Origin of the sequence: Rheinheimera nanhaiensis E407-8 (assembly GCF_000296695.1) — a bacterium.
Lineage (GTDB): Bacteria > Pseudomonadota > Gammaproteobacteria > Enterobacterales > Alteromonadaceae > Alishewanella > Alishewanella nanhaiensis.
Genome location: NZ_BAFK01000015.1, coordinates 1 through 106,232 on the forward strand (window position 1 = coordinate 1; position 106,232 = coordinate 106,232).

The 106,232-nt window shown below is 49.6% G+C and carries 100 protein-coding genes; 55 read left to right on the top strand and 45 right to left on the bottom strand.

Features of this window, described 5'->3' with window-relative positions; genetic code table 11:
* The first annotated feature begins 150 nt into the window (after positions 1 to 150).
* Positions 151 to 684, top strand: coding sequence for a gamma carbonic anhydrase family protein (locus tag RNAN_RS12405; RefSeq protein WP_008222278.1), 534 nt, complete (start codon positions 151 to 153; stop codon positions 682 to 684).
* Here the strand turns inward: RNAN_RS12405 and RNAN_RS12410 are convergent.
* Positions 681 to 917 (bottom strand): DUF1488 family protein, encoded by a 237-nt coding sequence (locus RNAN_RS12410; RefSeq protein ID WP_008222280.1) that lies wholly within the window; start codon positions 915 to 917, stop codon positions 681 to 683. The two genes, RNAN_RS12405 and RNAN_RS12410, sit on opposite strands and share 4 nt — an antisense overlap.
* The gene (aroE, locus tag RNAN_RS12415; protein ID WP_148275739.1) at positions 914 to 1,732 is read right to left on the bottom strand and encodes a shikimate dehydrogenase; all 819 of its coding nucleotides are present in this window, start codon (positions 1,730 to 1,732) and stop codon (positions 914 to 916) included. Before aroE ends, RNAN_RS12410 begins: the two co-directional genes overlap by 4 nt.
* Positions 1,733 to 1,761: 29 nt before the next feature.
* On the opposite strand from aroE, the gene RNAN_RS12420 reads away from it, so the two are divergent.
* The gene (locus tag RNAN_RS12420; RefSeq protein WP_040552139.1) at positions 1,762 to 2,184 is read left to right on the top strand and encodes a group II truncated hemoglobin; all 423 of its coding nucleotides are present in this window, start codon (positions 1,762 to 1,764) and stop codon (positions 2,182 to 2,184) included.
* Here the strand turns inward: RNAN_RS12420 and hemF are convergent.
* Both hemF and tsaC read right to left on the bottom strand, forming a co-directional pair.
* The gene (gene hemF, locus RNAN_RS12425) at positions 2,181 to 3,113 is read right to left on the bottom strand and encodes an oxygen-dependent coproporphyrinogen oxidase (protein WP_008222285.1); all 933 of its coding nucleotides are present in this window, start codon (positions 3,111 to 3,113) and stop codon (positions 2,181 to 2,183) included. The two genes, RNAN_RS12420 and hemF, sit on opposite strands and share 4 nt — an antisense overlap.
* Position 3,114: 1 nt before the next feature.
* Entirely contained in the window at positions 3,115 to 3,669 is a 555-nt protein-coding gene (gene tsaC / locus RNAN_RS12430) for an L-threonylcarbamoyladenylate synthase type 1 TsaC (RefSeq protein WP_008222287.1), read from the bottom strand.
* A 120-nt stretch (positions 3,670 to 3,789) separates the two neighbouring features.
* Here tsaC and purE point away from each other — a divergent pair, with 120 nt between their 5' ends.
* Both purE and RNAN_RS12440 read left to right on the top strand, forming a co-directional pair.
* On the top strand, positions 3,790 to 4,281 hold the full coding sequence (gene purE, locus RNAN_RS12435) for a 5-(carboxyamino)imidazole ribonucleotide mutase (RefSeq protein ID WP_008222289.1): 492 nt from the start codon (positions 3,790 to 3,792) through the stop codon (positions 4,279 to 4,281).
* Positions 4,278 to 5,411, top strand: coding sequence for a 5-(carboxyamino)imidazole ribonucleotide synthase (locus RNAN_RS12440; RefSeq protein ID WP_008222291.1), 1,134 nt, complete (start codon positions 4,278 to 4,280; stop codon positions 5,409 to 5,411). The genes purE and RNAN_RS12440 overlap by 4 nt, the downstream gene beginning before the upstream one ends.
* Positions 5,412 to 5,426: 15 nt before the next feature.
* On the opposite strand, the gene RNAN_RS12445 is transcribed toward RNAN_RS12440, so the two are convergent.
* Genes RNAN_RS12445 through RNAN_RS12460 form a run of 4 tightly spaced genes read right to left on the bottom strand, consistent with a single transcriptional unit; the run spans position 5,427 to position 8,688 of the window.
* Positions 5,427 to 5,969, bottom strand: coding sequence for a DNA topoisomerase family protein (locus RNAN_RS12445; RefSeq protein ID WP_008222293.1), 543 nt, complete (start codon positions 5,967 to 5,969; stop codon positions 5,427 to 5,429).
* Positions 5,970 to 5,984: 15 nt separating this feature from the next.
* A complete protein-coding gene (locus RNAN_RS12450; RefSeq protein ID WP_008222295.1) occupies positions 5,985 to 6,458 on the bottom strand; it encodes a DUF494 family protein in 474 nt (157 codons plus the stop codon).
* A gap of 2 nt (positions 6,459 to 6,460) precedes the next feature.
* Positions 6,461 to 7,552, bottom strand: a complete 1,092-nt coding sequence (gene dprA / locus RNAN_RS12455) for a DNA-processing protein DprA (protein WP_008222297.1) — start codon at positions 7,550 to 7,552, stop codon at positions 6,461 to 6,463.
* A gap of 26 nt (positions 7,553 to 7,578) precedes the next feature.
* Positions 7,579 to 8,688: a LysM peptidoglycan-binding domain-containing protein gene (locus tag RNAN_RS12460; protein WP_008222298.1), complete on the bottom strand. Its 1,110-nt coding sequence runs from the start codon at positions 8,686 to 8,688 to the stop codon at positions 7,579 to 7,581.
* Between the two features lie 123 nt (positions 8,689 to 8,811).
* Between RNAN_RS12460 and def the strand changes: the two genes are divergently transcribed.
* Genes def through trkA form a run of 4 tightly spaced genes read left to right on the top strand, consistent with a single transcriptional unit; the run spans position 8,812 to position 12,982 of the window.
* Positions 8,812 to 9,327 (top strand): peptide deformylase, encoded by a 516-nt coding sequence (gene def / locus RNAN_RS12465; protein WP_008222299.1) that lies wholly within the window; start codon positions 8,812 to 8,814, stop codon positions 9,325 to 9,327.
* Positions 9,328 to 9,339: 12 nt separating this feature from the next.
* A complete protein-coding gene (gene fmt / locus RNAN_RS12470; RefSeq protein ID WP_008222301.1) occupies positions 9,340 to 10,296 on the top strand; it encodes a methionyl-tRNA formyltransferase in 957 nt (318 codons plus the stop codon).
* On the top strand, positions 10,293 to 11,609 hold the full coding sequence (gene rsmB, locus RNAN_RS12475) for a 16S rRNA (cytosine(967)-C(5))-methyltransferase RsmB (protein ID WP_008222303.1): 1,317 nt from the start codon (positions 10,293 to 10,295) through the stop codon (positions 11,607 to 11,609). Before fmt ends, rsmB begins: the two co-directional genes overlap by 4 nt.
* On the top strand, positions 11,606 to 12,982 hold the full coding sequence (gene trkA / locus RNAN_RS12480) for a Trk system potassium transporter TrkA (RefSeq protein WP_008222305.1): 1,377 nt from the start codon (positions 11,606 to 11,608) through the stop codon (positions 12,980 to 12,982). The genes rsmB and trkA overlap by 4 nt, the downstream gene beginning before the upstream one ends.
* Positions 12,983 to 13,009: 27 nt before the next feature.
* On the opposite strand, the gene RNAN_RS12485 is transcribed toward trkA, so the two are convergent.
* Genes RNAN_RS12485 through RNAN_RS12495 form a run of 3 tightly spaced genes read right to left on the bottom strand, consistent with a single transcriptional unit; the run spans position 13,010 to position 17,763 of the window.
* Positions 13,010 to 14,461, bottom strand: coding sequence for a TrkH family potassium uptake protein (locus RNAN_RS12485; protein WP_008222307.1), 1,452 nt, complete (start codon positions 14,459 to 14,461; stop codon positions 13,010 to 13,012).
* Positions 14,462 to 14,478: 17 nt separating this feature from the next.
* Positions 14,479 to 15,804: a Xaa-Pro dipeptidase gene (gene pepQ / locus RNAN_RS12490; protein ID WP_008222309.1), complete on the bottom strand. Its 1,326-nt coding sequence runs from the start codon at positions 15,802 to 15,804 to the stop codon at positions 14,479 to 14,481.
* Between the two features lie 45 nt (positions 15,805 to 15,849).
* Positions 15,850 to 17,763 (bottom strand): transglycosylase SLT domain-containing protein, encoded by a 1,914-nt coding sequence (locus tag RNAN_RS12495; RefSeq protein ID WP_040552111.1) that lies wholly within the window; start codon positions 17,761 to 17,763, stop codon positions 15,850 to 15,852.
* Positions 17,764 to 17,952: 189 nt separating this feature from the next.
* On the opposite strand from RNAN_RS12495, the gene fadB reads away from it, so the two are divergent.
* The 3 genes from fadB (at position 17,953) to tusA (ending at position 21,660) form a co-directional block, all read left to right on the top strand.
* Complete coding sequence (gene fadB / locus RNAN_RS12500; protein WP_008222314.1) at positions 17,953 to 20,106, top strand: fatty acid oxidation complex subunit alpha FadB; 2,154 nt, start codon at positions 17,953 to 17,955, stop codon at positions 20,104 to 20,106.
* A gap of 16 nt (positions 20,107 to 20,122) precedes the next feature.
* Complete coding sequence (gene fadA / locus RNAN_RS12505) at positions 20,123 to 21,286, top strand: acetyl-CoA C-acyltransferase FadA (RefSeq protein WP_008222316.1); 1,164 nt, start codon at positions 20,123 to 20,125, stop codon at positions 21,284 to 21,286.
* Positions 21,287 to 21,411: 125 nt separating this feature from the next.
* Positions 21,412 to 21,660, top strand: a complete 249-nt coding sequence (gene tusA, locus RNAN_RS12510) for a sulfurtransferase TusA (RefSeq protein WP_008222318.1) — start codon at positions 21,412 to 21,414, stop codon at positions 21,658 to 21,660.
* A gap of 6 nt (positions 21,661 to 21,666) precedes the next feature.
* Here the strand turns inward: tusA and RNAN_RS12515 are convergent, their stop codons facing one another.
* Together RNAN_RS12515 and RNAN_RS12520 are read right to left on the bottom strand one after the other, a co-directional pair.
* Positions 21,667 to 21,972: a helix-turn-helix domain-containing protein gene (locus tag RNAN_RS12515; protein ID WP_008222321.1), complete on the bottom strand. Its 306-nt coding sequence runs from the start codon at positions 21,970 to 21,972 to the stop codon at positions 21,667 to 21,669.
* On the bottom strand, positions 21,965 to 22,336 hold the full coding sequence (locus RNAN_RS12520) for a type II toxin-antitoxin system RelE/ParE family toxin (protein ID WP_008222323.1): 372 nt from the start codon (positions 22,334 to 22,336) through the stop codon (positions 21,965 to 21,967). The genes RNAN_RS12515 and RNAN_RS12520 overlap by 8 nt, the downstream gene beginning before the upstream one ends.
* A 364-nt stretch (positions 22,337 to 22,700) precedes the next feature.
* Here RNAN_RS12520 and RNAN_RS12525 point away from each other — a divergent pair, with 364 nt between their 5' ends.
* Positions 22,701 to 23,126 (top strand): hypothetical protein, encoded by a 426-nt coding sequence (locus RNAN_RS12525; RefSeq protein WP_008222324.1) that lies wholly within the window; start codon positions 22,701 to 22,703, stop codon positions 23,124 to 23,126.
* Positions 23,127 to 23,204: 78 nt separating this feature from the next.
* Here the strand turns inward: RNAN_RS12525 and RNAN_RS12530 are convergent, their stop codons facing one another.
* The 8 genes from RNAN_RS12530 to dnaA all read right to left on the bottom strand — a co-directional run bounded on the left by RNAN_RS12530 (position 23,205) and on the right by dnaA (position 33,153).
* Complete coding sequence (locus RNAN_RS12530) at positions 23,205 to 23,414, bottom strand: helix-turn-helix transcriptional regulator (RefSeq protein ID WP_008222325.1); 210 nt, start codon at positions 23,412 to 23,414, stop codon at positions 23,205 to 23,207.
* Entirely contained in the window at positions 23,414 to 23,890 is a 477-nt protein-coding gene (locus RNAN_RS12535) for a hypothetical protein (protein WP_008222328.1), read from the bottom strand. The genes RNAN_RS12530 and RNAN_RS12535 overlap by 1 nt, the downstream gene beginning before the upstream one ends.
* Before the next feature lie 214 nt (positions 23,891 to 24,104).
* On the bottom strand, positions 24,105 to 26,162 hold the full coding sequence (gene glyS, locus RNAN_RS12540) for a glycine--tRNA ligase subunit beta (protein WP_008222330.1): 2,058 nt from the start codon (positions 26,160 to 26,162) through the stop codon (positions 24,105 to 24,107).
* Entirely contained in the window at positions 26,162 to 27,085 is a 924-nt protein-coding gene (gene glyQ, locus RNAN_RS12545; RefSeq protein WP_008222331.1) for a glycine--tRNA ligase subunit alpha, read from the bottom strand. The genes glyS and glyQ overlap by 1 nt, the downstream gene beginning before the upstream one ends.
* 61 nt (positions 27,086 to 27,146) lie before the next feature.
* Positions 27,147 to 29,564 carry a DNA topoisomerase (ATP-hydrolyzing) subunit B gene (gene gyrB, locus RNAN_RS12550; RefSeq protein WP_008222333.1) on the bottom strand — a complete coding sequence of 806 codons (2,418 nt, stop codon included), beginning with the start codon at positions 29,562 to 29,564 and terminating at the stop codon, positions 27,147 to 27,149.
* Positions 29,548 to 30,666, bottom strand: a complete 1,119-nt coding sequence (gene recF, locus RNAN_RS12555; RefSeq protein WP_008222335.1) for a DNA replication/repair protein RecF — start codon at positions 30,664 to 30,666, stop codon at positions 29,548 to 29,550. The genes gyrB and recF overlap by 17 nt, the downstream gene beginning before the upstream one ends.
* Positions 30,667 to 30,669: 3 nt before the next feature.
* Entirely contained in the window at positions 30,670 to 31,773 is a 1,104-nt protein-coding gene (dnaN, locus tag RNAN_RS12560) for a DNA polymerase III subunit beta (RefSeq protein ID WP_008222337.1), read from the bottom strand.
* 12 nt (positions 31,774 to 31,785) lie between these two features.
* The gene (dnaA, locus tag RNAN_RS12565) at positions 31,786 to 33,153 is read right to left on the bottom strand and encodes a chromosomal replication initiator protein DnaA (protein ID WP_008222339.1); all 1,368 of its coding nucleotides are present in this window, start codon (positions 33,151 to 33,153) and stop codon (positions 31,786 to 31,788) included.
* A gap of 440 nt (positions 33,154 to 33,593) precedes the next feature.
* On the opposite strand from dnaA, the gene rpmH reads away from it, so the two are divergent.
* From rpmH to RNAN_RS12595, 6 genes are all read left to right on the top strand, one after another.
* Positions 33,594 to 33,731 carry a 50S ribosomal protein L34 gene (gene rpmH, locus RNAN_RS12570; RefSeq protein ID WP_008222343.1) on the top strand — a complete coding sequence of 46 codons (138 nt, stop codon included), beginning with the start codon at positions 33,594 to 33,596 and terminating at the stop codon, positions 33,729 to 33,731.
* A gap of 78 nt (positions 33,732 to 33,809) precedes the next feature.
* Positions 33,810 to 34,118, top strand: coding sequence for a ribonuclease P protein component (gene rnpA / locus RNAN_RS12575; RefSeq protein WP_008222344.1), 309 nt, complete (start codon positions 33,810 to 33,812; stop codon positions 34,116 to 34,118).
* Complete coding sequence (gene yidD, locus RNAN_RS12580; protein WP_008222345.1) at positions 34,073 to 34,336, top strand: membrane protein insertion efficiency factor YidD; 264 nt, start codon at positions 34,073 to 34,075, stop codon at positions 34,334 to 34,336. The genes rnpA and yidD overlap by 46 nt, the downstream gene beginning before the upstream one ends.
* 3 nt (positions 34,337 to 34,339) lie before the next feature.
* A complete protein-coding gene (gene yidC, locus RNAN_RS12585; protein ID WP_008222346.1) occupies positions 34,340 to 35,977 on the top strand; it encodes a membrane protein insertase YidC in 1,638 nt (545 codons plus the stop codon).
* Between the two features lie 180 nt (positions 35,978 to 36,157).
* Positions 36,158 to 37,534: a tRNA uridine-5-carboxymethylaminomethyl(34) synthesis GTPase MnmE gene (gene mnmE, locus RNAN_RS12590; protein WP_008222347.1), complete on the top strand. Its 1,377-nt coding sequence runs from the start codon at positions 36,158 to 36,160 to the stop codon at positions 37,532 to 37,534.
* Positions 37,535 to 37,736: 202 nt separating this feature from the next.
* The gene (locus RNAN_RS12595; RefSeq protein WP_008222348.1) at positions 37,737 to 38,951 is read left to right on the top strand and encodes a site-specific integrase; all 1,215 of its coding nucleotides are present in this window, start codon (positions 37,737 to 37,739) and stop codon (positions 38,949 to 38,951) included.
* On the opposite strand, the gene RNAN_RS12600 is transcribed toward RNAN_RS12595, so the two are convergent.
* The 6 genes from RNAN_RS12600 to RNAN_RS12620 form a co-directional block, all read right to left on the bottom strand.
* A complete protein-coding gene (locus RNAN_RS12600) occupies positions 38,948 to 39,316 on the bottom strand; it encodes a helix-turn-helix domain-containing protein (protein ID WP_040552116.1) in 369 nt (122 codons plus the stop codon). The two genes, RNAN_RS12595 and RNAN_RS12600, sit on opposite strands and share 4 nt — an antisense overlap.
* Before the next feature lie 135 nt (positions 39,317 to 39,451).
* A complete protein-coding gene (locus tag RNAN_RS12605) occupies positions 39,452 to 40,693 on the bottom strand; it encodes a replication initiation protein (RefSeq protein ID WP_008222350.1) in 1,242 nt (413 codons plus the stop codon).
* Between the two features lie 219 nt (positions 40,694 to 40,912).
* The gene (locus RNAN_RS19545; RefSeq protein WP_080341940.1) at positions 40,913 to 41,131 is read right to left on the bottom strand and encodes a helix-turn-helix transcriptional regulator; all 219 of its coding nucleotides are present in this window, start codon (positions 41,129 to 41,131) and stop codon (positions 40,913 to 40,915) included.
* 176 nt (positions 41,132 to 41,307) lie between these two features.
* Positions 41,308 to 44,097, bottom strand: coding sequence for a conjugal transfer mating pair stabilization protein TraN (gene traN / locus RNAN_RS12610; RefSeq protein WP_008222351.1), 2,790 nt, complete (start codon positions 44,095 to 44,097; stop codon positions 41,308 to 41,310).
* Positions 44,098 to 44,183: 86 nt separating this feature from the next.
* Positions 44,184 to 44,726, bottom strand: a complete 543-nt coding sequence (locus RNAN_RS12615; protein WP_040552118.1) for a FlhC family transcriptional regulator — start codon at positions 44,724 to 44,726, stop codon at positions 44,184 to 44,186.
* A gap of 2 nt (positions 44,727 to 44,728) precedes the next feature.
* Positions 44,729 to 44,917: a hypothetical protein gene (locus RNAN_RS12620; protein WP_040552119.1), complete on the bottom strand. Its 189-nt coding sequence runs from the start codon at positions 44,915 to 44,917 to the stop codon at positions 44,729 to 44,731.
* Positions 44,918 to 45,088: 171 nt separating this feature from the next.
* On the opposite strand from RNAN_RS12620, the gene RNAN_RS12625 reads away from it, so the two are divergent.
* Positions 45,089 to 45,349: a hypothetical protein gene (locus RNAN_RS12625; protein WP_040552121.1), complete on the top strand. Its 261-nt coding sequence runs from the start codon at positions 45,089 to 45,091 to the stop codon at positions 45,347 to 45,349.
* Positions 45,350 to 45,399: 50 nt separating this feature from the next.
* Here the strand turns inward: RNAN_RS12625 and RNAN_RS12630 are convergent, their stop codons facing one another.
* From RNAN_RS12630 to RNAN_RS12640, 3 genes are read right to left on the bottom strand one after another with little or no spacing between them, the layout of a single operon-like run.
* Positions 45,400 to 45,756, bottom strand: a complete 357-nt coding sequence (locus RNAN_RS12630; RefSeq protein WP_040552122.1) for a hypothetical protein — start codon at positions 45,754 to 45,756, stop codon at positions 45,400 to 45,402.
* Complete coding sequence (locus tag RNAN_RS12635) at positions 45,753 to 49,196, bottom strand: conjugal transfer protein TraG N-terminal domain-containing protein (protein ID WP_008222353.1); 3,444 nt, start codon at positions 49,194 to 49,196, stop codon at positions 45,753 to 45,755. The genes RNAN_RS12630 and RNAN_RS12635 overlap by 4 nt, the downstream gene beginning before the upstream one ends.
* 12 nt (positions 49,197 to 49,208) lie before the next feature.
* A complete protein-coding gene (locus RNAN_RS12640) occupies positions 49,209 to 50,702 on the bottom strand; it encodes a conjugal transfer protein TraH (RefSeq protein WP_369403267.1) in 1,494 nt (497 codons plus the stop codon).
* Positions 50,703 to 50,873: 171 nt separating this feature from the next.
* On the opposite strand from RNAN_RS12640, the gene RNAN_RS12645 reads away from it, so the two are divergent.
* Entirely contained in the window at positions 50,874 to 51,749 is an 876-nt protein-coding gene (locus RNAN_RS12645; RefSeq protein ID WP_008222356.1) for a hypothetical protein, read from the top strand.
* Complete coding sequence (locus RNAN_RS12650) at positions 51,746 to 52,180, top strand: transglutaminase-like domain-containing protein (RefSeq protein ID WP_040552123.1); 435 nt, start codon at positions 51,746 to 51,748, stop codon at positions 52,178 to 52,180. The genes RNAN_RS12645 and RNAN_RS12650 overlap by 4 nt, the downstream gene beginning before the upstream one ends.
* 331 nt (positions 52,181 to 52,511) lie before the next feature.
* Here the strand turns inward: RNAN_RS12650 and RNAN_RS12655 are convergent, their stop codons facing one another.
* The 8 genes from RNAN_RS12655 to RNAN_RS12690 all read right to left on the bottom strand — a co-directional run bounded on the left by RNAN_RS12655 (position 52,512) and on the right by RNAN_RS12690 (position 63,738).
* A complete protein-coding gene (locus RNAN_RS12655) occupies positions 52,512 to 52,781 on the bottom strand; it encodes a hypothetical protein (RefSeq protein ID WP_000901446.1) in 270 nt (89 codons plus the stop codon).
* A gap of 848 nt (positions 52,782 to 53,629) precedes the next feature.
* Positions 53,630 to 53,926, bottom strand: a complete 297-nt coding sequence (locus RNAN_RS19155; protein WP_023888852.1) for a hypothetical protein — start codon at positions 53,924 to 53,926, stop codon at positions 53,630 to 53,632.
* Between the two features lie 3 nt (positions 53,927 to 53,929).
* Positions 53,930 to 54,802: an integrase domain-containing protein gene (locus tag RNAN_RS12665; RefSeq protein ID WP_001747917.1), complete on the bottom strand. Its 873-nt coding sequence runs from the start codon at positions 54,800 to 54,802 to the stop codon at positions 53,930 to 53,932.
* A gap of 1,061 nt (positions 54,803 to 55,863) precedes the next feature.
* Complete coding sequence (locus RNAN_RS12670) at positions 55,864 to 57,519, bottom strand: UvrD-helicase domain-containing protein (RefSeq protein WP_008222364.1); 1,656 nt, start codon at positions 57,517 to 57,519, stop codon at positions 55,864 to 55,866.
* Positions 57,516 to 59,444 (bottom strand): ATP-dependent nuclease, encoded by a 1,929-nt coding sequence (locus RNAN_RS12675; protein ID WP_008222366.1) that lies wholly within the window; start codon positions 59,442 to 59,444, stop codon positions 57,516 to 57,518. Before RNAN_RS12675 ends, RNAN_RS12670 begins: the two co-directional genes overlap by 4 nt.
* Positions 59,445 to 59,521: 77 nt before the next feature.
* On the bottom strand, positions 59,522 to 62,065 hold the full coding sequence (locus tag RNAN_RS12680; protein ID WP_008222368.1) for a S8 family peptidase: 2,544 nt from the start codon (positions 62,063 to 62,065) through the stop codon (positions 59,522 to 59,524).
* A 20-nt stretch (positions 62,066 to 62,085) separates the two neighbouring features.
* Positions 62,086 to 63,075 (bottom strand): AAA family ATPase, encoded by a 990-nt coding sequence (locus tag RNAN_RS12685; protein WP_008222370.1) that lies wholly within the window; start codon positions 63,073 to 63,075, stop codon positions 62,086 to 62,088.
* A 78-nt stretch (positions 63,076 to 63,153) separates the two neighbouring features.
* Complete coding sequence (locus RNAN_RS12690; protein WP_040552128.1) at positions 63,154 to 63,738, bottom strand: recombinase family protein; 585 nt, start codon at positions 63,736 to 63,738, stop codon at positions 63,154 to 63,156.
* A gap of 207 nt (positions 63,739 to 63,945) precedes the next feature.
* On the opposite strand from RNAN_RS12690, the gene RNAN_RS12695 reads away from it, so the two are divergent.
* Positions 63,946 to 64,575, top strand: coding sequence for a hypothetical protein (locus tag RNAN_RS12695; protein WP_040552130.1), 630 nt, complete (start codon positions 63,946 to 63,948; stop codon positions 64,573 to 64,575).
* Between the two features lie 127 nt (positions 64,576 to 64,702).
* Here the strand turns inward: RNAN_RS12695 and RNAN_RS12700 are convergent, their stop codons facing one another.
* From RNAN_RS12700 to RNAN_RS12715, 4 genes are all read right to left on the bottom strand, one after another.
* A complete protein-coding gene (locus tag RNAN_RS12700; protein WP_008222372.1) occupies positions 64,703 to 65,893 on the bottom strand; it encodes a YbfB/YjiJ family MFS transporter in 1,191 nt (396 codons plus the stop codon).
* An 83-nt stretch (positions 65,894 to 65,976) separates the two neighbouring features.
* Positions 65,977 to 66,468 carry a YbhB/YbcL family Raf kinase inhibitor-like protein gene (locus tag RNAN_RS12705; RefSeq protein WP_008222374.1) on the bottom strand — a complete coding sequence of 164 codons (492 nt, stop codon included), beginning with the start codon at positions 66,466 to 66,468 and terminating at the stop codon, positions 65,977 to 65,979.
* Between the two features lie 26 nt (positions 66,469 to 66,494).
* Positions 66,495 to 66,917, bottom strand: a complete 423-nt coding sequence (gene trxC / locus RNAN_RS12710) for a thioredoxin TrxC (RefSeq protein WP_008222376.1) — start codon at positions 66,915 to 66,917, stop codon at positions 66,495 to 66,497.
* A gap of 229 nt (positions 66,918 to 67,146) precedes the next feature.
* A complete protein-coding gene (locus tag RNAN_RS12715; protein ID WP_008222378.1) occupies positions 67,147 to 68,919 on the bottom strand; it encodes a DEAD/DEAH box helicase in 1,773 nt (590 codons plus the stop codon).
* Between the two features lie 163 nt (positions 68,920 to 69,082).
* On the opposite strand from RNAN_RS12715, the gene mioC reads away from it, so the two are divergent.
* From mioC to RNAN_RS12825, 24 genes are all read left to right on the top strand, one after another.
* Positions 69,083 to 69,520 carry an FMN-binding protein MioC gene (gene mioC / locus RNAN_RS12720; RefSeq protein ID WP_008222379.1) on the top strand — a complete coding sequence of 146 codons (438 nt, stop codon included), beginning with the start codon at positions 69,083 to 69,085 and terminating at the stop codon, positions 69,518 to 69,520.
* 578 nt (positions 69,521 to 70,098) lie between these two features.
* Positions 70,099 to 71,988, top strand: a complete 1,890-nt coding sequence (gene mnmG, locus RNAN_RS12725; RefSeq protein WP_008222381.1) for a tRNA uridine-5-carboxymethylaminomethyl(34) synthesis enzyme MnmG — start codon at positions 70,099 to 70,101, stop codon at positions 71,986 to 71,988.
* A gap of 18 nt (positions 71,989 to 72,006) precedes the next feature.
* Complete coding sequence (gene rsmG / locus RNAN_RS12730; protein WP_008222382.1) at positions 72,007 to 72,624, top strand: 16S rRNA (guanine(527)-N(7))-methyltransferase RsmG; 618 nt, start codon at positions 72,007 to 72,009, stop codon at positions 72,622 to 72,624.
* Positions 72,625 to 72,643: 19 nt separating this feature from the next.
* Positions 72,644 to 73,438, top strand: a complete 795-nt coding sequence (locus RNAN_RS12735) for a ParA family protein (protein WP_008222383.1) — start codon at positions 72,644 to 72,646, stop codon at positions 73,436 to 73,438.
* 26 nt (positions 73,439 to 73,464) lie between these two features.
* A complete protein-coding gene (locus RNAN_RS12740; RefSeq protein WP_008222384.1) occupies positions 73,465 to 74,337 on the top strand; it encodes a ParB/RepB/Spo0J family partition protein in 873 nt (290 codons plus the stop codon).
* 134 nt (positions 74,338 to 74,471) lie between these two features.
* A complete protein-coding gene (locus RNAN_RS12745; protein WP_008222386.1) occupies positions 74,472 to 74,852 on the top strand; it encodes an ATP synthase subunit I in 381 nt (126 codons plus the stop codon).
* 14 nt (positions 74,853 to 74,866) lie between these two features.
* Complete coding sequence (gene atpB / locus RNAN_RS12750; RefSeq protein WP_008222388.1) at positions 74,867 to 75,727, top strand: F0F1 ATP synthase subunit A; 861 nt, start codon at positions 74,867 to 74,869, stop codon at positions 75,725 to 75,727.
* Positions 75,728 to 75,768: 41 nt separating this feature from the next.
* A complete protein-coding gene (gene atpE / locus RNAN_RS12755) occupies positions 75,769 to 76,002 on the top strand; it encodes a F0F1 ATP synthase subunit C (protein ID WP_008222392.1) in 234 nt (77 codons plus the stop codon).
* A gap of 50 nt (positions 76,003 to 76,052) precedes the next feature.
* Positions 76,053 to 76,523: a F0F1 ATP synthase subunit B gene (gene atpF, locus RNAN_RS12760; RefSeq protein WP_008222394.1), complete on the top strand. Its 471-nt coding sequence runs from the start codon at positions 76,053 to 76,055 to the stop codon at positions 76,521 to 76,523.
* 11 nt (positions 76,524 to 76,534) lie between these two features.
* A complete protein-coding gene (atpH, locus tag RNAN_RS12765) occupies positions 76,535 to 77,068 on the top strand; it encodes a F0F1 ATP synthase subunit delta (protein WP_008222396.1) in 534 nt (177 codons plus the stop codon).
* Positions 77,069 to 77,082: 14 nt separating this feature from the next.
* Positions 77,083 to 78,624, top strand: coding sequence for a F0F1 ATP synthase subunit alpha (gene atpA, locus RNAN_RS12770; protein WP_008222398.1), 1,542 nt, complete (start codon positions 77,083 to 77,085; stop codon positions 78,622 to 78,624).
* 52 nt (positions 78,625 to 78,676) lie between these two features.
* Positions 78,677 to 79,540 (top strand): F0F1 ATP synthase subunit gamma, encoded by an 864-nt coding sequence (atpG, locus tag RNAN_RS12775; RefSeq protein ID WP_008222400.1) that lies wholly within the window; start codon positions 78,677 to 78,679, stop codon positions 79,538 to 79,540.
* Positions 79,541 to 79,573: 33 nt separating this feature from the next.
* Positions 79,574 to 80,959, top strand: coding sequence for a F0F1 ATP synthase subunit beta (gene atpD, locus RNAN_RS12780; RefSeq protein ID WP_040552133.1), 1,386 nt, complete (start codon positions 79,574 to 79,576; stop codon positions 80,957 to 80,959).
* Positions 80,960 to 80,982: 23 nt separating this feature from the next.
* Positions 80,983 to 81,399 carry a F0F1 ATP synthase subunit epsilon gene (locus tag RNAN_RS12785; protein WP_008222403.1) on the top strand — a complete coding sequence of 139 codons (417 nt, stop codon included), beginning with the start codon at positions 80,983 to 80,985 and terminating at the stop codon, positions 81,397 to 81,399.
* 197 nt (positions 81,400 to 81,596) lie between these two features.
* Positions 81,597 to 83,564, top strand: a complete 1,968-nt coding sequence (locus tag RNAN_RS12790; RefSeq protein WP_008222408.1) for an alpha/beta hydrolase family protein — start codon at positions 81,597 to 81,599, stop codon at positions 83,562 to 83,564.
* Positions 83,565 to 83,776: 212 nt separating this feature from the next.
* The gene (locus tag RNAN_RS18745; RefSeq protein ID WP_052027294.1) at positions 83,777 to 85,849 is read left to right on the top strand and encodes a winged helix-turn-helix domain-containing protein; all 2,073 of its coding nucleotides are present in this window, start codon (positions 83,777 to 83,779) and stop codon (positions 85,847 to 85,849) included.
* A gap of 109 nt (positions 85,850 to 85,958) precedes the next feature.
* On the top strand, positions 85,959 to 86,126 hold the full coding sequence (locus RNAN_RS19250; RefSeq protein ID WP_158467512.1) for a hypothetical protein: 168 nt from the start codon (positions 85,959 to 85,961) through the stop codon (positions 86,124 to 86,126).
* A gap of 30 nt (positions 86,127 to 86,156) precedes the next feature.
* Positions 86,157 to 86,807, top strand: a complete 651-nt coding sequence (locus tag RNAN_RS19520; protein WP_008222411.1) for a helix-turn-helix domain-containing protein — start codon at positions 86,157 to 86,159, stop codon at positions 86,805 to 86,807.
* A gap of 14 nt (positions 86,808 to 86,821) precedes the next feature.
* The gene (locus RNAN_RS19160) at positions 86,822 to 87,013 is read left to right on the top strand and encodes a hypothetical protein (protein ID WP_008222414.1); all 192 of its coding nucleotides are present in this window, start codon (positions 86,822 to 86,824) and stop codon (positions 87,011 to 87,013) included.
* The gene (locus RNAN_RS12805; RefSeq protein WP_008222416.1) at positions 87,004 to 89,097 is read left to right on the top strand and encodes a peptidase domain-containing ABC transporter; all 2,094 of its coding nucleotides are present in this window, start codon (positions 87,004 to 87,006) and stop codon (positions 89,095 to 89,097) included. Before RNAN_RS19160 ends, RNAN_RS12805 begins: the two co-directional genes overlap by 10 nt.
* 136 nt (positions 89,098 to 89,233) lie before the next feature.
* Positions 89,234 to 89,431: a hypothetical protein gene (locus RNAN_RS12810; RefSeq protein ID WP_008222418.1), complete on the top strand. Its 198-nt coding sequence runs from the start codon at positions 89,234 to 89,236 to the stop codon at positions 89,429 to 89,431.
* A gap of 120 nt (positions 89,432 to 89,551) precedes the next feature.
* Positions 89,552 to 92,224, top strand: a complete 2,673-nt coding sequence (gene lanKC, locus RNAN_RS12815) for a class III lanthionine synthetase LanKC (protein ID WP_008222422.1) — start codon at positions 89,552 to 89,554, stop codon at positions 92,222 to 92,224.
* A 15-nt stretch (positions 92,225 to 92,239) separates the two neighbouring features.
* The gene (locus tag RNAN_RS12820) at positions 92,240 to 93,490 is read left to right on the top strand and encodes an HlyD family secretion protein (RefSeq protein WP_008222424.1); all 1,251 of its coding nucleotides are present in this window, start codon (positions 92,240 to 92,242) and stop codon (positions 93,488 to 93,490) included.
* A 34-nt stretch (positions 93,491 to 93,524) separates the two neighbouring features.
* Positions 93,525 to 93,893: a hypothetical protein gene (locus tag RNAN_RS12825; protein WP_008222426.1), complete on the top strand. Its 369-nt coding sequence runs from the start codon at positions 93,525 to 93,527 to the stop codon at positions 93,891 to 93,893.
* Here RNAN_RS12825 and RNAN_RS12830 read toward each other — a convergent pair.
* Positions 93,874 to 96,000: a winged helix-turn-helix domain-containing protein gene (locus RNAN_RS12830; RefSeq protein WP_008222427.1), complete on the bottom strand. Its 2,127-nt coding sequence runs from the start codon at positions 95,998 to 96,000 to the stop codon at positions 93,874 to 93,876. The two genes, RNAN_RS12825 and RNAN_RS12830, sit on opposite strands and share 20 nt — an antisense overlap.
* A 300-nt stretch (positions 96,001 to 96,300) precedes the next feature.
* On the opposite strand from RNAN_RS12830, the gene RNAN_RS12835 reads away from it, so the two are divergent.
* The 4 genes from RNAN_RS12835 (at position 96,301) to glmU (ending at position 99,115) form a co-directional block, all read left to right on the top strand.
* Positions 96,301 to 96,591 carry a hypothetical protein gene (locus tag RNAN_RS12835; RefSeq protein WP_008222430.1) on the top strand — a complete coding sequence of 97 codons (291 nt, stop codon included), beginning with the start codon at positions 96,301 to 96,303 and terminating at the stop codon, positions 96,589 to 96,591.
* Positions 96,592 to 96,621: 30 nt separating this feature from the next.
* Complete coding sequence (locus tag RNAN_RS12840; protein WP_008222432.1) at positions 96,622 to 97,506, top strand: TraB/GumN family protein; 885 nt, start codon at positions 96,622 to 96,624, stop codon at positions 97,504 to 97,506.
* 9 nt (positions 97,507 to 97,515) lie between these two features.
* Positions 97,516 to 97,638 carry a hypothetical protein gene (locus RNAN_RS19525; RefSeq protein ID WP_008222433.1) on the top strand — a complete coding sequence of 41 codons (123 nt, stop codon included), beginning with the start codon at positions 97,516 to 97,518 and terminating at the stop codon, positions 97,636 to 97,638.
* Positions 97,639 to 97,738: 100 nt separating this feature from the next.
* A complete protein-coding gene (gene glmU / locus RNAN_RS12845) occupies positions 97,739 to 99,115 on the top strand; it encodes a bifunctional UDP-N-acetylglucosamine diphosphorylase/glucosamine-1-phosphate N-acetyltransferase GlmU (protein WP_008222434.1) in 1,377 nt (458 codons plus the stop codon).
* A 241-nt stretch (positions 99,116 to 99,356) separates the two neighbouring features.
* On the opposite strand, the gene RNAN_RS12850 is transcribed toward glmU, so the two are convergent.
* Complete coding sequence (locus tag RNAN_RS12850; protein WP_040552148.1) at positions 99,357 to 100,496, bottom strand: dicarboxylate/amino acid:cation symporter; 1,140 nt, start codon at positions 100,494 to 100,496, stop codon at positions 99,357 to 99,359.
* A gap of 220 nt (positions 100,497 to 100,716) precedes the next feature.
* Here RNAN_RS12850 and RNAN_RS12855 point away from each other — a divergent pair, with 220 nt between their 5' ends.
* The 5 genes from RNAN_RS12855 to RNAN_RS12875 all read left to right on the top strand — a co-directional run bounded on the left by RNAN_RS12855 (position 100,717) and on the right by RNAN_RS12875 (position 105,763).
* Complete coding sequence (locus tag RNAN_RS12855; protein WP_008222436.1) at positions 100,717 to 101,274, top strand: YceB family lipoprotein; 558 nt, start codon at positions 100,717 to 100,719, stop codon at positions 101,272 to 101,274.
* 243 nt (positions 101,275 to 101,517) lie between these two features.
* Complete coding sequence (locus RNAN_RS12860) at positions 101,518 to 102,285, top strand: DeoR/GlpR family DNA-binding transcription regulator (RefSeq protein ID WP_040552149.1); 768 nt, start codon at positions 101,518 to 101,520, stop codon at positions 102,283 to 102,285.
* A 44-nt stretch (positions 102,286 to 102,329) separates the two neighbouring features.
* A complete protein-coding gene (glmS, locus tag RNAN_RS12865; RefSeq protein ID WP_008222438.1) occupies positions 102,330 to 104,159 on the top strand; it encodes a glutamine--fructose-6-phosphate transaminase (isomerizing) in 1,830 nt (609 codons plus the stop codon).
* A gap of 162 nt (positions 104,160 to 104,321) precedes the next feature.
* Entirely contained in the window at positions 104,322 to 104,861 is a 540-nt protein-coding gene (locus RNAN_RS12870; RefSeq protein WP_008222439.1) for a HEPN domain-containing protein, read from the top strand.
* A 104-nt stretch (positions 104,862 to 104,965) separates the two neighbouring features.
* Positions 104,966 to 105,763 carry a DUF2971 domain-containing protein gene (locus RNAN_RS12875; protein ID WP_008222440.1) on the top strand — a complete coding sequence of 266 codons (798 nt, stop codon included), beginning with the start codon at positions 104,966 to 104,968 and terminating at the stop codon, positions 105,761 to 105,763.
* Positions 105,764 to 105,933: 170 nt separating this feature from the next.
* Here the strand turns inward: RNAN_RS12875 and RNAN_RS19255 are convergent.
* The coding region (locus RNAN_RS19255) for a hypothetical protein (RefSeq protein ID WP_040552136.1) at positions 105,934 to 106,232 on the bottom strand (299 nt) is incomplete at its 5' end.

A 106,232-nucleotide genomic window follows, 5' to 3' on the forward strand; every position in this document is an offset into this window, starting at 1 on the left:
GTGGCATGGCGCGCATTATAGGGTGTTTTAATTAGCCTGCAAGCGCTAAAGTGAGAAAATGTCGGTTTTTGTGATCGTTCGCAGAAAAATTGGTCGAAACGCGCTTTTTTAGTACATTTACTGCATAATAACTCTGCATTGGAGGACATTATGACGATACGAGCTTATAAAGGTATTATGCCGAAACTGGCAAACGGGGTTTATGTAGATGAATCCAGTGTGTTGGTGGGCGATATAGCTATAGCAGAAGATGTCAGTATTTGGCCCTTGGTTGCTGCCCGCGGTGATGTCAATACTATCCGCATAGGTGCCCGCACTAATATTCAGGATGGTTCGGTACTGCATTTATCCCGGCCAAGCCGCGGCAAGCCAGCCGGCTCCCCCCTGGTAATAGGTGAAGATGTTACCGTTGGCCATAAAGTGATGTTACACGGCTGTACGCTGGGTAATCGCATCCTGGTGGGTATGGGCGCTATCGTTATGGATGACGTGATAGTAGAAGACGAGGTGATTATCGGCGCCGGCAGTTTAGTGCCGCCGGGTAAGCGGCTGCAAAGTGGCTACTTATATGTTGGCAGCCCGGCCAAGCAGGCGCGGCCGCTGAATGATGCCGAAAAAGCCTTTTTAACTGAATCAGCAGCGAACTATGTAATATTGAAAAACGAGTATCTGGCTGAAGCTTAAAGCCAGATCTCGCCTGCTGTATTATAAGCGTCGTCCGCTATCGCCTGCTCGGCAGCGTCTTCCCAGTGAAAGGCATCAGCCTTTATCTGCTGTAAAAAGTTGTCAGGCGGCTGCTCTGCTGGCAGTGGGATAAAGCAAGACACTTTTAAGCCGCTGACCAGACAGCTAAAACGCACCGCTTGTCTGGCGCTGTCTAGCACGAAATCATTATTAAAAATAAGCTGTTGGTTCATACTGCTTGTAACTGCTGCTGTAATAGCGCCAGTACCGGCGTCACGTCTGGTCGTTTGCCGCGCCAGAGATAGAAAGCTTCAGCTGCCTGCGCGACTAACATACCTAAACCATCAGCTTGCTGTGCTACACCCTGTTGCTGCGCCCAGTGCAAAAACGGCGTCGGCTTGGCGCCATATAACATATCGTAGGCCAGTTGGCAGTGTTGCAAATGCCCGGCGCTGATATCGGGCCGCTCACCACTTAAGCCCGATGAGGTGGCGTTAATCACTAACGGGTAAGGCTGGCTGGGAATGTCGCCATAGCCGCACGCTGACACCCTGTGGTCAAAATTGATTGCTATCGCTTCTGCTTTACTCACAGTGCGGTTGGCCAGTACCAGCGTTGCCACACCGGCATCTAGTAAGGGGCCAATAGCGCCACGGCAGGCCCCACCGGCACCGAGCAGTAATACCGTTGCGCCCTGCAAATTAACCCCAAGCCGTTGTAAATCAGCGACCAGCCCAATACCATCGGTATTATCCCCACAGAGTTGGCCCGCACTATTAAAATATAAGGTGTTAACCGCGCCGGCTTGTTTGGCCCGCTCAGATAGCTGCTCCGCCAACTGATAAGCCTGCTGTTTAAACGGCACCGTCACGTTACCTCCCTTACCGCCGGCCGCAACAAACTGTTGCCAGCTGTCGGCAAAGCCATCCAGCGGTGCTAAAATGGCGTCGTACTGCAGTTGCTCACTTAATTGTGCAGCAAACTGCCGATGAATGACCGGTGACTTGGAATGGTTGATCGGATGACCGAACACAGCATAGCGATCCACAACTGATGCCCATAAAGAAGTTAGTGCAGATGATTGTTAATAAAAGCGGCGCAAATAGCAAGGCACACCCAACACCCCAGCAAACACCTTATCAGCTGATGGGCGGCGAAGCGTCCGTACGCCACCTGGCTAACCGCTTCTACGACATCATGGAAACCGCACCAGAAGCGGCTGAGCTGTATGCTATTCATCCGCTGCCGTTAGATACGATCCGGCAGAAGTTCTTCGAGTTTTTATCGGGCTGGCTGGGCGGCCCGCCGTTATTTGAGCAAAAATACGGTCATCCGCGCCTGCGTGCGCGGCATTTACCTTTCACGGTTAACCAGCAGCTGCGTGACCAGTGGATGTTCTGTATGAACCAGGCACTGGATGAGGTGGTAGAAAACAACACGCTGCGTGAAGGCATTCGCCAGTCGATAGGCCAACTGGCGAGCCACATGATAAATTGTTAGCCTTCTAACCGCAGCCAATCCTGCGGTTTAAGATAGCGCTCGTACAATAATGCCTCAGCACTGCCAGGCGCTGGCTGATAGCCATATTGCCAGCGCACCAGTGGCGGCATTGACATTAAGATAGACTCAGTTCGGCCACCGCTTTGCAGGCCAAACAAGGTGCCTCTGTCATACACCAGGTTAAATTCGACATAACGACCACGCCGGTACAGCTGGAACTGACGCTCCCTTTCACTATAAACAGCATCTTTACGTTTTTCGACTATCGGCAGATAGGCCGGAATAAAGGCCTCACCGACAGCACGCATTAACGCAAAGCTCTGCTCAAAACCTGGTTGGTTGAGATCATCAAAAAATAGCCCGCCCACACCACGGGTTTCGCCGCGGTGTTTTAAGTAAAAATACTCATCACACCACTTTTTATACGCCGGGTAATACTCAGCGCCAAAAGGCTCTAACGCCGCTTTAGCAGTCTGGTGCCAGTGGATAACATCTTCTTCAAACGGGTAGTAAGGCGTTAAATCAAAACCACCGCCAAACCACCACACCGCCGGCTCGCCGGGTTTTTCTGCTATAAAAAAGCGCACATTGGCATGGGTGGTAGGTAAATACGGATTATTGGGGTGGATCACCAGCGACACACCGCAGGCATTAAAACTGCGGCCGGCCAGCTCTGGCCGGTGTGCCGTAGCAGAAGCGGGCATATTGGCACCAAACACATGGGAGTAATTCACGCCGGCTTGTTCAAATACCGCGCCACCGCTGAGTACACGGCTTTTGCCACCGCCACCTTCAGGGCGCTGCCAGGCATCTTCGACAAACTGCGCTTTACCATCAGCGCTCTGCAGTGCTTGGCAAATACTGTCCTGCAAGTGCTGTAAAAACTGCTGCACGGCGGCCAGATGTTGCTGCGGTTGGTTCGTTGTCACCTTAACTCCTTACAATATCGCCGGTCAGGGCATGACGAATTTGGCTGGGCTGGGTAGCGCCACCTAAAGCGCCGGGCACGATAGCCGCCAGCATAGCGCCTAAGCTGTGTTCAAGCTCGTCTTTATCGGTGATGGCAGGCTGACCGGATAAATTGGCACTGGTCGACACCAGGGGTTTGCCATAAGTTAAACAAAGTTGCTGCACCACCGGGTGCGCGCTGACGCGCACGGCGATGCTATCAAATTGCCCGGTTATCCACTTAGGCGCCGCTTGGCTGGCCGGCAGCACCCAGCTGACGTGGCCAGGCCAGCTGGAAAAGATCTGATAGCGCTTTTCCAGCGGTATCGCGTTATCGTCAACATAGGGCAGCAGCTGCGAATAATTGGCTGCCACCAGAATAAGGCCCTTTTCCACCGGCCGTTGCTTGATCGCCAGCAGCGCCAGCACCGCGGCTTCGTTATCGGGATCACAACCTAAGCCATATACCGCTTCGGTCGGGTATGCAATGACGCCACCGGCATTTAGCGCGTCAATAACAGCTTGATACAAAGACATAATGACCAGCCACTTTGGTTAAACACGGGAAAAACGCAGTTAAAATTTTCTTCAGCGCTGCAACTGGCTATAATAGCGCCTTCACGCGCTTAGTTCATCTCGTAGATAAGGAAACAATAGATGCAAGTTGGCATTATCATGGGCTCGACGTCTGACTGGCCTACTATGAAGCACGCCGCTGATATGCTGGATAAATTCGGTATTGCCTATGAAACCAAAGTTGTTTCCGCACACCGCACACCACAGTTACTGGCCGATTACGCCAGTACCGCCGCCAGCCGCGGCCTTAAGGTAATTATTGCCGGTGCCGGTGGTGCCGCCCACTTGCCGGGTATGGCCGCTGCGTTTACCAGCTTGCCGGTTTTAGGCGTGCCAGTGCAATCTAAAGCGTTAAAAGGGCTGGACTCGCTGCTATCTATTGTACAAATGCCCAAAGGCGTGGCGGTAGGCACCTTAGCCATTGGCGATGCCGGCGCTGCCAATGCCGGTTTATTAGCCGCGCAGATCCTGGCAACCCATAGCCCGGAGCTGATGACCAAAATTGATGCCTTTCGTCAGGCGCAAACCGATATGGTGCTAAGTCAGCCCGACCCGTCACAGGTGACGTTATGAAGGTATTAGTGCTGGGCGCGGGTCAGCTTGCCCGCATGATGGCGCTGGCAGGCGCGCCACTGAATATCAGCATTAGTGCTTATGATGTTAACAGCGACAGCATAGTGCATCCGTTAACGCAGCAAAACTTAGGTAAAGGCCTGGCCAACGCCATTGCCGATGCCGATGTGGTGACCGCCGAGTTTGAGCATATCCCACTGCCGGTATTGGCGCAGTGCCAGCAAAGCGGCAAATTTTTACCCGGCGAAACCGCAATTAAAGCCGGCGGCGATCGCCGGCTGGAAAAAACGTTACTGGATGATGCCAAAGTACGCTCAGCCGCTTACCGGATTGTAAATAGCGAAGCAGATTTTCGGCAGGCCATTACCGCACTTGGCCTGCCATTAGTGTTTAAAAGCGCCTTAGCTGGCTATGACGGTAAAGGTCAGTGGCGGTTAAAACGGGCCGAAGATGCCACTGCCCTGTGGCAACAGCTGGACGCTTTTCTGTCTGCCGATCCCAGTCAGAGCATAGTGGCTGAGCAATTTATTCCGTTTTCGCGCGAAGTCTCCTTAATTGGCGCCCGCAATAGCCAAGGCGAGGTGCAGGTATATCCGCTAACAGAAAATCATCATGTTAATGGCGTGCTGAGCGTTTCGTTAGCCGTTGCCGGTAACGAGCAATTACAACAACAGGCACAGCAGATGTTTACCGCTGTGGCTAATCAGCTTAACTATGTTGGTGTACTGGCGATTGAATTTTTTGACGTTAATGGCACGCTGCTGGTAAATGAAATAGCACCGCGGGTACATAACTCCGGCCACTGGACGCAGCAAGGCGCTGATGTATGTCAGTTTGAGCAGCATCTGCGCGCCGTTTGCGGCTTACCGCTGGGCAGTACGGCACTGGTACGCCCCAGCCTGATGGTGAATATTCTTGGCGAAGATAAGGTGCCAGAACAGATACTGACACTGCCGGGTTTACACCTGCATTGGTATGGTAAAACCAAGCGTGCCGGCCGGAAAATGGGCCATATTAATTTATCCGGCGCAACCACTGCCGAGCTAAAAACCCGTTTTGAGCAGTTAATTAGTGTGTTACCAGAAGCGGCCTTTCCTGAACTGACGCAAATGGCTGCCAGGCTGAACTAACACAGCTGACCGGCGCTACTCTGGCGCCGGTTGTTTTATACCGCAGCCTTTATCCGCACAAAATAACTGACCTTTTTTCTCGATCAGCAGAGCAACATGGCAGGCTACGCAGTGGCCAGCAACCGGCTTGTCGTTGAGTAAAAACTTACATTTCGGGTAGTTATCACAGCCCCAGAAATGTTTGCCAAACTTGTTTACCCGCTCAGTTAGCTGCCCCTGCTTACACTTGGGACACGCCAGCTTTTCCGCTTCTGGCTGCTCGTCCTGTTCATGCACCACGAAATGACACTCGGGATAGTGGGTACAGCCGATAAACATGCCATAACGGCCATTTTTTACTGCCAGTGGGTGATGACACTGCGGGCAAAGCTCAGAGTCTAATACTTTGACAATAGTGGTTTCGTGTTGGTGTAACGCCTTAGTATAGTGGCAAGCCGGATAAGCACTGCAACCGAGAAAAGGCCCACTTTTGGACGACTTCATCACTAACGGCTGCTGACATAAAGGGCAAAGCTGCTGCTGATGAGGCAGCGAAAACAACGCAGAATGGTCACTCATAAGGTTAAAGGCCGCTTAATGCAGCGGCCCTTCTGGTTCATCGAAAATTAAATCTTCCATCTGGGCATAAGCATTTTCATGCCCGGGCACATTAAATAACACCATCAGCACCACCCACTTCAAATCTTCCAGGCTGATGCTGCTACTGTCCAAGTCCATTACCCGGTCAATAACCATCTCCCGGGTCACCGCATCCAACACGTTGATCTGCTCTAAAAACAGCAGAAAGCCGCGGCAGTCTACATCCAGCTTGGTTTGCTCTGGCAGGCTGTAGATACGGGTAGCATTGGATATGCCTTTGGATAAATACGGCTTAACGTGACTTTCCTGCAGCGCAGACAGGTTGTCGAGCCATTTGAGCGCTTTAAAGATATCGTCGTCATGAAAACCTGCCCGGCTTAACTCTTTGGTAAGGTCGGCATGATTAACGTAAATGTCAGCTTCGTTGTGGATATAGTTTTCGAACAGATAAACGAGGATATCAAACATACTCAGGCACTCCTCACTTTTATGTAGCCACCAGGAACTGCCGCTACTGCACCAGCTAACTCCAGCTGCAGCAGCGCTATCGTTGCATCAGCAATCGCCATCCCGGCGCGCTGCGCAATAAGATCAACTGCGGTAACTTCATCTCCTACGTTAGCCAACAACTGGCCGCCAAACAAGTCTGATTGCTGACTTTTTTCTGCCTCTACCTCATCTTTCAGACAACTTTTAGTAAAAAAGTGCCATTCTTCCAGTATATCGGCCACACTGGTGACCAGTTTAGCACCTTGTTGAATAAGCTGATGGCAGCCTGCCGACTGCGGACTAAAGATGGAACCAGGCACAGCAAACACATCCCGGCTATATTCTGCCGCCAGATTGGCGCTGATAAGCGTACCGCTTTTTAAGCCAGCTTCCACCACTATAGTGCCGATACTCAAGCCTACCACGATGCGGTTACGTTGCGGAAACCATTCAGCCCGCGGTTGTACATCAGGGAAATATTCCGACACCAGCGCGCCCTGACTGGCGATTTGCTCTGCCAGCGCTTTATTTGCTGCCGGATAAACCTGCTCTAAACCATGGCCTAGCACTGCTATGGTTAAGCCGCCAGCCTGCAGTGCGCCTTTGTGGCTTTCACTGTCAATACCACGCGCCATGCCGCTGGTGATCAGATAGCCCTGCTGCGATAACTCAGAAGCAAAGCTTTGCGCCACCTTGCGTCCGGTTGGCGTAGGTGTGCGGCTGCCCACCATCGCCAACTGCTGCTGCGACAAAATAGTTGGGTCGCCTTTTACAAACAATAGCAAAGGCGGTTGCTTGGTTTGCTTTAACAGCGACGGGTAACGTGGGTCTTGGTAGGTAATAATATGATGCAAGTCGCTTTGCGCCAGCCAATGCAAGGCTTTTTCTACTTTAGGGCTCGCCTCCTGTGTCAGCAGGTACGCCTGTCGCTCGGTAAAACCAATGTTTTTCAGGGTGCTGGCCGGCAATTTTACCAGTTCAGCTAAACAGATATGCTCGCTCAGACGTTGGAACTTCAGGCCATCCTGGCCATGCACAGTGGCTAAAGCGAGCCAGTTGCGAAGGTCTTCCATGGCAAACTGGCTCCATCATGTTGCAGTTACAGGTTGGCTATCGTATCGCCCACCCGGATAGGTTGTTGTGTTTTAGTGACAATGCCGAAACTTAACCGCTCAGCCACTTTAAACACCATTAGCTCGCCCACTTTTTCCCGTGGCAGCACTATGCTGTTATCACCAAAGCTTTTTAACGCTTTTTGCAGCTTGTTGGCATCTTCGACATACACCGGGCCATTTTTACCGTCGATTACAGTAGGTGAGTTGCGGTAAATACCCAGCATGTGGCCCGCTTTCAGCTCGTTTACGCTACCGCGGTTTAATACCACGATATCCCACTTAGAGAATTCACGCAGGTTAGCGGTGGTGTCTATAATGCTACCGCTGACATCAAACTCAGGCTTTTGCATAATAAAAAATGCGGGTAAGGCCTGGCCTTCCAGCGCTGGCATCAACCGGTCGCCCTGTTTAATTTCGCGTTTTACACTTAGTACGTTTAATGATGCGGCTTCTGTTGGCGACGCTTCCGTGGCTTCGCGCCCTGGCCTAAATGCACGGGCGGTAGCGATAAGAGTGGTTTCATAACCCAGCACTTCGCCATCGTCAGTGTTGATATAAGGCTTACCTTTGCGGTACACACCATAAGATGCGCCACTCTCTAATACGCCTTTGGCATAAATAATGTGGTCATTGACAGAGTTCTTCACATTGGCGTTTGAGCCAAGGATATACGGCAGCGCAGCAATTTGCTCGTCACTTAACGCCTGCTCAAAGGTCAGATAATGCCGAATCATACTTAGCGGCAAAGTACTTACCGCATCACCGCCTTTTAGTGTTTTACGGGCGGTTGGCGACAAGCGTTTGACGTTTTCATTCACGCTCAAACGCGGCCGACCCTGCGCATCAAAGGTTAGTGTTAAGGTGTCACCCGGAAAAATTAAATGCGGGTTATCTACCTGCGGGTTCATCTGCCATAACTGGGGCCAAAGCCAGGGCTCATTCAGGTACAGGGCCGAGATATCCCACAAAGTATCGCCCTTTTTCACCACATAGCTCGCAGGAGCATCGTCGCGAATTTTTAACACATCCGCTACTACGTTAAAAAAGCCACTCATAACTAACAGAGTGACGACAGTTGCAATTTTTTTCAGCATGCCTGCATCCTTGAGCTCGATCTTGTTGTAATTATTGCACACTAAGCTGTTAATACAGCGGATTAATGGCTAAAATTAAAACATACCACAACCTTTGAAACAAAGCATATTTTTGTAGGTGCTATGGCCGTTTTACATGTTTTACATTACCCCGATGAAAGATTGCGCACTGTCGCCAAACCTGTTGACAGTGTTAATGCTGAAATTAAGCAACTGGTCGCTGACATGCTGGACACCATGTATGCCGAGAATGGCATTGGTTTAGCCGCCACCCAGGTGAATGTGCATCAACGCGTCGTTGTGATCGATGTGTCTGAAGATCGTAATGAACCTATGGTGTTCATTAACCCGGAAATTATCAGCCGCAGTGGCGACACCAGCTATGAAGAAGGCTGTCTGTCGGTACCGCAAAGCTATGGCAAAGTTGAGCGTGCCGCCGAGATCACGGTGAAAGCCCTGGATAAAAACGGCAACCCCTTTGAATTAAAGGCTGATGGCTTGTTGGCGATTTGTCTGCAGCATGAGTTGGATCATTTAGTTGGTAAGCTGTTTATCGATTATTTGTCGCCGCTGAAACGTGAGCGGATCCGGAAAAAGCTGGAAAAAGAAGCCAAGATGGCGCAGCGCCACGCGCTGTAAACAGGAAACACTGTGACCTCTCCTCTACGTATTATTTTTGCCGGTACGCCGGATTTTGCCGCCAGGCATTTACAAGCCCTGCTCGACGCCAACCATCAGGTGGTCGCCGTGTATACCCAGCCCGACCGCCCTGCCGGTCGCGGCCAGCAGCTGCAGCCCAGCGCCGTTAAGCAACTGGCGCTGCAGCACCAGCTACCGGTGTATCAGCCTAAGTCGCTAAAAAAGCCCGCTGCCCAGGCTGAGCTGGCCAGCTTAAATGCCGATCTGATGATAGTAGTGGCCTATGGGCTGATATTGCCACAAGTGGTGCTGGACACCCCCAAATTAGGCTGCATTAACGTGCATGGCTCCTTGCTGCCACGCTGGCGTGGCGCGGCGCCAATACAACGGGCGATCTGGGCCGGCGATAGCACAACCGGCATTACCATTATGCAAATGGATGCCGGCTTAGATACCGGCGCTATGCTAAGCACCGTCAGCTGCAGCATCAGTGACGATGACACCAGCACATCGTTGTACGATAAATTAGCGCAACTTGGCCCCAAAGCCCTGTTAGATGCGCTGTCACAATTACCTCAGTTACAACAAGCCGCTATAGCACAGGATAACCAACTGGCGACTTATGCCGAAAAACTGCACAAAGACGAGGCCCTGCTGAATTTCAGCAAAGACGCCGCTGCTCTGGCGCGTGAAGTGCGGGCCTTTAACCCCTGGCCGGTCAGCTACCTGAGCCTGCCCCAAGGCAATATCAAAGTCTGGCAGGCACATAGCCTTAGCAGCCAAAGCGGCAAAGCAGCCGGCACGGTATTGTCGGCCGATAAAAACGGCATTGCCATTGCCTGTACTGACGGTATTTTCGTCATTACCCAATTACAGCCGCCCGGTAAAAAACCGATGGCGGTGGCCGACTTTTTAAATGGCCGCGCTGACTGGTTAAGCCCCGGCCAGCAACTGAGCGGCACGCCATGAGCAGCAATGTGCGGGTACTGGCTGCGCGCAGCTGTTTTGATGTGGTCGATCAGGGCATGTCGCTGTCTGAGGTATTGCCCAAGGCTCAGGCGCAACTGGCTAACCCTTTGGATAAGGCCCTGCTGCAGGAAATCTGTTTTGGTGTGATGCGCCAGTTGCCGCAGTTAGAGGCCGTCTGCAGTCAGCTGATGACAAAACCGCTGGTTAAACAACTGCGGCCGCTGCAGTTTTTGCTGTATGTCGGTATTTACCAGCTAAAGTTTATGCGTATTCCCGACCATGCTGCCATCAGTGAAACCGTAGACGCCGCCCGCGAGCTTAAAGGCCAGTCACTGACTAAGCTGATTAACGCCATACTACGCAGCGTGCAGCGCCAGCCGGCGTTATTTCAGTTTGATACCGCTGCCGACGCGGTGAAATATAACCACCCCGGCTGGCTGATTAACCGTTTACGGCACGCCTACCCGCAGCAGTGGCAACAAGTACTTGCCGCCAACCAACAAAAAGCCCCGCTTTGGCTAAGGGTAAATACCCAGCGTATTAACCCCACCGACTACGCCGCTGCACTAACCCGCGCCGGCATTGAATACAGCCGGCCGGTTGCCGAGTTACCGCAAGCGATAAAACTGGCGCAGGCCCAGGAGGTGACGACGCTGCCAGGCTACGCTGAAGGCTGGTTTTCGGTGCAGGACGCTGCCGCCCAGTACGCCGCTACGTTGCTGCAGGTCAACGATAGCCAGCATATTTTAGATGCCTGTTGCGCGCCCGGTGGTAAAAGCTGTCATATTCTTGAGCTGGCCCCCAGGGCCAACCTGACTGCACTGGATAAAGATGCGAAACGGTTAACCCGGGTGGAGGAAAATTTAGCCCGGCTTGGTTTACAAGCCAAGGTGATAGCGGCAGATGCCGCTCAGCCTGACAGCTGGTGGCAAGGCCAACTGTATGACCGCATTCTGCTGGACGTGCCCTGCTCGGCAACAGGCGTGATTCGCCGTCATCCGGACATTCGTTGGCTGAGAAAAAATACCGACATAGCACCGCTGTGTCAGCTGCAACAACAGATCCTGCAACAATGCTGGCGTTTGCTGGCACCGGGTGGTGTACTGCTGTATGCCACCTGCAGCGTCTTGCCGGATGAAAACAGCGCGCAAATAACGCATTTTCTGCAGCACAACGCCGATGCCCGCTTAGACCCGCTGCCGCAGCAAAACGCCGGCACTGTCGGCTGGCAGCTGCTACCCGGCGAGCAGGATCTGGACGGTTTTTATTACGCCCGGCTGATTAAACTGCCAACACAGGGTGAGACAACATGAAAATCATCATCTTAGGCGCTGGCCAGGTTGGCGCCACGCTGGCAGAGAATCTGGTTGGCGAGCAAAACGACATCACCATAGTCGACAGTAACGTTGACAAGCTGCGGGCATTACAAGACCGCTTCGATTTACAGGTGGTGCATGGCCACGGCTCGCACCCGGATATCTTAAAAAAAGCCGGTGCCGAAGATGCTGACATGGTCATCGCCGTCACCAATAGCGACGAGGTGAATATCGTCGCCTGTCAGGTGGCCTACAGTATTTTTAATACCCCGCTGAAAATTGCCCGTATCCGTACCAATCAATACCTGAAATACCGCGATCAGCTGTTTCATAAAGATGATATGCCGGTAGATCATTTTATCGCCCCTGAAGCGCTGGTCACCAACTATATTCGCCGTTTAATTGACTACCCCGGTGCCTTGCAGGTGGTGGAGTTTGCCGGCGGCAAAGTGAGCTTAGTGGCAGTGAAAGCCTATTACGGTGGTTTGCTGGTGGGCCACGCACTGTCCGCATTGAAAGAGCACATGCCCAATATTGAAACCCGGGTAGCTGCTATTTACCGCCGCGGCCATGCCATTAAGCCGCTTGGTACTACTATTATTGAAGCCGATGACGAAGTGTTTTTTGTCGCCGCGACCAAGCATATCCGCGCCGTGATGAGCGAGCTGCAAAAGCTGGAACGCAGCTACCGGCGCATCATGATTGCCGGCGGTGGTAATGTCGGTTTTGGCCTGGCGCGGGCGCTGGAAAAAACCCACAGCGTTAAACTGATTGAACGGGGTAAAGAGCGGGCCGAGTTTTTGTCCAGCGCGCTGGATAACACCGTAGTGTATGTCGGTGATGCGTCCGATCCGGAGCTGTTAGAAGAGGAAAACATCGAGCAGGTCGATGTGTTTATCGCCGTCACTAACGACGATGAAGCAAACATTATGTCGGCCATGCTGGCCAAGCGGATGGGCGCACAGAAAACCATGGTGCTGATTAAACGTGGCGCCTATGTTGACCTGTTACAGGGTGGCGAAGTGGATATTGCTGTCTCACCACAGCAAGCAACTATTTCGGCCCTGCTTACGCATATCCGCCGCGGTGATATTGTTAACGTCTACTCGCTGCGCCGCGGTGCTGCCGAAGCCATTGAAGCGATCGCCCATGGCGATAGCAGCACCAGTAAAGTGGTGGGCAAAGCCATTGGCAGCATTAAACTGCCGCCGGGTACCACTATCGGCGCCATAGTGCGCGGCGAAGAAGTATTAATTGCCCACGACAGCACCGTGATAGAAACCGATGACCATGTCATACTGTTTATGGTCGATAAAAAGCATATCGTTGAAGTAGAAAAGCTGTTCCAGGTCAGCGCTATTTTTATCTAGCCTGGCGAGCCCGCCCCTGCCGGCGGGTTAATCTTTCCAGAATGCCGGTGTAAACAGCACCAACAGGGTGAATATCTCTAAACGGCCAAACACCATGGCAATGATCAACAACCATTTGCTGGCATCGGGAATGCTGCCAAAGTTAGCCGCCACTTCGCCCAGCCCCGGCCCCAGGTTATTTAAACAGGCAGCAGTGGCGGTAAAGGCGGTGATATTATCCAAGCCGGTTAAGATCAGCAGCAGCATGATCACCACAAACACCAGCGCATAGGCGGCAAAAAAGCCCCACACCGCCTCGACAATACGATCTGCCACCGCGCGACGGCCCAGCTTAATCGCATATACAGCGCGCGGATGTATAAGGCGGTTTAGTTCACGTATCCCCTGTAAAAACAGCAGCAACACCCGCACAACCTTCATGCCGCCGCCAGTCGACCCGGCGCAGCCACCAATAAAGCTGGAAAAAATAAGCAATATCGGCAGAAACAGTGGCCATGCTGCAAAGCCATCGGTGGCAAAGCCAGCGGTGGTAGAGATAGATACCGCCTGAAAGGCCGCGTGATTGAGTGCATCAGCCGTGGTGCTGTAGACATTGGTGTGCAACAACACCGCAAAGCAGATAAAAATCAGCGCAAACTGAATCGCTAAAAAGGCTTTAAACTCAGGATCACGAAAGTAAGTGCTCACACTTTTGCCGCGAATAGCGGCGAAGTGCAGCGGAAAGTTTACTGCACTTAACAACAGAAAAATCACGCAAATCGCGTTGATCACTGGGCTGTTAAAATGGCCGATACTGGCGTCATAGGTAGAAAAGCCACCAATGGCCACGGTAGAAAACGCATGGCAAATAGCATCAAACCAGCTCATACCGGCCAGAGCAAACGCCAGCGCACAGGCCAGGGTTAACGCCAGATAGATATACCACAGGTGTTTGGCGGTATCGGCGATACGCGGCGTCATCTTATTGTCTTTTACCGGCCCGGGGGTTTCTGCGCGGTACAGCTGCATACCACCAACACCAAGCATCGGCAGTATAGCTACTGCCAGCACGATGATACCCATACCGCCCAACCACTGCAGCTGCTGGCGATAATACAAAATGGCTTTGGGCAGAAACTCGATACCGGTCAGTACCGTTGCACCGGTGGTGGTAAGGCCGGAGAAGGCTTCAAACATGGCGCTGGCCAGGTTTAAGTGCGGGTTGCTGGCCAGCATAAACGGAATGGCGCCCACCGCGCCCAGCACCGTCCAGAACAGCACGACGATTAAAAAGCCGTCCCGCACTTTTAGTTCAGCTTTATACTGGCGGTTCGGGTACCAGATCAAAAAGCCGATAAACAAGCACAGCAGAAAAGACAGCATAAAGGGCACGCCAGCCCCGTCCTGATACCAGTAGGCGACAAACGCCGGCGGCACCATGCTGATGCTGAAGATGGCGACCAGCAGGCCCAAAATACGGATTATCGAACGGTATTGCATGCCCCGCGCTCCTGCGCTTATGCCAGTTTCAGATCACGGGTCATATTTTCGTTACGGTCCTGATGCACTATCACATCATCTTCAATACGGATGCCGCCGTAATGACGAAACGCATCCACTTTCTGCCAGTTAATGTATTTATCAAACTCGGTAGCAGCTAAATCGGCCAGCAGGCTGTCGATAAAATATAGCCCCGGCTCAATGGTAAACACCATATTGGCTTCGATAGTGCGGGTACAGCGCAAATAAGGGTGGTTTTCTGGTGGTGCCACATGGGTGCCGCGCTCGTCGGCCATAAAGCCGCCAACGTCATGCACCTGCAAACCCAGATGATGGCCCAGGCCATGTGGAAAGAAAGTGCGGCTGATCTGGCTTTCTACTATGGCGTCTGGTGACAAGCGGACAAAATCAAAGCGCTGCAAAATTTCGGCAATGCGCTGATGGCATTTCACATGCAGCTCGCCGTATTTCAGGCCAGGCTTTAGCGCGCCGGCCAGCTCCAGCTCTACCTCATTTACAGCACTGATCAGGCTGGCAAATTCATCGCCGCTATTAAAACTGTAGGTACGGGTAATATCGGCGGCATAACCATTAAACTCGGCGCCGGCGTCAATTAAAAACGAGTGATGCTGCTTAGGCACCTTACGCTCCAGCGCAGTGTAATGCAAAATGGCGCAGTTTTGGTTTAACGCAATAATATTGCCGTACGGCACTTCATTTTCGGTCTGACGCACCGCAGCTAAATACGCCAGCTGAATATCAAACTCGCTGCTGCCGGCATAAAACGCCGCCTTTGCTGCATTATGGCCAGCCACCGCCATTTGGTTGGCAATACGTAAGCACGCCTGCTCGTAAGGTGTTTTATAAGCACGGTAAAAATGAATAAAGTTCAGTACCGGCTCTGGGTTAATTTCGTTAAAGCCCAGCGCCCGCGCCACTTCAATATGCTCACCTAAATAGGCCAGCCGGGCTTTGTCATACGGCAGTAAGGTTTCAACTTTATTGGCTTTATCCAGCAGCTGAATATCAAAGTACTCCGCCCAGTAATCATGCGGCTCGTCCGGCACCTTGTGCCAGAAATCTTTTGGCCGGTAGAAAATCAGCTTAGGTTTATTTACGCCATCGAGCAACAGCCAACAATGCGGGTTATCCACTACCGGTAGCCAGGCTTTAAACAGCGGGTTGGCTTTAAACGGGTAGTCCATATCGTCGAGAAACTTGCGCTGGGTTTGGCCGGAGTGGATCACCAGGCCATCCAGGTTTTCCCGCTCCAGCAAACGGCGGGTACGCAGTTGTAATTCGGCAATATGCGCCTGATACAGGCTTTGATAAGAAGCTGTCATAAGTGTCTGACCTGTTGGCTGAAAAATCTGGCTGGCATCATAGCATTAATCTACCACGACCCCAATCTGCATCGTGGTCAGCGGCTTGAATACGTCGGTGGGTGTATTTAAGCGGATATTATAAATCTGGTAATACGCCATCACCGCTTTGACATATTCGCGGGTTTCACGGTACGGAATCGTTTCTACCCAGACATCAGCCGGCACCGCGTAATCTTTCGGGATCCACTGTTTTACCCGGCTGTAGCCGGCATTGTAGGCCGCAGTGGCCATCAGCAAATTGCCATCGTTGCGTTTGCGTAAATAATTCAGATAATCGGTGCCGTAATCAATATTGGTGGCCGGGTGATACAGTTGGGTCAGTTGCACCGGCTTTTTCGCAATTTGCCGGGCGGTAGCCGGCATTAACTGCATTAAACCGCGGGCACCGACCGGCGAGGCGGCATCGGCCATAAAGGAGCTTTCACGCCGGGCTATCGCCATAGCCCAGCCTTTGTCGATATCAGCCTTAGCCGCAAACTGGCCAATTTCGGCCTGAAACGCCAGCGGGAAGCGCAGTTCAACATCGTCCCAGTAGCCAACATCGGCCAGCGAGAAAATAGCCCGCTCGTACCACTGTAATTGATGCGCCAGCTTGGCCGAAACCAGCTTTTGCTGTTCATCCGAGGTATTTTGCAGGTGGTTCCACTCGCGCCGCGCCTCGGTTAACCGCCCCAGTGCCAGCCATTCCTGTGCCCGTCTTACGGCCGGGTGCTGCTTTAAACTGGCCAGCTCCTGCTCCGACACCTTTACCGGCGCATGCGCCAGGCTGGGTGGCAGCCCCAGCTTAGCGGCAGCCATAAAACCATAAAAGTGACGCTGCAGTGCCAGCTGCTCTAACAGCGGCTGGGCTTTATCTGTCATGCCCTGCTGCTCATAAGCACGGGCCAGCCAGTAGCGCCAGCTGTTGTCTTGTTGCAACTCGGCCGGAAAGGCCTCAATTACCCGCTGCACTTTGGGCCAGTCCAGCTGCGCCAGCGCATGGCTAACCTGCCAGTGCGCCAGCGTTTGGTCCAGCAGCTCTACCGGCAGTGTACTCAGCCAGTTGTCGGCCTCGGCTTCGCCTTTACTGGCCAGGGCGATGGCAAACTGACGCTGCACATCCAGGCGCTGCGCGGCGGTAAAATACGGATCGTTAACAAATTTCTGCCATACCGTCAGCGCTTGTTTGGGGCTGCGCCAAATAAGCCGTTTCAGGCCATAGGCCAGCACATCACGCTCCTGCACTTTTTTTAGCGGGAAGAACCTGGCACCGGCAATCACCGTCGGGTTACGCCGGGTTTGCTGGTACATGTCGGCCAGATACTGTTGGTCGGCTGGCAACTGGGTTTTTAAATAAGAAATTAAGCTGGCATCACCGCCTTCGGCTGCCAAACGGATACGCTGCCACACTCTTTCAGGCGTTTGCTGGCCGGCTTTACGCCAGGCGCTGAATAATGGGTCGCAAGCCTTGGGCTGTGATTTACCTACCACCCAGAGTTTACTCACCTGTGGCCATAGCTTGGCGCTATCGGCGTCCTTTGCGGCCAGCTTAAAACGCAGTGCCAGGCACTCCAGTTCAGCATCACTTGAGCCAGGATAGTTAGCCAGATAGGTAGTCGCTTGCTGCCGCCTGGCCAGATCCAGCAGCCAAGGCTTACGTAACGGCCAGTCCATCGGCGTTTTTTCGTATTGTTGTAAAAAGCTGGCAATACGCTCATCGGCCGTTAAAAACTGCTGCAACCGCCGCTGCTGCAAATAGGGCTGCAGCGGATAATCGGCAAATTTTTCCAGCAGCTTTTGTGCCTGCTCATACTGCAGGCTGCCAATCTGACGTTCAGCCTGTAAAAATTCATTACGTAACGCTGCCTCGGAAGACACCGACGCCGTCGCCAACGGCATCAGGAGCAGGTTACTCAACATTAAAACCAGTCGTTTCACTGCGATAACCTCAATAACATCACCAAAAAAGCAAAATACACCTATAGTTACTGCTGCACGTCGCCAACCAATTCAAACATGCGTTTAAATAACGGTTGAATTTTTTAAGAAACCGCGACACACTGAGCAAGACAACCTCATCGTACCAGTTGCGAAAAACCCTAACATACGCGACCAAGGAGCACCGTTATGATTTACCAGAGTGACAACATCAGTGTTGCCTACCTTAAACCTGGTATTGCCCGCTTTGCCTTTAATGCTAAGGGCTCAGTAAATAAATTCGATCAGCAGACGCTTACTGATTGTAAGACAGCTTTAACGCTACTGCACGCTGACAACGCCTTGCAAGGTGTTATTTTTTGTAGTGAAAAAGATACCTTTATTGTCGGCGCCGATATTACCGAATTTTTAAGCACCTTTAAGCGCCCCGAGCAAGAGCTGATCCCCTGGATTAAACAAGCCTCTGATATTTTCGATCTGGCAGAAGATTTGCCGGTGCCAACCATTGTGGCCATCAGAGGTTTCGCGCTGGGCGGCGGGTGTGAGTGGTCACTTACATCTGACTACCGGGTGGCAGATACCAGCGCAAAAATTGGTTTACCGGAAGTCAAACTGGGCCTAATGCCAGGTTTTGGCGGTACCGTACGCTTACCGCGCATTATCGGTGCCGACAATGCGATGGAGTGGATCACTACCGGTAAAGATCACAGCGCCGAGCAAGCGCAAAAATTTGGCTTAATTGATGCGGTAGTAGCACCAGAGAAATTAGAAGCGGCTGCGCTGAGCATGCTGGAAGATGCGATTGCCGGCAAACTGGACTGGCGTAAAAAGCGTGCCGTTAAACTGCAACCACTGAAACTGAATAAAACCGAAGCGACCATGAGCTTCTCTACCGCCAAAGGCATGGTGTTCGCCACGGCCGGTAAGCATTACCCGGCACCTATGCTGGCGGTAAGCACTATTGAAGCAGCGGCAGGTTTAGACCGTGCTGGCGCGATGGCGCTGGAAAATGCTGGCTTTGCCAAACTGGCGAAAACCGATGCCGCCACGGCGCAAATTGGTTTGTTTTTAAACGACCAGCTGATCAAAGGCAAAGCGAAAAAAGCCGCCAAAATTGCTACCAAGGCCGTTAATAAAGCGGCAGTATTAGGCGCCGGCATTATGGGCGGCGGCATTGCCTATCAGTCTGCGTTAAAAGGCGTGCCGGTAGTGATGAAAGACATCGCCGACAAAGCGCTGGAATTGGGCATGGGCGAGGCCACTAAGCTGCTGGCCAAGCAGGTAGAGCGCAAAAAGCTCGACGCTGTTGGTATGGCCAAAGTGATTGCCGCTATTACACCAACCCTGAGCAACGAAGCCGTGAAAGGCGTGGATATCGTGGTTGAAGCGGTAGTGGAAAACCCGAAAGTCAAAGGTGCGGTGCTAAAAGAAGTAGAAGGCCTGCTTGCCGACGATGCGATTTTAACCTCCAACACCTCGACCATTTCAATTGACTCACTGGCGGCTAACTTGAGCCGGCCGCAAAACTTCTGTGGTATGCACTTCTTCAACCCGGTGCACCGTATGCCATTGGTCGAGGTTATCCGCGGTAAAGACACCAGCGACGAAACCGTGGCCGCCGTGGTGGCCTATGCCGCCAAAATGGGTAAATCGCCGATCGTGGTCAACGACTGCCCCGGTTTCTTTGTAAACCGCGTGCTGTTCCCCTACTTCGCCGGCTTTAGCAAGCTGGTGTTAGACGGCGCTGATTTTGCCCAGGTCGATAAGGTGATGGAAAAGCAATTTGGCTGGCCGATGGGCCCGGCCTACCTGCTGGATGTGGTCGGCTTAGATACTGCTTATCACTGTACCGACGTGATGGCTGCCGGCTTCCCAACACGGATGGCCAAGCTGGATAACGATCCGGTGGCCGCCATGTACAAAGCTGACCGTTACGGCCAGAAAAACGGCGTTGGTTTTTATGCTTACAGCAAAGATGCCAAGGGTAAGCCGAAAAAAGATATCGATCCGGCCGCGCTTAACCTGTTAGCCGGCATTGCTGCTGATAAGCAAGAGTTTAGCAGTGACGAGATCATCGCCCGCGTCATGGTGCCGATGATTAACGAAACGATCCGCTGTCTGGAAGAAGGCATCGTCGCCAGCGCCGCTGAAGCCGATATGGGCTTAATTTACGGCTTGGGCTTCCCGCCGTTCCGTGGTGGCCCGCTGCGTTATGTCGACACCCTGGGCCTGGCTAACTTTGTCGCCCTGGCTGATAAATATGCCCACTTAGGTGAGATTTATCAGGTTACAGACAAAACACGCGCCATGGCCGCCAATGGCGAATGTTTCTTCCCGGTTTAAGCGCAGGAGCAGAATAATGAAAAACGCAGTTATTGTAGATTGCATCCGTACCCCGATGGGCCGCTCTAAAGGCGGCATGTACCGCAACGTGCGCGCTGAGCAATTATCCGCCCATGTGATGGCCTCATTAGTGGCGCGCAACCCGGCATTAAACCCGGCCGATATCGACGATATTATCTGGGGCTGTGTGCAGCAAACGCTGGAGCAAGGCTTTAACGTCGCGCGTAACGCCGCCCTGTTAGCCGGCATTCCGCACTCAGTACCCGCCGTTACCGTTAACCGCTTATGTGGCTCATCGATGCAGGCATTGCATGACGCGGTACGCGCCATTCAAACCGGTATGGGTGAGGTGTATTTAATCGGCGGCGTGGAGCATATGGGCCATGTGCCGATGACCCACGGTGTCGATTTCCACCCGGGCTTATCCACTTCTGTCGCCAAAGCAGCCGGTATGATGGGTTTAACCGCCGAGTTACTGGGTAAACTGCACGGCATCAGCCGCCAGCAGCAGGATGAATTCGGCGCGCGTTCACACCGCCTGGCCCAAGAAGCCAGTGTACAGGGCCGCTTTAAAAACGAAATTATCCCCACCGAAGGCCACGACGCTGATGGCGTGTTAAAACTGATGGATTACGACGAAGTGATCCGCCCGGAGACCACGGTAGAAGCCTTAAGCCAGCTGCGGCCGGTGTTTGACCCGGCCAATGGCACCGTAACGGCTGGTACCTCGTCAGCGCTGTCTGACGGTGCCTCAGGCATGCTGGTCATGAGCGAAGAGAAAGCCAAAGCCTTAGGCCTGCCCATTCGTGCTTATGTACGTGGTATGGGTGTCGCCGGCTGCGACCCGTCAATTATGGGTTATGGCCCGGTACCGGCATCGAAAAAGGCGTTAAAAGGCGCCGGCATTACTATTGCTGATATCGACTACGCTGAGCTGAACGAAGCGTTCGCTGCCCAGGCGCTGCCGGTAATGAAAGATTTAGGCTTACTGGAAGTAGCCGAGCAGAAAGTCAACCTGAACGGCGGCGCTATAGCGCTTGGCCATCCGCTCGGTTGCTCGGGTTCACGTATCGCCACTACGCTGATTAACGTGATGGAAGATAAAGGCGGCAAGTTTGGCCTGGCAACCATGTGTATCGGTTTAGGCCAGGGTATTGCGACTGTTTTTGAACGTCCATAGTTCGAGCGGCCATAAGCTGGCAGCAATAAACACAATCGCATAGAATAAGGGCCGTTTTTACGGCCCTTTTTATTCGCTTAAAATGGGGTCAGAGTACTGCGACCCCATTTTTTACCGGAGTAACGATGGAAGATATGTTTAGCAGCGCAGATCAAACCCTGGATGCCTTAGGCCTGCGCTGCCCCGAGCCGGTCATGATGGTGCGGCTGCAACTGCGTAAAATGCAGGTGGGTGAAACCTTACTGATTATCGCCGACGACCCGGCCACCACCCGCGATATCCCGGCATTCTGCCGCTTTATGGATCATGAGTTAGTCGGCAGTGATACGGCTGAACTGCCGTATAGGTATGTGGTGAAAAAAGTTAGCGGCTAACTTCTTTCAAGCCAGAATCTGTAAGCCATTTTTTGCTACCAGATTCAATAATTTCATTGATGGGCCGTTTGGCTTTTTCTTCCCTTGCTCCCACTTCTGCACTGTCGATGTGCTGGTATTCAAATAAGCCGCAAACACCCCCTGACTGGCTTTATTGCGGGTACGAATTTGTTTAATTTGTTCAGCGGTAAATTCTTCTACAACCGGCAGACATAAGGCTTCTATCTCACGCAAGGTGGTATCTTTCATTACCCCGGCGTTATAAAAATCCTGCGCCGTTTCCTGCACCATATCCAAAATTGATTTATTCATCTGCGTTTACCTCAAATAATGCGCCAGCTTCCAGCAGACTATTAATTTCAGTATCACTGTAATTCAGCAAATCACTAGCCAATATCTTCAAAGCTTTGAGTTCAGTAGCAGTTATATTGGCTTTAGTGTTTTTACTAAAGCCATAAACAAAGAACGCCTTGTCAGCAAACCGGTATGCTATCAAGGTTCTGCCGCCACTACTTTTGCCCTTAGTCGTTGCGACACGCTTTTTAAAAACACCGCCGCCTAAGTCTGCATCAATCAGCCCTTGTTCCATCTCCGCAATCGCCGCTAAAAGCGTTTTGCCTGTCAGCCCCTCTTTGCTTGCCCATTTTGCAAAAACTTTGTTTTTAAATACCCGCATTAGCAATCCTTGCTATGAACGCAAAAAGTATAACATTTAGTGCTATATTTTCAATCTGTGATATCTAAACATCAGGACTGCGGCTTTAAACTTATTGACGCACAAATACCCGGCAAGTTTTCTGCTGTCATGCCTGGCTACAGGAAGCCAGCAGATGAGCTGAGTTTGGCTCTTTCGGCATCATCAGTCTTACCTGGTCAATCCAATTGGCATGGCCGGGATTTAAGCAACACACCGTATGCGCTGCGGTTGCAAGCCAAACTAATCTACACCCTTTGTTACAATTGCCCGCTTAGCCTTAGTTGAAAGTGGCAAAAAGTGCTCATAACTTAGGTAAAAGTGATGCTGATAAGGATAAACATGCATGCTATGGCAGTTAATAAAAACGTCTAACACCGCCAAGGTGGTGTTGCTGGTTATCATTGCCGCTTTAGTCTGGTGGTTTAATTGGTATGCTGCCGTGGGCTTATTGGTGCTGCTGTTTGCAGATATCGCAGTGATGTTTGGCTTTACGCCCCGGCACAACGGCGATTACGTTTACAGCAAAGATATACTGTCGCTTTTTTCACTGCAGGGCGACAAACTGCGCGTGGGTATGGAACAAGGTGATATCAGCGCAATTGAACAGATAAAACTGTTTGAGCAAGATCAGTTTGGTTATATCGACTTTTCGCTCAATGCTGAGCTGCAGGTAAGGTATAAATTTCCGCTACAGCAGTATCAGCCATTGCTGCAGTGGTTACAGCAACAGATGCCAGAGACAAATATTACAGCTGGCTTTAACAGCTAATGCATACCAACTTTAGCACTTGGCGGACAGGGCGCAGAGTATCTGCCCCATCCGACCAGCCTGCCGCTGTTACCTACTTTAAGGTGTTTTGTTTAACGTAAAGATCTGCTCTACCGGTACATTAAAAAAACTGGCCAGTTTCAGCGCGATAACCACTGATGGCGTAAAACGGCCAGTTTCTACTGTGCTAATGGTTTTACGTGACACCCCTATAGCATCTGCCAACTCAGTTTGTGACAGCTGCCGGGCGCCGCGTAGCGCCGCTATAGTATTGCTCAGCTCGTCCATTAGCCATCCTCCCCGCCTCGTAACAGGTATAACACCGTGCCACTCCATAGCAGCGCGCCGATGATTAGTAACGCTAACGAGTAGTTAGCCATATTAAACCATTGTGAGAGGCCATCATCTCTAGCCACTATATCGCCCAGTAAAAAGCCGGCTACCAGCACTAACAACACTACATACAAGGTTAGGGTGTTCGCTTTGTGGTTGGTATCGCGGGCAAACTCATCACTGTATAAACCCAGCATTTCCCGCCAACCATGGGTAAAGATTTTGTATTTGCTGGTCCAACGAATAGAGTAAATAACAAAGCCTAATGCCGTTATAATGACCGCGCTTGACACCAGCCCCTGATAACTCAGCGCCAATGATTCCGCGATATTGTTGGTTAGTACTGCGGCGAACATGGCTGCCGCCCAAAGCGTGGTATAAGCGCCGTATTTAAGCGTTTTGATTTGTTGCTCTGCGTTCCATTTTTCCATTTTGCACCTCACATTGATACCCTAGGGTTTCAATATATAACCTTTAGGTATCATTATGCAACCCTAAGGTATCAAAGTTGTCGTAACAAAATATTACGGTTTCCCTACCTCTCAACACCACTCTGTACCGCCTATACCAAAATCAGCTGCTCCTCTACGCTGTTGTTACAAAAAAGCCAGCATCAAGCTGGCTTTTTCATTTTATTTCAAATAGTTACTGCAAAACGGAAATATCCGCCACTTGCAGGAACAACTCGCGCAGTTGCTTTAACAATGCCTGGCGGTTGGCCCTTACAGCGGCGTCATCGGCATTTACCATCACCTTGTCAAAGAAGGTATCGATCACCTCACGCATGGCTGCTAAGTGCGCCAGGCCCTCGGCGTAGCTGTGCTGGCCCGCTTGATAGGCCTGCTCCGCTACTATGGCTTTATGCAGTGCCTGCTCGGCGTCTTCCTGTAACAGTGCAGCATTAACCGTAGTGGCAATAGCGCCCTCTACTTTGGCCAGAATATTGGCTACCCGCTTATTCGCTGCAGCCAGTGCAGCCGCAGCTTCCAGTTTACGGAACTCTGCCACCGCTTTTACCCGGCGGTCAAAATCGCTGGGGTTAGTTGGCCGGCGCGCTAACACCGCCTGAATAACATCGACGCTATAGCCTTCGCTTTCATACCAAGCGCGGAAACGGCCCAACATAAATTCCAGCACGTCTTCGGCAACGTTGCTGTTGGTCAGCTTAGTACCAAAGCTTTGCTGGCTAAAGGCAATGATATCAACCAGATCCAGTGGCAATTGCTTGTCGACCATAATCCGTAGCGCACCTATCGCCGCGCGGCGCAGTGCGAACGGGTCTTTATCGCCTTTCGGTGCCTGGCCAATGCCAAAGATCCCGACCAGCGTATCCAGCTTATCGGCAATCGCTACCGCTGCGCCTTCTAACCGGCTGGGCAGCTGATCACCGGCAAAGCGCGGCATATATTGCTCGTTCAGCGCTAACGCGACCGCTTCATTTTCGCCATCGAGGCGGGCATAGTGCATCCCCATAATGCCCTGCACTTCCGGGAACTCGCCCACCATATTGGTCATCAGGTCGGTTTTCGATAACAAACCTGCACGTTCTGCCGCGGCGACATCGGCACCGATTTTCGCTGCGACAAAACCTGCTACTTTGCTAATGCGCTCAGACTTTTCCGCCAGCGTGCCCAGTTGCTGCTGGAATAACACGGTTTTCAGGCTATCTAGCCTGTCGGCCAGTTTTTGCTTGCGATCGGTATTAAAGAAGAACTGGGCGTCGGATAAACGCGGCCGCACCACTTTTTCGTTACCGCTGATAATCTGCTGCGGATCTTTGCTGGCGATGTTGGCAACAAAGATAAACTTATTCTGCAGCTTGCCGTGGCTATCCAGTAGCGGGAAGTACTTCTGGTTATCTTTCATGGTAGAAATTAACGGCTCTGCCGGCACCTGCAGGAAGCTTTCTTCAAAGCTACCCACCAGCACTACCGGCCACTCCACCAGGGCGGTGACTTCTTCCAGTAAAGCATCGTCCATCAGCGCTTTACCCTGCAACGCTAAAGCCGTTTTCTCTACTTCTGCTGCAATAAAGGCTTTACGCTCGGCAAAGTCGGCGACGACAAAGGCACTACGCATACTGGCCAGGTATTCATCGGCATGGTTAATGGTGACTTTTTCCGGCGCATGAAAACGATGGCCATGGGTGAAATTAGCACTGCTACGGCCCAAAATAGTGGCGGGCACCACGTCACGGCCAAACAACATAATAATAGTGTGTACCGGGCGGATAAACTCGGCGGTCGAGTTACCCCAGCGCATTGGCTTGGCAATCGGCAATTTCGCCAATGCCTGCTGTACCACCTCGGGCAATAAGCTCACTGTTGCTGCACCGGCTACTTTGGCTTTATGCAGTAACCAGGCACCTTTATCGGTTTGCAGCTGTTCCGCCTGTTCAACCGTAATACCACAACCCGCCGCCCAACCTTGCGCTGCTTTGGTCGGTTTGCCGTCGGCATCAAAGGCTGACGCTAAGGCAGGGCCGCGCTTTTCTACCACTTTATCCGCTTGTTGCGCTGCCAGAGCGTTAATACGCACGGCTAAGCGGCGCGGTGCGGCGTACCAGTGCACATCGCTGTGGCTAAGTTCCAGTTTGGCCAGCTCGGCCTGCAGGTTATCCGCGAAGGCGGTAGCTAAGGTTTTCAGCGCCTTAGGTGGCAGCTCTTCAGTACCAATTTCAACAAAAAAATCTTGCGCGCTCATTAGGCCTCCTGCTTCGCACTGTTGGTATTTTTGCACAGCGGGAAACCCAGTTTTTCACGCGCGGCATAGTAAGCTTCAGCACAGGCTTTGGCCAGGGTACGTACCCGCAGAATATAGCGCTGCCGCTCGGTCACCGAAATAGCATGACGCGCATCCAGCAGGTTAAACGCATGCGAGGCCTTCATCACTTTTTCATAGGCTGGCAAAGCTAACCCCTGCTCAATGAGGTACTGGCTTTCTTTTTCGCACTGGTCAAAGTAAGCAAACAGTGCTGCTACATCGGCATGCTCAAAGTTATAAGTGCTCTGCTCTACTTCGTTCTGATGAAACACATCGCCGTAAGTGACCCGGCCTAAAGGGCCGTCAGTCCAGACCAGATCGTAAATGGAGTCGACGCCCTGAATATACATGGCCAGCCGCTCTAAACCGTAAGTGATCTCACCGGTAACCGGGCGGCATTCTAAACCACCCACTTGCTGGAAGTAGGTAAATTGGGTCACTTCCATGCCGTTTAGCCACACTTCCCAGCCCAGGCCCCAGGCGCCCAGCGTCGGCGATTCCCAGTTGTCTTCGACAAAGCGGATATCGTGTACCAGGGTATCGATCCCCAGCTCACGCAATGAGCCTAAGTACAGCTCCTGAATATTGTCTGGTGATGGTTTTAAGATCACCTGAAACTGGTAGTAATGCTGCAGGCGGTTTGGGTTTTCGCCATAGCGGCCATCGGTGGGCCGGCGGCATGGCTGCACATAGGCCACATTAGTCGGCTCAGGGCCCAAGGAGCGTAAAAAGGTCATCGGGTGGAAAGTACCGGCGCCTACCTCTAAATCCAGCGGCTGCACTATTACGCAGCCCTGACGCGCCCAGTAATCCTGCAGGGCTAAAATCAGGCCCTGAAAGGTTTTAATATCGTATTTATGCATGCGCTGTTAACTCGCTAAAATGACACAGGGGCCGCAGCCCCTTGGTAATTAATGGTGTTGGTTACACATCCAGGTTAGCCACGTAGAGCGCGTTCTCTTCAATAAAGGCACGTCTTGGCTCTACATGGTCACCCATCAGGGTGGCAAACAGCTGGTCAGCGCCAATCGCATCTTCAATGGTTACCTGCAACATGCGGCGGCTTTGCGGATCCATAGTGGTTTCCCACAGCTGCTCCGGGTTCATCTCGCCCAGCCCTTTATAGCGCTGAATGTACAGGCCACGTTTGGACTCGCTCATTAGCCAGTCTAAGGCTTCCAGGAAGGTTTCTACCGGTTTTACCTTTTCGCCGCGGCGGACAAAACCACCCTCTTCAATCAAATCACGGATTTCGTCGCCCAGCGCCGCTATGCTCAGATAATCACGCGAGGTAACAAAGTCATGGTGCAGCAGGTACTCGTTATCAATACCGTGCTGACGGATAATCACTTTGGGCAGGAACAGCTGGCGCTCGCGGTCTTCATGTACCGCATAGCTATAGCTGGAGCCGTCACCTTCTTTGTTGATCAGCCTCTGGGTTAAGCCATTGGTCCACTTTTCGGCGTATTCAGCCGACTTGGCTTGTGATACATCAAAGCCAGGCACGTAAATCAGCTCGTTTAATAAGTTAAACGGGATCTTACGGGTTAACCGCTCTATGGTGGCATCAACCTTATGGTATTGGCGTACCAGCTTCTCCAACGCTTCACCGCTGATACCCGGTGCATCGGCATTGACGTGCAATGACGCCTCGTCCAGCGCGAGCGTGGTCAGGTACTCCGTCAGCGCCGCTTCGTCTTTAATGTATTGCTCTTGCTTGCCCTTTTTCACTTTATACAGGGGCGGCTGAGCGATATAAATATAACCGCGCTCAATCAGCTCCGGCATCTGACGATAGAAGAAGGTTAATAACAGCGTACGGATGTGCGAACCGTCGACGTCAGCATCCGTCATCAGAATAATGCTGTGGTAACGGGTTTTATCCGGGTTGTACTCTTCGCGGCCGATACCACAACCCAGTGCGGTGATAAGCGTACCGACTTCCTGCGATGACAGCATTTTGTCAAAGCGGGCTTTTTCCACGTTAAGAATTTTACCCTTCAGTGGCAGTATCGCCTGGTTTTTGCGGTTACGACCCTGTTTAGCCGAGCCACCCGCAGAGTCACCCTCTACTATGTACAGTTCTGATAACGCCGGGTCTTTTTCCTGACAGTCGGCCAGTTTACCCGGCAAGCCGGCGATATCCAGCGCGCCTTTACGCCGCGTCATCTCACGCGCTTTACGCGCCGCATCACGGGCACGGGCAGCATCAACAATTTTGGTCACGATGATTTTGGCATCGTTCGGGTTTTCCAGCAGGTATTCGTTTAGCTTTTCTGCCATGGCGCTTTCTACTGCTGAACGCACTTCGCTGGAAACCAGTTTATCTTTGGTTTGTGAGCTGAACTTAGGGTCCGGCACTTTTACACTGATTACTGCTGTTAAACCTTCACGCGCGTCATCGCCAGAGGCTTGCACCTTCATCTTCTTGGCGTAGCCTTCCTGTTCGATATAGCTGTTCAATACCCGTGTAAGGGCACCGCGGAAGCCGGCTAAGTGCGTACCGCCGTCACGCTGTGGAATGTTGTTAGTAAAACAAAACACGTTTTCCTGATAACTGTCGTTCCACTGCATCGCCACTTCGACTGCAATGCCGTCATCACGCTGCTCAGTAAAATAGAACGCCTTTGGGTGTACGCTGGTTTTGGTGCGGTTTAAATACTGCACAAAAGCCTCAATGCCGCCCTCGTATTTAAAGTGGTCTTTTTTATCGCTACGCTCGTCAGTCAGGATAATACTCACGCCCGAGTTTAAGAACGACAGTTCGCGCAGGCGCTTGGCCAGAATGTCGAAGTGGAAGTTGATATCGCTGAAAATGGTTGGGCTGGGCCAAAAACGGATAGCAGTACCTTTATCCTCGGTCTCGCCGATCATGGCCAGCGGTGCCTGCGGCACACCCAAATGATAAATTTGCTGGTGTACTTTACCGCCGCGGCGGATAGTCAATTCCAGTTTGTCGGACAACGCATTCACGACGGAGACACCCACACCGTGCAAACCGCCCGACACCTTATAAGAGTTGTCGTCAAATTTACCGCCAGCGTGTAACACCGTCATAATAACTTCAGCGGCTGACACACCCTCTTCATGCATTTCCGTTGGAATACCGCGGCCATTGTCACGTACCGACACTGAGCCGTCGCTATGAATGGTTACCCAGATATCAGAACAATGGCCAGCTAAGGTTTCATCGATAGAGTTATCCACCACCTCAAACACCATATGGTGCAAGCCGGTGCCATCATCGGTATCGCCAATGTACATACCGGGTCTTTTGCGAACTGCATCCAGTCCTTTTAATACTTTTATGCTGGAAGAATCGTAGTTATGTTGTTCGGCCATCGTTATCTGTCCGTGCTGTTAGCTGTCCGTGTTCCACGTGAAACATTGCCTGCTGTTCACTGGCAATAAAGGGTGTCACTTGTTCAGCGTTAATTGCAGTAATAAAAACCTGTGAGTTTATATCGCGTAAATAGCTAAAAATCTGCCGGGTGGACGCTTGGTCTAACTCCGACGCTAAATCGTCAATCAGCAACAGTGGTTGTTTTTGCCCACTGTCGCGAATAACGTTGTTTTGCGCAATTTTAAGCGCAAATAATAACACTTTTAACTGACCACGGGATAACACTTCTTCGGCGCTAACCTGGTCTTTTTTTATCTTCAAATCGGCTTTTTGTGGGCCATATTGGCTAAAGCCCATCCGGCTGTCCTGGGCAAAACTTTGCTGTAACAGCTGCAGTAATTGCTCGGGGGTATTCAGCTTATCTGGCCAGCCTTGCTGCAGCTGAAAGCTTAACTGCTGCAGCAAGGTATCCGCAGCAGTCAGCTCGGCAAACGCTTGCTGTAGCTGGGTTACATAAGCCTGGCGTAGCTGCTGTAACTCAAACGCCAGCGCTACAAACTGCTCGTCCCAATACTGAAACTGGTTGTCGTAATGCCGGCTGGTTTTCAACAGAGCATTGCGCTGCTTTAGCACTTTATTAAACCTTAACCAGCAGCCAAAAAAGTTTGGTTCCACGTGGAACAAACCCATATCAAAAAACTGCCGCCGCTCTTTCGGCCCGCCAAAAAACAACCGAAAGCTGTCGGGCGTAATCAGCTGCACCGGCAACAAAGCGGCAAACTCGGCCAAACGGTTAACATTAGCGCCGTTAAGCCTAAGCACTAACTCGCCCTGCTTATCGCGCTGTAAACCCAAACTATGGGTTTGTTGCTGCGCACCAAGCTTAGCATGCAGGGTAAAGGCGTCGGTGTCATGCTGCACCAGGCGCTGCGGCCTGTTAGTACGAAACGACCGACCATGCGCCAGATAGTAAATGGCTTCCAGTAAACTGGTCTTGCCGCTGCCATTACTGCCAACGATAAGGTTAAATTGCGGGTGCGCGTTAAACGACACTGCCGTCAGATTGCGAAACTGACTGGCATGCAACGACAGCAGTGACATAGCTTACAAGCGCATTGGCATAACAACGTAACTGGCGCCGCTGTTACCGACGCCTTCCACTAAAGCACTGGAATTGGCGTCATTTAAATGCAGCTGCACCAGATCGGTGGTCAGGGTATTTAGCACGTCCAGCAAGTAGCCAACGTTAAAACCAATTTCTAGCCCGTCACCCTGATACTCTACTTCGATGATCTCTTCGGCCTGTTCGTGCTCAGGGTTGTTCGCTACTATTTGCAGCTCGTGACTGGCCAGGGTAAAGCGCACGCCACGGTATTTTTCGTTCGACAAAATAGAGGCGCGGGTGCAAGCGTCTTTTAACATACTGCGATGGGCGGTAACTAATTTAGTGCTGTTGCGTGGCAGTACCCGGCGATAATCGGGAAAACGACCATCTATCAGCTTGCTGCTAAAGACAAAATTACTGTCCGTCAGGCGAATATGGTTCTGGCCTAAACTGAGCGTCACCAGCTGTTCGTCACTGGCCAACAGCCGCATAATTTCCAGCACGCCTTTACGTGGAATAATAATTTGCTTTTGCTGCGCTGTCAGGCCCGGCAACTCCAGGTTACTCAGTGCAAGACGATGGCCATCAGTGGCGACAGCTTTTACACTGCCATTGTCTACTTCAAACAACAAACCATTTAGGTAGTAGCGCACATCCTGGTTCGCCATCGAAAAGGCGGTATCGTCCAGCAGTTTACGTAGTTGCGCCCGGCTTAGCTGAATATCCACCTCGCCCTGCCAGCTTTCCAGGTTAGGGTACTCAGCCGCGCTGAGTGTCGATAAGGTAAACTTGGTTTTGCCACTGCTTAAAATACAATTATCACCCTGCAGCTGCACGCGGATATCAGACGCCTCCGGCAGGCTACGGCAAATGTCCAGCAGCTTTTTGGCCGGCACGGTAACACGGCCGGGGCTTTGCACTGTTAAGCCCTCAGTGGTGGCTACCAGCTCGACTTCCAAATCCGTACCGGTCAGCGATAAACTGGCATCACTAACTTCTACCAGCACATTAGATAAAATTGGCAGCGTGTGACGGCGCTCAATAGCACCAGACACCATTTGCAGTGGTTTAAGTAAGGCGTCTCTGTTAATGGTAAATTGCATGAGCCAGTCCCTTTACGATGACAAGGTGCGGATTAAATTCTGAAAATCTTCTTTTATTTCGTGTGTTTCTTCTTTTAGCGACTCAATTTTACGGCAGGCATGTAGCACCGTTGTATGGTCGCGCCCGCCAAAGGCATCGCCAATTTCCGGTAAGCTGTGGTTGGTCAGCTCTTTTGATAACGCCATCGCCATTTGCCGTGGCCGTGCCACTGAACGCGAGCGCCGCTTCGACAGCAAATCGGCCACCCGGATTTTGTAATACTCCGCTACCGTTTTTTGAATATTCTCAATGGTGACCAGCTTATCTTGCAGTGCCAGCAAATCGCGCAGCGCTTCACGGACAAAATCTATGGTAATGGGCCGGCCGGTAAAATTAGCGTTGGCAATAACCCGGTTTAGTGCCCCCTCTAATTCACGCACGTTAGAGCGCAGCCGCTTGGCAATAAAAAACGCCACTTCTTCCGGCAGGCGGATCTGGTTCTCATGGGCTTTGCGCATCAGGATCGCCACCCGGGTTTCCAGCTCTGGCGGCTCGATAGCGATAGTCAGGCCCCAGCCAAAGCGCGATTTTAACCTGTCTTCCACGCCGTCGATTTCTTTCGGATAACGGTCGCTGGTTAGGATGATCTGCTGATTGCCTTCGAGCAAGGCATTAAAGGTATGGAAAAACTCTTCCTGCGAGCGCTCTTTATTGGCGAAAAACTGAATATCATCGATTAGCAACGCATCGACCGAGCGATAATAACGCTTAAACTCTTCTATCGCATTGTTTTGTAACGCTTTTACCATATCCTGCACAAAGCGTTCCGAATGCATGTAAATTACTTTGGCATCTGGCTTCTTGGCTAAAATACCGTTACCCACCGCGTGTAATAAGTGGGTTTTACCCAAACCGGTGCCGCCGTAAATAAATAGCGGGTTGTACGCTGTACCGGGGTTATCGGCCACTTGCGACGCAGCGGCCCGCGCTAACTGGTTTGATTTACCCTCAACAAAGTTAGTAAAGGTGTAATTGGCGCGCACATTGCTGGTAACGATGGTTTTCGGCGCCGGCTCAGGGCTGTCTTTGGCGACAGTTTCCACCGGCGTGACCGCCAGCGGCGCAGGGGCTTTTACGCTACTGCGGCTATTGCTTTGGCTGGAGCCGACATCAAACTTAAGCCGCGGCGCATCGTCGCCACAGTAATCGTGGATCAACTCCAGGATCCGGCTGAGGTATTTTTCGCGTACCCAATCCAGTACGAAACGGTTAGGCGCGTATAAGGTAAGCCCAGTGTCAGAACTGTCAGCTTGCAGTGGGCGGATCCACATACTGAAATGCTGTGCCGGTAACTCGGCTTGCAGCGCTTGCAGGCAATTTTGCCAAACGGACTGATACACCCTCTCTCCAGAAGCCTTGGTTATTATGATGAATAAGGCTGGCGTAAGTTAACGAAGCGCACATTATGGTACTATCTTATCCACAACATCAATATTGACTTTTATAAAAATAAGCCACCGTTAAAAAAAATTAGCTATCAAACTGTTTTATATCAATAAAATTATCTTATACCTTTTCATAATACCGCAGCTTTTTATGGTAATTATCGGATCTAACTGCTGAACAACTCACACTTTATTCACTTAGCCGATAGCCACCTGTGGAAAACTTTTGTTATCGCCAGGATCAGTAATGATCAGGCTGCAATAAAACGCAGGATCAGATTGACTTTAGGCCACAGACTACTTAAAATTCGCGCTCATTTTTGTCAGCTGCGTTTTGGTATATTTGCTAAAACACAGAAACCTTTAGTAAATATTTCTACCGGACGGATGAAATTATGAGTAAAAGAACTTTTCAACCAAGCGTATTAAAACGCAAGCGTAACCACGGTTTCCGTGCTCGTATGGCCACTAAAAATGGTCGTCAGGTATTAGCGCGTCGCCGTGCTAAAGGCCGTAAGCGTTTAACTGCCTAATCAGCGGTTAGCCGCTGAGTGGTCAGCCTGAAATTCGGCAGGGAGTTACGACTGTTAACTCCCAGTCAGTTCGACAATGTGTTCCAAAACCCGTTTCGGGTGTCTTCCCCGCTGTTTACTATCCTGGTTAAAGCCAATCAACTGCCGCATCCCCGATTAGGCCTTACTATCGCTAAAAAACGTGTTAAATTAGCCGTGCACCGCAACCGTATTAAACGTTGTGTGCGTGACAATTTTCGTTTGCATCAACATGAGTTGCCTGGCGTCGATTTGGTACTGATGGTGAAGGGTGACATTAGCAATACCGCTAATGATGAGTTACATAGGCAACTGGAAAAGTTATGGCGCAAAATCGCTCGCCAATACACCGCGCAGCAATCAGCTTAGTGTTACTGCTGCTTAAAGGCTACCAGAAACTGATTAGCCCGCTGTTTGGCCCCAGCTGCCGTTTTCAGCCGACCTGCTCCCATTATGCTATTACCGCCGTTGAGCGTTTTGGTGTGCTCAAAGGCAGTTGGTTAGCAGCGAAACGTTTATTAAAATGTCACCCCTTACATGCAGGCGGTGATGATCCTGTTCCTGAAAAGCACAATGAGAAAAGCTAAGCCATGGAATCACAACGTAGTTTATTAGTTATTGGTCTGGCACTGGTCAGTTTTTTACTCTGGCAGCAGTGGAATATTGCTAATGCGCCGCAGCCGGTGACACCGGTAGCCGAGGTTAGCCCAAACAGCGCTACCAGCTCTGCTGATTTACAGCTGACGACTGCTGACACCGAGCAGCCGGCAGCCACAGTAACCGCCAGTGCCCGCACGATCGAAGTCAGCACTGACGTGTTTAACCTGAGCATCGACAGCCGTGGTGGTGACATTGTTGCGCTAACCCTGCCCGACTTCGAACTGGAAAAAGGTAAAGCCGAACCTTACCCGTTGATGCGTCGCTTACCCGGCTTTGAGTATGTGGCACAAAGTGGCCTGATTGGCCGTGATGGCCCGGACGACAGCCGTAATCCACGGCCGGTTTATAGCGCAGCGCACACCAGCTACCGTATGGCCGAAGGTGCAACGGAGCTGGTGGTGCCATTAACCTTTAACCACAATGGCTTACAGGTAGAAAAGCGCTTTATTTTTACCGCCGGCCAATATGATGTCCGGGTAGAATATTTACTGCATAACCAAAGCACTGAAGTGAAAACCGTACAGCCGTATCAGCACCTGGTGCAAAGCATTGATAACGGCGAAAGTACCAGCATGATGATGCCGATCTACCGCGGCGCCGCCTTTGGTACCAGCTCAGAGCGCTACAACAAATATGCGTTTGACGACATGCAGGAGAAAAACCTGCTCGAAGCTACGACCGGCGGCTGGGTTGCCATGCTGGAGCACTATTTCGTATCGGCCTGGGTACCGGATCAGCAAGCTGATAACCAACTGTATAGCCTGGTACGCAATGGCCAGGGCGTAATTGGCGCCAAAGGCCCGGCAGTGAATATCGAGCCAGGCGCCACGGTAACACTGGGTAGCACCTTTTACGCCGGCCCGAAAACGCAGGACAACCTGGCCAAATTAGCCAACGGCCTGGATTTAACGGTGGATTACGGCTTTCTGTGGTTTATCTCGCAACCGCTGTTCTGGTTACTGACGCTTATCCAAAGCGTGGTAGTGAACTGGGGTGTGGCCATTATTATTATTACGCTGATTGTTAAAGGCTTAATGTACCCGCTAACCAAGGTGCAGTACGAGTCGATGGCCAAGATGCGTAACTTAAAGCCGAAAATTGACGAGCTGCAGGCCCGTTACAAAGACGACCGGCAGAAGATGGGCCCGGCCATGATGGAGCTGTATCGCAAAGAGAAAGTAAACCCTATGGGTGGCTGCTTACCGATGCTGATCCAGATGCCGATTTTCCTGGCACTGTACTGGGTATTTGTCGAAAGCGTTGAGCTGCGCCACGCGCCCTTTATGCTGTGGATCACCGACTTGTCGGCGCAAGACCCCTACTATGTACTGCCGGTGCTGTTTGGTGCCAGTATGTACCTGATGCAAAAGCTGACGCCCATGCAGGTGACCGACCCAATGCAGCAGAAGATCATGATGTGGATGCCGGTGGCGTTCTCTGTGTTCTTCCTCTGGTTCCCAAGTGGTCTGGTATTGTACTGGTTTGTGAGTAACCTGATCTCTCTGGCGCAGATGTTATACATCTACAAAGGTATGGAAAAGAAAGGCTTACATACGAAAAAGGCGTAACACGGCGCCACAAGCAAGGGCAAGGTGTCATCATGCAGCAGCGACAAGGATGTCGCGGAGATTGAGACAGTACAGGGATGTGCTGTCGAAAGCGGCGAAATGATGATTTCCTTGCCCGCGCCGTTAAACCTTAAGCCTGTCGCATTATGCTGACAGGCTTTTTCCATTAAGAGGCAACGCATGTTTACTACCGACACCATCGCCGCACTCGCTACCGCCCCCGGCCGCGCCGGTGTGGGTATTATCCGTATTTCAGGCCCGCACACCAAAGCGGTGGCACAAGCCATACTGCACCGCATTCCCAAGCCACGCTATGCCGAGTATCTGCCGTTTTTTGACAGCAGCAAACAGGTGCTGGATCAGGGCATAGCGCTGTATTTCCCCGGCCCCAATTCCTTTACCGGCGAAGATGTGTTAGAGCTACAAGGTCACGGCGGCCCGGTGCTGTTGGATATGCTATTAAAACAGGTATTAGCCCTGCCCAATGTACGCATTGCCCGCCCCGGTGAATTTTCCGAGCGTGCGTTTTTAAATGACAAACTGGATTTGGCCCAGGCCGAAGCCATTGCCGACTTAATTGATGCTTCAAGCGAACAGGCGGCACGCAGCGCTATGCAATCCTTGCAGGGTGAGTTCTCCCGCCATATCCACGAGCTGGTAGAAAAAGTGATTCACCTGCGCATGTATGTTGAAGCGGCAATTGACTTTCCGGATGAAGAAATCGACTTTTTATCTGACGGCAAAGTTGCTGCCGATTTAGCCGAGATCATCGACTATCTGGCGCATGTGAAAAAGCAGGCCACCCAGGGCAGTATTTTGCGCGAAGGTATGAAAGTAGTGATTGCCGGCCGGCCTAACGCCGGTAAATCCAGCTTACTAAATGCCTTAGCTGGTCGTGAAGCCGCTATTGTTACCGACATTGCCGGTACCACCCGTGATGTGCTGCGTGAACATATTCATATCGATGGCATGCCGCTGCATATTATTGACACTGCCGGCCTGCGCGAGGCTACCGATCAGGTCGAGCAGATTGGTATAGCGCGCGCCTGGCAAGAAATTGAACAGGCTGACCGGGTGCTGTTTATGGTGGATGGCACTACCACCGATGCGACCGATCCGCACGATATCTGGCCCGACTTTATTGACCGCTTGCCCGAAGGCTTAGGCGTTACCGTGATCCGCAATAAAGCCGATTTAACCGGCGAGCTGCGCTCTGCACAGCCAACAGCGGATACCGCCGCCAAAGCGCCGGTGTATCGCATTTCGGCCAAAACCGGCGCCGGTATTGATGCGCTGCGCGAGCACTTAAAGCAATGTATTGGCTTTGACAGCAGTGTCGAGGGCAGCTTCCTCGCCCGCCGCCGCCATTTAGATGCACTGGATCGCGCCGCCGAGCATTTAGCCATCGGCCAGGAGCAACTGCACAGCTATATCGCCGGCGAAATCCTGGCAGAAGAGCTGCGCTTAACCCAGCAGCACTTAAATGAAATTACCGGCGAGTTTAGCTCAGACGATTTACTCGGCAGGATTTTTAGCTCGTTTTGTATCGGGAAGTGAAGTAGCTCATCAATCAGAGAAACGTGGTAAAACCTTTCAAAACACATCAAAATAAGTAATTGTTTTTAATGGTTATTATTCATTTTTTGTTGCGAAACGGTTTTACTGCATTTCACATGCTTTTGCTCCGCTTTGCTAAAAATTGATCCCTATTTACTCCCAGGTTAGAATTTTGGAGTAATGGGAGCAAAAAGGAGCGGAGATGAAGGTATCAGTAAACAAGCGTAATCCTAACTCGAAAGGGCTTCAGCAACTTAGACTGGTGTACTACTACGGTGTTGTTGAAGGGGAAGATGGCAAAAAAAGACCAAAGCGCGACTACGAGCCATTAGAGCTCTATGTCTATCAGAGCCCAAAAACTCAAGCAGAACGCCAGCATAATAAAGAGATGTTGCGTCAGGCCGAGGCTGCGCGGTCAGCCAGACTGGTTGAATCTCACGCCAACAAGTTCCAACTTGAAGACCGGGTAAAGCTTGCTTCGAGCTTTTACGAGTACTACGACAGATTAACTTCCACCAAGGAGTCAGGAAGCACCTCAAACTATTCAATTTGGGTTTCAGCGGGCAAACATCTTCGAAGCTACCATGGGAGAGCGGAACTTACTTTTGAGGAAATTGATAAAAAATTCTTGGAAGGGTTTAGGAAATATCTTCTGGAAGAACCTCTAACGAAATCTAAATCCAAACTTGCCAAAAACACTGCCTCTAGTTATTTCAACAAAGTCAGAGCCGCCCTGAATGAAGCATACCGAGAAGGCATCATCAGAGATAACCCTGTCCAGCGGGTAAAAAGTGTCAAGGCGGAAAATACGAAACGAACCTATCTCACTCTGGATGAAGTTCGGGCAATGACAAAGGCAGAGTGTCGCTATGATGTTTTGAAGCGGGCGTTTCTTTTTAGCTGCACGACAGGCTTGAGATGGAGCGACATCAATAAGCTTACTTGGAGTGAAATAGAGGAATTCGAACCCGGTCATTATCGAATTATATTTGACCAGCAAAAACTCAAGAACGGAGGCAATTCTCTTGTATATCTGGATTTGCCAGATTCAGCGGTTACGCTTCTAAACATTCAAAATAGGAAAGGGCCTGATGATCGAGTCTTTGTTGGCCTAAAGTACAATAGCTATATGAATGTGGCTCTATTGCAATGGGCTATGAGAGCAGGCATAACCAAACACGTTACTTTTCATGCTGGTAGGCATACCTTTGCTGTAGCCCAACTTAACCGTGGTGTTGATATTTATTCTCTCTCTCGGCTTCTTGGACACTCAGAGCTAAGAACAACTGAAATTTATGCAGATATTCTCGAAAGCCGCAGAGTAACAGCAATGAGGAGCTTTCCCGATATCTTTGAAGAACAAGCAAAAGAATTTGGATCTTGTTGCCCTCACTGTGGTCAGCAAGCAACCCCTTAGGATGCTCTGCGGCCACGACGAGAGCCTGTAATATAGGCTGCAACATCTTGATGAATTTCATCTTGGGACTTCACTCTGTTCGTTTCAAGCCACGCCTGAAGGTCTGATCGTTTAATTAGAACTCTATTCCCTCCCGGTTTAGTAAACGATACTCGTTTTTCATGAGTCAAACGGTAGATGTAGGAACGTTTGGCTCCAATGTAAGCCGCCGCCTCATCAACAGTCAGATACTCTTTATCAGACGGTGGTAAGCTCGACTTATTGCCGTCACTCCCAGCATTCTCAACAACTTGAGCTAGCAACATTTTTATCTCTGCCATCTCATTCCTCAAGTTTTGTAACAGTTCGCTTTCTTGTGCTGTCATCGCATACCTACTTCATTGGCAACCCTCTCAATGACTGCAATTTTATGGGTGCCCGTTGAGAAACCTCCGCTCTGAAAGTGCCCTTTTTGGACAACTCGGCTTACTTTCTGGAACTTTCACATGTGAAAGTTTTGCTTATTCTTTTAAAGGCCAATCAACGGGCCTGGTTGAGAGGTCTTCGGAATGAACATCCCTAGTTTTGGCGTCATCTGACTTCAAATCACCACCGAGGAGGGACGATTCTTGTTGGCCCCTGCGGGGGGCAGGTATCTGATGTACACCATGCTTAACAGCTTTGGGGGCCATAACAACCTCATCTAAGCTGATGACATTCGTTGAGCTTTCGGAGACTTCGTTGCAGATATGGCGATACTTGGCCACCGTTTGTCTGGATAGCTTGGCGAGCTTTGCTATGGCTGTTTGAGTAAGCTTCAAGCCCTGTTGCAATAACTGCCTGCAAGCAGCCCGTATCCGTGATTCCGTGGACTTCTGGCGAACCTCATGAGTACGCTTGGCCGACAATCTCTGACGTTCTCGCAGCGGTAGGGAGCTATCAAGTCGCATCATCCCCCGATGGCATCGACTGGAGCCGGTATAGCGGTCCCACGTCCATCTGGCGACGCTTTTGACCGTGGCTTTGACCTGTGCTGCTGTTAGATTCATGTCAAAGCCACGAAGCCTGAAATTGTTCTTATTAAAGGCGTAGGCTTCCAGCAGCCGGTTAAAGGAACCAAAGTTCCCCTGCTCACGTTCACGGTTGACGATTGAATAAGCGTAGAAACGCAGCTCCTCGAACAACAGGCAATGCCGTGAGTGCGCCACGGCATCAAGGTTGGGGCCAGAGCTCCACAAGGGCTTAACAGCCAAATCAACGTAATCGGCCAGTTCGCCCAGATCATAGATTGAATGGTGGATCTCCCAGGTATTCCACCACGGATGCCCCGGTGTTTTTGCGACCGGACCGCTGTAGGACGGATCAGCGCACAACCGGGCCGCCATAGCCTCGTATACGGCTTTCATGAAGGCGATAGGCTTGGAGCGGGCGTTTTCGGTTGTGCAAACAGGGGGAATGGCGTAATAAAGGTGCGGGTGACCATTCTTGCGGTTACTGACGATGATATTGGGAGCGGGGAGTCCTTCGTCCTCCCAGATTAACGGGTTGGAGTGATCGAGGTCGAAGACCAACCAGGAAACCATGCCTGGACGATTGACCTGCATATAGGGATAACGGATGGCATACTCGCGGGGCCTGATCCTGGCAGCCGTTTTATTGTCACTGCATCGCGGTAAGTATGGTGCTTCCGATAAAATCCGGTGGAGTGCCGTACCTTGTTGAAAATACCGACCGGAATCGGCAGTGGAAACTGCTACTTTCAATGTACCCTTCCCTTCGCTTGATTCTGAGCGGCCACGGGAAGTCGAAAGTCACCTTGAACTGGAATTCCCAGTGAGCAAGGTTGCAGATAGCTAACTTATGGCGTACATTATTTATACGCATTGGCTTCCCAAGCCATGTGCTGAATGCTTTGCGGAGCGCCAACTCATCAGCATTCAACAACCGCTTACCAGACCCGGCCCAGTGCCGGGTTTGTTGTTTTAATGCTGGTTCTTCTGTATCCAGTCCCGAACTTCTGTGGCTCTGTAACGAACTTGGCGAGACACTCTTACCGGGCGAGGAAAGTCGCCTTTTTTTGAAAGGCGATTGAGGGTGACATGAGAAATCTGGAGCAAGTCAGTTACTTCTCGGATAGTAAGAAGCCGTAACTCTGCGTTGGTATGGTCTAAACCAATATTGATATTTTGTGAGCTGTTCATTCGAAATCCCCATCTTCTTGGATATTGCTAATACGATGGGGATATTCTTAATCTGTTAGGGCTTAAAGCAGAGCGCTCAAGTTGCCCTTTTGGGGTGTAAAAGTAAGAAAACTTGCCTTATCTTTCTGCCCGGAACTTTCACATGTGAAAGTTCTAGGCCCCTCCGACACAGCAAACTACTGCTTACCATCCCAGTCTGGAAAGATCTCGGACGCCAAGTCGCGCCGTGCCTTATCGACGTCGATGCCGTTCAAGCGTTCCAGTGTTCTCTCCTTGGTATTCTTACGACTACCGTCAATGTTGAAGTCGCTACCGTTGCCGGTAAGGCTGTCGAGGTTTAGCGAACTCGGGTCCGGAAACTTGCCGTTCTGTTGCAGGATGCCAAGCCACTCATCTAGGTTCACCTTGCTCCAGTCGATCTCTGCTATTTTGTCCAACGGGATGCCACCACACTGAGGGTTCTTCGGATCACCAAAGGACTGACCCAGTTGAGGCCGAACTTGCTCTTGGATGATACGAGACAAGGGCGAGTTGAAGCAGCAGTATGCCTCTCGCTTCTCGACACAAGCACCAAGAACTTTCGACTTGCAGTACGAGCCGACATAGGAGCAGTTCTTGAGAGCCCTCTTGGCGTTCATGGTGAACTCATCTTCCTCGCATTTGTAAACCATCTGGATCATGACCATCGCCACGACATAGACCGTATATATTGTCATCGCTGTGCTCAGCCAAGTGGCAGCGCTTTCCATCATTCCTTCCTGAGCCATCTTACCAGCGCCTCCGGCAGCCGCCTCCTGAGTGGCAGCATCCTGCCCAAGTCCTTTCATGATGTCCGCCATGACCTCTTTAACCTGCTCGGTCAGTTGGTCCATCAATTCATCAATAACCTGCTCTACCGGTTGATAGAAGGAATCAACTGCGCCGGAGATATTCTCGATATAGCTGGTGAAAGGTTTGGTTATTTCGGTCCAGCCTTGTAAGACGGGCTCACGCAGGATCTGGTAAGCGCCTTTGATTGAATTACCGTTCTGGAGTCCCATCACTGCACCGTCCAGCTTTGGTACTGCCATGATCAGGTTAAGGTAGTCGGCTAGCGAAATGTTAGATGGCTTCTCGCAGCAATCAGATACACCTCCTACAGCTATTTTGCATTCACCAGCCTCCCCTGCGAATGCTGAACATACGACGTTCTCATCACCAGTTGGATTCTTGTCCCCATCTTGTCCAGTACAGCTCATATCCTGGGTCATAAACTGAGCCGCATTGAGAAGAGCTGTGGCACGGGCAAAGTCAGTGCTTTGGGTCTTTGACACATCGAGACAATCATCCCCCATGCAGCGGATAGGCCCTCCACACTGGTACTCGGTCTCCTTTTCAAGCGTTGGCACAGCCACATCGGAGCCGCAATCGTAGGTATCTTCATGCACATAGCAGGTACCGGATGCGCCCTCGGCCCCATCCACGCACTTAGAGCTGATAAAACCGCACTGCGGGTTATTCTCGAATTCAGTACAGCTATTGAGATTACCGCCCGAGTTGACCGGGCAATGAGTTTCCCCCTGGGGATCGGTCCAGCAGTCCATTTGCCCTTTGTAGAAGTCGTAGTCAGCTTTGACCCGCACCTTTTTGCAGAGCTTTGGAATGCCTGGCAGGGGTGACGGCTTGAGTTGTGATTCACAAACCTTGATGCCATTGATAACAGTGCAGCCAGTAGTATCGGTCGGGTTATCAATGCAGGTAATTTCCCCTTGAGCAAATCCGTCGGCTACGCCCTTGGCCGAATCCATACAGCTCTGCGGAGACCATTCATCCTTGGTAATGGCTTTGGATGGGTCATAACGGAGCTTAATGCGGCCATAGCCTTCACCTTCCCCGGTTACTGAAACCCGGATCTTGAATGTAACGACATCACCATTTTTCACATTCTTGAAATAGGGTGTGACATCAACATTTGGGTTCCGCTCCCAGCTCGTGGAAAGCTCACATTTACCAGCAGTTTCAGGAGGGAAGTTTCCATTCGGGCCAGACCACACCTTAGCCTCTTGGCCGGATTTACCGACCCAAACCTGCATATAGTCGTCCCACTTCACATATTCAAGCGTCGCGGAAACGATGGCGTCCGGGTTGCTTACCTGGACACGAGTGTATTCCTCATAGATTTTGCAGTTACCTGCCCAATAGTCATCCCCGACTTTACCAATCCAGAGCTCTGTACATCCTTTGCCACAAGACTTGAGGTTGTATGGACCGTCATAGTGCTTCACTACAGAGGCATCGTAATCATGAACCACTTCGCAATCAGCGCTTTGGTCAACAACGCGCTGGCATCGCTCATACTCAGGAACATGAGTATTGATAGCGTTCTGGCTGATGGTTGTTTCGGCAGAGCAATCTCCAAACCCATCAGCAATGAGGTCCATGTCCTCGTAGGTCTTTTTGCTCAAGTTCAGTATCGGGTCCTTACTGAAATCTGGACGTGAGCGGTTAGCTGCATCGAGGAGTACTTTGTAGGCAGCGCCTGAGATGGATGGATCGGCGCTATTCGCGTCGGACCAAAGAGCCCCCTTGGCGCTGTTGCCCACGTCGTCCATATCGTCGCCGGAATCATAAATACCCTGGAGCATGTCAACATCGGGTTTGTTGGCATCCGGGAAATAGTAGCTATCGGGTTGACCGTCACCACCGCTGGTACCGGGAAACAGGTCATTCACATTGATCTGGCTTCCACCATTCATCTGGAATTGACCGTCTTTCAGCGTCGGCATCGAGATCGTGCCGTTTTGGACCGAACCCGAGTTGGCTCTGAACGAATTGGCTAGGTCCTGCCCAAAGGTCTGAGCTTCTTTCCCAACAGAGGAAATATCCGGATTCTGACCGTCGGTGGCGTATGTATGGATCGGCAGCATCGACATTGTGACCGTCAGCAGCAAGGCCACTATTCTCATGAAGAGTGTTTGGTTTCTCATAGCATAGCTCTCAATAAAATCTTGAGAGCTATGCTATTCGGCTGAAGTAATAAACCTCCTACGCCAAACTGCCCAATTGCGGAAAATCACGCGGCTTTACTCTTATCGGCGACGCAAAAAGGACACTCGACGCAGGTCCTTTGGTTGACCGAGGTAAAGTACGTGCATTCACAATTATCGCACTGCTCAAGCATTGCATCACCACATCTGAGCTCAGATGCCAAACACCAGGCATCAGTGATATCGAAAGGAGCCCATCGAGCTCCTTTCATACCAGGAACTTCCTTGCGAATAGCGTGATACATACGAAATGCCTTGTTCAAGGCTTTGATATCAATCGATCTGATTACGTCCTCACCACCAATATTGCGGTAAAGCTGCATCAGCAGTGACGCCTGAATCTTGGAGGTGTGACTGTGAATAAGCGTGGCCCCGCCACGGAAGGTACGTGATCTGCGCTCCAGCTCGTATCCGTCGTTTTCGATGTCCTGATATAACCTGCGTACCTGTTTGTACGTCAGTCCCGTCTCGATCATGATGATTTTGGTGATGTAGCCAGCCAAGGCCATGTGGCGTGCAGCTATCCATCGGCCTAGCCACCCTGATTTATAATCCGTGCTTTTCTCCATTGTCAGGCTTCCTTGCTATTGGCGAACAAATTTCGGTATTGCATCCACAACGCTGCAATCACTATTGGAAGAGCTGCCGCGTAAAGCCAATCGCTTCGCTCCACCCCGTCAAGCGTAATCAGCGACGCGATAGACAAGGAAAAGAGGGCGGCAACGAACCAGACCAGTTTGTTTTTCTTGGTGTTCTTCATCACATATCTCCTACGATAAAACTAGGGTTTCAATTCCTTTCTATCACGAAAGTTCAGATATGCAATGCCAAGCACTGTGTTTTTTTACAGTATCATTTTTTGATACTTTGAAGACTTGCAGTTTCAGGTAATAATGAAATATTGGTCATAGAATGACCGGAGGTATTCAATATGAAACGTATATTTGGATGGAGCATAGTGCTGGCAACTTTGTTCGCTGCATACAAAATTGCTGGAAACGGAGGGCTTATTTTGTCCTTAATTCCATTAACTATTCTTATCGCCATTTTTGCGAATAGACATCCCAGAGACGCGGGTTCACAAGGTGTCAATTTTCAGGAATCGGTTAACTTTGATGACCAGGAAGACGTTAGTCTTCCCATTCCTGATACTTCGGATACAGGGTCTGACTGGCGGGGAATACCTTATTGAAAGAACTTGCGTTACGCAGCGTCTTTCCTGTCAGTCTTCCCCGCCGGTGATTAACCTTCAACTCGAAGGATTAGTTTGCCATCCCTGCAAGCCAGTGCAGGGTGGCGCTGGGCTCGACTAAGCCATCCTCTCAATAAATGCTGACAAATACCTGTTTCCCTACTGGCGACCTTTAAGGCTTCAGCGCTGGTCACCAGGGCATCAGCAGCTCGCTCCACTGGAGTTACAAGCCAATCCCCGTGGCCTTCCAACATCATCAGTTTCAGCGTATTGATAACCAAGGTCGGAGTAATAGGACCGCAAACTTTATGAGCCTCCAACAAGCTATCCATGCTTGCCCATACCAGTTCCAATTCGTCCTGAAGCTGGCGTTCCCGAAGTTTCAGTTGGACCAGTGCCGTATTCATGAACCACCTCCTTGCTTAACTGCAAAATAGCGCGAAACTGGAGCCAGATAACCCCCGGCCTGCTCTCGTCCGGCTCCAGCAGCTGACTCAATGATATCCGCTGTTTTGTTGGCCAAGGCGTCATCGCCCATTTCACTCCGGAGTTGAGCCCGATATTCCTGTTCCTTTCCATCGCTTGCGCCCAAGATGGACGAGGCAAACAACCGTGCACCCGCATCCGAATGGAGGCCATGCTCTTGTATCGCGGTCTGCATGGCCAAATTACGAAACTCATCTCCGTACTGCTGCACAAAGGCCTGTGCATGCTCTGCACCTGCTTCGCTCGCGCTAGCAAGCGCTGCCGCGAAGAACATTCCACGCTCGCGAACCGACATGCCCTTGGCCGCCTCGGATAGATCCGATTTTCCAGTGAGCCATTCCTTGGCTGCATAGAAACCGGATACGCCTGCTCCGATAATGTCCCTACCCAGGTTGGCCGCACCAGTAGCCAGGAATCCTGGAAGGCCGTACTGATCTTTGATGTACTGATCTCCCTTATGTGCGTCGGCAATAAACTGATCACGCTGCTCGGGCGTCATCCGTGCCAGTTGGTTCATCGAGTTGGCAAAGTCATTTGAGAATCCATCCATGGCCGCCCCTGAGCCGCCAACGATCTTGTCGAAGAATCGACCAGCCCCTTCAGACGAAGCAAAGATATTGGATGCGGTGGATGGTTCTACATTGGAGTTCATTATCTGCGTTCTCAGTGACCCCAATCGCTCATCCTGGAACGACTCCTTTTGATTGGCATGAACGTCCTGTACTCGGCTCATATTCTTGTCATGCTGCTGGAAAACCGCCTTTTCACTAGGCACACTGCCATAGGCTTGGGTACGCTGCCTCTCGTTCATACGACTGGGATCTTGGAGTTGCAGGGTGTTGGAAAGGCCGGTGATTGCCGGAGCTTGCTGGACAAGCAACTGGTTCTCGTTAAACCGCCCCACACCCTGTGTGACGACACCACCAGTAGCCGCCGAGATAGCCTCAGCCGCAACAGCCTGCTCGACTCCCTTGCCTGAATTCAAAAGCGCGTATATTTGTCCACCGGCTAACGCCTGCGCGGAGTCCATTCCCAGTGCCTGATAAAACCGTGCTTTTTCGGCAGCGGCCTGACGAGTCTCTGGCGACGCCATACGCATTCCATTCTGTAACATGGTGCTTGCGGCTGGACTACCGACGGTAGAGGCCGCCAATGCCCGCATATCCATTTGACTAGCCGTGCCAATTGAACTTTGAGCGGAGGAAAGGCGCTGATACGTATTTTGAGCGCTAACGGCTTGTGTCGCGGATTGGGAAAGTTGCTCGCGTTGTTCCTCACCCAATGAATTGGTGAACCGCTGGCCTGACTCAGTGTTGGTTTGTCGCGCCAGATCTTGGGTCAACGCTGCGGAATCATCCTTGGAAAAGCCCAAATTCTTTGCCAGTTTATCCAGATCCGTGGTCAGTTGCTGACGCTGATCCATCGTTCTGGACTCAGCAGATCCCGAAACATCTCCCTGTACTTTCAATGGTGCGTCTTTGCCAACTGCTCCTGACTTCGCAGCGATTCGACCTATTGGCCCACCAATCACCGCAGCAAGCTTACCTGCATCAACTGATCCTGAAGCCTTCATAGCTATGGCACCAGCTATGGCATCAGTGTGCGTTTCGGACAAACCGTACTGTCGTGCGTAATCCTGAGCCTGACCGTAAATTGCCTTGGCCTGACTCGAATCGGATGCCCTAAGAGTTTGGCCCAACCCCTGCAACCTGGCGTAGCTCTGTTCAGCCGATGCCCCGGAGAAAACCGAGTTTGATAGCTGTTCGGAGAAATTCCGCGTAGCTTGGGCAGATGCGGCCTGGCTGCTGCTAACCACTGAACTCAGGGTTTGTCCGATGTTCACCTTATCGACAAGCGACTCAGCTCCTGAGGCCATGGCACCACTGAACTGGTTATACGAGAACGCCGGTTGGCCTTTCATTACCGGATCTTGCTGCAGAAGATCAGGCGTTTGCATTTTCTCGTTTACGTGGTCGCCGCCGTTGATGCGCGAGGCTAGGCTGGTAAAGGCATAGGTGCTACCAGTGACGATGAACAAGGAAATGATCGGCGTAGCAGCGGCCAACATCCCACCCGTTGCGATCCAGTGTTGCAGCACGTCACCTGTCGATGACAGCGCATACATAGAGTCCAGCCCGGAGCTACTCAGGCTGGACATCTCCTTGGATGCCGCCGTGTGAACAAACAAGTTGATAATGGACAGAACTGGCATCCAAAGCTGAATCCAAAGGATGGTCTGTACATATTTGCCCGCCAGTTGGAGACCAAAACTCCCCATTACGATGATAAAGGCAATGATCGGAGTGATCGCGTAGATGAACCCTTCGAAGAAGGTCAACATTGGGCGAACCACCGTCATGAACATGGACTGTTCCGCCGCCCACTGGGTATTCCTCTGCTGAATGGCCTGGTTAATCATCAGCGCGGAGCCGTAGTCCTGTAAGTCCTGATAGCGACCAGCGGCAGCCTCGTAGTAAAGGGGTTCCAGCACGGCAGCCTTCAAATAATCGATGGATGATGTTGTCGAAGCTCCCATGGCTTGCAGCGAATCGCCGATTTTGGTGATCGCGTCATCGCCGGCACTGGTATCGATTCCCAGCAAGTTGTTCAAGGCATCAACCACCACAGGGCTATTCAAGTTTTCAGTGGCGTTACTGATGGCGACCCAACCGTCAGTACAGGTGTAATCGGCTCCATCGGGGTTAGATACTGAGAGATAAAGACGAGTCCCATAAAGTTGTGAGTTAAACCGAAGCGCTGTGTCTGTTGGACGATTCATGAGTTCATCCAAGGACATCAATCTGAGGTCAACCTTGGTTAGAGTGCATTCTCGGATGTAGTTGTTCCAGGAAAGGCGCACATCTACGTATCCACCGCCATTGGCAGCATTGAGGGCGGTGAAGACTCCGGTATCATAAGCTCTTCTGCGAACATCATTCAGCAGCTTCAAAGTCTCCGAGAAGTGGCTTTCCGTGACGTTAGGTACGATAACCCCATATCCGGTCTCGAAAAGGTTGGTAATGGTGTACCCAACATTGGAGATCATCCCCCCCGCAAAGCCAACCAATAGCGGGACGTTGGCAACGACACGCACCTCGCCTGTATAGGCGTCTTCAATAGTCACGGTCGTTGTGGGACCAAAAGAACAGGCATAGATGAGCCATCCCAGCAAAACCTGCTGGAAGTTGATCTGTCGAGCCCCCTGAAAGACAGACTGAATACAAATGATGAGCACTCCGAGTAACAAGCCAATGCTGACCATTTTCTCGAAGTCCCCGGTACCAGTAATCATGGATACCGCAATCAGGATTTGCTCCAGAAATGCGGAGTCACCGATCGAATGAATTGAAAAAGCTCCCATGTCAATTCTCCCTTAGTTCGTGCTGGGAGGATTGGACAAAGTAGCAAGCATGTATTTTTGCTTACGGATGTTGTCCAGAAGACTGTTGTATTTTTCTATCTGGCGGGCCAGATCTCCGTACTGGGATGACAAGATGGCGTATTCAGAACGGACTTGTTGCTGAGACTGTGACAGTAGTTCCAGCGCCTCCTTCTTGTAAGGAGATTCACTGTTCGCCAAGGAGATGCGGGCCGCCCGGAAGAACTCTTCTGTAAAGCTGTACATCATGGTCAAGGCGATGGCTCCTGAAGATTCCGTGGCGAACAGCGTCGCGCCATCGCGGGAGAGAACCGACAGGTTTCGGATGATGGTGCCTACGCCATTGGGGAGATTGGAAACAAAAGCCTTTTCTGCCCCGGTGAGTGTTCCGGAGTTTGTCGCATACTTGTAGATGACGCCAGGCGTGGAACTCGTTCCCAACAGCATGTCGGTAATCTTATTTTTAATTCCCTTCAGTTCTACTGATTTGGTGCCAGAGCCTCCAGAACCAGCCTCAAGACAGTTATTCGTGTCGCTACCACAAGAATAGATTTCTACTGTTCCGCCAAAGATGAGATCGCTAAGCGTAATTTTATTTCCGGGAAGAGATTGGATGGGATTGGTTTTCGACCCGGAACTAGAGGAGTTAGGATCATCTACAAGATCTCCAATGATAACAGTACCGGTCAATGACATGATTGCTTCCAGCAATGTATTGTCTCCATACTGAAACCATGATGCGGCACCATTCTTCTTAAATTGCTTCCAAAGAATGTTCCCAATTTGCTTTTCATATTCTTGCGGTGCATTTTGCTTGGTCGTTTCCGGAGCAGATACACCATCCTTTTCGCTGGTTGCCGAGAATATATCCTCATATAAACCTATTGCTGCCGACTTAATAATCCCCCCTGTTTTTTGTGCAACATCCAGCGACGACGCGGGATTGGTCACAAGCCCTTGCGCAAGCTGACAGGAATTACTTAAGTGTTGATTGAGCTCCTGAACTTTCTTCTGGAAGTTCTCAATCCATTTAGCCCCGTCTGGGAAAACATTATCGAGAGCAAGCTGGAACGCATAACCCTTCGCATTTGCCGCAACGGCCCTCATTAGCTGGACAATCTGATCAGCGTTAACAAAAGATAAAGACCCACCAAATAAATCCACACCACCACATCCAGCCTTCCAAGAAGGAGGGGCGAAACTCACTAGGTTTTCATCGAATATCTTCGTTTTGGATGTTAATCGCCCCCCAGAAATCACCCCTCGGCGCTGAGTCTCGTAAACGCCTGGTGGAGTAGTGTTGCTCATCTCGTTAAATAGCTTGTCCATCTGTGCTTGTAGTCCATTTGCGGCAACGTTGGCAGATGCCAAGGTCGCCGTAACGGAAAGAGAGACAAGAAGTATCTTTAAGGACTTTTTCTTATGACTCATTTCAACCTCAATTTGCGGATAGTCGTTGGCTCCAGAGTAACCAGCGATAATCGGCAAACCGAACGCTGTAAGTGTCCATTTTGGGCATCCTCTTACTAAATGTAGATAAACCTCATTAACTTTGTACGTTCAGAACATATTTCCATTTTTTTCAAGAAGATGCCTGCATGTTGTTGCGTTTTTGAAGACCTATGGCAACCTAATCCAATTGCTATAGGAGAAACCTCAATGACGAAGAAATTAACAGTAATAATTCTTGCAGCCGGACTGGCCTCAGGCTGCGCAACGACGACAAACAGCTACCAATACAAGGGAGACCATAGCCGCGCCTACAACTTAGCCCAGGCCGGAGGCCTGTACGACGCAAGGGATTACGACATCCCCAGGGATCAGCGAGACGGTGTTATCAGCAAGGGATGGGATGTAACGGGTGACGCACTGCTGTTCAATTCCGGACATGGGCTTGGATTGGACTGGGGCAAGTCACTAGGCTTGGGCTTGTTGACCAGTGCCTTTGCACCAAAGGGCGTTATGGAGCGAGACAGCGTATTTGGCTGGCTTCCGGAAACAAAAGCAGGTAATGCCAGAGAAGCCTGGGAACTGATGTCGAGTACTCTGCTCGATGGTATAGAGAAGACCTTACGGAAAGCGAATGTCAAATATGTTGTCGATAACAGGAACCTGCATCAGGACTTTCCTCTAATGTCGGAGTACATTTTTTCCTCGGTGCGAATTGTCGATCCCGAACATGGTTGCCCTGACTGGGAAAGTGCCAATCGAGACTATGACCAATCCTGTTACGTGGCCACGACCGTGTATGCCCCCACGGAAGAGCCACGAAAAGTGCCTGATTTCCTGATGGCCGGGCAAAATGGCTATGGCTTCTACGCAAATGATGAAGCGGATTACTCCCGCATAAAGGTGAACATCCCCAAAGGTTCCAACTTGGACAAGAACCAGTTGCTTGCAGGCATCAGCTATGAGCTTCCATCCTGGGCATTCATCTTTGTTGCATCGCAAAAGCTGGATACTGACGGCTACACGGCACCGGTGATCCTGACAACAGGGAAGGCCGAACTATTCATCACGCCGGATCAAGGATGAGCGTGTGGCATGATGCCCTGGAGATCGGTCTGCTTCATTTGGAGGAGACCGGCCTCTACTGTGATGGCATGACGTATGTGATCAGCCACCTGCTTCGGAAAGGCGGCATTCCCCACCGGTGCTTCATAGGCTATGTGAAAGACGAGAAACGTGGCGACCTGGTAGCGCCGCATTGCTGGGTAAAACTGGAGGGAGATGGTGATTGGGTTGTCGATCTCCGACTACGCACTTGGTTGGGAGATGATGACGAGGTACCTCATGGTGTGTTTCAAACGACTAAGTGGTCACGGTTCACTTATAAGGGAGAGCCTATGGTAGACATCAAGATGGACGAAGAGATAGTTGCTGCCATGACCGATGGAAAACTTTCACATGTGAAAGTTCCTGAACGCAACGATTACTCAGTACCGTTTTTACGGGATTTGTTATAGAGGTACAAACTTCCAAAAGTCACCACAGTAAAAAATGCCAGTAAGCTCAGCATTCCTATTGTAAAAGCGTCCATCTAGCTCTCCCAATCATTCGGTTCTATACTCTAACTTTACATCATTAAACGGTATATTCCAGTGGCAAAAACACTAGACCAGATCTTGGAGCATGAGAAGCCAGAAATTGTAGCCGAGGCCAGACGCAAGGCATCAGAGATGCTCCGCCTCTTGGATGAGCAAACGGCCAAGCAGGATAATGAAACCGATTCAGTAGATTCCTATCACCAGAAGTAGCAAAGGGCCAGACAAGCTGGCCCTTTGCTTTTCTCAGTAATTACATCACTAAGTACGGTTCATCGTTGTCGCTTTCAGCTATCGTCAAGTCAATAGTGAAAGTGATATCGATGCGCTCAACAGTCCGATTACACTCACGAGCATACTCATCCTGCAGGCTTTTAAACAGCGCTTCAGCTTCATCATGAGAAGTAGCTTCTACTGTTTCAACAGCCAACTCACCTTCTTTTTCAGTGTAGTTAACCCCACGATAATACACGCGGCCACACACATCGAATTGATGGATCTCTGTTTGATTTTGTCCCAACATATTAATTCTCCAAAAGTTTAATAGCCGGGACTTAGCCCAACCGGGCAAAGCACCCGGTTGGGTTATTTAATTAGGGATTAGGCTTCAGGCATGTTGCGTATAGTGAAGGACTCACAAACACCATGCCCGTAAAGCACTGCATTTCCCTGGGGATTTTGTTCCAAAAACTTGCGCGTGGCTTTGAGAGCTGCCCTATAACCAGCATCAGAAGGCTGATACTCTCGCGTTCGCTTTTTTTGGTTTGTCAGAATCAGTCGATACATAAAATCTCCCTCATCTTTGAGCTGACAATAATTTCCTGGTGGAACCTATTACAGCGCGTTCTGCAACCAGCTCCCCCTCAAGCGGAGCGCATTCGACAGCATCGGAGACTCTAGGTTGATGGCTACCGGAGGTAGCTTTCAACCATTCACCACACAATGAACTGCTATTAGTTACCAATGGGCTGACGACCCGTACAGGCCGCGTTTTTATCAATGATCGATATGCCAGAATCGAAGCCTTATTTAGTAGTTTGGCGACAATCGTAGCCCCGAAAGCAATAACGCCCACGGTAACAATCATGATCAAAACGAACGTAGAAAAGTACATAAACACCTCCAATTAGTTGGAATTGAAGGGGTTACACCGCATAACCGGTGAACCCCGGTTACGGGATAAATTGATAAAATGCTGTTTGTTTTCGGCGACCAGCTATCGCACATACTCAGCACGGAGCTGAAGTTGATTCAAATTTAACAGCTCATTTCTGAATCGACACGCGCTGTATTGGCCCTTTTTGGGCACATTTAAACAAAGCAGCGAACGGAAGGTCTTATTAAGGAATATGACATAGGCGTAGATGGCTTTTAATCAGCAGAGCCGGTGTTTTTTGGGCGCGGAGGCTCTCCAGGACGGTTAAGTAATTCCCACAAGAGTCGGAACGCATAAAAATGATCCCGCAATGTCGTGGTACTCAATCCTTGATGCCTTGTGTAATACCGGTGGATATGAGCTCTTCCAATTTGTGATGGTGCGTTGACTCCTTTTTCATTGGCGGCAATATCGTTTAGAGCCGCAATTAGCCTTTTTACCATAGCTCGTCGAGCTGTCTTCCCCCCATGCCGCACATAAACATGGCTTCTTTCTCTTACCCATTTTTCCATCAATTACCCCAAATAACTATTTGTCACATCGATGCGACCGTGACCCAATTCCAAAGCCACTTCAGATCTGATTTCTTTGTCCAGCATTTTGGCGTGAGCTACTGATACTCCAAGTTCTTTGGCTAAATATTCATAGTGCTCTCGCCCATGTTTAACACCTGCTTTTACCGGGCAATCAGCACGCATCAAAGTTTTGTAGCGCGTTTGAGCGTAGTGGTGCCGTTCGCCGTGGAAGTTCACCGGATGGCGGCCGATCTCCCGGTAGGCTTCTTGCCTGAACTCACGATAATTCTTCTCGGCGGGGATCATGCTGCGGCCATCCTGTATGGCGGCGGCTCGCTGGAGTGCCGTAATTTGAGCATCACTGGTGATCGGAACAGTTCGTGCCCGGCCCCCCTTGGTGCCATCTTTTATGCTCACGGAGCCAGTTTTCTCGGCCTCTCTTAGTGCTCTGGCTGCATCCAGCTTGGCCGATTCCTCGAACCGCAGACCGAAATTACGCTGTAGTTCCAGCAAAGTCCCAAGGCGCTCGGAGGCTGCCTCCATTGCGGCATTATGGGAAACATCCGAAACACTTCGGTCGCCAGAGGCTATACCTGAGCGCTTTGGAAGTCCCCCCTCGGAGACAGGATCTACACGTACCTGTCGGTCGCCGCGCGCAATCTCCATCACCCGGTTCACTGCGCTCAGGTAGTTCTGCGCCGTGGATGGAGCAATTTCGCCCCGCTCGTAGCGATCATTAAGGTGCGCCGCATAAGCGACCAAATGAGCCTTTTCTATATCCCGCAATTCCTTTATGCCCTGTTCGGACTTAATCCAAGCGCTAAAAACGCTCCATCGGTCATGAATAGTGGCTATGGACTGAAAACTCTTCATCCCCTCCTTGAGAGCGTTCAGGGCAGCCTTGTTTATATCTCGACTACGAAGGCCAAAATTCCGTGAATCCGGATTAGTCCGCTCTGAACGCATTGTTCCCCCTAACTCTGTTAATCAAAATTGTTATTTTGTTGGCCCGTCCGTATCCGGTGGTAAGTGAAACGCAGTTTTTTAATTAGCTCTGCATGCTAAGGCCAACGTTGGGATCTTGCCCAAACACAGGACAGTTAAACCCGATGTCCACGGTCATTAATTACGAACTGTACTGCTATGGAGCGAACTGCTCATTCCATTGGCTGGTCTGTTCCGACGGAACAAACTGCCAGCAGATCCGGCTGGTACTGTCGTGTCATTCTTTGGAAAGGAAAGCGCGAAGCGCGCCAACCGCCGAAGGCGGTATAATTCGCGCACATTCGTGCGCGGTGCGAAAGCCTAGAGCCCTTGAGGCTCAAGGCTTCCGTCGGGGGCTCTACCCCCGTCTCTGTTTACGCCTACGGCGACAGAGACGGGGTGGAGCATCGAGCAAGTTGGGTATTCCAACACTCGTCCTGATGTTGAGGGTGGTCCTCTTTGGTTTGGCAGCTCGGAATCGAGTACCAAGGACACGATATTGCTTTGAGCAAAATCGCGGTATGGAAGCCTGTTAACTTGTGCAATACACAAGCACAGGCAGCAGCATAACGCTGCAAGCATAATGATGATAAACATCGAGTTTTCCTCCGGGGAGATTGTTATAGATGGAGGAATGCCCATAGGGGACAGTCCCCCTGAGGGTTACGAAATGAAGGCAATCGCCTTAGTTTTGCAGAATGCTGTTTGAAGGCCAGCTACCAAAAACACTTTATATATTAATCAAACAGATAGAGCCGTCAAGCCCACCGTAAAGTCGCTTTACGGTGGCTTTTCAGTATCTTCTAAGCTCTGAGAATAAGCATCCACAAATCAAGAAGTCGCTTTTTGATTGGTTTTCAATGGTGGCACAGTAGATCTCAGTTCAATCTTTAAAGTAAAGTATCCAAAAGCGACTTTTGGATGCTGTTTAGATGTTTAACCGGGCCTAGCTAGATGGCTATTACGTAGCCCAAATACTCAGTTTGAGGGGTTCGTGCGGTATCCCATCTTTTATGATAATTAGCAGGTCTATCTCGCTCTTTTGCGTATGTAAGAACAAGCCGACGCTTGGCACGCGATACACCAACAAAGAAAGCACACCGATTAGCATCTTGATCCCCAAAGAATATTTCGTTCTCAACGGCCATAATTATCGTTGAGTCGAACTCCAATCCTTTGCTCTTATGGATAGTCAGAATACGCACAGCCTGATCATCAGAGAAACGAGTCAAGGCTTGAGGCAAATCGGGGGTAAGTTCAAGCAATTCTTCAATGTGCGCTTTGGTATCTCTCACAACTTCACCTAACCTAGCATGTGACTCATAGTCAGGCGAGAGAGCAACAAGAGTCTCCATTCCTATTTTCTTCAGAAAGCTACACACAGAATCCCACCATCCCGAAAACGGCTCATCCAACAGCTCGGTCATGGTGATGATTTTTCTCTGCTCCTTGAAGAAGCGTTGGAAGCTTTGCCTAGCGCTAGACTGCACCTCATCATCAGCAAAGGGAATCAATTGATTCATAAGCCGAATCCAAGCTTTGGGCTCTCGCTGGCCGTAGAGGCAGGACAAATAGTCAACAACGAGCCTCGCGGCAGGTTCGACAGTAATATCCTGCATCTCCTGCTCGTTCCGGTACGGTATTCCCCTAACTTCCAATGCCGCCATCAAGTGGTTGGCATAAAGATCTAGTTGTTTGGACACTAATACGGCAATTTCGGACAACGGAACCTTTTCATTTCTTATCCACCCGGCAATTAAATCGGCCAAATACTCAGCTTCCCCCTGTGCATTCTCGAATTGCCACGCGAAAACCTCTCCCTCCTCACCAGCAAGTTGGTGATCTGGCATAACGGAAGCTGGATCAAGCACACGAATTATCTCGTTCTGCATCCGAAGCAGGCGTGGTTTTGAACGAAAGTTTCGGTACATGTTTAGTGGTACGGCTGAAAAATCCTTAGCGAACGTTTGGAAAATTCCGTCCAAAGCTCCTGCCCATCCCATGATTTTCTGCTTGGTGTCACCGACAGCGGTAAGACGAATGCTTGTACTTTGGAAAGCTACCTTAACGAGTTCATATTGCTGATCCGTACAGTCTTGGAATTCATCCAAGAAAACATCGCTGTAAGTTTGGCGTATGGCATTTCTTGCGACAGCAGAGGCCTTGAGAATTTGAATTGCTAGCGGCACAAGATCATGAAATGTAATTTGCCTTCTTGTGACTTTTCTTTCGCCAATCGAATAATCCATATCCAGAGCATCATTACCAGTAAGCACTACTCGGAAGCGATCAATAATACGCTTTGCAAACGCATGAAATGTGTAGCTATCAAAACGGGAAGCCAATTCTTGTCCACAGCGTCGCTGGATTCGCTCCTTCAAGTTTTTGCTGGCGTCAACTTTGAAAGAAATAGCGAGTATTCTCTTCGGATAACGGCAGGTTCCGGTTCGGAGGAGGAAGTCAGCTCGCTGTGCAAGCATTTCCGTCTTGCCCGCTCCCGGCCCCGCAGTCAGTGCAAGACAGCGCGCTTCTTCCTTCGCAGCCAGCAGAGCATTGGGTTCAAGTGTTAGCCCATCCGAAGGCAACCATGCATCTACAGCAATCACTCGGGCAGCTCCGCAAGCTTGGCTATCACGGCATCTGCAAGTCGTCCAAATGATTTTGGTATATTAGACAGTAAATTCTTGTCACTAATTTGAGCCAAGGCATCTATATGCGCAGTGGGCTTGCTGCCCAATTTGAATCGCTTATGGTAAGTATTAAATAGCTTTCTTTCTTTTAGAGAATATTGCTTAGGATTATGATGAGAGTTTCCGAGAACCGCTTTAACAGTTGAAACTGTAGGTGCCTTGTAGTTTTCCTTAGAGTATTGTTCAGGAAAGGCTAATAACATTGAAAAATCTAAATCTAACGGCTCAGAAAAAAATATATTTTTCTTTTCAAGCTCTTTAAATAGATCCTTTGTACCATCTTCAAAAAAATGGTGAGTTCGGATAGGTATAGACTCATCATTCCAGGCTGAAATTATCCATGTATCAGGTAATGCATGAGCTGGAGTCAACTTTTTCAGTTGGTCATTTACATATTTAATACGCCCCCAACCACCATTATGTCTTGATACATCGAGATCCAGAAGCGTTATGTATGGAATCTCAAGCGCAGATAGCAGACGCCAAAAATGGTTAACATGTCTTCCTCCCAAGGGAGCAACCGTCACCGCAGATTCATCAACAGGTACCCCTTTCGCACTGAAAATACGTGGTAACACTATTTCTTCGCTATCCCCTTCACCCAAAACAACCAAACGTGAGAAGTAGATTTCAGGGAATGCTTGGACAGCCTCACGTACAAACTTGTGCGCTTCATCTTTTCTAGAGGGCAATTGGATTTTCGTAATTTTTGATTGCCGGGTTTCGGTAAGTCGAAGATATCGAATATATTCCGGATCGACACGTCGCAACATCGACGGAGCATGCGTAGCAATTAGGGCCTGAGCATCTTCGTTGCTCGTCATTGAGTTAAGAGCGCTAACAATTCTTCCCAAATAGTGAGGTGAGAGGCTGTTCTCTGGTTCCTCAAGGGCTATTAAAGTAAAGACTGGCGGACGCAACTTTTCAGGGTCAAAAGAGTCGTCCTCACCGGCAAGGACAGCACGACCAACAGCTTGAGATGAGAGAACCAACGATAGATAGAGCATCGACTTCTGACCGTCACTGAGTCGAGAAAAATCGACAAGATTGTCATCATGTCCAGGCGAGAATGATACGGACAAATGACGAAGCAACGCCTCGATCTCAGATGCCACAAAAGTAATCTTGGGATCTGTAAAGTAGCTACCTTTATGAAGAGTGCTCCATGTTTTCTTCAGGTGGGCACTAAAAGCATTGACCGATGGATTAGCAGCCAAACTCTCGCTAATCTGGTCGGTGAACCCTTTGACCTCTTCTCGTTCATTTTCCCAGTTCACGGCACGTAGCAATCGGCCAAGCAGCGCGTTCGTTCCGTATGCAATGTGGTCAGTCGGATCTCTTCTTGCGGGCAGATAGTGGACTTGTATGTGATTTCGTTCAGACCTGGGAACCGTTTGAGGATTTAGAGGTGAACCATCCGGGCCAGCTTCAAGCACATACACAAAAGTCTCATCGATATCCCCATCCAGGCCCATAGTGGCACTTAGGCGATATCGTACCCGAGGAATTCCGTCAGGGTCATCAAGGCGCATGTGACTGAAATGGGGAGCAACGGTCGAGTTATCTTCTTCATCCTCCAACTCGGGGAACACGAAGTCCGCCTCAATCCATAACTGCCTTTCTTCGGGCGCTTCTTGTTCATCGTGCGGGACATGGAAGTCTGAGCGCTGAATACGGCGTAATGATGGATCAAATGCAAACAGTCGGCACAAAGCCTGGAGTGCAGCAGTCTTGCCTGACCCGTTGGGGCCAATCAGATAGGTAATATTTTCCAGTGTCAGTTCTGTTGGTTCAGCACCAAAACTTTGAAAATTTGATATCCGAATACTGTGCAGTTTCATCCTTGCCTTCAACTCCTAGAAGTATTTTCTTGTCTTAAAATAAGACAAAGGAAATTAAACTCATGGCTTTTGGTAACTCAAGTTACAATTTCTATTGCGACCTGATTTTCTATTGCAACTTCAATCTGATTCTCTATTACAGAGTAAATATCAACACTCTCATCAGGTACTTCAATACTAATAAGAAGGCTAAACCGCACTCTATTTTCCCACCGCTCTTCTGCAGTTTTATATTTCCACCATCCACCTACTGGAAAAATAGCTATAGTATGCATATCAGCTAAATCTTGAGCACTACCAGTCCAGTGATCTGAATGAATTGAACCTCTTGTTCGAAGTTGACTCCCTAAAAACCACCCATCATTGTCACCTTCTGGTCCATCGTAATCATCCATATTTGCTAAACCATTAATGTAAGAACGGAAGTTAGCAATTGATTGACCAGGTCTGATAGTTTCAAACCTTAAACCATGAGATTGATAGCTATATCTTGTACGATAACCTCTCCTACCAGGATTAGGTTCTATGAAGTAAGATAAAGTAACTTTGAGTTTAACTTCTAACTCTGGCGGCAAATTTTGCAATTCCGCGAGAGGCCAGGGTAACTGATAAAGTTTCATTTGATTTAGTCTAGGATCAGATGACGCATTAGCATCTTGGGATTTGATAAATGGCTGAATTTCGCCCTCAGCGATCAAAGTAAGCGCATGGTCAGCACTATATCTGGCTCTATCAATGTTTGTTACACCATACCCAACCGTACGCAATAATGTTTCTTTTGCTACTTTAGGACTATGTACTGCACTTAATAAACCAAATCGTTCCATCATTCGTGGAGTCCACTCCGCAGAGTGAATTATCAAACCTCGTATAGTCTCGGGCCAAAGTTCAGGATACTCAGCTGTTAACTGAGCCGCACATCTCGAGACTAACGCACACGCAGCGCTTGTATCACTACCCCGCTCAAAAACCTGACCGGTAGTTTTTCCTGATGTTGTTAATAATCCAACAGTATCTTCATTACTGAGTTCAGTCTTATCAGGTGACAAAAGTCGATTACCACCTTCGGCAACTACATCTGGCTTAAATGGTGCTTGCTTTCTCCACGCCCAATTCACCGAAGAACGACTTGATGGAGCAACATCACCCGCCATTGCAAATGGTGACCAACCTTCAAAATATGGATCATCATTTGTGGTCATTTCTGTATATGCCCCAACAGTAATAGCATTCCATGCTTGAGCTGGATCTTCTATCTGCGCGAGATTGACTTGATCCCAGTAGTCTTGGTCAGGACGAATATCTAAGTTGTTACCGGCAGAAATAACAAAAAGTCTCCGCTTTCCATCTTGCATACCAGAAGTGAATTGATCAATTTCTGCAGACCATGAAGAAGGTCTGCCACTTTCTCTCTCATGATCAGACGTAACAGCAAGGCTATATACTCTATTTATATCAGGCCTATCTACTTCAAGTTTGGATGCTGTTCCTACCGTTATAGCCCCATATAAAAAGGGATCATTGTTGCCTTGCGGAGGTAAAATTCTTGCTGACTCAATAACATGTGATAGTTGGATAGCGCTATTTCCTAAAACGACATCCATCAAATTTCCAAATGCTGCAAGTCCTGCCTGCAAAGAACCATGCTCATTAAACGGCGCTAGTGCTTGATATTGATCGTATTTGGGCCAATCAGGATCCCAAGAAACAGAAAAATCATCACAGCACACTTTACTTAACAGCATGTTATTGTAATTAACACCAGTATCCAGTATTGACACACTGGTTGTTATATTATCTGAAAGAGATACTCGATCAGAAATACTCTTCAGCCACTCTTGTTGCTCTTTTGGTGAAGAGCTAATGATGGGAACTGGTGTCTCCTTCGCTTTCCGAATTTCTTCTAAATTTGAAATTAATTCAGGAGCTTTCTCTAGTTTGTTAACTGAGGCTTTAATAAGAACAACAAAAGAATTGAAAAATGATAGAGATGTGTTTCCTAAGCGACCATCAACTCTTTCAGCAAGAGACTCTGCTATTTTTTTAACGTCGTCTACGGTGTTACTTTTCAACCATAATTCCCACCAAACATCAAGATTCTTATCTGCAGGAAATAACTCTATAGGATCTGTCCAAAATGACTCCAAATTTGCAAGCCTGATCTCGGAAATGCTATCTATTAACGTATGATTTCGAGGAAAAGAAACGCCTTCCTTATTTGGTTTTCCATCTTTCTGAGGGTCTAAATACTGTTGTATTTTTTTAAGGAATGTATCACGTTTATCTTCGGGTATAAAAACTAACGCGAACTCTCTATCTCCTCTCATCTGGCAAGAACAGAGTTTAAAATCTCTGTTATCTAAACTATCTAATGGGAGCTTGCATCCATTAACTCCGATAATTTCAACATAAATACCAGAATCATCTGTGATAGGATTAATTTGTTGTTTTCTTTTTTGTTCGTAAGCATTTATTAAATTCTGATATAAACCAGCCAAATAACTTCCATGTTGGTTTCTATCTCGACTAGGAACACCTGAATTTCGACCAGGCCTTTTAGATTTAAAAGGTTCGTCAATGAAAAACCGAGCCACATCTAAATGCTTCCTTTTAGAAACCATATAATTCCCTTATATACTTTTTATTTGTTATTACCTGACTGCCTTCTAGAAAAGGCCTTTAACAGTGTTTCACTTGTTATTTTTGCATTAAAATTCAAAACAGCTTCTTTAGCTGCATCTTCACAAGATCGGGTAATCTCAGCAGAGCTCAAACCATTTGCAGCTTCAGCAACCATCCTCCAATCAAAATCATCGGTATCGAAAAGCGATAGACGGTTTTGAATAAGAAGGCATATTTGATCAAATTTTGGTTTTTCAAACTTAATGATATCATCAAATCTTCTATAAAGCGCTTGGTCTAGTAACTCTGGATGGTTTGTAGCTGCAACAATAATACTCTCTGATGCATCTTGCTCTACAAACAACAAAAATGAGTTTAACACCCTACGAATTTCCCCAACATCATTGGGTGCACCTCGTTGAGTTCCTATAGCATCAAATTCGTCAAAAAGATAAACAGCTCTTGTTTGCCTTATATGATCAAAGATCAAACGCAACTTTGCAGCAGTCTCTCCCATAAAACGTGTAATAAGATTATCTAGGACGATTGTATAAAGAGGTAATTTTAACTCTGTTGCCAACATAGATGCAGACATTGTCTTACCAGTTCCAGGAGAACCAGTAAAAAGAAGTTTTCTACGCGGCTGCAAACCAAACTGACTGAGTTTGTCCTTCTGACGTTGTTCTAATATCACCTTCTCCATACGTTCTTGCATGTCATCAGAAAGAACAAGCTCATTAAGACGAACACTGTGTGGCGTGAGCTCTAATAGACCTTTTAACTCACTTTGATTCTGTTGCGCAAAAGGTATAGTTCTAGACGATGCTAGACCCAGCTTATTGGTAGAACGCTGAGATTTCTCAACAAGATTTTTAATATCGCTCGCAAGCTTATTATGCCCCTGTCGAGCTTCTTTGGCAGCAACCTGAAGGGCAACAGAGTAAAAACGCTGATCGTCACGTTCAGCGTGACTCTTTAAAAGCGCTTTTAGTTGTTCCGCAGTAGCCATTATTCAATCTCCATAAGACGGGGCAACTTTACCAACTTTATACAATAAAGTCTGTGTAGTATGACAGGGTTTAAGCACTTAATCCCCTCTAGAATTTTGTACACTCACCACCCCTACATGATTATAAATAGTCGTTCTAGATACACCATATCGCCTAGCAACATCAGATACAGGAATAGAACCATCTTTGAGTAATGCCCTAATCTCCCTGATATCTTTTTTCTGTAACTTTGGCTTCCGCCCACCCAAGCGCCCGCGAGCTCTTGCGGCTTCCAATCCCGCCTTAGTACGCTCGCTAATCAAATTTCGCTCAAATTCAGCCAAAGCAGCAAACACATGAAAAACCAGCTTTCCAGAAGCACTGTTCGTTTCAATCTGTTCTTGTAGGCTCAGAAATCCAACCCGTCGCTCATCAACCAGATGGGTAACAACGTTCACTAAGTCTGCCAAACTACGACCTAACCTATCTAGCCTCCAAACGACCAACGTATCCCCAGGTCTAAGAGCCTTTAAGCAGTTATCCAGTTCGGGTCTAGCGGCATTCTTCCCACTGGCCTTGTCCTCGTAAATGATCTCGCAACCAGCAGCAGCCAACGCATCTCTTTGCAAATGCAGGTTTTGATCGTCGGTTGAAACTCTGGCATAGCCAATCTTTTGATTCATGTACGTTTTTTTAACATAGAATTTTATACAAGTATTTTAACAAATTTATAGATTAAATTCCAACCAAATTGCTAAGTTATGAACTGTTAAGAAAATGGTGGTTTGTTGAACAAGAAAATAAAAGCTCGGCTCTTTCTCTGAAAAACTTGATCTATATAAATAATCATATATAGTTCTATGTATAGTTAATCCTATGGAGGTATTAAGATGCCAGTAACTATTAGCATTTCCGATGATGTGTACCGCAGATTGGAAGCGTTGGCTGTCGGATTCGACACACCAGAGAGAGTTATCGAGCGATTGCTCGACTCGGTTGAGGAGGGCGGACCCAAGTCAAGCGAAAACAAACCGTCCCTAACCTTTGTCCCTGATGAGACTGCTTTCAAAAATGAGCTGATAGCTCGCAAGAAGGCACAGGTCGTTCTTCATTTGAAAAACGGTGAACGAGATGTCATTCATTGGAATGCGTCTAGATTCCAACCCAGTTCAAATCTTCGAGCTAATTTATGGTCTGGCATTCTGAGAAACTGGAAGGATAAAGGAATCACCTCTGCTGAACTTTCGGTTCTACCCAGGGGCCACAATCATCCCGACGACAATACAGATCTATTAATAGCTATTGCCGGAGAAGTTCATTGGACGCTCGAAGAGGTAGAGCAGTACTTCGTTGATTACGATCTGGTAGGCAGTGACGACGGCCATCCTTACTATTACCTAGCGACGTTCAGTGATGAGACACCTGACGAGCTGAAGCGAATTGCAGGGCTGAACAGCTCAAATCAACTTCACATGGGTCTAAACATAGTTCCGGATGAAGATCAGGGAGAATTCGAGTAGAGTAATATCTTCATATAATCAATACTTTATGTGTTTTGTGATTGGTAAGTTTTACTCCACATTTACTCCAAAAAACATATAATTTATTGATTTAAAATAACTAATTACTTTCTGTATCGGGAAGTAACTATATTGGCTTATCTAGCTGCTGCGCGGTGTTATCTGTTGCTATTAGCAGCCAGACCAAGATCGCGCCTAAACTGACAAAGCCCGCTGCCAAATAAAGGCCGATATGATAGTGACCGGTTAGCTTAGCTAAGTAGCCGGTCAGCGCCGGCGCTATTACCTGGGCACTGCCATAGGCTAAGGTCATTTTACCCATTAATTTTGCCGGTTTACTCGGATACAAACGCCCGGCCATCGTTAGCACTAAACTGACTACACCGACAAAAGTCGCGCCAAATAAGGCGGCACTTAATAGCACAACAGCGATGCTGTTAAACCACAGCGGTAATACGATTGAAATAGCCTGTAACAGTAGCGCCAGCATAATGGCTTTTAGGTAGCCGCTTTTACGGGCAACCAGATCCCACAGCAGTACTGCCGGCGTGGCGGCCAGCCCCAGCACGATAAAACTCAGGTTACCGCTGCCGCTTAAGCCCGGCATGCGCTCAACAATAGTGACGATAAAAGTGGCGCTAATCACATAGCCATAGCCGGCGCAAAAGTAACTGGCCAGCAACAGCCAGATAAAGCGGTTAGAGGGTGCGGCTTGGCTTGCGCTGGCAGCTTGTTGTATCCTGACAAGCGCTGGGCGCGGCAACCAGCGCCAGGCCGGAATAGCCAACAACAGGCCAAATAACGCCAGGTATTGCCACTGGCTACGCCAATTCAGCTGCAGGCTTAACATCAGCTCTACCAGTATGGCGGATAAGGCGATACCAAAGCCCAGCCCGGCAAAATGAATGCCGAGCTCTGCCCGCTGCTGATGGCGCAATAGCCAATGCAAAATTAACGCCGACGCCAGTAGCATAGAGCAGGCACTGCTAAAGCCAGCAACAAAACGCCACAGCGCCCACAGCGTCAGGTTTGGTGTCAGTGCCATCGCCACGGTACTGACAATAGCCAATAGCAAGCCCAGCCGGTACAGTCGGTCTTTTAGCTGTAAATCGCTGATACTGGCGGCCAGCAAAGCGCCCGCCATATACCCCAGGTAATTCACCGCCGCCAGATAACCGCCGCTGGCATCATCCAGCAGCTGTTGCTGCTGCATCAGCGGTAACAGGGGCGTGTAGGCAAAGCGGGCTATGCCTAAACAGAGTAACTGGCTGAAAAAGCCCGCCAGTAACACATAAAAACGCTGTGCCGGTATAGTCAAGCCAGGGATCCGCTTAGTAAAACCTTAGCCTAACGCAACAAAAAAGGCCGTGCTATACGGCCTTAGTCGGATACCCCTGCGGCTTAACGGGCGTAGGTCGCCGTTAGGGTAGCTTTGCCCAGTGCCATGGCGTTTAACATAAAACCGACCACAGCGGCGCTGGCGCCATCTGCCGCGGGTAGCGTTTCTTCCGGCAAGGCCCACACCGTAAACTGGTAACGGTGCATACCATGGCCCTCTGGTGGGCAGGCGCCACCAAAGTCTTTCATGCCGTAGTCATTAGTAAAACTACGACAACCTGGCGGCAAACGCCCTTTACCGGCACCACGGGCTAAACCGCTGGCGGCAGCAGGAATATCGGTGACCAGCCAGTGCCAAAAGCCAGAGCAGGTGGGTGCGTCCGGGTCAAACACCGTCACGGCAAAACTCTTGGTGCCCGCCGGGGCATTAGCCCAATTCAGCGCGGGCGACACATTGCTGCCGCTGCAGCCAAAGCCGTCAAACTCCTGATCTTTGGCCATAAAATGGCCCTCTTTAATATCCGGGCTGGTTAGGGTGAAAACCTGCTTTGTCATAACGCCTCCAAAAAGTGAGTAAATACTTACTTATATTGCGATAACCATTGATAAAAGGCCTGCTTGGGAAAGGCACCCGCTTGCTGCGCAACAACCTTACCCTGTTTAAATACCATCAGGGTCGGAATAGAGCGGATATTAAACTGCGCCGCCAGTGCCTGCTGCTGCTCGGTATTAATCTTACCAAAGCGAAAGTACGGTTCCAGCTCGCTGGCGGCCTGGCTAAATACCGGCGCAAAGCTCTGGCAGGGGCCGCACCAGCTGGCCCAAAAGTCTACCACCAGCGGTAGCTCACTTTTTTGTGCATGGGCGGCAAAGTTACTGCTGCTCAGTTCTAACGCTTTACCCTGAAATAACGGCTGTTTGCATTTGCCGCAGTTGGCTTGCTGCGCCGGCTTATCAGGCGGCAGCCGGTTTAAGCTATTACAGCCAGGACAGGCAATGATCATGTCTATACTCCGGAAGTTTATTTCAAGCCGCTTTAAAACCTTGATTTGGGTGTCTCAGAGTGTCTGAGCTGGCGCGATAGCGCAAGCGAGTTGCTGCGGCAAGCCAAAGCGATCATGGTACAGCTGCGCAATCACCCTGATATACCTGAAATGGGTTGAACTAGTGATAATTTAAAGCCGCAGCCATAAAAAAACCCTGCCGTGGCAGGGTTTGCTATTACGCTAACACTTAATCGCGTGGCTTACGCGGCGCCCGCGGTGCGGCACCCGGGCGTGGGCCAGGACCATTTGACGGCCGGCGCTCACCTGCCGGTGCGGCGCCGCTGTCTACCGTGATATTCAACTTTTGCTTCCGCACATACACCTTTTTCAGGTGCTGAAAAATTTCATTCGGGATAGCCGCTGGCAGCTCAACCGTACTGAAATGATCAAACAGTTTGATGTTACCGATAAACTGGCTGTCGATATTGGCTTCGTTGGCAATGGCGCCGACGATATCACCGGCACGCACGCCATGCTCTTTACCGACTTCAATACGATAGGTCTGATAATCACCTTTCATTTCCCGCTTCACGCGTGGGCCACGCTCCGGACGCTCGCCACTGCGCTCTGGCCGGTCACCCCGCTCACGCCGCGGACGCTCTTCACGCTCACCGCGGGCATGCGGCTCACGGATTTCCGGGAACTGGCTGGCCACATTTAACGGCTGATCTTTCTGCGCTAAATACAACAGCGCCGCCGCCAGATCGTTTTCGGTGGTGTCTATCTTCTCGCGCCAGTCGTTAATTAAGTCCTGGAAGAAGCTTAAGTTTTGCGTTTCGATAGTTTGTGCCAGCTGTTCGCGGAACGACTCGATCCGACGCTGTTCAATCACCTGACCGGATGGCAGTGACATTTTTTCTATCGGTTGCTTGGTCGCATGTTCAATAGTACGCAGTAAACGGCGCTCACGTGGCGAGACAAATAAAATTGCCTTACCTTCACGGCCGGCGCGGCCGGTACGGCCAATACGGTGCACATAGGCTTCGCTGTCGTACGGAATGTCATAGTTTACCACCAGGCTGATCCGCTCCACGTCCAGGCCACGGGCGGCAACGTCAGTCGCCACTATAATATCCAGCTGGTTAGCCTTCATTTTACGAATGGTCAGCTCACGGTGTGCCTGGTTCATATCACCGTTTAAGCAGGCGACGGCATAGCCGCGGGCGCCCAGTTTTTCGGCAATTTCTTCGGTGGCACTTTTAGTGCGCACAAACACAATAGAGGCATCGTATTCTTCGCCTTCCAGTACGCGGGTTAACGCATCCAGCTTCTGGTTACCGTCCAGCATCACATAGCTTTGCTTAATCCGCTCTACGGTGCTGGTTTTCGACGCTATTTTAATCTCTTCGGCGTTTTTTAAATGCTTTTGCGCAATAGCACGGATCTGTGGCGGCATGGTGGCCGAGAACATGGCTACCTGACGGCCGGCCGGTGTGGCGTCCATAATGGTTTGCACATCATCAATAAAGCCCATACGCAGCATTTCGTCAGCTTCATCCAGCACGATAGCGCGTAACTTATCCAGCTTTAAGGTGCCACGGTCTAAGTGGTCAAGAATACGGCCCGGAGTGCCGACAATCACTTGCGAGCCACGCTTTAGTGACTTCAGCTGATTGGTGTAACTTTGGCCGCCGTATAACGGCAGCACGTGAAAGGCCGGCATATAACGGGCATAGGCCTGGAAGGCTTCAGCCACCTGAATGGCCAGCTCACGGGTAGGGGCCAATACCAGAATTTGCGGATCGTTTTGCGCAGGGTCAAGCCGTGCTAATAAAGGCAGCGCAAAAGCACCGGTTTTACCGGTACCGGTTTGCGCCTGGCCTAATACATCTTCGCCAGCCAATAATTTAGGGATAGCCGCCGCCTGAATAGGCGATGGGGTTTCATAGCCAAGTTCAGTCACAGCACGAACAATAGCCTCAGGCAGCATTAGCTGGGAAAATGACACAGTGTCAGACATACGTTGTTTAAACCTCAATAACACGCAGGCGTAGTGGTAGTGCTATTGTTGTTTTTACTTAGCCTGCAGAGCAGTAAAAACATGTAAACCGGACCAAAGGCATAGCCATGGCCGATTTTATTCCAGTAGTATAGCCAAACATTCTTTTGACAAGAGGCCTATCATGATAGACATCCTCGTTGGCAGCCAAATGGGCGCAGCGGAATATGTGGCAGAACAAGTTGCTGAAACACTGGTACAAGCGGGCTATGAGATTAGTCTTCATCTGAAACCCGAACTGGATCACCTTAACCCGAATAACGTCTGGTTAGTGATCACATCCACCTATGGCGCAGGAGATCTGCCTGATAATATTCAACCCTTTGCGGATCAATTAGCACAAGATCGGCGTGATCTTACCACACTTTCTTATGCGGTGATCACTTTAGGTGACTCTTCGTACGATACTTTTTGTGAAGCCGGCCGTAAACTGAGCCACTTACTAAAAGAAAAAGGCGCGACAAGCCTGCTGCCGGCGTTGGAAATTGATGCCCAGCAGCCAGCATTGCCGGAAGATACTGCGCTGGCCTGGTTGCCACAATTGATAAAACAGCTGGCATAAAAAAAGCGGGTGGCAAGCACCCGCAAACACAAGTATATCTCAGGAAGAACAGGATAACGCTCGTCTCTCCCAGTTGGCCTCAGCAATAAAACCAACTTGTCGCCACAGTAACGGCTTCGCACCGGCTTGTCTTGATAAGCAAATGATAAAGCGATGATAAAGCCGTTTATCCCGATTATTACAGTTATACACTTTTATACACAGAAACCGCTTTAGTAGAAAACTTATGTGTATAACTGTAGGTTTTTCCGGTGTTAAACCTGTTTTTATCCTTGTTATAACAAAAATATTTTTTTGATATGTGGATAACCTAGCAAGTTGATCACGGGTTCAACCGGAACAGATCCTAGCTTGATCACAGGATCTGATCCTGAATAAGCTACTGATCCTTTTTACAAAGATCCTGTTATCCACTGAAAACGGTCTGCTTAGTAGTAAACATAATAAAAAGATCTCTAAAAAGATCTTATTTAATTTAAACGATCCTAAGCCGGTAACACCATTCCACTTACCCGAGGATCAGGGTACAATAAGCGCCCTTTTTTAATCCGCCTGTACAGCGCAAAACCGAGGCAGCTATGTTGTATCAAGAGACTTTTGACGTCATCGTTGTAGGTGGCGGCCATGCAGGCACCGAAGCCGCATTAGCTGCTGCCCGTATGGGCCGTAACACCTTGTTGTTAACCCATAACGTTGAAACCCTGGGCCAGATGTCGTGCAACCCGGCAATAGGCGGTATTGGTAAAGGCCATCTGGTAAAAGAAATTGATGCCTTAGGTGGCGCTATGGCACTGGCGGCGGACAAAGGCGGTATTCAGTTTCGTACGCTAAACAGCTCTAAAGGACCGGCAGTCAGAGCTACCCGCGCTCAGGCCGACCGGCAATTATATCGGGCTGCTATCCGGCAGATGCTGGAGAACCAGCCGAATTTAAGCATCTTCCAGCAAGCCTGTGATGATCTGATGGTAGAGCAGGACAAAGTAACCGGTGTGGTTACCCAGATGGGGCTGAAATTTCGCGCCAAATCCGTTGTATTAACCGTAGGCACCTTTTTAGGTGGCCAGATCCATATAGGTTTGCAAAGCCATTCCGGTGGCAGAGCCGGTGATCCGCCCTCCATTGCACTGGCTAAACGTTTACGGGAATTACCTTTTAGAGTCGACCGGTTAAAAACCGGAACACCACCGCGTATTGATGCACGCACTGTAGATTTTTCCGTAATGCAGGCGCAACCGGGCGATACCCCTACACCGGTGTTTTCTTTTTTAGGTAAGCACAGCGATCAGCCAACGCAGATCCCCTGTTACATCACCTACACCAACGAGCAAACACACGAGGTGATCCGCAATAACCTGGACCGCTCGCCAATGTATACCGGCGTGATTGAAGGCATAGGCCCGCGCTATTGCCCATCGATTGAAGATAAAATTATGCGCTTTGCCGATAAAGACAAACACCAGATCTTTATCGAACCGGAAGGTTTAACCACCCACGAGTTATACCCCAATGGCATATCAACCAGCCTGCCGTTTGACGTGCAGCTGAGCATAGTGCGCTCAATAAAAGGTATGGAAAACGCTCACATTACCCGGCCAGGTTATGCTATCGAGTATGATTTCTTTGACCCACGCGATCTGAAAAGCACACTGGAGACCAAATTTATCAGTGGCTTGTTCTTCGCAGGCCAGATAAACGGTACCACCGGTTATGAAGAAGCCGGTGCGCAGGGCTTATTGGCTGGTTTGAATGCGGCGTTGTTCAGCCAGGAACAGCAGGGTTGGTCACCCAGCCGCGATCAGGCTTATCTGGGTGTATTGGTAGACGATCTGACTACCTTGGGCACGAAAGAGCCCTACCGCATGTTTACCAGCCGGGCGGAATACCGCTTAATGCTGCGCGAAGATAACGCCGATGCCCGTTTAACCGAAAAAGGCCGTGAGTTGGGTTTAGTAGACGATGTGCGTTGGGCTGCCTTTAACCAGAAGATGGAGCAGATTGCACTGGAGCGGCAACGGTTAAAACAAAGCTGGATCCATCCACAGCACTCAGCGTTGCAAGCGGTAAACGGCCTGGTTAAAACCCCACTTAGCAAAGAAGCCAGCCTGGAAGAATTGGTACGCCGGCCAGAAGTTACGTACGCGCAGCTAATGCAGATCGCAGATCTTGGCCCTGGCCTTGCAGATCAAGCTGCAGCAGAACAAGTTGAAATACAAATCAAGTACGAAGGCTATATTCAGAGGCAGCAGGATGAAATTGCCAAACAGCAACGCAATGAGCAAACCTTATTGCCACAACAGTTTGATTATAAAGCCGTTAAAGGTTTATCTAACGAAGTGATCGTGAAACTAAACCAAACCCAGCCGCAAACGGTTGGCCAGGCATCGCGCATTTCGGGTATTACACCAGCGGCGATCTCATTGCTGTTGGTCTATCTGAAAAAACAGGGGCTTTTGCGTAAGTCTGCGTAATTTATATTAAGGATCAGAATGTTAGATAAATTACGCGCATTGGTAGCGCAAACGTCGCTAACCTTATCAGAGCAGCAACTGCAGCAATGTATCGACTACGTAAAGCTGCTGGATAAATGGAACAGTGCGTATAACCTGACTTCAGTGCGCGATCCGCAAGAAATGTTAATCAAACACGTGATGGACAGCCTGGTGGTCGCACCTTACCTGAGTGGCGAGCGCATTATTGACGTTGGCACTGGCCCGGGTTTACCCGGCGTGTTACTGGCCATTTACTACCCAGAAAAGCAATTTACTTTGCTTGATAGCCTGGGCAAGCGCATTCGTTTTTTAAACCAGGTAAAACTGCAGCTGAAACTGAACAATATTCAGCCACTGCAAAGCCGGGTAGAAGATCACCAGCCAGAGCAAGGTTACGATGGCGTGATCAGCCGCGCTTTTGCCTCAATGAACGATATGTTGAGCTGGTGCCGGCATTTACCCGCGCCGACTGGGCGCTTTTTCGCCATGAAAGGCGCTGCAGTACAAGAAGAAATTGCAGCTTTACCTGATTTTGTTAAAGTAGCGAGCGTTCAGGCACTTAGTGTGCCAGAGTTGCATGCACAACGGCATTTGGTAATACTGGACCCCTGCTAACTGATAACGAGGACATCTTGTGGCGAAAGTGATCGCGATAGCTAACCAGAAAGGTGGTGTGGGTAAAACCACCACAGCGGTAAATTTGGCCGCGTCTCTGGCGGCGACCAAGCGCAAGGTGTTACTGATTGATCTGGATCCGCAAGGCAATGCCACTATGGGCAGCGGGGTAGATAAATACGACCTGCCCGCTACGGCTTACGAACTGCTGGTAGATGACAAACCGCTGCAGGAAGTCGTGGTGAAAGAAACCAGTGGCGGTTACCACCTGGTGGGTGCAAATGCCGATTTAACTGCAGCCGAAGTGCGCTTAATGAACCTGTTTGCCCGCGAGCTGCGTCTGCGTAATGCGTTAAAAGACTACCGTAACAGCTACGATTTTATCTTTATCGACTGCCCGCCCTCACTGAATATGCTTACCGTGAATGCGATGGCGGCGGCTGACACCGTGCTGGTACCAATGCAGTGCGAATATTTTGCCCTAGAAGGCTTAACGGCGCTGGTAGAAACCATTAACCAGTTGGCGGCTGCGGTTAACCCTGAGCTTAAGATCGAAGGTATCTTAAGAACCATGTACGATCCGCGCAACCGGCTGGCCAATGACGTATCGGAGCAGTTAAAACAACATTTTGGTGATAAGGTATATCGCGCTGTGATCCCGCGTAATGTGCGCCTGGCCGAAGCGCCCAGTTTTGGCGCACCGGTGATGTATTACGATAAAAGCTCGACTGGTGCCAAAGCCTATTTAGCGCTGGCAGGTGAAATGTTACGCCGGGCCGATAAAAAAACAGTGAGCCAGAACAGCTCGGTTTAAACGATTATTTTTAGGGAAGCTTTTTCATGTCGGTAAAGAAACGCGGTCTGGGCCGGGGTCTGGATGCCTTACTTACGTCCAACAGAGCCAGCAACAACAGTGCTGCTAATCCTGGCAGCAGTGAACTGCAGCAGTTGCCGATCGAGTTTCTCACGCCGGGTAAATATCAGCCACGTAAAGACATGTCGCAAGAAGCGCTGGAAGATTTAGCCAGCTCTATCCGTGCCCAGGGCGTGATCCAGCCGATAGTGGTGCGGCCTTTAGCCAAAGATAAGTTTGAAATTATTGCCGGTGAACGGCGTTGGCGTGCCAGCCAATTGGCACAGCTTAGCGATGTGCCCTGTATTGTCAAAGACGTGCCGGATGAAGCCGCGGTGGCCATTGCCCTGATTGAAAACATTCAGCGTGAAGATCTCAACGCCATGGAAGAAGCAGTGGCACTGGAGCGTTTGCTGACAGAATTTGCCCTCACCCACCAGCAAGTGGCTGATGCAGTGGGCAAATCGCGCGCTTCGGTGACCAATTTATTACGGCTAAACCAGTTAAACGATGATGTAAAACTGTTGCTGGAGCACGGTGATATTGAAATGGGCCACGCCCGGGCACTGCTGGCGCTAAAAGATACCGAGCAGTCTGATGCCGGCCGTTTAGTGGCGGCCAAACAGCTGACCGTGCGTGAAACCGAAAATTTAGTCCGGCGTATTTTAGAGCCTAAACCTGTGGTGGCAGAAAAGCCGCGTGACCCGGATGTGGTATCGCTAGAGCAGCGCTTAAGCGAGCGTTTTGCCGCGCCGGTACAAATTAGCTACAACAACAAAGGCAAAGGTAAGCTGGAAATCAGTTACAGCAGTCTGGATGAGTTAGATGGCATTATTGCCAAACTGCAGGTCGCTGAGTAATAAAACAGCAGTTTGGTGCAGATATCTGGACTGGCAAGGCGTGCGCGCCGCTTTTTGTTGCAAATTGAAGGCAAATAAGTATACTTTCGCAAGTTTTTTTCGCCCCTTCCCGGGTGTTTTCAGGGGCACAGACAGTGACTGATCAAAGTGCGGTAATGGCGCGCAAATCAGCCTATAAGCTGGTACTATGCCAGCTTGCAGTAGCCGGCGTTATTACACTGGCTTTTTTTTTAGCTGCCGATGCAGCTGCGGCAAAATCGGCCTTTAAGGGCGGTTTAGTCGCCGTAATACCAAATTGTGTGTTTGCGTTTTTTGCCTTTCGCTTTAGTGCAGCAATTAACGCCAACCAGGTGCTGGCGGCCTTTATGCGGGGGCAGTCGGCTAAATTAGTTTTAACCGCAGTGTTGATGAGCGTGGTATTTTCACAGCCCGGCCTGGTAGCGCCTGCTTTTTTTACCGGCTTTGTGCTCACGCTTTTAACACAGTGGATGGCACCAGTTTTTTTTAAACATTAACAATGGGATGAAACATGGCTGCAGGTGAAGAGTTAACCCTCTCTAGCCATATTCAGCACCACCTTACTAACGCCAAAATGTGTACTGTCGATGGCAGTGTCGCATTTAACAAAGCGTGTAGCGAGGCTGGTTTCTGGACATGGCATATCGATACTTTAGCGTGGTCTATTGGCCTGGGTTTGATCTTTTTATGGATCTTCCGCAGCGCGGCCAACAAAGCCACCGTCGGCGTTCCGGGTAAATTTCAGTGTTTCATTGAAATGATCGTTGAGCTGGTTGCCAGCAACGTGAAAGACACCTACCACGGTAAGAGCAAGTTAATTGCACCACTGGCACTGACTATCTTTGTCTGGGTGTTCTTAATGAACCTGATGGACTTGATCCCGGTAGACTTCCTGCCCGCTTTCGCCGGTTTTGTCGGCGAACAGGCGTTCGGTATGGACAGCCACGATGTGTACATGAAAATTGTACCGACCACAGACGTAAACCTGACTGCCGCACTGGCGATTGGCGTATTTATTCTGATGATCGGTTATTCAATCCGCATTAAAGGTGTATTGGGCTTCATTAAAGAGCTGACACTGCACCCGTTCAGCAGCAAAAACGTACCGCTGCAAATTCTGTTAATTCCAGCCAACTTAATACTGGAAACTATTGCACTGGTAGCCAAGCCGTTTTCACTGGCACTGCGTCTGTTCGGTAACCTGTATGCCGGTGAGATGATCTTTATCCTGATTGGTGCCATCGGTTTAATGCAGTTACCGCTGCACTTTGTCTGGGCAGTCTTCCATATTCTGGTAATCGTACTGCAGGCGTTCGTATTTATGATGTTGACCATTGTTTACTTAAGCATGGCCAGCTCAGATAACCATTAACTTTTTACTTTAACTTAACCTTAAAAACTCTGGAGATAAAAATGGAAATTGCAGTAGCTATCAAATTAATCGCAGTTGCTCTGTTAATCGGTTTCGGCGCTATCGGTACCGCACTGGGCTTCGGTAACATGGGTGGTAAGTTCTTAGAAGCTTGTGCCCGTCAGCCTGAACTGGCACCACAACTGCAAGTTAAAATGTTCATCCTGGCAGGTCTGATCGACGCCGTTGCGATGATCGGTGTTGGTATCGCTATGTACATGTTGTTCGCCCTGTAATCGAAGGCTTTTTGTTAATCCGAACAACTGTTAACTAAGGAGGAGCGGTCGTGAATTTAAACGCCACTCTGCTGGGCGAATTAATCGCATTTGCGGTGTTCGTGCTGTTCTGTATGAAGTTTGTCTGGCCACCGCTGAACAATGCTATTGAAGCGCGCCAGAAGAAAATTGCTGACGGTTTAGCTGCTTCTGATCGGGCAGAAAAAGACCTGGCATTAGCCCAGGACAAAGCCAAAGATCAGTTAAAAGAAGCCAAAGCGCAGGCGGCAGAAATTATTGAGCAAGCGAAAAAACGCGAAGCCAAGATGATTGATGAAGCCGTGCACAAAGCCAACGCCGAACGTGAAAACATTCTGGCGCAGGCTAAAGCAGAATTAGAAGCCGAGCGTAACCGTTTACGCGAAGAGCTGCGCAAACAAGTTGCTGCCTTAGCAGTGGCCGGCGCAGAGAAAATTCTGCAACGTTCTATTGATGAAGCTGCTCACAGCGACATTCTGGAAAAACTGGTTCAAGAACTGTAAGAGGATGAGCTATGTCTGATTTGACTAATATTGCTCGTCCTTATGCCAGAGCAGCCTTTGACTTTGCCGTTGAGCAAAATGCACTGGATGCCTGGCTACAGATGTTGGCCTTTGCTGCTGAAGTAGCAAAGAACGACCAGGTTGGCGTTTATTTAGGCGCCAACGGTTCTGCTGAAAAGCAAGCCGGTCTGTTTATCCAGGTATGTGGTGAGCAACTGAATGCGCACGGTCAGAACTTAATTAAAGTGATGGCAGAAAATCATCGTTTGCTGGCGTTGCCTGAAGTGTTAACCGCCTTTGTGGCGCTGAAGGCTGAATATGAGCAGGAAATTGACGTGTCTGTCGTTTCTGCCACCAAGCTTTCAAAAGCACAACAGGACGCGTTAGCCGCGGCACTTTCTAAACGTTTGGCACGCAAAGTTAAATTGAACTGTAGCGAAGATCCTGCAGTGGTCGGCGGTATGCTGATCAAAGCAGGTGACATGGTAATTGATGGCTCGGTCCGCGGTAAGCTGGACCGTTTAGCAACTGCGCTGCAGTCTTAATTGGGGAACAGAGAATGCAACTGAATTCCACTGAAATATCAGAACTGATCAAAAGTCGTATTGCTCAGTTCGAAGTGGTCAGTGAAGCTCGTAACGAAGGTACTATCGTTCAGGTAACTGACGGTATCATCCGTATCAATGGCCTTGCCGACTGTATGCAAGGCGAGATGATTGAGCTTCCTGGCAACCGTTATGCTATCGCGCTGAACTTAGAGCGCAACTCAGTAGGTGCCGTAGTTATGGGTCCGTACGCGGACTTAACCGAAGGCACTAAAGTAAAAAGCACTGGCCGTATTTTAGAAGTACCGGTGGGCCCACAGCTGTTAGGCCGTGTGGTTAACACCTTAGGTGCACCTATCGACGGTAAAGGCCCAATTGATGCTGCGGGTTTTGAGCCGGTAGAGAAAATTGCCCCGGGCGTTATCGACCGTCAATCAGTCGACCAGCCAATGCAGACCGGTTATAAGTCTGTTGATGCGATGATCCCTATCGGTCGTGGTCAGCGTGAATTGTTAATCGGTGACCGTCAAACCGGTAAAACCGCACTGGCAATCGACGCCATCATCAACCAGAAAGGCACTGGCGTTAAGTGTATCTATGTTGCTGTAGGCCAAAAAGCCTCTACTATCGCTAACGTAGTACGTAAGCTGGAAGAGCACGGCGCCCTGGCCCACACTATCGTGGTGGTAGCATCTGCCTCTGAAGCGGCTGCGCTGCAGTTCCTGGCACCTTACGCCGGTTGTACTATGGGTGAATACTTCCGTGACCGCGGTGAAGATGCGCTGATCGTATACGATGACCTGTCTAAGCAAGCTGTGGCTTACCGGCAGATCTCGTTACTGCTGCGTCGTCCACCAGGCCGTGAAGCTTACCCGGGTGACGTATTCTATTTACACTCACGTCTGCTGGAGCGCGCCTCACGCGTAAATGCTGACTACGTTGAGCGTTACACCAACGGCGAAGTAAAAGGTAAAACCGGTTCGTTAACCGCACTGCCAATTATTGAAACCCAGGCCGGTGACGTATCTGCGTTCGTACCTACTAACGTAATCTCGATTACTGACGGTCAGATCTTCCTGGAAACTGACTTATTCAACGCCGGTATCCGTCCTGCGGTGAACGCCGGTATTTCGGTATCGCGGGTTGGTGGTGCAGCACAAACTAAGATCATCAAGAAATTAGGTGGTGGTATTCGTCTGGCATTAGCCCAGTACTCAGAGCTGGCGGCGTTCGCGCAGTTCGCTTCTGACTTAGACGATGCAACCCGCGCTCAGTTAGAGCACGGCCAGAAGGTGACTGAGCTGATGAAACAGCTGCAGTACAGCCCAATGTCTGTTGCTGAAATGGGCTTGTCTATTTTCGCTATCGAAAAAGGCTTTATGAAAGACGTCGATGTAGCCAAAATCCTCGATTTTGAAGCTGCCCTGATTGCTTTTATGAAAGCAGAGCACGCTGAGCTGATGGCTGAGATCGATAAAACCGGTAACTACAACGACCAAATCGAGTCTACGTTCAAAGCTGCCATTGAGAAATTCAAGGCAACGCAGACCTGGTAATCAATGCGGGTGGCTTGCCACCCCATTCGTTGAATGAATCGGAGATACAGTCATGGCCGGTGGTAAAGAGATAAAAAGTAAGATCGGGAGTATTAACAATACTCGCAAGATCACCAGTGCTATGGAAAAGGTTGCGGTCAGCAAAATGCGCAAAGCGCAGGACCGCGTAGCTGCAACACGCCCATACGCTGAAGGTATGCGCAAAGTGATTGGTAACGTTGCCAATGGCAGCCTGGAATACCGCCATCCGTATTTAGCGGAGCGTGAGGTAAAACGGGTTGGCTATATTGTCATTTCTACTGATCGTGGTCTTTGCGGCGGCCTGAATACCAACGAGTTTAAGAAAGTTGCCCTGGAGCTGAAAAGCTGGAAAGACAAAGGGGTGGATGCGCAATTTGCCGTTATCGGTAACAAAGCGACCGCCTTCTTCAAGCGTTTCGGAGGTAAGGTAGTAGCACAACAGGCGGGTTCAGGTGACGTACCACGTTTGGCTGATGTGATTGGTTCGGTAAAAGTAATGCTACAGGCATTTAACGAAGGCCGGATTGACCGCTTATTCCTGGTGTACAACAAGTTTGTAAACACCATGAAGCAGGAGCCAGTGATCGATCAACTCTTACCTTTGCCAAAAGCAGATATTGAGCAAAAAGCACATAACTGGGATTACCTGTACGAGCCGGATCCAAAACCTATCTTAGATATGTTACTGGACCGTTTTGTTGAGTCGCAGGTTTATCAGGGCGTGGTAGAGAACTCTGCCAGTGAGCACGCGGCGCGGATGGTAGCCATGAAGGCTGCAACCGACAACGCCGGCAACCTGATGGACGACCTGAAGCTGGTGTACAACAAAGCACGTCAGGCCGCGATTACCCAGGAGCTTAGCGAAATCGTCGCAGGTGCGGCAGCTGTAGGCTAAGGTAAACAGTTTTGAGAAATTTGAGGAAACATCATGAGTCAAGGTAAGGTCGTCCAAATCATTGGCGCCGTTGTGGATATCGATTTTCCACAAGACGCGGTACCTGGTATCTATGACGCGTTAAACGTGACCGACGGTGAGCTGAAAGGTTTGGTGCTGGAAGTGCAGCAGCAGCTGGGTGGCGGTACGGTTCGTGCTATCGCACTGGGTACAACTGACGGTTTACGTCGCGGCGCAGCTGTGGCAAATACCGGTAAAGCAATTCAGGTTCCGGTGGGTAAAGCCACATTGGGCCGTATTATGAACGTATTAGGCGAGCCAATCGACGAAGCGGGCCCAATCGGTGAAGAAGAGCGTTGGTCTATCCACCGCGCGGCACCTTCATACGAAGACCAGGCGGCGTCAAACGCGCTGCTGGAAACCGGTATCAAGGTTATCGACCTGGTATGCCCGTTCGCCAAAGGTGGTAAAGTGGGTCTGTTCGGTGGTGCCGGTGTAGGTAAAACCGTAAACATGATGGAACTGATCCGTAACATCGCGATCGAGCACAGCGGTTACTCAGTATTCGCCGGTGTAGGTGAGCGTACCCGTGAAGGTAACGACTTCTATCACGAGATGAAAGACTCTAACGTACTGGACAAGGTATCGTTAGTGTACGGTCAGATGAACGAGCCACCAGGCAACCGTTTACGCGTAGCGTTAACCGGCTTAACCATGGCGGAAAAATTCCGTGATGAAGGCCGTGACGTGCTGTTCTTCGTGGATAACATCTACCGTTATACGCTGGCCGGTACTGAAGTGTCTGCACTTTTGGGCCGTATGCCATCAGCAGTAGGTTATCAGCCCACGCTGGCAGAAGAGATGGGCGCGCTGCAAGAGCGTATTACCTCGACTAAGACCGGTTCTATCACGTCAATCCAGGCCGTATACGTACCTGCGGATGACTTAACGGACCCGTCACCAGCGACGACGTTCTCGCACTTAGATGCGACCGTAGTACTGAGCCGTAACATCGCGTCTCTGGGTATTTACCCGGCGATCGACCCGCTGGATTCAACTTCCCGTCAGTTAGATCCACTGGTTATCGGTAAAGAGCATTATGAAGTGGCGCGCGGTGTGCAATCAGTTCTGCAGCGTTACAAAGAGCTGAAAGATATTATCGCCATTCTGGGTATGGACGAGCTGTCTGATGAAGACCGCACTACCGTATACCGGGCGCGGAAAATTCAGCGCTTCCTGTCACAGCCATTCTTCGTTGCTGAAGTATTCACCGGCTCACCAGGTAAATACGTACCGCTGAAAGAAACTATCCGTGGCTTTAAAGGTATCCTGGACGGCGAGTTCGACCACATGCCAGAGCAGGCGTTCTACATGGTTGGTTCTATCGACGAAGCGATCGAAAAAGCGAAGAAACTGTAAGTTCAGGCTTTAGGAGAGCGGAGATGGCGATGACAGTGCAACTGGATGTAGTAAGTGCCGAAGAGAAAATTTTCTCCGGCCTTGTCGAATCCGTGCAGGTCACAGGCAGTGAGGGCGAGCTGGGTATTTTACCCTTCCACGCCCCGTTACTGACCACCCTGAAACCTGGCATGGTCCGTATCGTGAAACAGTTTGGCGAAGAACACGTGATTTACGTAGCCGGTGGCGTACTTGAAGTACAACCCGATACCATCACCGTATTGGCCGATGTCGCGGTACGCGGCGAAGACTTAGACGAGCAAGCCGCTTTGGCCGCACAAAAACGTGCCGAAGAAGCGATGCAGCATGCTGGCGCAGACTTCAACTATGCTGAAGCTGCCGCGCAACTGGCCGAGGCCATTGCACAGCTGCGCGTTATTCAAAAAATGCGTAAAAAATAAGTTCGGGTTCCGAAGTATAAAAAGCCACCTTAGGGTGGCTTTTTTGCATCTGGTAAATGACTTTTGGTTGAGGAGTATGGTTTTTTGTTAACTATCGGTGTCTTATGTTTTTCTGCTGCCTGTTTAAACATGATTTCAATTGAAGCATTTTTACATCCTTGTTATTGTGCTGCGAAAATTTTAAAAAAGGATGTTTTATGAAAGTCGCTTTAAGTTTGTTGGCTTTATTTCTAGTGTCCACCACCAGTAACGCAACAGTTGATAATGTATTGCTGCAAAAATACGCTAAGCCAGCGCAATTTCTTAATATTAAAATTTCACCGGACGGAAAGTATTTTGCTGCTACTCGTCGTGCTGACGACGGAAATATTCAACTTGTTGTTTTAGAAAGAGAAGGATTTAAGCTGGTATCGCAACAACACTTCGCTGGCAAAGATTCAATTGACGAGTTCTTCTGGGTAAATAATTCAAGGCTAGTGCTATCAGTGGCCAGAGAGTTGGGTGCGTTAGAAAGGCCGGTACCAACGGGTGAATTGTATGCGATGAATGCCGATGGCAAAAAGCGACTAATGCTAACAGGTTACCGTTCTGCGGCGAAAGAGCCTGAAATGGTAAGCATTATAGATTGGCTGCCTGAAGAAGATAAGATGATTTTGATTGCCAGCTATAACTGGATGCTGGAATCACCTTATGCTGAAGTCTACCGCTTGAATGTTGACACAGGTAGGAAACGTCGGGTTGAACGTGCACCATTACGTTGGCAAGAAGGGCAGCCGGTGTATTTTATTGCAGACAAGAAAGGCGCGATCAGGTTTGCCACTGGTCTGGATATGATTAAAAATCGCGACCTGGTGTCAATGTATAAACCAACGGCAGATGCGCCATGGCAGGAGTTACATCGTAATCACTTAGATAATGGTATGTTAGTGCCATTGCAGTTTACTGATGATGAGAAGGCTATTATTGCCCTAAGTAACATTAATTCGGATACACAGGCTCTGGTTAGATACGATTTGGCAACCAAGCAAGAAACCATTCTTTTGCAACATCCCAAAGTTGATGTCAGTCCAGTCATGGGCCTAAACAAAGGTAATGCAGATGAAGTTATTGGTGGTGCTTTTGAATACGAAAATATTGATGCAGCCTTCTTGGCTGACGTAAAAGACCCGTCATTTCGTAACAATATGCAAATGTTAATGGATGCCTTCCCAGGTCAAGCTATTAGTATTCGGTCAGCTACAGCAAATAACGAATTGTTAGTTATCGGCGTTAATTCGGCAAACACTGCGACGTCTTTTTACTTGTATGATACCAAGAAAAAACAAGCTTCCTTTTTGCTCGATAGCCGGCCATGGTTAAAAGATGTCAGTATTCCAAAGTCGGAAGCCATATTGTACAAGGCACGTGATGGCTTGGATATTCAGGCAATTTTAACTAAGCCTAATAACATGGAAGACAATAAAAAGTATCCGTTAATCCTGTTACCACATGGCGGTCCTCATGGCCCTTATGATTCGCTGAGTTCAATGGATACTGATGCCAAAGTGTTTGCTGAACATGGCTATGTGGTGCTGCAGCCGAACTTCCGTGGTTCTGGTGGTTTTGGTCGTAGTTTTGAAGCCTTAGGTTACCGCAACTGGGGTACTACCATGATTAATGATATGACTGACGGTGTTCAGCATTTAATTAAGCAGGGGTTAGTTGATCCTGACCGGGTTTGTGTTTATGGCGGCTCTTACGGCGGTTACGCCACCTTGATGAGCGCTGTGCGTGAGCCGGAGTTATACAAATGTGCGGTAGGTTTTGTCGGTGTTTACGATCTGAATTTAATGTTTGAACATGGCGATATACCTAAGCGTCAGTCGGGAGTAGAGTATTTAACAAAAGTGCTGGGTACAGATAAAGCACAGTTGAATGCGCAATCCCCACTATACAATTTAGATAAACTCAAAGCGCCAGTATTTATCATTCATGGTGGTGCCGATGAACGGGTGCCGGTAATACATGCTGAGCGTTTACGCGAAGAGCTTACTAAGCGTAATCATCCGTTTGAGTGGATGCTAAAAGAAAAAGAAGGGCATGGTTTCTATCAGGCAGAGAATAATATTGAGCGCTGGCAGCGAATGCTAGCGTTTTTCGATAAGTACATCGGTAAGACACACTAAATTTGTAGTTCAGCCACCTTAGGGTGGCTTTTTTCTGCCTAAACGATTTGCTGCGTTTAATCATCTCTAACTGATCGTTATCACTGTCTTGCCGCCATTGTGCCAGTTCGGGGACATTGTTGATTAATGTTTCTTTATCTTTATTATGTGTAAATAAACTGGCTTAAATATTAATTCTAAGCTGTTAACATGGTGGCGCTTAGCAAATGAAGATGGTTGATCTAGGTGAGTTCAGAGTAAACATCCAGCAGCGTCTGCTATACCGGCAGCAGGAAGAACTTGCAGCAGAACCTAAAGTGATAGAAGTGCTCTGCTATCTGATTGAGCATCCAGACCGCTTTGTCAGTTTGCAGGAGCTGCACCAGCAGGTTTGGCATGGCCGTGTGGTAACAGATACCGCAGTAAGGCGTACCATAAGTAAGTTACGCACTTTATTGGGCGATAACGACAACGAACAGCCGAAGTATATCCGCTCACAAATGAAGCGAGGTTATCAGCTTGTTTGTCCGGCTGTGCAGAGCAGCGATAATATGGCAATTCAGCCGCTAGATAACCGGGCTGTTAGCAGTGCAAAGCCGCGACTATTCAAGTTGTCCTGGGTAAAGCAATTAGTATTAGGTTGCCTGGCCAGTGCTGTCGTCCTTGTAACTGCTCTGTTATGGTTTGCTTCTCCGGTGCAACTGCACACCCACTTAATGCAAGTTGAACTGGATATACCCGGGCAAAAGGCCAGCCTGGCGGTGTCGCCAGACAGCCGCTATCAGGCCTTTGTTGGTCGTATCAGCAGTGGTGATAATTGGCAGCTTTACTTGTATGACAGGCACAAAGGCCAGTTATCTAAGGTGGATACGCCGGTACCGCATGTGCGCTTTGTCGATTTTGTCGCCGATGGTAGTGCTCTTGCCTATGTTGGCTTTCGCCAGGATGTGGCCGAGCTGTATATTCAGCCTTTGGCTGATTTGTCCGCCGCCCCGCGACAATACATTATGGCGGGTTTACCCATACTGGCAGGCCCTATGGCCCTGCCAGATAATCAGCTGTTGATCGCTGCAGGAAAAAGTTATAACGGTAACATCCATTATTACCAATTGGACATAGAAAGCGGCAGCTACAGCCAGTTTAGCTATAGCAGCGCCGCTGCAGTGCAGGACGCCTATGCCCGTTTATCTCCGGATAAACAACATTTGGCACTGATCCGGGCCAATATTGCTGAGCGCAAGCTGTATCTTCAGTTATACCGTTTAGCTGATAAAGAATTAGTGAAAGAGCATAAACTCAGCGATCAACTACTGGATATGCGGCTAAGTTGGCTGGCCAAAGACGCTTTACTGTTAAAACAGCAGCAGCAATTTCTCTGGTTTAACATTAACACCGGCCAGCTGGAGCGTGTTGCTGCGTCGGCCGAGCATATCAAAGAGTTTGTCACAGACAAAAGCGGGTACTTTGCCGCAATTTATCGAAAACCGGCTGAACAACAACTTTATCAGACGCCCTGGCCCTATACTGATGGTTTTAGCCAGCATTTACAAATGCATGCGCAAGTGCAGTTTGTGCAATACAGTCATGACCAGGCTTTTTATTGGTTAACCGAGCAACTTGGTCACTATTATCAGTTATCGCGTTTTTACCGCGATTCCGGAAAAAAGCAATTGGTTATGCAATCAGAAGCGCCTTTTGTCCTGTTGGATCAAGCGGCTGCACACCTGCTGTTACTCAAACGCTTAAACCGGCTTGAGCTGATGGATACGCGAAGCGGTGACCTGGTGCACTTGTCGTTAAGCACTCAGCAGATTGATCAGGGCGTATTTAGCGATGATGGCCGCTATGTTTATTTTGCTGCTGCCAGTGGCGGTAACTGGCAGATAGTACAATACGATATTGAACTGGCGACGCAGCGGGTAATATTAAATGACTATCGTGTGCTGCAACCCTACAAAGCAGGTTTTATTGCTGCTGCGGTAGATGGCTCGGTATGGCTGTTGGATCAGAGTATGCAGCGAGTCACTAAGTTGTATCAGGGGATTCATTATGACTTGCATTATCAGCTGGCGCTACGTGGCGATAACCTGAATATTCTGCACCGCAATCTGATGTCTGATTGGGAGTTGGTCAGTATAAACCTTAACAGTGGACAACATTGGCAGCGAAAACTGGCTTACAGCGAATTCAGTCCACAATTCTCATTAGATAAATCAGGCAATGAATTATTATTTTTCAAACCAAAAATCGATAATGATCAGATAGTTAGTTTTGGTTATAACTTTGGTTATAACTCCTTATTCTGAAAGTCACAGCAAAGTCCGCGACAAGTTATCGCAGTATCAGCACTTCACGTCCACTCTTGATGCAGGCCGCCAACTGGCCCGCCCAATCCAATCAACAGAGGACGCAAACATGACTAAGCAAAATATCATTACTGTTATCACTAGCATCATCGTACTGTTCGTTCTGAGTGTTGCTAACCCTGTGCTGGCAGATGAAAGTCAGGTCAAACCTGAGAAGCCGGTAATAACTCCCCAATGTTGGTTTATTTGTCCACCAGACCAAGCTGCTGACGAGTAATAGCCTATTTAACCAACAGGGAGCAGCGACATGAGTCAATTAGAACCCATGGTAAAACAGCTGGAGCAAATGACAACGCTCGACGCTTTACCAGCCTTTTTTCAGCAAATACAACAGCAATTTGGTTATCGCTTTTGTGGCATAGTGTTGTGGCGCAGCCAAAGGACGCCACTGGTATTGTCAGCCAATGCGGATAGCGATTTTCACCGGCTGGTGGGTAACGATACCCTGCAGCAGTTTTGCCATAACCGCTGTACACCTGCGCAGGCACTAACCGAGCAGTTTGTTGAGTACAGGGCACAGACCAATAACATTTTAGTTATTCCGGTAAAGGCGTTGGGTACCGATCACGGCGCTTTATTGATTGGGTTGCATCCAGAGCAGGCGGCGTTAGCACAGCAAATAGCCTGGTACTGGACCATTATTGCCCACTATGTTGTTGAAGCGCTGACCCGGGTCTCTCACGCTGACAGTGAAGCGATGGTTACACTGACTCAGCGCGAAAAGGCCTGCTTGAGTTGGGCCGCAAAAGGCAAAACGTCATGGGAAATCAGTCAGATCCTGGCTATCTCTGAGCGCACCGTCAATTTCCACCTCGGCAATTGCATCAGTAAAACCAATAGTAATAATCGGCAGCAGGCGATCAGCCGTTGCCTGGCCGCCGGGCAAATTAACCTTTGAACAGGAGTACGAGAATGCCACTGTCAGCATCTTACCCTGAATTGGCCTACGCCAAAGAAGTGATGAGCCTAAACCAGTTACAGCACAAGGTAGAAACATTTTGTTATGCCACGGCGACAGCCTCATTCGCACTGGCCGAACCCTGTGTCGACACGCGATCTACTGCCAATCAGACGACACCAATAAGGAGCCTGATATGCGATTAATTTATCAGTCTGAGGCTGCCGAATGTGGTTTGGCTTGTGTCACTATGATTGCAGGACATCATGGCCACCAGCTTGATCTCGCCACCGTCAGAAGCCGGTTTTCCGTATCCTTAAAGGGTACTAATTTGCAACATTTATTGCAGTTAGCTGACCAGCTAAACCTGGCGGGTCGGGCACTGCGGCTGGAGCTGGATGAACTGCGCATGCTTAGCCTGCCTTGTATCCTGCACTGGAATATGAACCACTTTGTGGTATTAAAAAAAGTCTGTAAGCAACATATTGTTATTCTTGACCCGGCGGTCGGTGAACGTCGGGTGCCTTTGTCTGAAGTATCTGACAGCTTTAGTGGTATTGCACTGGAGTTGCAACCCAGCAGTGAGTTTCAACCACGTGATGAGAAAGTTCGCCTGGGCCTAACCACCTTCTGGCAGCGCATTCAGGGCTTAATACCTGCTCTGGCAAAAATTTTTCTACTGTCAGTGTTGTTACAGGTGTTTGTGCTGGCAGCGCCTTACTACTTGCAACTGGTTGTCGACGATGTGCTGGTGAGCATGGATAAGCCTTTGTTAAGTGTACTGGCGCTTGGGTTTGGATTGTTGATGTTAGTGCGGGTTGTCACCCAGGCGCTACGTAGCTGGTTGGTGTTGTATCTTGGCTCAACCATGAGTATGCAGATGGCGACCAATTTATTTCGTCACTTGGTGCATCTGCCGATGTCCTATTTTGAGAAACGTCATATCGGTGATGTTGTATCGCGCTTTGGTTCACTCAACAGTGTGCGGGAATTACTGACGACCAGTCTGGTAGAAGGCCTGATCGACGGCATTATGGCGGTTGGGGTACTGGTGATGATGTATCTTTATAGCCCATTGTTAGCCGGTGTGGTGCTTAGTGCGGTGTTGTTATATGCCTTATTAAGGTGGTTGTTGTACAAACCCATGCGTGAGCGCACTGAAGCCAGCATAATGGCGAGCGCCAAAGAGCAATCGAACTTTATGGAAACCGTGCGTGGCATGCAAAGCGTCAAGCTGTTTGGTAAGCAAAGCCAACGTCTCAGCATTTGGCAAAACCGCTACGCCGAGTCAGTAAACCAGCAGTTTTTGTTGGGTAAGTGGCAAGTGTCTTATCAAACTATTAACCAGTTACTCTTTGGTGTTGAAAACACACTGGTCGTGATGTTAGGTGCGCTGGCGGTCATAAATGGCAGCTTGTCAGTTGGCATGCTGTTTGCGTTTATGACCTATAAGAGCCAATTTACCGAACGGATGGCGTCATTAATTGAAAAACTGGTACAACTGTTTATGACCCGTCTACACCTTGAGCGTTTGGCCGATATTGCCCTGACCGAAAAAGAATCCGACAAAGCAGCTGGCGCCTATCATGAGATCAGCGGGCAAATCAGCGTTGAAAAGCTGGCATATCGTTACTCGGCAACCGAGCCGCTATTATTTGACAACTTAACCTTTAATATTGCCGCAGGTGAAAGTGTTGCCATTATCGGCCCTTCTGGCGCTGGCAAAACCACATTGGCAAAAGTGATGTTGGGTTTGCTGCCGGCTGCCGAGGGTAAGGTATTGGTTGATGATATCGATATCCGGCATTTGGGACAGCAGCATTTCCGGCAGCAAGTGGCGGCGGTCATGCAACAAGACCAATTACTCAGTGGCAGCCTGGCGGAGAACATAGCCTTTTTTGACCCGGATATCGACTTAAAATGGGTACAACAATGTGCAGTAATGGCAGGTATACATCGGGATATCACGGCGATGCCTATGGGGTATAACGCCTTAATTGGTGACATGGGTAGCTCGTTATCCGGCGGCCAACGTCAACGGCTGTATTTAGCCCGGGCGTTGTATAAAAGGCCGAAAATCCTCTTTCTCGACGAGGCTACCTCAAGCCTGGACATTCAGTTAGAAAGTCACGTAAACCAGGCGATAAAAGCCTTGTGTATTACCCGCATCATTATCGCTCATCGGCCTGAAACAATTAACAGCGCAGATAGAGTGTTGTTGCTATGTAATGGCAAAATAATGGATGTCACTGAACAATATAAGCGAGAGCGGTTAAAGGATATTGCATAAAACTGGCTTCGGCCAGTTTTATGCTTTTACTGTCAGATCTGACAGGTGTTTTTATTTATTACTACGTCTACTATTGAATCGTTGGTTAGCAACAGCGTTAAAAAATTAAACTCAACAATCAATAGGAAATTGCAAAATGAAAAATCAAGATATCAACAAAGATAAAGTATTAAACCTGCAGCAGTTAGAGCAAGTATCTGGTGGCCGTATCTCTGACCAAGTCGCACCGATGGACTGGAGCACAATGAGCCGTGCTTGCGGTGGTGTAGGCGATGATGAGTGGAGCACCATGAGTGACAGCTGCAAAGGCGGCGAAAAAGTGATTATGCGCTAAGCAATGAAAAATAAAGAAGCGGGCCTGGCCCGCTTTTTTATTTTAAATACCTGTTACATGTGACAGGTATTATTTTTTAATAATAAGTGTATTGTTTTTTTATTTGTCTGGAGATTAATAATGCGCGATTTGAATGTACATCCTGACTTTTACATTCCATTTGAATGGCGTAAGCCACAGAATGAATATTATGATGTTGTTAGTAGCCTGCTGCCAATTAGCTGGCGCTTACGGCAGGATTACTTCTGGACCCAGGCGATTTCTACAGACGACAATAAGCCGGTTCAAGGCTGGAAGATTCATGTTTCCAGCCGTTGGGGCAATGAATACAACACGCTACAGAAAGTTGTACCACTGTGTGTAGCGCATAACACTGAATTTAAGTTTGCCAGCGACAGTAAAATTCTGAAAACCTTGTTGGGCAAAAACTGCACGCGTTCTGCTTCTGGTAAGTTTATTACCATATATCCGGCCACAACGGCGTGCTTTCAAGCGCTGATCGCCGCCCTTTACAAAGTGCTTAAGCATGAGGATGGCCCCTATATTCTCTCTGATCGGCCATACAAAGACGCAAAGGTGTTGTTTTACCGCTATGGCGGCTTTAAGTCTTTTGATCTAAAAGATAATTTCAACCGCAGTACGGCCTGTATTATTAACGCCGCTTTTCAGTACACCGAAGATAAACGTGATGCACAGTTTATTTTGCCAGACTTTGTTACTGATCCTCTGCTCACTGATATCGTCGGTGAAACATCCGGGCAAGTCGATAACGAGCAGCCTGGTGCCGGCTTATTCGATGGTCGCTACCAGATGCAGTCAGTTATTAAGTTTTCGAATGCCGGCGGTGTTTATCTGGCAAACGATGTACAGCGCAATGAAACCGTCATAGTAAAAGAAGCACGGCCCTATGTCGGGGTTGATGCCGACGAAGACTGCATCGCCCGCTTACATAAAGAGTACCGGATTTTGCAGCGGCTTGCTGCCAGCGGTATCGCGCCACAGGCTTATGGTTTGTTTCAGGAGTGGCAACACTGGTACCTGGCACAAGAAATTGTTACTGGCCAGACACTACGTAGTTATCAGCTACAACAGTGTCGTATTATTCATAGCCATTCTACCGATCAGCAAATGCGGGACTGGATAGCGAACAGCATAAAAATTGCGATCAACTGTTTCCAGCTCATTAAAACCCTGCATGCTAACGGCATTATCTTTGGCGATTTATCACTGAATAACCTGATGGTCTGTCCGGACACGCTGGAGGTAAAGTTAATTGATTTTGAGGGAGCATGCGAAAGTGGTGTTGATGTTGCCGTTAATTTTTACACACCTGGTTTTGCCCGCTCTGACCGGCTTAGCCGGGATTGTGTCGAGTATCAGGATGATATCTACGCATTAGGTTGTGTGCTGGTGGCGATGTTTATGCCCAGCAGCACCTTACTGAATTTAAAACAAGACTATGCACAAGTATTCTTTCAGGCGTTAGAACATGACATAGGCTTGCCGCCACAGTATTTGCAGTGTGTCACTTACCTGCTTACAGACAGCAGCGCTGGTTTGGATCAGGCTATCAACTTGTTAGCTGCCGCTGATGTCAGCACGGTGCATGCAGTACAGCTAAACACCAGCGTGCAGCATGGTGCGGTTCAGCATATGGCAGCATCGATGATAGATAACATCCTGCGGTATAACCAACATCATCTGGAACTGGAACGGCGCGACAGAATTTTACCGCTTGGCCCGGAGTGTCAGCATGCGTTGGCATTGGATCATGGGGCTGCGGGCGTCCTTTATGCCTGGCATCATCTGACCGGCCAGGTGCCCGAAGCCCTGATACAGTGGTTTACACGGCGCTTGCAACAAACAACAGAATTGCTACCCGGTTTGTTAAATGGTGCGGCGGGGTTGGCCTGGCTATTACAGGATCTGCATATGCCAGACCGGGCTGAACGCTTATTGCAGCAAGGCGCTCTGAGCCGGCAACTTTATCGCAATATGTCGCTGGGTTATGGTGCAGCGGGCCTGGGTTACAGTTTGCTGTATCGCTGGCATAAAACACAGGACCCGCAGGCGCTGAGCGAGGCTTGCCGTATTGCGGATGTATTGATGGACACCGCAGTATACCGGGATGGCGGTGCTTACTGGGAAGATGCTGCGTCAGCAGCCGGTGTCGGCGTTGGGTTGTGGGAGGGTGGCAGTGGTATAGCGTTATTTTTATTGTACTTATATTGTGCTACCGAAAATGAACATTATCTGGCATTGGGGAAATTAGCCCTGCAGGCTGATTTTAATCACGGTAAATCCACTCAGGGTTCCTATGGCTTTGTGCGGCGCACGAATGCTTCTATTTTATACCCTTATCTGGGTTATGGCACAGCGGGGGTTGCTACTGTCGTGCTGCGTTACCATGCGCTGACAGGTGAGCCGGCATATCGCCAGTTTTTAGACGATATTAAACCGTCAGTTGCCGCTAAATATACCGTTAACTCAGGGCTATTTAGTGGTATCAGTGGTTTGGGTAACTATTTGCTCGATGCCTATCAGTTCCTGCAACAAGAAGAGTACTACTATCTGGCTTGTCAGGCGGCCGATGCGCTTAAAGTGTTTGCGGTAGAGCGTGAGGAGGGCCTGTGTTTCCCGGCAAATAATCGCACCAAGGTAAATACCGACTACGCTGATGGCTCAGCCGGCACTGCCTTGTTTTTGCACCGTTTAAACCAGCTTGGGCCTAACTTCAACTTTATGCTCGACCCTTTGCTGCAGGCTTATCAGGCACAGCAAAGCAAACACTGATGCAAGGGGAAAATGATGAGTGAGCCTAGTCTATTCCGGCCGCAGGCGCTGCGTCAGCAAGGCGTAAAACTGGAGGGCAATGTTGTTATTGCCCAGCCTCTTAGTGTGAGTTTGTTGCTGACAGTGTTGTTGCTGGTCGTTGGTTTGACGTTAGTTTTTCTCGGCCAGGCCTCATTTCACCGAAAGGAAACGGTACAAGGGTTTCTGAAACCAGATCGTGGTCTGGCCAGAGTCGCGCCGCAACGCTCTGGCACTGTCGTTGAGTTGTTTGTTAAGGATGGCCAGTTGGTAGAGCCCGGCCAGCCCCTGATAAAAATTTCTTACGATGAGTATCTGGCTGCTGGTGCAGCGCTCGGGGGGCAGTTGCAGACCTCTGTCGCAGAGCAGCAGCACAGCTTACAGCAACGCTTAGAAGAAGCTGCGTTACTGTATCAGCAACAACAACAGGCATTGCAGCAGCGGGTGAGTAATTTACAACAGCAGCTGAGCGAAATTTCATCCCAGCGGCAATTGTCGGCACAACGCTTTAGCCTGGCACAACAACAACTCGACCGGTTGACTGCTTTGCAGCAACAGGGGCATGTTGCCACACTGGAATTGAATAAACAGCGCGAACAGCTGCTGACAGTGCAGCAACAAGATAATACGTTACAACTGCAATATCAAAGTATTCGCGGCCAGCTGATAGAGGTTGAAGCGGCACAAGCCGCAATGCCGATTGAGTTTGAGCAGCAAAAAGCCATTCTAATGTCAGAGTTGGCGCGTTTGTCTCAGCAGCAATCTGAGTTGGCTGCACGGCAAGAAATCGTGCTTAGGGCAACAGTCGCCGGCAAAGTGTATAACTTACATGCCGAGCTTGGCAGTATGGCGCAAGCCGGCAAACCCTTACTAACCATTATGCCTGAGCCCTCGACCCTGCACGCAGTGCTACTGGTGCCAACCCGCGCTTTTGGCTTTGTGGCGCCTGGTCAAACAACCCGTATCCGCTTCGAGGCCTTCCCCTACCAACGTTTTGGTGTACAAAGTGGCCGGGTAGTGCATCAGTCTACCGCCATCTTGTTACCGGGCGATGTGATCTTGCCGGTACCGCTAAATGAGCCGGTGTATCAGGTTAATATCCAGTTAGACAGCCAAACGATCTCAGCCTATGACACTGAGCTGCCGCTACAGCCGGGCATGTTGCTTAATGCCGATATTATGTTAGAGCAGCGTAGCTTATTAAGCTGGCTGTTTGAGCCAATTTTAAGCCTGCGTGGCAGGTTATAAGGAGGCGCTCTTGCGTAGTGTGCGGATAGTTTTGGTGTTAGGGCTGTTAGCCGGTTGCTTGTATTGGTATCTTGCTGTGCCTTATGTTACTGCGGCAGCCACCATTCCGGTGGCGCAACCTGGTCAGCCTGTTGTATGTTATTTTTGGCTGCAAAACAGGCACCTGGATCATTTCAGGGTTGGCGAACTGTATCAACTGCAACATCGCCAGCAGTATTTCACCGCTAGGCTGGTGTCTATCTCTTATGCGTCTAACCGCGTCGCAGAGGCTAAGTTGGGTTTTGAGCTACAAGCCCCGCTGTCGACACAGATCCAGGTACAGCAGCGTTTTAAAGTCAGCATCGCCCCCGATACTGCATCAGGGCAAAGCTTGCTTGCCCGCTTTACTGCTGCCACTGAATAAACTCCAGTGCCAGCTCGGGCGTGATAAAGGCAGTGGCGTACAGCACATCCGGGTTGTGTGGGTCTGGGTGTATGCCAATTAACTGATAAGGTAGCTGGGTAGTTTCTTCGTTGCCATTACGTAAGTCGCGCCGCTGTACATGGCCCAGCATACTATAGCGGTATTGCTGCTGGCCTTGCTGCAGCCAGACCGCCATGTAGTTGGCATCGGTGTTTTCTTCAAGTAGTTGGTCTTGTTTCGCCCCGTCAACATACTGATAGAGCTTGCCGTCTTTATGATACAACAGCTCACCCTTGCTGCCGTATTGGGCAAAGTTACCGGCGGCAAAGGTAAGCTGGGTAAAATCATTACTGACTAAATCCAGCTGCCACAAGTTTTGTGTTTGCGCTTCTACCCGGGTTAGGATCAGGCCGCTGTTATCGGGCAGCCATAGCGCCTGGCCTACGTCGTTTTGTTCACGCTTAGTGATTAGCTGCTGGCGCTGGGTATCGTACAAATACAGGTTACCCTGCTGAATAAAAGCAATATAGCGGCCATCACCCGACCAGCTGATGCTGTTAATGGGCTGCTCGGTACTGGGCAATTCAGTCAGTTGGCGTTTGCTGCCGTCCTGGCTTAGCCACAGCTGCCAGCCGCCGGTCCAGTTGGCCGAAAACGCATAGCTGTCTGCCGATAGCGGCGATACGGCCAGTGCCAGGCTGCTACCGGCGGCATCATGTAAAAAGCTGATCTGGCGTTTGTCCTCGTCAAAGGGCTGTGACACTTTAATCAGCTGCATGGCAGCCTGAGTAGTGCTGCCCGGCGTCAGGCCGGAAATATAGGCCTGGTTTTCTGCCAGCAGTGACAGCTCGCCCACTTTTACACCCTCTGGCAGCTTTAAGATATGCTGGCTGTTATCTGCCAGGTTAATTTGCAGTATGGCATCGGTGCCCGGCAACAGCAGGCTTTGTTGATCCAGGCTCCATTCCAGGCCAATTAATAACAGCGGCATGGGTAAACTGGCGATACGGCGATGCTCACGGCTTGCCGGCTCATATAAATACAACTCAGGCTTGTTTGACTCTGGCATCAGCACATAGGCCAGCTTACTGCCATCGGCTGACAATGCCAGCAGCGTAACGCCAAGGCCGGCAGAAGGTGCCGCCAGCAGGGTTTGTATACTGCCGCTGGTTAAGTTTTCCGCCAGTAGCGCATTGCTGGAATACATGCCGGCGCTGCTTTTACTGTAATACAGCGTGTGGCCATCGGCGCTTTGCTGGGCATTACCCAGCACAAAGCCGGCGCAGGTTGTCAGTGTGCTGACCTCGTACTGCGGATACTGGCTAAAGTCATAGTTCTGATAGGTGCAACTGCTGCCGTCTTTGCTTACCACCTGTACCAGTAAATTGCGGCTTTGCGGCTGCCAGCTTTGCACGCTAAACAGCTTTTTGTCCTGCTCCAGTGCCACTTCCTGTAACAACTGGCCGGCGCTGGCGCCCAGTTTTCGCACCAGTACCCGCAGCTTGCCATCGGGCAACGAATGGCTGTATGCCAGTAATTGTTTATCCGGTGAGACCAGTGGCCGCGATTCTATACCTTTAAACCAGGTTACCTTGTGTTGGTTGAGAATATTTAGCTCTGTCAGTGTGGGCTTATCTGTCGCCGGGTGATCAGCTGGCGGCGCCGGCAGCCAATACCACAGCGCTAGTATTGTGATGAATACCACCACTAAGCCCGACCGCCACCACAGCGGTTTACGCTGAGTGGCAGGTGCTACGTTGCCGGGCTGTCTGCTGACTTGCCCGCTTTGTATTGTCACTGCTGCCGGCGGCAGCTGCAGGCTGTAGCCCTTACGATGATGGGTTTTTATCGGAGACAGCCCAAGCTGGGGGTGCTGTAGTGCTTTTCTAAGCTCAGAGATGGCGCGGTTAATGGCGTTATCATCGACATAGCTTTGCTGCCAAATGGTTTCTACCAGCTGCTGGCGTGAGATAATGCGGCCCGGCTCTTTGCTGAAGCACAACAGCAACTTTACCAGTAATGGTTCAAGCTCTTTGCGCTGAGTGCCATCATTTATACTGAAATCGGCCGGAGTAAAGGTCCAGGGACCAAGCTGTAAAGTATCCATCTGTTAACAGGCTGTCCTTTTTTAAACTGGCTGTAACTTTAACAGATGCAATAGGTGATTCAAGTGAAATAAAAGTCCGTCAAAAGCTTAGGAAACGGGCAATAAGGTTTTCATAAGGTTTGTTATATATGTTTTTAATCAAAGCGTTAGCTTAATTAAGCTTAGCGATATATTGCTTAGCTTCTGATAAGCGACTTTTGCTGTTGGCCGCTCTACAGTGAGCTTAACAACGTAACGGACAGGCAGTAAGTCCAGCGTTATTAACACCCTAACTCTGACTGACGCAAAAGGAACCTCACTATGAATACTATGATGAAAGCATCACGTAATCTGTTACTGACCGGCGCACTATTATTAAGCACGGTTGCGACAGCACAGCAACAGGCCCCAGTGCAACAGCCGGCGCCAAGCCAAACGGCAGCGCAACAACAGCAGCAGAAAGAAAGCGTGCAACCCAGTGTAGAATTAGCCAGACTGACCACAGAGTTAATGGCAGACGTGCAACAACAACTTAGCAGCAGTATTCGCGCAGAAGTAAGTAATGCTGTGGCCGGCTTAACTGACAGCCTGAAACAGGCATTAAACCGTTAAAGTGCTGCAACGACAACTGAGGAACTTGATATGAAACTAAAAACACTTGTTACACGCTGCTGCACGGCATTATTACTGGGCTCTGCCTTAGTCTCTACCAGCGCTATGGCGCAAAGCTCGGTGTGGAAAGTCAGCAAGGGGGACGACTATCTGTATATTGGTGGTACTGTGCATTTGCTGCCGCCGTCGGCATTCCCGCTGCCGCCTGAATTCGATAAAGCCTATAACGCCACCGATACGCTGGTGCTGGAAGCCAAAATGCCGGCGGCGGATGATACTGCGGCGCAAACGGCGATGATCCAGGCGATGGCGTACACTGACGGCCGCAAGTTGTCCGAGGTGTTATCGCCAGCGGTGTACCAGCAAGTTAGCGATTATTTTGCGCCTTACGGTGTACAACTGCAGCAATTAGACGGCTATAAACCGGGTTTTATTATCCTGCAAATGCTGTCGCTGGAAATGATGAAAGCACAAATGGCTGGCGAAGGCGTAGATGTGTACTTTGATAAAAAAGCCCAGGCTGATGGTAAGGCGCAGGCCTACCTGGAAACGGTAGAAAGCCAGATCCAGTTGCTGGCCAATATGGGCGAGGGCTATGAAGACGCCTTTATCCGCATGAATTTAGAACAATTTGGTGACTTTAAATCCTATTTTAGCGCCATGATAGACGCCTGGCGTGCCGGTGATATGGCCAAATTAGACGAACTGGCCGTACAGCCTGCACGCGAGTTAGATCCGGTGTTATATCAGGCGTTGTTTGTTAACCGTAACCAGGCCTGGTTACCGCAAATACAGCAAATGTTTGGCAATGCGCAAAAAGAGCTGATCCTGGTCGGCGGTGGCCACCTGGCGGGTGAACACAGTGTACTGGCGCTGTTAGAACAAGCTGGCTACCGGGTTGAGCAGCTAAAATAGGAGCCCGCCATGCGACTGGATAAACTCTGCAAAGTAGAGCATGGCTTTACCCTGCTGGCTTCGGCCGGCTGGGTGGTGCTCTGGGCCTGGCTGAATTTGCAACTGCTGCATAGCCTGAGCTGGTTTAGCTAAGCAATATTCAGCAAAACTTCACCCTGCCCCTGTAATCTGTGGCCCGATCAATTAGAATATCGGGCAACAGCGTAAGCGCACCACGACAGGGACCCTTCTTATGGCATTAAATGTAGTGATTTTGGCGGCCGGCAAAGGCACCAGAATGAAGTCAGATTTACCCAAGGTATTACACAAAGTAGCCGAGCGGCCGATGGTGCAGCATGTTATCGACACCGCCCGCGCTTTAGGTGCCGCTAAACCTCAGTTAGTGTATGGCTATGGCGCACAAGCGTTAAAAAGCGCCATGGGTGAACAACCGCTACATTGGGTGTTGCAGGCCGAGCAACTGGGCACCGGCCATGCCGTGGCGCAGGCGATACCGAATATCGCCGATGATGACACAGTGTTAGTGCTGTACGGCGATGTACCACTAACCCGTTTAGAAACCCTGCAACAACTGTTAGCGGTTAAACCGGCCAATGGCCTGGCGATATTAACGGTTAATCTGGCTAATCCCACAGGTTATGGCCGTATTGTGCGAGCTGGTGAAAATAACAGCGGCAAAGTGGTGGGCATCGTTGAGCAAAAAGATGCCAGCGCTGAGCAGCTAAAAATTACTGAAGTAAACAGCGGTATTATGGCGCTGCCGGGCAAGCAACTAAAAAGCTGGCTGGGCCGTCTATCGAACAGCAATGCCCAGGGCGAGTACTATTTAACTGATGTTATCGCTATGGCGCATAGCGAAGGTGTGGACATTGCCACCGCCCAGCCGCAAAACCCAATGGAAGTAGAAGGCGCCAATAACCGCGTACAATTAGCGGCTCTGGAACGGGCCTATCAGCAGCGTAAAGCCGAAGAGCTGATGCTGGCGGGGGCGAATTTGCGTGATCCGGCCCGTATCGATGTGCGCGGCAGTGTTGAGGTTGGTAATGATGTGATGATCGACGTTAACGTGATTTTCGAAGGCAAGGTTGTGCTGGGTAAAGGCGTAACCATTGGCGCTAACTGCATTTTAAAAGACTGTGTGATTGGCGATAACACGGAAATTAAACCAAACTCGATGATTGAAAAAGCGACTGTAGGCAGTGATTGCTCGGTTGGCCCTTATGCCAGATTGCGGCCGGACAGCGTGATGCTGGACGACAGCCATGTCGGTAACTTTGTCGAGATGAAAAAAACCACCCTGGGTAAAGGCTCTAAGGCCAACCATTTAACCTACCTGGGTGATGCGGTAATCGGCGATAAGGTGAATGTCGGCGCCGGTACTATTACCTGTAACTATGACGGTGCCAATAAGTTTGTCACTACCATTAAAGACGGTGCCTTTATCGGCTCGAACAGCGCCTTAGTTGCCCCGGTGACTGTTGGTGTTAATGCCACTGTCGGTGCTGGTTCAGTATTAACCCGCGATGCCGCCGACGGTGAGTTAGTAGTGGCGCGTGCTAAGCAGCGCCATATTGAAGGCTGGCAGCGGCCAGTGAAAATTAAAAAGTAAGCTAAATAAAACAGCCCGCAAATGCGGGCTGTTTGGTTTTTGGGCAACCTGGTATTTAGGTTGAAATCCCGGATCGGTCACCACAGAGTGTTTGAGTCCTGCCGTAGGCAAAAGACGACAAATTCGTCTGGAGCGAATTTGAACAGCTCTGCTGGCCTGCAAGGGCGTGTGCAGGAAGCTCACGCTACTTGCTGTGGTGAGCCGGAACGGGAGTTGCAACCGGCAATACTGATGATAAAGGTTAATCCGCTTTATCCACCAGCACAGCAATAGCACCGTCGCCGGTCACGTTACAGGCAGTACCAAAGCTGTCTTGCGCCATATACAGCGCTATCATTAGCGCTACAGCGGCTTCGCCAAAGCCCAGCATAGAACCCAGTAAACCGACTGCCGACATTACGGCGCCACCCGGTACGCCCGGCGCGGCCAGCATCACTACGCCCAGCATTAAAATAAACGGCAGCATAGTAAATAGCGATGGAATTTCCAGGTTGTTTTGCATCGCCATTACCGCCACCGCACAGCTGACAATGGTAATGGTAGAGCCGGATAAATGAATGGTGGCACACAGCGGCACGGTAAAATCCGCCACATGCGGTTTAACGCCGTTGGCTTTGGTCGCCTGCAGTGACACCGGTATAGTAGCGGCACTGGACATGGTGCCCAGTGCGGTAAAATAGGCCGGCAGCATGTTTTTAATAAGGCTAAAGGGCGAGCGGCCGGCTTTAATGCCAGCAATAACGTACAGGGTAATAATCCATGCCCAATGCAGCACTATCGCTAACACCAGCACTACGCCAAAGGTTTTTAAGGTGCCAAATACCGTGCCGGCAGCGGCCATTTGGGCAAACACGCCGGCAATATACAACGGCAGCAATGGAATGATCACCTTGCTCAGTACCAGTTGGATAACATCGCGGCCCTGATCGGACACTTGCTTTAACTGCTGCGCTTGCGTCGCCGCTATGCCCAAGCCAAATACAAAGGCCAGTGTCAGCGCCGTCATCACGCTAAATACCGGCGGGATATTCATTTCAATAAAGGGCGTTAAGCTAACACCCGTGGCTGAGGGGGCCGCGCTGGCGCTGGTGGTAAGCATAGGCACCACTATACTGGCGACAATAAACGCCAGGGTGCCGGCGGCTATGGTAGAGCCATAGGCAATAGCCAGGGTTTTACTGAGTAACTTGCCCGAGTTGCGTGGTAACGCGGCGATACCACTGGTGATAAAAAATAAAATCAGCAGTGGAATGACAAAAAACAGTAACTGGCCAAATAAAGCTTTAAAGGTCAGCAACAGTTGCGTTAGTGCATTGGGTGCATACAGGCCGCACAGTATACCCAGCACTATGCCGGCAATCAGTTTTAAAATTAGCGCCATATTGTTCTCTTTTTTAAAATTATGCTTAACAGTGAATAACCCCGGATGGATTGCTGCCGAGCATAGCATAACTTGCGCCTGCTGGCTGCGGTTGGCTGGTCAGCGCTGTTTCACGTGGAGCAATGTATATTCAGGTAAAAGTCAGTCACTGAGCGTTATGGTGTTGCCGTGTTAAACTTGGCTCAAGTCAGATCGGCTAGTAAATAAGGAAAGGAAAAACATGCGCAAGATAATGCTGTTATTCATCATAATGTTAGTGGCGGCATGTAGCCAACTGCAGCAGATGTCGGCCTATCACGTCAGTGAAGCGGATCTGGAGCAGTTACTGCGCCAGCAAGTACCTAAGTTAACGCGTCAGGCCAATGTGGCCGGTATTCCGCTGAATATGCAGGTAGAAAGCATGCAAGTCGATATCGGCCCGGATAACTCCGATGTAGTGCGGCTAAATACCAATGCCAGTGCGGCTTTATCGTTATTTGGTTTAAGTTATCCGGCGACGTTGCAACTACAAGTTGAGGGCGTGCCGTATTATGACGCCGCACAGCAAGCGGTATATTTGCGCTCGGTCAAGCTGCTGGACTCCAACATTGAAGCGTCTGGCTATCGCGGTAACCTGGCGCCAGTCAGTAACGAGTTGCTGCAGTTGGTAAACGGTTACCTGGCCAACAACCCGGTGTATAAACTGGATACCACTAACCCCACTGTTAAACTGCTTACCGCTGTGCCGCTGAATATGGCGGTACAAAACGGTCGTATCAGTTTTATGCCCGGCAAATAGTAACGTGGCAAAAAACAGGGGTAGCATAACCTACCCCTTAATGTGCAAGACAAGTAAAACAACGACCAGAGAAGCCCCATCCGGGGCCGGTAACTGCGTGCGCTCCGTCGCAACGGAAAGTACTATAATACGAATTATTATCAAATGCAAATAGTTCGCATTAAAAAATATTGCCCCAGCATTGCTTGCAAAAGCAGCAAATTTCTTTAGAATATCTTTCGTTTTGAAACTTAAGTGAAAGAAATGAACAAACGAAACACTCAACAGCGCCGGCATTTGATCGTCAGCCAACTGCAGCAGCAGGGCGAACTGTCGGTAGAGCAACTGGCCGAGCAGTTTCATACCTCAGAAGTTACTATCCGCAAAGACTTGACCGTGCTGGAGCAAGCCGGTTTATTGCTGCGCCGTTATGGTGGCGCCGTGCCGGTACCGCAGGATTTTGTCAGCGACAGCAGTTTAGAGAAAGTTTCAAAGCGAAAGTTGGCCATTGCCAAAGCCGCGGCCAGCCTGATTAAAGATCATTACCGCATTATTATCGACAGTGGCCGCACCACCGCTGCCCTGTTACCTGAGCTGGCTAATAAGCGCGGCCTGGTAGTAATGACCAACTCATTAGCCATTGCCAATGCGCTGCGCGAGCTGGAAAACGAGCCGACCTTATTAATGACCGGCGGCACCTGGGATCCGCAATCGGAAGCCTTTCAGGGCCAGCTGGCAGAGCAGATGCTGCGTAATTACGACTTTGACCAGCTGTTTATCGGTGCTGACGGTATCGACCTGGCCCGCGGTACTACCACCTATAATGAGCTGTACAGTTTAAGCCGGGTGATGGCCGAAGTGGCACGCGAAGTTATCGTCATGCTCGAATCCGACAAGCTGGGGCGCAAAATTCATAACCTGGAGCTGCCCTGGTCGATGATTAAGGTATTGGTTACCGATGAGGGTTTAGCCGCTGCCGATGCAGCAAAAATTGAACAACAGGGCGTTAAGGTGATCCGCGTCGCGGTATAACGCCCTGCTACAAAGACAACGCTTTTAAATTCTGGAGAAGAGATATGTGTGGCATAGTTGGCGCTGTAGCGCAGCGTGACGTAGTAGATATACTGGTAGAAGGCCTGCGCCGCTTAGAATACCGCGGTTATGACTCGGCCGGCGTGGCCGTGGTTACCGAAAGCGGTGAGTTAACCCGCTTGCGCCGTTTAGGTAAGGTTAAAGAGCTGGCCGATGCTGTGGCTGAAAAGCCGGTAACCGGCGGCACCGGTATTGCCCACACCCGCTGGGCGACTCACGGCGAGCCCAGCGAGCGTAACGCCCATCCGCACGTCTCCAGCAACATTACCGTCGTGCATAACGGTATTATTGAAAACCATAGCCCACTGCGTGAGGCATTAAAAGCCAAAGGTTATGTGTTTACCTCAGATACTGATACTGAAGTTATTGCCCACTTAGTGGAAGAAGAGCTAAAAACAGCAGGCTCACTGCTGGCTGCCGTTCAAAAAGCGGTAAAGCAGTTGCATGGTGCTTACGGCACCGTATTGCTGGATAAAACCGACAGCAGCCGCGTAGTGGTAGCCCGCTCTGGCAGCCCGCTGGTTATCGGTTTAGGTATTGGCGAGAACTTTATTGCCTCAGATCAGCTGGCGCTGTTGCCGGTAACGCGCCGCTTTATCTTTTTAGAAGAAGGCGATGTAGCGGAAATTACCCGCCACAGCGTGGCCGTTTTCGATAAAGACGGTAACGCCGTAGAGCGTGAAGTGCACGAGTCTAACGTTAGCTACGACGCCGGCGACAAAGGCCAATACCGCCACTTTATGCTAAAAGAAATTTACGAGCAGCCGCATGCCATTAATAACACACTGGAAGGCCGCTTAAGCAGTGACTCAGTGTTGGATGAAACCTTTGGTAATGGCGCCGCCGAGCTGTTCAAACAAGTAAAACACGTGCAAATTGTTGCCTGTGGTACCAGTTACCACTCCGGCATGGTGGCGCGCTACTGGTTAGAGTCGTTAGGTGGCATTTCCTGTAACGTGGAAATTGCCTCAGAGTTTCGGTACCGCAAATCGTTCGTGCAGCCAAACAGCCTGCTGGTGAGCATTTCGCAATCTGGCGAAACCGCCGACACCTTAGCTGCATTGCGTTTGGCCAAAGAAGCGGGCTATTTGGGCAGCTTAACCATTTGTAACGTAGCTGGCTCGTCATTAGTGCGTGAGTCAGACCTGGCCTTTATGACCCGCGCTGGCGCCGAAATTGGTGTGGCTTCCACCAAAGCCTTTACTACACAGTTAGTTGGCCTGGCGATGCTGACCATGGCCATTGGTAAGTACAACGGCTTAACTGGCGCGCAGCAGCGCGAGCTGACCGATGCTTTAAAGAGCCTGCCGGCGAAGCTGGAGCAAACCTTAACCTTAGCGCCGCAAATTGAAGCCCTGGCCGAAGAGTTTGCCGACAAGCACCACGCGCTGTTCTTAGGCCGTGGCGATCAGTACCCAATCGCGATGGAAGGCGCGTTAAAGCTAAAAGAAATCTCCTACATTCACGCCGAAGCCTACGCCGCCGGCGAGTTAAAGCATGGCCCGCTGGCACTGATTGACGCAGATATGCCAATTATCGTGGTGGCGCCAAACAACGATCTGCTGGAAAAGCTGAAATCGAACGTGGAAGAAGTGCGCGCCCGTGGCGGTATTCTGTACGTCTTCGCCGACGCCGATGCCAAGTTCCAGTCTGATGCCACTATGCGCGTAATCAACGTGCCACATGTCGCCGACATCCTGGCGCCCATCGTCTACACCCTGCCACTGCAGCTGCTTAGCTACTACGTTGCCATTATCAAAGGCACCGACGTAGACCAGCCACGCAACCTGGCAAAGTCAGTGACGGTGGAATAAACCGCTAGGTTTACTCAATAAAGCACAAAGCCCCGCAACGCGGGGCTTTTTACATTCTGCTCACTCTTTTACCAGAAAGTGCTTTGCTTTTTTCGCTCTCTGGCTTAGTTTAAAACCATCACATTAAAAGGACTTAGTGCCAAAAGCAGTAAAAGGGAAGTTATGACCAGCCGCGCTTACGCTATTTTTGAAACCGGCATGCAAGATGTCGTTAAGCTAATACAGTTGTTCGACAACCTTGAGTCCAATGAACATCGACAACAATACGAAGTGCTTAAACGTGCTGCGTTAGTTATGACTGCCGGGGCATGGGAAACCTATATCGAAGCCTTTGCTGTTGAGCAGGTTGACGCCAAGTTAACTAATTCAGAAGATGAATTTACCAAGGCTTATATTCGACGCAGGCTAGATCACGAAATTAACCGCTTACATAACCCAACATCCGACAAAGTGAAAAAGCTGTTCGTCGAATTTCTAGGTGTGGATATTACAGAATCTTGGCGCTGGAACAATTACACGCCAAAAGACGCAAGGGAACGGTTAGATAAATGGCTAAAAATGCGTGGGGATGCCGTTCATCAGGTTTGCCAAAGTTTTGATCCAAAAAACGCGCATTTGATAAAGCGCGATGATTTAGATAAGGCTGTAAGGTTTTTTGGCGATTTAGTCAGAGTTACAGATGGCGAAACTAGTAAATTATAGTTTTATCCATTGCCATTACGGATTTAACGTTTTTCTGATTCTAGTTACTCGCTGCTGTAAAGCGTGAATTTGAAAATAGTATTTATCTATTTGAGGAAAATCTTGTGCTTTATAAATTTAGAACGGCAAATATTAATAACATTTGTAGTCTTTTCCACAACGAGCTATTTTTTTCCCACGTTGATAAATTTAATGACCCATTTGAGTTTCATTTTGAAATCGACATGGGGCTTCCCCATACAAATTGTAGAAATACTTATTATAGAAACTTTAAAAATTTCATAGGTAAAGTGAATTTGGCGCACCCAAATACAATAGATGACTCGCTAGTAAACATGATTATGTCAATCAATGAAGATAAAGTTGATGAGGTTTCTAAGGCCGTTGCATTTGCACTTAAAGGTATGGTACGAGATCGTATTGAACAATTGAGAGAGCAGTTCAAAATTTTTTGTATGTCAAAATCTAATAAACATCCATTACTTTGGGGGCATTATGCTGACGGTTTGAGGGGGTATTGTGTTGGCTACGATGAAGAAAAGCTCGTTGAAGCGGATAAAATTGGACTTCTTAACGTGTCATATTCCAATAAACCTCATCAATTTAAAATTGACGAGCTATTGAGAGGAGAGTTTGAGAACAAAGGTCGCGAAATTTTCGGTGTCAAGCTGCTCGAGTGGCAATATGAGGAAGAAGCTAGATTAATTGTCGAATCAGAATCTTTGTTTGATAATGTGATAAAAGCTAAAAATGAGGCTTTAAAAGAGGTGATTTTTGGCGAAAAAATGGATATGAAACTTATAGAGTTAGTTAGAAATCTCCTCGATGGTAGAAGGGTTTCTTTCTTTAAAGCGCTGTCCAACCCAGAAAATTACACAATCTCAATTACACCGCTTATGTAGTTTAACTCCCAATTTTTATATGGATGAGTAGAGATGTTTTAGGGGTATTACCATAATAAAATTGTTGCTCAAGCCTCATCGAATAGCTTGTTTTTACACTATAAGCCACATTATAAAAAACCGCCTGTGGCTTATATGGTAGTAGACTCTAGATAGGTAAAACCATCCATTTATCCTTTTGATTTATCGCGTTTTCCTTGAGCTTCCTGTTGCAAAAACTGCTGTTTCGCCTGCTGCTGTTTTTCTCTGACGTTCAGGTGTGTTGCCAGTTGGCGCGTTTCATCTGGCGTACCGCGAACGATAATCCGCCGCACATCAGTATCAAAACACAGCGCTTCGTTTTTACTCCAGGCCTGCATGGTGATGCGGTTGGTTAGCAATGTCAGTGCCGGGCATGGATGATAACCTGCATATTCGGCTTTACCCTGCCAGTACGCATTAATAACAAAGTTACCGATAACCAGCAGAA

Coding starts and splice junctions, on each gene's coding strand:
- atpB (WP_008222388.1), top strand. CDS start 74,867: ATGGCTGCAGGTGAAGAGTTAACCCTCTCTAGCCATATTCAGCACCAC.
- RNAN_RS19250 (WP_158467512.1), top strand. CDS start 85,959: ATGACTAAGCAAAATATCATTACTGTTATCACTAGCATCATCGTACTG.
- mnmE (WP_008222347.1), top strand. CDS start 36,158: ATGTTTACTACCGACACCATCGCCGCACTCGCTACCGCCCCCGGCCGC.
- yidD (WP_008222345.1), top strand. CDS start 34,073: ATGGCGCAAAATCGCTCGCCAATACACCGCGCAGCAATCAGCTTAGTG.
- RNAN_RS12410 (WP_008222280.1), bottom strand. CDS start 917: ATGAACCAACAGCTTATTTTTAATAATGATTTCGTGCTAGACAGCGCC.
- atpA (WP_008222398.1), top strand. CDS start 77,083: ATGCAACTGAATTCCACTGAAATATCAGAACTGATCAAAAGTCGTATT.
- RNAN_RS19155 (WP_023888852.1), bottom strand. CDS start 53,926: ATGGAAAAATGGGTAAGAGAAAGAAGCCATGTTTATGTGCGGCATGGG.
- RNAN_RS12445 (WP_008222293.1), bottom strand. CDS start 5,969: ATGAGTGACCATTCTGCGTTGTTTTCGCTGCCTCATCAGCAGCAGCTT.
- glyS (WP_008222330.1), bottom strand. CDS start 26,162: ATGAGCGCGCAAGATTTTTTTGTTGAAATTGGTACTGAAGAGCTGCCA.
- glyQ (WP_008222331.1), bottom strand. CDS start 27,085: ATGCATAAATACGATATTAAAACCTTTCAGGGCCTGATTTTAGCCCTG.
- RNAN_RS12600 (WP_040552116.1), bottom strand. CDS start 39,316: ATGACAGCACAAGAAAGCGAACTGTTACAAAACTTGAGGAATGAGATG.
- RNAN_RS12520 (WP_008222323.1), bottom strand. CDS start 22,336: ATGCGGGTATTTAAAAACAAAGTTTTTGCAAAATGGGCAAGCAAAGAG.
- traN (WP_008222351.1), bottom strand. CDS start 44,097: ATGAGAAACCAAACACTCTTCATGAGAATAGTGGCCTTGCTGCTGACG.
- rsmG (WP_008222382.1), top strand. CDS start 72,007: ATGTTAGATAAATTACGCGCATTGGTAGCGCAAACGTCGCTAACCTTA.
- RNAN_RS12630 (WP_040552122.1), bottom strand. CDS start 45,756: ATGAATACGGCACTGGTCCAACTGAAACTTCGGGAACGCCAGCTTCAG.
- purE (WP_008222289.1), top strand. CDS start 3,790: ATGCAAGTTGGCATTATCATGGGCTCGACGTCTGACTGGCCTACTATG.
- RNAN_RS19545 (WP_080341940.1), bottom strand. CDS start 41,131: ATGAACAGCTCACAAAATATCAATATTGGTTTAGACCATACCAACGCA.
- RNAN_RS12450 (WP_008222295.1), bottom strand. CDS start 6,458: ATGTTTGATATCCTCGTTTATCTGTTCGAAAACTATATCCACAACGAA.
- trxC (WP_008222376.1), bottom strand. CDS start 66,917: ATGATCATTGCCTGTCCTGGCTGTAATAGCTTAAACCGGCTGCCGCCT.
- dnaN (WP_008222337.1), bottom strand. CDS start 31,773: ATGCAATTTACCATTAACAGAGACGCCTTACTTAAACCACTGCAAATG.
- RNAN_RS12625 (WP_040552121.1), top strand. CDS start 45,089: ATGAAACGTATATTTGGATGGAGCATAGTGCTGGCAACTTTGTTCGCT.
- tsaC (WP_008222287.1), bottom strand. CDS start 3,669: ATGTCTTTGTATCAAGCTGTTATTGACGCGCTAAATGCCGGTGGCGTC.
- mnmG (WP_008222381.1), top strand. CDS start 70,099: ATGTTGTATCAAGAGACTTTTGACGTCATCGTTGTAGGTGGCGGCCAT.
- RNAN_RS12805 (WP_008222416.1), top strand. CDS start 87,004: ATGCGATTAATTTATCAGTCTGAGGCTGCCGAATGTGGTTTGGCTTGT.
- fadA (WP_008222316.1), top strand. CDS start 20,123: ATGAAAAACGCAGTTATTGTAGATTGCATCCGTACCCCGATGGGCCGC.
- RNAN_RS12790 (WP_008222408.1), top strand. CDS start 81,597: ATGAAAGTCGCTTTAAGTTTGTTGGCTTTATTTCTAGTGTCCACCACC.
- RNAN_RS12650 (WP_040552123.1), top strand. CDS start 51,746: ATGAGCGTGTGGCATGATGCCCTGGAGATCGGTCTGCTTCATTTGGAG.
- RNAN_RS12810 (WP_008222418.1), top strand. CDS start 89,234: ATGAAAAATCAAGATATCAACAAAGATAAAGTATTAAACCTGCAGCAG.
- atpD (WP_040552133.1), top strand. CDS start 79,574: ATGAGTCAAGGTAAGGTCGTCCAAATCATTGGCGCCGTTGTGGATATC.
- RNAN_RS12665 (WP_001747917.1), bottom strand. CDS start 54,802: ATGAAGAGTTTTCAGTCCATAGCCACTATTCATGACCGATGGAGCGTT.
- RNAN_RS12655 (WP_000901446.1), bottom strand. CDS start 52,781: ATGTTGGGACAAAATCAAACAGAGATCCATCAATTCGATGTGTGTGGC.
- glmU (WP_008222434.1), top strand. CDS start 97,739: ATGGCATTAAATGTAGTGATTTTGGCGGCCGGCAAAGGCACCAGAATG.
- glmS (WP_008222438.1), top strand. CDS start 102,330: ATGTGTGGCATAGTTGGCGCTGTAGCGCAGCGTGACGTAGTAGATATA.
- RNAN_RS19525 (WP_008222433.1), top strand. CDS start 97,516: ATGCGACTGGATAAACTCTGCAAAGTAGAGCATGGCTTTACCCTGCTG.
- tusA (WP_008222318.1), top strand. CDS start 21,412: ATGGAAGATATGTTTAGCAGCGCAGATCAAACCCTGGATGCCTTAGGC.
- RNAN_RS12820 (WP_008222424.1), top strand. CDS start 92,240: ATGAGTGAGCCTAGTCTATTCCGGCCGCAGGCGCTGCGTCAGCAAGGC.
- RNAN_RS12860 (WP_040552149.1), top strand. CDS start 101,518: ATGAACAAACGAAACACTCAACAGCGCCGGCATTTGATCGTCAGCCAA.
- dprA (WP_008222297.1), bottom strand. CDS start 7,552: ATGGAAGACCTTCGCAACTGGCTCGCTTTAGCCACTGTGCATGGCCAG.
- trkA (WP_008222305.1), top strand. CDS start 11,606: ATGAAAATCATCATCTTAGGCGCTGGCCAGGTTGGCGCCACGCTGGCA.
- RNAN_RS12645 (WP_008222356.1), top strand. CDS start 50,874: ATGACGAAGAAATTAACAGTAATAATTCTTGCAGCCGGACTGGCCTCA.
- RNAN_RS12690 (WP_040552128.1), bottom strand. CDS start 63,738: ATGAATCAAAAGATTGGCTATGCCAGAGTTTCAACCGACGATCAAAAC.
- RNAN_RS19160 (WP_008222414.1), top strand. CDS start 86,822: ATGCCACTGTCAGCATCTTACCCTGAATTGGCCTACGCCAAAGAAGTG.
- RNAN_RS12695 (WP_040552130.1), top strand. CDS start 63,946: ATGCCAGTAACTATTAGCATTTCCGATGATGTGTACCGCAGATTGGAA.
- RNAN_RS12850 (WP_040552148.1), bottom strand. CDS start 100,496: ATGGCGCTAATTTTAAAACTGATTGCCGGCATAGTGCTGGGTATACTG.
- atpG (WP_008222400.1), top strand. CDS start 78,677: ATGGCCGGTGGTAAAGAGATAAAAAGTAAGATCGGGAGTATTAACAAT.
- RNAN_RS12855 (WP_008222436.1), top strand. CDS start 100,717: ATGCGCAAGATAATGCTGTTATTCATCATAATGTTAGTGGCGGCATGT.
- atpE (WP_008222392.1), top strand. CDS start 75,769: ATGGAAATTGCAGTAGCTATCAAATTAATCGCAGTTGCTCTGTTAATC.
- RNAN_RS12785 (WP_008222403.1), top strand. CDS start 80,983: ATGGCGATGACAGTGCAACTGGATGTAGTAAGTGCCGAAGAGAAAATT.
- rpmH (WP_008222343.1), top strand. CDS start 33,594: ATGAGTAAAAGAACTTTTCAACCAAGCGTATTAAAACGCAAGCGTAAC.
- RNAN_RS12485 (WP_008222307.1), bottom strand. CDS start 14,461: ATGCAATACCGTTCGATAATCCGTATTTTGGGCCTGCTGGTCGCCATC.
- RNAN_RS12460 (WP_008222298.1), bottom strand. CDS start 8,688: ATGCTGAAAAAAATTGCAACTGTCGTCACTCTGTTAGTTATGAGTGGC.
- RNAN_RS12715 (WP_008222378.1), bottom strand. CDS start 68,919: ATGTCTGACACTGTGTCATTTTCCCAGCTAATGCTGCCTGAGGCTATT.
- RNAN_RS12595 (WP_008222348.1), top strand. CDS start 37,737: ATGAAGGTATCAGTAAACAAGCGTAATCCTAACTCGAAAGGGCTTCAG.
- RNAN_RS12635 (WP_008222353.1), bottom strand. CDS start 49,196: ATGGGAGCTTTTTCAATTCATTCGATCGGTGACTCCGCATTTCTGGAG.
- RNAN_RS12835 (WP_008222430.1), top strand. CDS start 96,301: ATGAATACTATGATGAAAGCATCACGTAATCTGTTACTGACCGGCGCA.
- RNAN_RS12675 (WP_008222366.1), bottom strand. CDS start 59,444: ATGAAACTGCACAGTATTCGGATATCAAATTTTCAAAGTTTTGGTGCT.
- RNAN_RS12405 (WP_008222278.1), top strand. CDS start 151: ATGACGATACGAGCTTATAAAGGTATTATGCCGAAACTGGCAAACGGG.
- RNAN_RS12535 (WP_008222328.1), bottom strand. CDS start 23,890: ATGGAAAAATGGAACGCAGAGCAACAAATCAAAACGCTTAAATACGGC.
- RNAN_RS12530 (WP_008222325.1), bottom strand. CDS start 23,414: ATGGACGAGCTGAGCAATACTATAGCGGCGCTACGCGGCGCCCGGCAG.
- RNAN_RS12615 (WP_040552118.1), bottom strand. CDS start 44,726: ATGGAGAAAAGCACGGATTATAAATCAGGGTGGCTAGGCCGATGGATA.
- fadB (WP_008222314.1), top strand. CDS start 17,953: ATGATTTACCAGAGTGACAACATCAGTGTTGCCTACCTTAAACCTGGT.
- RNAN_RS12840 (WP_008222432.1), top strand. CDS start 96,622: ATGAAACTAAAAACACTTGTTACACGCTGCTGCACGGCATTATTACTG.
- lanKC (WP_008222422.1), top strand. CDS start 89,552: ATGCGCGATTTGAATGTACATCCTGACTTTTACATTCCATTTGAATGG.
- RNAN_RS12525 (WP_008222324.1), top strand. CDS start 22,701: ATGCTATGGCAGTTAATAAAAACGTCTAACACCGCCAAGGTGGTGTTG.
- RNAN_RS12870 (WP_008222439.1), top strand. CDS start 104,322: ATGACCAGCCGCGCTTACGCTATTTTTGAAACCGGCATGCAAGATGTC.
- mioC (WP_008222379.1), top strand. CDS start 69,083: ATGATAGACATCCTCGTTGGCAGCCAAATGGGCGCAGCGGAATATGTG.
- RNAN_RS12740 (WP_008222384.1), top strand. CDS start 73,465: ATGTCGGTAAAGAAACGCGGTCTGGGCCGGGGTCTGGATGCCTTACTT.
- RNAN_RS12420 (WP_040552139.1), top strand. CDS start 1,762: ATGATTGTTAATAAAAGCGGCGCAAATAGCAAGGCACACCCAACACCC.
- atpH (WP_008222396.1), top strand. CDS start 76,535: ATGTCTGATTTGACTAATATTGCTCGTCCTTATGCCAGAGCAGCCTTT.
- RNAN_RS12515 (WP_008222321.1), bottom strand. CDS start 21,972: ATGAATAAATCAATTTTGGATATGGTGCAGGAAACGGCGCAGGATTTT.
- RNAN_RS19520 (WP_008222411.1), top strand. CDS start 86,157: ATGAGTCAATTAGAACCCATGGTAAAACAGCTGGAGCAAATGACAACG.
- def (WP_008222299.1), top strand. CDS start 8,812: ATGGCCGTTTTACATGTTTTACATTACCCCGATGAAAGATTGCGCACT.
- pepQ (WP_008222309.1), bottom strand. CDS start 15,804: ATGACAGCTTCTTATCAAAGCCTGTATCAGGCGCATATTGCCGAATTA.
- gyrB (WP_008222333.1), bottom strand. CDS start 29,564: ATGGCCGAACAACATAACTACGATTCTTCCAGCATAAAAGTATTAAAA.
- RNAN_RS12440 (WP_008222291.1), top strand. CDS start 4,278: ATGAAGGTATTAGTGCTGGGCGCGGGTCAGCTTGCCCGCATGATGGCG.
- RNAN_RS12685 (WP_008222370.1), bottom strand. CDS start 63,075: ATGGCTACTGCGGAACAACTAAAAGCGCTTTTAAAGAGTCACGCTGAA.
- RNAN_RS18745 (WP_052027294.1), top strand. CDS start 83,777: ATGGTTGATCTAGGTGAGTTCAGAGTAAACATCCAGCAGCGTCTGCTA.
- rsmB (WP_008222303.1), top strand. CDS start 10,293: ATGAGCAGCAATGTGCGGGTACTGGCTGCGCGCAGCTGTTTTGATGTG.
- recF (WP_008222335.1), bottom strand. CDS start 30,666: ATGTCACTGCTGTCGTTGCATGCCAGTCAGTTTCGCAATCTGACGGCA.
- RNAN_RS12705 (WP_008222374.1), bottom strand. CDS start 66,468: ATGACAAAGCAGGTTTTCACCCTAACCAGCCCGGATATTAAAGAGGGC.
- RNAN_RS12830 (WP_008222427.1), bottom strand. CDS start 96,000: ATGGATACTTTACAGCTTGGTCCCTGGACCTTTACTCCGGCCGATTTC.
- RNAN_RS12680 (WP_008222368.1), bottom strand. CDS start 62,065: ATGGTTTCTAAAAGGAAGCATTTAGATGTGGCTCGGTTTTTCATTGAC.
- RNAN_RS12620 (WP_040552119.1), bottom strand. CDS start 44,917: ATGAAGAACACCAAGAAAAACAAACTGGTCTGGTTCGTTGCCGCCCTC.
- yidC (WP_008222346.1), top strand. CDS start 34,340: ATGGAATCACAACGTAGTTTATTAGTTATTGGTCTGGCACTGGTCAGT.